Genomic DNA, 115,343 nt, shown 5'->3' on the forward strand with positions numbered 1-115,343 from the left:
TCTCACCGTGGGGCATAAACGCCAAGTCATAGGCGGCCAGGCAGTGCACCAAGGGCACCAGATAAGCGTCGAGGTAGTCGCTGACCCACTGTTCTGGCTCTTGTCCACTGCGCCGAATGAGCGCACCGGCAAAGCTGCGACCTTCGTGATCGACATGCAGGAGGCTTGCCATGGTGGCTAGGGTCTCACCCTCGGCCAGCATATCCACCGGGGATTCGCGCCACAGCGCGGCCAGCATCTTACGTTGCGCCGCCGATGGTTTGGTCGCCGCCTCGAACTGGCGATTACGGTAGCCGACGGCTGCGACCTCGCGCAGCAGACCTACGGGAGCCTTCGCAAGATACGGGTCGGCGTCAAAGAGCTCACCTAGCCATTGGTTGATGGCCGGAGTGACCTTCATATAGTCCGCGCTCAGTCCGCGCATGAATCCCATATTCAGAATCGACATGGCCGTTTTAACGTAGTGGCGAGTCGGATTGGAACGGTTGAAGAAGGTGCGGATGGACTGCTGTGGCTGGTAGTAATCCTGTGTCGCACCCAAATAGATCAGGTCTTGATTTGCGATGTCGTTGGCAAAGGTCGTCGACAGGCGGTTCTCCCACTGCCACGGATGTACGGGCATCAGCAGGTAGTCCTCGATACTTCGGGAGGTTCCCAGCAACGCCGTGCCCAAAATACCTTCCAGACGCGCCCGTTCGGCAGGACCGAGCTCGGTCTCGAGCAGTTGCTCGTAAGACAGCGAGTCCATGGTCGAGAATTCGGCGGCATCGCGGTGTGCGGCTAGCCAGCCCAGCTTGATCGCCGATCCGGTTTCCGGGGCATAGCGAAGATAATCGGTGCGACCGATACCCATTCGACCGTTGTTGGCGACGAAGCAGGGGTGCCCCTCGGTCATGGCTGCCTCGATGCGCTGGAAAGCGGAGGCGGCGTCGCCGGAAAACTCGGCCAGATCTGCACTGCTGTGTTCGGCGTGCAACTGCTTGTAGCAGTGCCCGGCCAGCGTCGAGTTCAGCTCCTCGAGGTAGGTGGGAAGCTGTTCCTCGCGAAGGGTCAGTCGCTCGGCGAAGCTGGTGATGAAGTCCAGGACGTTGACCGAGGCCTCGGTCCACTGCCCATCAATGAGCGTCTCGTGGCGAATCGAGGCTGGGTCGACGATCCAATGGTTGAGCAGGTAGCGGCCGGCGGCGAAGTCATAGCGCTCGGTGGGGGAGTCGATGCGGAAGCGGCCGTCATCCAGTACTACTGGTTCGAGTAGTCGTTCATGACTGAACTCGCCGATCGCCTTGGCCAGCACATGGCGGTTGGCTGCCGCCCAACGCGCTGGTGTTAGATGTGCGGCTCCGGTGCTCGTGCCGGTGACACGTTCATAATCGGCGCGTGTGCAGATCGAGAGCAAGGCGTGCTTTGTACTGCCGTCTTCTTCGAGGAGCTCAACCGGGCCCACGGGAGCGAAGCCAACGCGTGAATTCAGGGCCTGAATAGCCTTATTGCGAATATCGGGTTCCACGACGACACGTTCGGTTCCCGGCTGAGCGAAAGCGTAGCCCAAAGCTGCGGTCATTGCCTCAAGGGTGAAGCCCGGTTTGGGTGCCTGTGGCCGTGGCGCGAGGAAATGCAGGCCAAGGTCACCGCGCACATAGGGGTAACGGCCCGCCAAAGGGGAATTAGCCGGGTCGTAGAGTTCGATCAGGAACTGTGGCCCTTCGGCGTCCTCGGCAATGAGGACGTGATACTCGGCAGCCTCGACCAAGGGCGCATAGGCCTGCTGAATCTCCGCGACGCTGGCAGTGGGCATGCCCCAGAAGCGTGCGTGCTCCGTGGCGATCCACGAGTGCAGGAGTTCGGCGTCGGCGGGTAGCTGCGCGCTACGGAAGGTGTAAGTCTGGGTCGTCATGATCTCTCTCCTAGTCGAGTGCGGTCGCAGTGGTTGGCAGGATGCTGCTGGGAAGCCCTTCGAGTTCGGCGGCACCGAACTTTTGGAAGGCGATTCGTTCTTCAACCGGGTACACCTCTCGACCTGCAAGGCGATTGATGAGCACCGAATTGCGGTACGCGCCCATACCCAGGTCGGGGGCGGTGAAGCCGTGGGTGTGCAATTCGGCGTTCTGTACGAAGATGTCCTGCGCGCGGCCAACGCTGTAGTTCCGGTCCACGTCAAAGCGGCCATCGGGAAGGTAGCTGATGCGCTCGGAAATCCCCTTCAGGAATTCATCGGTGGCCTGGCGGTAGCCGGTGGCAAGCACCAGCTGATCGGTGCCGAAAACCATCTCTTCGTCAGTGCGATCATGGCGCAAGGTCACCTGCAAGGTGTCTCCGGCCGGGCGCACCTCGAGTAGCGAAGATCCGGTGCGCAAATGCACATTCGGGGCTCCGTGGACGCTGCGTTGGTACAGCTCTTCGTGGATTTCGTCGATCAAGTCGGCGTTGATCCCCTTGTACAGGCCCTTCTGCGCCTTGGAGAGGGCATCGCGTCGGTCCATTGGCAGTGCATGGAAATGGTCGATGTACTCCGGTGACGTCATTTCCAAGGTCAGCTTCGTGTATTCCAGCGGGAAGTAGCGTTCGGATCGAGTGGACCAGACCAAATGATCCTCTTCCGGCAGGCTGCGTAGCAGATCGAGGAAGATCTCGGCGGCACTTTGACCACTACCCAAGACCGTGACTACCTTGCCACGCTGGGAATCGGGTACCTCAGCGAGGATTTGATCGCGTCGGAACAGGTACTCGCTACTGTGCGTTACCGCGCCGCTTCCCAGTGCCTCGGAGGTGACGGAGTCGGGTAGGTAGGGCTCGCTACCGGTGCCAAGCACGAGCTTGGTGGCGCTGAAAGAAAGCAGGCCTTGATCGGTGAGGACCGATAGTTCGTAGCGCCCATTCTGGTAGCTAATGTCCATGACACGGTGCCCGAACTTAACGCTGGGCAACTGCTCTGCGGCCCACGCGAGGTAGTCGCTGTATTCGTTGCGCAAGGCATAGAAATTTTCGCGGATATAGAACGGGTAGATACGCCCGTGAAGCTTCATGTAGTTCAGGAATGAATAGCGATTGGTCGGATCCGCCATGGTGACCAAATCCGCCATGAAAGGAACCTGCAGATGGGTGCCGGGAAGCATCATGCCCGGGTGCCAGCTAAAGGAATCGCGTGCCTCGAGTACGGCCAGCGAAAAATCCGGCAAACCATCGCTCAGCGCGGCAAAGCCCAGATTGAAGGGGCCGGCGCCAATGGCGATGACATCGTAGTGTTCGTGGGTCGTGGGGGTGCTCATGCGATGGCCTCATTCATGTGTTCGCTCAGGATTTCATTGCCGACGCGGCTAATCTCGTCGAGAATTTCGACCAAGCTTGCCAGTGGCGTATTCGGGTTCAAGATGGTCAGCTTGAGCATGCGCTGGCCCTCGACGGTTGTGGCCGCAATCATCGCTCGTCCGCTGGAGTAAAGACGGCGTCGTATTTCGTTGGTCAGTTCATTGCGTGTCGCGTTATCCAACGGCCAGCCGCGCTCTTCGAACCAGAACACCACGGTAGAGAGCTGGACCGGAGCGGCGAGGTGCAGATCCGAACGCAGCGAAATTTCGCGCTCAAGATCCTCGGCTAGCTCGATCACTCGGTCGAACATGTGGCCAATGCGGGCGGCGCCGAGGTTCCGTAGCGTGACCCATAGTTTCAGGGCGTCGAAACGGCGGGTGGTTTGTAGCGATTTGTCGACCTGGTTCGGAGTCTGCTGAGCTTCGGAACTTGGGTTTAGGTACTCGGCGTAGTGGGCGATCGCCGCAAAGTTTCTTCCGTCGCGCAACACCAAGGCACTGGAGCCGATGGGCTGGAAGAAAGACTTGTGGAAATCGAGGGTTACCGAGTCCGCGAGGTCAATGCCCGATAGTCGCTGTCGGTGCTGTTCGGAGACCAGCAGGCCACAACCATAGGCCGCATCCACATGGAACCACGCTCCGCATTCACGAGCTAGCTCAGCCAATTCGTTCAATGGATCGATTGCGCCAAAATCGGTGTTTCCTGCTGTCGCCGAAATTGCCATGGGCACCAGACCTGCCGCGCGGTCGGCCGCGAGGCTGGAGCGAAGCGCGTCCACATCCGTCCGGTGCTGAGCATCGGTGGGAACGCTGACGACGGCGTCCGGCCCCAGTCCCATGAGCTTGGCAGCGTTCACGATGCTGAAATGCGCGTCCTGGGAGGTGTAGATCCGCAGGGCGGCCTGACGATCGGCAAGGCTACCGTGGGAGCACTTGGCGGTTGCGACATTACGCGCAATCAACATGGCCTGAAGATTCGATTGGGTGCCGCCCGAGGTGAAAATGCCGTCGGACTGTGCCTCATCGAACCCGATGAGTGAGGCGCTCCAGGTCATCAACCGACGTTCAATCATCGTGGCACCGGCACTTTGATCAAAGGTATCCATCGACGTGTTCAGCGAGGTTACGAAGGTTTCGGCAGCGACGGCTGGGACGAGAACCGGGCAGTTGAGATGTGCCGCGTACTTTGGATCGTGGAAGTAGACCGCATCCCGAAGATAGAGGTCGTGGACTTCGTCGAAGACCTCGCGGAGGTCTTCCAGCGGTGAATCCAGATCTACGGCGTTTACCGCTGCTGCTAGCTCGGACGGTGCCGGGCCCGTGGTTGGTGATGAGACGGTGGCGAAGCGAGCTGCTACTCGAGCGGTCGACTCTTGGGTTGCCAGCAGATAATCCTGCACTGAATGGGAGTCCAGTACTGCCGGTTCGAACTGTCGCTGAGCCGTGGGCGCCGGAGGGGCCGTTGGCAAGGATTCTGTAGAGATGCTCACAATCAATCCTCGGGTCGTATGTATAGAAGATTTGGCTTAGCTAACTTAGCGATGACTATTAACATCACAAGCTCCTTGGCTAATGCAAGTGTCCCCAAGTCGACCTCCGGTTCGCAGGTAGGGGAAGCTTGCATTTTGGGCGACTCGGAGAGATCATCTCGCGGGACGCGCGAGCCTAAAATTCAATTTCGAGACACGAGGATTGCGTTATTGCTCGTCATAAACCGGATTGAGAACACAATCTGCCACACGGGAATATTGCCCATAATCAGCCTTCGCTCAGTGTTGCTCGTCGTAGGGGTCTAACCCGGTAAATGCACGGCCGGTGAATGGCTCGATAGCTATGGATGTCTTGAAAGCCTCCGCGCCATTGACGGATTATGGCCATGCTGGCGGGCATCTTCTCGGCCAGTCATCGTGTGAGGCGATCGCCTATCCGAACTTTTTGGCGCGATGTTGAATACGAAGGTTTAAGTTTTGAGCGATTCAAACTCGCACAAGTCATGCCGTTTCGTACGTGACTTTTTCTGATGTGAACCGGCCGAATTTTGGGTATGGGCTCATCGCCGCCGACCCGTGGAAGTAGTGGGTGCAACCAATTGCTCACGCGCCATTATCGGTAGCCGCTGAACTTACTCAGTGGGCCGCAAATCGCTAAGGAACGAGTCTGACCCTCGTGGGTCATATATTACGAATGTGTCTTATCCCACGTTTTCGAGGGGTGTGGCCAGCTCTAATCTTGCCGATAAGGGGTAAGGCGTGGGATCCAGCATGCGACATGTTCTTGGTAGCTATGGAATGAGGCGCCGAAGCGCTGCCGGAGATCGTCCTCCTCCACGGGGCGGACAGCCCAGTTCCACACGGCGGCGCCGGCAAGTGCGTAAATAATAGTGAGCCACGAGCCGATGATGAGCCCCACGGCTATGCCCTGCGTGATACTCGCAGCCGCCATTGGATTTCGAATCCAGCGATAAGGACCGGCGATCACAAGACGAGTCGGCATGGCCGAAGGTAGGGGAGTACCTTCGCCCAGTCGTGACATGGTCGCGGCCGACCAAATGGCCGCAACGCTACCAAGAATAAAGAGCCCGTAATCGAATCCCAGGACCGCTGAGTGCCATGGAACGACCAAAGCCAATCGGCGCTCGTAGTACCAAATCATCGCGGGAATGAGCGCTAAAAAGACGATCCAGAATACGGCCATCTGTCGCAGGGTGCGCAACAGGTGAGCCCGTGCTGTGGCGACGGGCGCCTTGCGAAAAGTAAACGGTCCGCGCAAGAGCAATTCACCGGGGACGCGCCGATAGCGCAGGATCATGCCAGAAGCAATGGTGCCGGCCATGGCCAGAAGCATGATGAGTGACCCCCAATCGGCTCGGGTGGTGGCCAAGGCGTAGCCAGTCGTGCCCAGCGCGGCAATTGCGGTGTAGGGGATCAGGACCCAGATAACCGGGAGATACCCCGCCGCAGCGATGGCCGAGGTAACGACGAACAGCGGAAGATCGAAAAGCGCGACCACCGCCGGATTGAGGCCCCCGAGGGTGGCCTCGCGCACTACGGGAGAGAACATCAGCACCAGCCACCAACCAGTGGCCGCCACAGCTTGCAGCGCAAAATATGTGCGCGCAAGGTGATAGTGCCGCGCTGATGGGCTAGTGGCTGCATTGGACACACTGTCAGCATAGGTCACCGACGAAATTAGCGAACCCGCCGCGGTGCCGTGGATCGGCTCTGTGTTCAGCAATGCCCGGTACACTGGCCACATAATCGGGTCATATGCGGTCTGCGATGTCGTTCCTTAGGATCCGACTCCTACAAGTTGAGGGCACCACCACAAGTGAAACTCGTCATCGATGCACGGTACGTCAGGATTACTCACCACGACGGAATCAGCCGGTTTACCGCCGGACTTATCGCAGCAGTCAGTGAATACGCCGATGTCACCATGCTGATTCACGACGAGAGGCAACTCGAGCACTTGCCTCGATTGCCCTACCTGAAAATCAACGCTCCGACCTCGGTGCTCGAACCACTGGCGGCCCTCCAGGTCAACAAGCTGAGACCCGACGTTGTCTTTTCGCCGATGCAAACCATGGGTTCCTGGGGACGCAAATTTCCGCTGATCCTGACGTTGCATGATCTGATCTACTACGCCCACCCCAAGGCGCCGGGCTTTCTTCCGGCGCCGATTCGCGCCGGTTGGTACCTCTTTCATCAGGTCTACTGGCCGCAGCGGATGCTACTTAACCGCGCCGATGCGGTAGCCACGGTGTCCCACACAACGCGCGACCTGATGCGCCGGCATCGCCTGACGCGACGCAAAATCGGGATCGTGTCTAACGCGCCCAACCCTGTCGATGCGGTGCGCGACCCTCAAACGCAACCGGCGAAGACACTCCTTTATATGGGGTCCTTTATGGCCTATAAGAACGTTGAGACGTTGATTGACGGCATGGCGTCACTGCCGGATTACGAACTGCATTTGCTCAGCCCCATTCGCCCCGACCGCCAGACTGAGCTCGAAGAACGGGCGCGGCCCGGCACGCGGCTCGTATTCCATAACGGGGTCAGCGACACCGAGTACGCCGAGCTTTTGGCCCGCTGCACCGCTTTGGTGACACTCTCGCGCGAAGAAGGATACGGTCTTCCGCTGGTCGAAGCGATGTCGACCGGAACCCCTGTGGTGGTAAGCGACATGCCGATATTTCGTGAAGTCGCCCAAGATGCTGCGCTTTACGTCAACTCAGATAGCGCCGAAGGCTTTGCGTCCGCGGTACGAGAACTAACGGACGGGGATCGGTGGCGTGAGCTGTCTCGACGCTCGGTGGCGAATGCGCAGCGTTATTCTTGGCAGCATTCCGCGCGGCAACTAATGGAACTTTGTGAGTATGCGATAACTCATAGTCGAGTGCATCGCTGAACCGCCGACCTCCGGCCCTGGCCACATCCAGCGAGGCCCGAAAAATACGGGTTGAGTAGTGATTTGGCCCGTCTCATGGGCTGATTTGTCACTCTGAGAGTCGGGGTGCTAGAGTATTACTCGTTGCAATCCTCCATAGCTCAATTGGCAGAGCATTCGACTGTTAATCGAAGGGTTACTGGTTCAAGTCCAGTTGGAGGAGCCAATTTGGCCTCGATTCTTTTCAAGAATCGAGGCCATTTTCATTTCTGGCATTATTTCTGTGTTTTCACGCGTTTCCCTGCGGTCGCTTCGGTGCCCTCCCCGGTTCCTGACCTCTTGTACTAAACGCTCAGCTTCCCCTTGGCCCATCTAGCAAAAGCGATAGACTTTCAGATCGGTAGCAATTGCACCCGCAGAATGACTTTCGGCCGATAGGGTTACTCCTAAAGGTGGAGTCGTTGAAACCCATGCGGGTGTTAGCGTTGAATCACCGGTTGCCCGGCAATCTAAATACTGGAGTAGAGCATGTCGCACGCGGAGTCGTCGCAGGTGAACGGAAGTCTGAAGGACAGTCTCAAGGACGCGAAAACGCAGGTCGAGGGGCTGAAGGACCTCGTTCCCCAGCAGCTCAATGACGAAGTCAAGCTGGCCACCACCACGCTGAAAAGCAAAGGTATCAGCGTCGGCGTGGCAGCCGCACTGGGCGTCGGGGCGCTACTGGTGGTTCTACTATTCGTCATCGCGGTTGTCGTGACCCTCGTAAACGTTCTGGCGATTTGGTTGCCCGGCTGGCTTTCCGCATTGATTGTTGCCGTCTTCTTCCTGCTGGTTGCCGGAGTGCTGGCGCTGATCGGTTACCGCAAGGTCAAAAAGGCGCTGCCATTGACTCCGGATGACGCTATTCGTGGCATCCGGCATGATATTGGCGTGCTCAAGGACGGTAGCGCATTCGACGAATCCACGTTGGATGAGCCACTGCGTCCGAAGAAGGAAGAGAAGGACGAGGAAGCGGCCGAAGACAAGGAAAAGAAGGTCAAGGAGCCGGCTCCAAGCATCGACGAATTGAAGCTGCGCACCAACCGTCGCCGTCGCCAGATTCAGGCGCTGCGCGACAACCTGGGGGTCAGCATGGAAACCCCGAAGGCCAAATACGATCAGGCGCGGAACTTCGCCGATCGTATGGGGCAGGGCGTGACCGGCTTCGCCGCAAAGGCCCGTACCGTGGTCAACCCCTCCGGCGATCCTGCCGGAGACCGGCCAGAAGGCCGGGACTTTCGCCGCAAGGTGGAAAAAGTAAAGCCGATTGCCATCATCGCAGGGTCGTTGGTGGCGCTAGGACTCATTATTCGTAAGCTCGCTCAGCGAGGATAGTCGGTGACCGGGTGTTGCAGGACAACGCCTGTGCCTCTGTTCTTGATGCGGCCGGGCCGGTGGGTAACCACTTCGGAGCATTTGTAGATACAGGGAGGGCACTGTCATGGTGTGGATTGCCGTAGCGGCCGCCGTTTGCGGTGCCTTTGGGCTCGCCTTCGGCGCACAGCTGCAGTCCATGGCCGTGCGTTCGCACGCCGGCGGACTTAGCCTCAGCCTCGGAAATGTTGGGAAACTACTATCATCCGGACGCTGGGTCGGCGGCCTGTTGCTTCTGGGCCTCGGCATGGTGCTGAACGTTTTTGCGTTGGCCAGTGCACCGTTGACGGTCGTACAACCAATTGGTGCCATCGCCTTGGTCATCACCACGGTGGTCAATTCGAAGGTCAATAACCTCACCCTGAACCGGCCCACCGTGATGGCGATCATCAGTTGCATGGCCGGCTCGGTGGGCTTCGTCTTGCTGGCGATCGCCGTGACCAACGCCAGCAATGAGATCACCGCCGCCGAGGCGCTGACGATTGAGGGCATTCTGGCCCTCGTTGTGATCTGCTTCGGCGGCTTGTATCTCATGTTCCGCCGCCGTTTGGGCGCCTTCTTCTATATTGTGGCCGCCGGGGTGCTCTTTGGTTTCGTGGCCGTCCTGGTGCGCACACTAGCCGTATCGGTGGTGCACCTAGACGGGCGAAGCCTCTGGACTCTGCCGTGGCTTGCCGTGGTGGCAGTGGTTGTCGCCGGGCTCCTGGGCACCTATTTCGTACAAAATGCGTACTCGAAGGGTCCGCCCGATCTGGTGATCGCCGGGCTGACCGTGATCGACCCGATTGTGGGGATCGCGTTGGGCATCTCGATACTTGGAGAATTGCGTTCCGACGTACACCCGGCGATGTCTGTGGCCATGGCCGTCTGCGCGCTCTTGGCCATTATCGGCGTGGTAGCACTCTCCCGGCACCACCCGGATGTGCTCGAGCGTCGAGCCAAAGCTCGCAATGATAAAGAATCCGTGGGGCAGGGCACGTACAACCTTGCCGAGAACAAGTTCATGACTGACAGCTAAGGACAACGAGTGGCCAAGGAAAACCCGCTGACCATCGTCATCGCCGCCGATACGTATCCACCAGATGTGAACGGCGCTGCAATGTTTTGCTACCGCTTGGCTACGGCCATGCACGCGCGCGGCCACCGCGTGCACGTGCTGGCCGCGCGCGGCAGCAAGGGCGCAACCTACACCGAGGTGCGTGACGAGGCCATCGTGCACCGGCTGCGTTCGCACGCTGCGCCCACGCACGATTACTTCCGCATCGTCTTCCCCTGGGAAGTCAACCGGGAAATCGACAAGTTGCTGAACGACATCAACCCCGATGTGATCCATGCCCAGAGCCACTACATGATTGGGCAGCACGCACTGGCATACGGGCGCAAACATTCGGTACGCACCGTGGCCACCAACCACTTCATGCCCGAAAACCTCGACCCATTCCTGCCATTCCCTCGCTGGTTCAAGCGCATCGTGGCACGCAACTCGTGGCGCGATATGGGCAAGATCTTCGGTCGAGCCGACGCGGTGACTACCCCGACCCCACTGGCGGCCAAGGCCATGCGTGAACGGGCCGGGCTGGAGCAGGTTCTGCCGCTGTCCAATGGCATCGAGGTAGGCAACTACGAATTGGCCGAGGGCGAGCAGATCGAGAAGAACCCCGAACCGACGATCCTCTTTGCTGGACGTCTGGCGGTGGAGAAGAACATCAACGAGCTGATTGAGGCGCTTCCGCTGATGCGCAAGGTGCCCAATGCCGTGGTGGAGATTGTCGGTGGCGGCGAGCAGCGCGCACCGCTGGAAAAACTCGCCAAGGAGCAGGGTGTAGCCGAGCGGGTGCGTTTCCTCGGACACGTCAGTGACGAAGAGTTGCGGGCAGCGTATTTGCGCGCCGATGTGTTCTGCCAGCCAGGCACCGCCGAGCTGCAATCCTTGGTCACGCTCGAGGCCCTCTCGGCCTCGAAACCGGTCGTGCTGGCCAACGCAATGGCGCTTCCGCACTTGGTCGACGTGGGAGTCAACGGATACATGTTTGAGCCAGGAGACCGTGCCGATCTGGCCGCCCGGCTCGATACCATCCTCGGTCTGGACGATGCGGAACGCGCCAAAATGGGCGAAGCCGGGCACCGCAAGGTGATGAATCACGCCCAGAATAAAACCATGGACGCCTTCGAGGCATTGTATCGCGGACAGACGGTCGGGATTCTGTAGGCTACGGCCCGTCGAATCGCGCATTAGCCGACCCATGCCATAAGATATTTCGAGTGTGTTGGGCTAATGCCCGCGGCACACAGTGGGGCGTTAGCTCAGTTGGTTAGAGCAGGGGACTCATAATCCCTTGGTCGTCGGTTCAAGTCCGACACGCCCTACCACCGCGGCGGCGCCGGGGACCTTGCGTACATCAAAGTCCCCGGCGCCACCGTTTGTTTTCCGCCCCAGGCATCCCAGGGCAGGAGGATCGAGGGGCGTTGATCGGAGATCAACAGTGCCGGATCGATATATTCTCCGTTCAAGCGCACACCCCAATGCAGGCAACGTGCCGAACAATGGGCGCCGGTCGCCAACTCGCCCAGTTTCGCCCCGGCCTCCACCCAGTCGCCCTCCTTCAGCGTGGCCTCGAGCGGCTCCAGGCTGGTGGTGTAGCCATATCCGTGGTCGATCACCATCACCGGCCGATCGACCACGGTGCCGGTAAAGGTAATGCGCCCGCGTTGCGGGGCCAGTACCTGTTGCGGTGGTTGGGCCGCCAAATCCACCCCGCGGTGACCCGCTAACCAGCGTTGCGCCGGAGGATCAAAGGGGCGCAGTACCGTCACCGCGCCGGGCAGTGGCCAACGCCAGGCATCTGGATGCGGGGTGGGGGCACCCGGGCTCAACGTTGTCACTGGAGCACTTCCCATTCCCAGCGAGAGGAAGGCTGCCAACAGCACCGTGGCAGCCCGTCGTACGATCGTCACCAACAGAGCGTTCATGGGTCTTAGCATGGCCACGCCAACGCCGCACGAGGCGGGGCCATCAGCGGGCTGTGGGTAAGCCGGCTCACGTCAGCCGGCAAGGCGTCGTGTAGTACACTAAGAACTGCAGTTTTGTGCAGAAATCCCCTGGATCGAACCAAGACTGACTTCGCGTGCGATTTTCCCGAACGAGATAACTCACCCGGGCGCTGCGGCCCACTGGTCCGACTTCGGTCGGAGGGCGGCGCGATCGCACTAGGGCGGAAGGCCACAAGGGCCCGACGCGTCAACCACAACAACGAGGGCAGTTACCGCGGTTGCACTATGCAACCGGTCCGCCACTGCTGGAAGGAGTTGCGACATGCCAGTCGTAACCATGCGAGAGCTGCTGAACAGCGGCGTGCACTTTGGACACCAGACCCGTCGCTGGAACCCGAAGATGAAGCGTTTCATCCTCACCGAGCGCAACGGCATCTACATCATCGACCTGCAGCAGTCGCTGTCGTTCATCGACCGCGCCTACGAGTTCGTGAAGCAGACTGTGGCTCACGGCGGCTCCGTGCTGTTCGTCGGCACCAAGAAGCAGGCTCAGGAGTCCATCGCCGAGCAGGCCAACCGCGTTGGTCAGCCGTACGTGAACCACCGTTGGCTCGGCGGTATGCTGACCAACTTCCAGACCGTTTCCAAGCGTGTTGCACGCATGAAGGAACTGGAAGAGATCAACTTCGAGGACGTTGCCGGTTCGGGCCACACCAAGAAGGAACTGCTGCTGCTCAAGCGCGAGCTGACCAAGCTGCAGGCCAACCTGGGCGGTATCCGCAACCTGAGCCGCACCCCGTCGGCTCTCTGGGTTGTTGACACCAAGAAGGAGCACCTGGCCATCGACGAGGCTCAGAAGCTGGGCATCCCGGTTGTCGCCATCTTGGACACCAACTGCGATCCGGACGAAGTCACCTACCCGATCCCGGGTAACGACGACGCCATCCGCTCCGTGAACCTGCTCACCCGCGTTGTCGCCGACGCCGTTGCTGAGGGCCTGATCGCCCGGAACAACAAGGCTGCCGGCAAGACCGAGGGCGCTGCAGAGCCGCTGGCCGAGTGGGAGCGCGAGCTGCTCGAGGGCGAGAAGGCCAAGGCTGAGGCTCCGGCCGAAACCGAGGCTCCGGCCGCCGAGTAGTCACCTAGCTGACTCTCACGGTTCATCTACCGGTGCTAGCGTGCCGGTGAGATGACGTAAACCAAGTCTTGTGGGACGAGCCGGAATCCGGCTCGTCCCACAAGCAAACAAACTTGAAACTCCTAGCTGAATGGGATTGCACGTGGCAAACTACACCGCTGCTGATATCAAGGCACTGCGCGAGCGCACCGGCGCCGGCATGATGGACGTTAAGAAGGCTCTGGACGAGGCCAACGGCGATGCCGAGAAGGCCATCGAGATCATCCGTGTGAAGGGCCTGAAGGGCGCTACCAAGCGCGAAGGCCGTTCGACCGCTGAAGGCCTGGTGGCTGCCAAGGTCGAGGGCACCGCTGGTGTCATGATCGAGATCAACTGCGAGACCGACTTCGTGGCTAAGAACGAGAAGTTCATCGCCCTGGCTAACAAGGTGCTGGACGCCGCTGTGGCTTCCGGTGCAGCCGACGTTGACGCGCTGCTGGCCTACGAGCTGGACGGCAAGAAGCTTGGCGACATCGTCATCGAAGAGGGCGCCATCCTGGGCGAAAAGGTTGTCGTTCGCCGCCTGGCCCGCGTTGAGGGTGCACAGGTCGCCGCTTACCTGCACAAGACCAGCAAGGACCTGCCGGCTCAGGTTGGCGTGCTGCTCGCCGTGGACTCGGACTCCGAGGCTGCTGCCTCCGTCGCCCACGACGTGGCCGTGCACACCGCAGCTATGGCTCCGACCTACCTGACCCGCGACGAAGTTCCGTCCGAGAAGGTTGAAGACGAGCGCCGCATCGCCGACGAGACCGCACGCGCCGAGGGCAAGCCAGAGGCCGCCCTGACCAAGATCGTTGAAGGCCGCCTGACCGGCTTCTTCAAGGAGATCGTGCTGGTCGATCAGGCCTTCGCCAAGGACGCCAAGAAGTCCGTGGGCAAGGTTCTGGAAGAAGCCGGCACCGCACCGGTTGCCTTCGCACGCTTCCGCGTTGGCGCCTAAATAGCGTACCGTCGCGTCTAGACGCGTCAACGCCGCCGATGGCGGCACCCAGGGGAGGGGAGGTGAGCACCGAGAACACTCGGTGTCTCGCCTCCCTTTTCCTACGCCCGGAGTTAGGGATAGTTTGAATCCCAGCACCGCTTTCGAGTTCCTATCGGAAAACAGCAGCAAGGAGTTTGCCCCCATGTCCACCACCCCAGAATCCAAGCGTCGTCGCGTCCTGCTCAAGCTCTCCGGAGAAGTTTTTGGCGGCGGGAAGGTCGGTGTCGACCCGGAAACCGTGCGTTCGGTGGCCCAGCAGATCGCGCAGACCGTCGGAGAGGTTGAGGTGGCGATCGTGGTCGGCGGCGGCAACTTCTTCCGCGGTGCCGAACTGTCCGCGGCCGGCATGGACCGTTCGCGTGCCGACTACATGGGCATGCTCGGCACCGTCATGAACTGCCTGGCGCTGCAGGACTTCCTGGAGCAGTGCGGGGTAGAGACCCGCGTGCAGTCCGCCATCGCCATGGCTCAGGTGGCGGAGAACTACATTCCGCGCCGCGCGATCCGCCACATGGAGAAGGACCGCGTGGTCATCTTCGGTGCCGGCGCCGGGCTGCCTTACTTCTCCACCGACACCGTGGCCGCCCAGCGTGCCCTGGAGGTGGACGCCGACGAGGTCCTGATGGCCAAGTCCGGGGTCGATGGGGTGTACACCGCCGACCCGAAGAAGGATCCGACCGCGCAGAAGCTGGCCACGCTGACCTACCAGGACGCGTTGGTCAAAAACATTCGCGTCATGGACCAGACCGCGATGACCATGTGCCAGGACAATAAGCTGAATATGCTGGTCTTCGGCATGGAGGGTGAAGGTAATGTGGCGGCCGCCATTCGCGGCGAGCGGATCGGCACCACCGTCACCCCGTAGCCCCATCTTTGGCATAGGATGGGAAGAGATTCTTGACATGGACGACTATGTGCTTGAGGAGTACTGGTGATTGAGGAAACCCTGGCGGATACCGCCGAGAAAATGGAGCGCACCCTAGAGGCTGCGAAGGAAGACTTCGCGACGATCCGTACCGGTCGCGCTCACCCGGGCATGTACTCCAAGGTGATGGTGGACTACTACGGTGCGCCGACCCCGCTGCAGCAGCTGGCAACCTTCAACGTTTCCGATGCGCGCACCATCTTGATCACCCCCTTCGACGTCAGCGCCCTGCGCGAAATCGAGAAGGCCTTGGGCGACTCCGAGGTTGGCGCTAACCCCTCCAACGACGGTAAGACCATTCGCGTGGTCCTGCCGCAGCTGACCGAGGAACGCCGTAAGGAATACGTGAAGCTCGCTCGCTCCAAGGGCGAAGACTCCAAGGTGGCGCTGCGTGGTCACCGCCGCAAGGCTAAGGACCTGATGGATAAGCTCGTCAAGGACGGCGAAATCGGTGAGGACGAGGGTAGCCGCGGCGAGAAGGATCTGGACGCACTGACCAAGAAGTACGTTGACTCGGTCGACGAACTGCTGAAGAAAAAAGAAGCCGAGCTGCTGGACGTCTAATGTCAGCGCCGAGCAACGAAACTGAGGGCACGGCTTCGGCAGTGCCCTCAGTGGCATCCGCGGACAACCCACCGATGACCCGGCGTGAAGCCCGGGCCCGGCGGGAGGCCGAGGAAGCCGCAAAGAAGAAGGCCGGTCGGACCAAGGCCAAGGATGCCAAGCCGGCAGCGCCCACGGCCGCTCCGGCCGACAGCGAGCAGGACCCGGAGCGCGCGGCCAAACTCAAGGCAGCAAAGTCGGGCACGCCGCAGGCGGCACCCGCCACGCCAACGGTGCAAGCAGCCGCTTCGCCGGAACCCCAAGCGAGCCCGGCGCCGGATACCTCGAAGCCGGCCCCGCAGCCGGCTGCGGCCCCCGCCGAGTCAGCCGGTCAGCAGGCTACGAGCGCCAAGGCTACGCCTCCGGCCGCTGCAGAGGCCGCTGAGCAGGCCCCCGCGCCCACCCCGGCGACGGAGCCCACTGCCACGGACCCCGCCGCGAAGGCGGCCGACAGTGAACCGGCGGAACCGAAGACCTCACGTGCCGGACGCAATCTGCCGGCGGCCATCGGTGTCGGTGGCGTGCTGCTGGCCGTGGTGCTCGCCGGTCTGTTCTGGTACCCGCCGCTCATCCTCGGCTTGGTGATCGTGCTGGCCGGACTGGGTTGCTGGGAGGTCGCGCGGGCAACCACGCAGGCGCACACCAGCGTCCAACTCGCCCCGCTGCTCCTGGCCTCCGCGCTATTACCGCTTTCGGCGTCATTTGGAGGGCTCGAAGCGGTTGGCTTCGGCTTGCTCGCCAGCTTGCTGGTGGTGGTCGTCTTCAGATTGACCGAGGGGCTCAAGGGCGCCGCCGCCTCGATTATGGCCAGCACCTTCATCATCGTCTGGGTGCCCTTGTTGCTCAGTTTCGCGGTGCTGGTGCTTCAGCAGGACAACGGCCAAATGCTCATCGCCACGATCTTGTTGCTCGTGGTCGCCAACGACACCTTCGGCTACATTGTCGGGGTTCTCTTCGGTAAGCACCCCATGGCGCCGAAGGTTTCGCCGAAGAAATCCTGGGAGGGCTTCGCCGGATCGTTGGTAGGGGCGATGATCGTGGGCGCCCTGACCGCCCAGTTCTGGCTAAATATGCCCTGGTGGAGCGGGTTGATCCTGGCGTTGGTTACGGTGATTGCCGCGACGACCGGCGACCTGTCGGAATCGACCGTCAAACGCGATCTGGGCGTCAAGGATATGAGCCATATTCTGCCCGGACACGGTGGCATCATGGACCGGCTGGACTCGGTGCTCTTCGCGGTACCGGTGGCCTATCTCGTCTCGCATTTGCTGGAATGGTTCATCACCGTTTCCTAGCTCGGTTCGCGTCATCGCGGTGCGCCGGTGCCGCGTGGCGAGCGCACACCACATAGAATAGTTGCGTGCTCTTCCGCGTCGGAGAGCCTAGGAATCACCACTCAGTATTGAAGGAAGTCTCGTGTCGCAGCAGCAGGAAGCTCCGTTCTCCCGCGTTCAGGAACAGGAATTCGGCTACAACATGAAGCAGGTCGATGCCTTCCTTTCGCGTGCCCGCGCCACCTTCAACGGTGAGGGCTCGGACGACAGCGTGGTCACTAGCCACTTGGTGCGGCGCACCACCTTTGCCCCGCAGAAGGGTGGCTACAACGCCCGCGAGGTCGACGGCGCGCTGGACCGTCTCGAGGACGTCTTTGCCAAGCGAGAGCGTGATGACCTGATCGCCCACCAGGGCGAAGAGGTCTGGCTACAGCAGGTGGGTCGCTTGGCAGCGATTCTGCGGGGACGTTTGCACCGCGCCAAGGGTGAGCGTTTCCGCCGCCCCTCGCGCTCGAACGCCAGCAGCTACAACGTTGAAGACGTGGACCGCCTGTGTGATCAGCTCATTGACTACTTCGAGCACGATGTGCCGATGAGTGTCGATTCGGTGCGCCGTGTCGAGTTCCGTTCGGCCGTTGGCACCGAGGGCTACGAAGAGTCCCAGGTTGATGCCTTCCTCGACCGCGTGGTCGAGCTGATGGCCTCCATCGACTAACCCTCACAAAGACCGCGCGTCTTGTTTGATGTGCCGGGTAACGGCCTAGGATTCGGGGACGTGTAAACGGGCCATCACCCGGTCCACCTCCGCGGGCACCGTCCGCCGGGTCGCACGGGAAACTATCACCATGGTCAGGAAGGCCAGCGGCACACTCCAGGCCGCGGGTTGCCGCAGTAATTGTGCCCACCAGGTAGCGGTATCTGCGGGCAGCGGCCCGGCGATCAGCAGGGCCAGGGCACAACTGATCGCCCCGACGCTCATTCCGGCCATGGCCCCGCGGGCGGTCAGGTTTCGCCACCAGATCCCGAGCAGAAGTAACGGGCAAATGGTCGAGGCGGTGAAGGCAAAAACGTTGCCGATGGCCCCGGCCAGCGCCAAGGAACTGGTCAACAGCGCGATTCCCACGGGCAAGAACGTGGCCAGTAGCGTTGATATGCGAAAGCCGCGTACGGTCCCGGCAAAAAACTGTTGCGAGAGCGTCCCGGCCAAGGAGACCACAAGCCCCGAGGTCGTGGACAAGAATGCGGCAAAGGCCCCGCCGACCACCACGGCGGTGAGCAGATCGGCGACGGGGGAGTCGAATACCTGTTGCGGTAGCAGCAACACGGTCGCGTCGGTATTGCCGCTTTCACGTAGCTGCGGGGTATAGAGCAGGCCTAAGGTTCCCAGAATCACCGGGAGCAGGTAGAAGATCGAAAGTAATCCCAACACGATGACCGTGGTCTTCCGGGCCGCTTGCCCAGTGGGATTGGTGTAGAACCGCACCAGCACATGCGGCAGCCCCAGCGTGCCAAAGAGCAACGCGAGAATCACCGAGACGGTCTCGTAGCCGCTCATGCCCACGACCGACTGCAACTGTTCACGCAACTCCAGCTGCCCGTGCGCGTTCTCCGCGAACGGTCGCAGGGTCAGCAGCAAAAAGACGGTGGGGATCACCAAGGCTGCGAGTTTGAACCAGTACTGAAAAGCCTGCACGAAGGTCACCGAACGCATGCCGCCAGAGAGTACGGTCAGGCACACCACGGTGGCCACGATCAGCGGCCCAACCCACCCGGGCAGCCCGGTGGCAATACTCAGGGTGAGCGAGGCCCCGTGCATCTGCGGGACGATATACAGCCAGCAGATCGCCGCCACCAGCCACGCGGTCAGCTTGCGCACTCCGGGTGCCGAGTCGAAACGAATCTGGGCGAAGTCCGGGATGGTGTAGGCCCGCGAGCGGCGCAGGGGTGCCGCAACGAAAAGCAGCAGCATCAAATAGCCGGCTGTGTAACCGATGGGAAACCATAGGCCTGACTGGCCGGTCATCACGATCAGTCCGGCAACACCCAGGAAGGAGGCCGCGGAGAGGTACTCGCCGCCAATGGCCGAGGCATTCCACCACGGTTTCACGGTGCGTGAGGCCACATAGAAGTCGCTGGTGGTCCGCGAAAGCCGCAAACCAAAGACGGCAATGAGCACCGTGGCCAAGCTGATGGTGACCACTGCGGCTAGTGAGAGGGAGTGCATCATTTGGCGATGCTCCGGTAGCGGCGCTCGTTACGCACCGCACTCCAGGTGTAGAGCAGGCCCGCCACGATTATCAGTGGGTACATGCCCACCCCCAGAACCCACCAAGATAGGGGGATGCCCAGCAGCGTGATCTGCTCCATGCTGGAACCGGCCATGACCAACGCCGCGAACCCCAGGAGCAGAACCAGCACCCCGGAGGCCACGCTGATGGCTAAACGCAGTTGCGAGCGGACAAGCTGCCGGACGTAGAAGTTCTCCGCGCTCTGTTCCTTGAGCCCGGTTGTCGGAGCGATGGGTGCATCCGACGGGGCCTGCACGCGTACACGCAGTTTGCGCTGCTCGGCGAAGTGCTGTTGATCGTGCTCGTTCATAGCGGTCGCACCCGGTGCGCGGCAAGCCGCTCGCGCACCTCGGGCAACGTCCGCCGGGCGATCGGTAGCTCGGTGCCGTGGACGATCACCGAGGCATTGCCCGTTTGCAAGCGCATGGTGTCAATCTTGTCCATGCAGACAAGGTACGAGCGGTGAATGCGGACAAAACCTGCCGAGGCCCACTGCTGTTCGAGATCGTTCAGCGGCACCCGGATGAGATAACTGGAGTCCTTGGTGTGTAGCCGGGCGTAGTCGCCCTGTGCGTGTACGTAACCGATCTCGGCCAATGGGATCATCTTGGTGATCCCGCCCTGATCCACCGTAATCATTTCCGGTTTCGCCGGGGTCTCATCCACGATTTCGCAGATGCGGCGCACCGACTCGGCGAGCCGTTGCGGCCGAATCGGTTTAAGGACGTAGTCAATAGCGGCCAGCTCGAAGGCCTCGAGTGCTTGGTCCTCATCGGCGGTGACGAAGACAATGACCGGGGGATTGGCGAACCGGGAGATCACCCGGGCAATATCCAGTCCGCTGAGCGCGGGCATGTGAATATCGAGAAAGAGCGCCTGAACGTCATTGTCTTCCAGGGCCTTGAGCGCCGCGGCGCCAGAGGTGGCGCGGTGAATCGTGCCAATGCGTGCGTCCTGCCCTAGCAGGTAGGCGATTTCCTCAACAGCGGGGATCTCGTCGTCCGCGACCACGACATTAATCATGGCCAAGAGTCTACCGGTTCACGCTGGTCGGGGCGCGAAATTTTGGAATGCGTAAGGTGATCATGGTGCCCGCGCCGGGGGCGGTGTCGATGAGCAGTCCATGCTCCTGCCCGTACAACTGACGCAGCCGGATATCGACGTTGCGCAAACCTACGTGTAAGTTCTCGGTGGTTCCGGCCAGCACCTCGGAGAGCTCTGCCGGGTCCATGCCCACCCCATCGTCTTCCACCCGGATTACCGCATGCGGGCCCTCCTCGGTGGCGGTGATGGAGATCAGCCCGCCATCGGGGCGGGCCTCCAACCCATGACGCACCGCGTTCTCCACCAGCGGTTGCAAAGACAAGAACGGAATCTGGGTCGGCAGCACTTCTGGGGCGATCTGCAACGAAACTCGGATGCGCTCGCCGAAGCGGGCCTTTTCGAGCAGCAGATACCGGTCGATGGCCTCAAGTTCTTCGGCCAGCGTCGTGAAGTCTCCACGTCGCCGGAAGGAGTAGCGGGTAAAGTCGGCAAACTCGATAACGAGTTCGCGGGCGCGAGCCGGATCCGTGTTGATGAAGGACGCGATCGCGTTGAGCGAGTTGTAGATAAAGTGCGGTGAGATCTGGGCACGTAGCGCGCGGACCTGCGCCTCGAGCAGTTGGGCCTTGGACTTATCAAGTTCGGCCAGCGAGACCTGGGTGGAGATAAAGACCGCCACCTCGGAGACCGCCCGCACAAAGCTCGCCCCAGCCTTCGCCGAGACCGCGGTCACCGTGCCGACCGCCGTCTGGCCGACCATGATCGGTGCGGAGACGGCATCGAGCCCGGGTGAACGGTGGACCTGGGTTTTCCGGTCGGCCAAAGCCGCGGCGCTGGTCTGGGTGCAGATCTCGCGCAGGTGATCGTTGAACCCGATGGATGACTCGGAGGCGAGCACGGCGGTGGCGTCGCTAATGACCAGCACCTGGCAGGCCAAGAGTCGGCGTAGCGCTTTGGCGCTTTTGGCTGCGCCCTCCTGACTCATACCGCGCGAAAGGTGCGGTACGGCTACCGACATATGATGCAGCGCCTGAAACGTTGCCTGCTCGGCATCCGTACCCATCTCGCGGGTGGAACGGGAAATCTTGAATCCCAGATAACCGATGATGGCGATGCCGACACTCACGGTCGTTACCATCAGGACGATCTGCAAGCCGGTGGACATGGACTCATCCTACGTGCTCTGCGACCGGTTGCCGCTTATCGTTCGGGCGGTGGCCGTTGAGCGCAGGATTGAGTCCGCTGGCCCGAAACTCCTGCGATGCCCCTAGTCGTACGCGAATGGACTAGGCGATAGTGAGGTGAGTCACAGATGGCGTGAGCCATCGCATCGATGAGGAGAAAAGTGATGACTGCCAACTCGCCAAACGATGTCGATAGCGACATCGACTTTATTGCGGAAAGGGATTCGGCCGAATTCCAAGAGCTACGCCGCACACACCGTAGCTTCGTGTTCCCCATGGCCATATTCTTTTTGGTCTGGTATTTCGCCTACGTGATCTTGGCGGACTATTTCCACGACTTCATGTCGATCAAGGTTATGGGCAATATCAACGTGGGTATCGTACTGGGGCTTTTGCAGTTCGTATCCACCTTCGCGATCACCGCCGCCTACGTGCGCTTCTCGAATAACAAGCTGGATCCAAAGGCCACGAAGATTCGTGAACGCCTCGAAGACGAGGGAGTGAAGTAATGAATTCGTCGCTGATTCTGGCTCAAGCGGCCAGCACACAGGTGGGTAACCCGTGGGTCAATATCGGAATTTTTATCGCCTTCGTCGGTGTGACCTTGGTGATCGTGCTGCGTGCCAGCAAGAACAACAAGACCGCCGCCGATTACTACGCCGGTGGCCGCTCCTTTACTGGCACGCAAAATGGTACGGCGATCGCCGGTGACTACCTCTCGGCGGCCAGCTTCCTAGGTATTGTCGGCGCAATTGCCATCAACGGTTATGACGGCTTCTTGTACTCCATCGGCTTCCTGGTGGCCTGGCTCGTGGCATTGCTTTTGGTGGCCGAGCTGCTGCGCAATACCGGTAAGTTCACCATGGCCGATGTGCTCTCTTTCCGTCTCAAGCAGCGTCCCGTGCGTATTGCGGCGGCGGTCTCCACCTTGGCGGTCTGCCTGTTCTACCTCCTGGCTCAGATGGCCGGTGCCGGCGCGCTGGTGTCCCTGCTATTGGGGATCGACGAGCGGTTCGGCCAGTCTTTGGTCATCGTGGTGGTCGGCGCGCTGATGATCCTTTACGTACTGGTTGGCGGCATGAAGGGCACCACCTGGGTACAGATCATCAAGGCCTGCCTGCTGATCGCCGGCGCTTTTATCATGACCGTGTGGACTCTGGCGCTCTTCGGGTTCAACTTCTCCGAACTGCTGGGCAAGGCCGCCGAGGTGGCCAACAACCCTGAGGTCCTCAACCCGGGTCTGAAGTATGGCGTATCCGATACCAGCCGACTGGACTTCATTTCGCTGGGCCTGGCGCTCGTGCTGGGTACCGCCGGTCTGCCGCACGTGTTGATGCGTTTCTACACCGTGCCCACCGCCAAGGAAGCTCGCAAGTCCGTGGTCTGGGCGATCTGGCTCATCGGCGCCTTCTACCTGTTCACCCTGGTTCTGGGCTACGGGGCTGGCGCGCTGATTGGACCGGATAAGATCAAGGCCGCACCGGGTGGCGTGAATTCCGCGGCACCGCTGTTGGCCTACGAACTGGGTGGCACCTTGCTGCTCGGCCTGATCTCGGCGGTGGCTTTCGCCACGATCCTCGCGGTGGTGGCCGGCCTGACGATTACCGCAGCGGCTTCGTTCGCCCACGATATCTACGCCTCGGTGATTGCCAAGGGCAAGACCACTCCCGAGAAGGAAATGAAAGTCGCTCGCCGCACGGTGATCATCATCGGCGTCTTCGCTATCCTCGGCGGTATCGGAGCGCAAGGTCAGAATGTGGCCTTCCTGGTGGCGCTGGCCTTCGCGGTGGCCGCCAGTGCTAACCTGCCGACCATCATCTACTCGTTGTTCTGGCGTGGATTCAAAACTCGCGGTGCGGTGTTCTCGATGTACGGTGGCCTAGCCTCGGCGCTGATCTTGATCATCTTCTCGCCGGTGTTCTCCGGCTCGGAAACCTCCATGATTCCAAGCCTCGACATTGCCTTCTTCCCGCTGGCAAACCCGGGTATTGTCTCGATTCCGCTGGCCTTCCTGCTCGGCTGGATCGGATCGGTCACCGACAAGGGTCGTGAGGATGAGCAAAAGGGTGCCGAAATGGAAGTCCGCTCACTGACCGGCGTGGGTGCGGAAAAGGCAGTCGACCACTAAGCAAATATCAACTCATCGCATGCAAGGGATGCCTCGAAGCTCACAGGCTTCGGGGCATCTTTTGCGTGCATGGATCGATAGGTCATTCGCTGAGCGAATGCCGCAGCAATTCGCTGGTGCGGTAGGGGACCAGATCTGCCATCGCCAATGCCGAATCGGCGCGGGTTACGCCGGGCAAGTGCAGAAGCTGACCGTGAATCCGGAAGAGATCATGGGCATCGACGGCGCAGACGCGGACCAAAATATCGGCAGATCCGGTCAATCCGTGGGCCTCAAGCACCTGCGGCATCTTGGCTAGTGCCTCGGTGATCGAGGCGAGATGATGCTGCTCGACATGCAACTCGATAAAGGCCAAAAGATTGTAGCCCAAGGCATGGGGCGGAACGCGCACCTCCTGGCCCAGAAGCACCTCGTTCTCCAGTCGATTGAGCCGCGACTGCACGGTATTGCGGCCCAGGTTCAGGTGCTCCGCAAGCGACGCGGCGCTACGTTTTGCCAGTTCGGTCAGGGCCAGCAGAATGCGCCGGTCGGTCATGTCCACGTTCACCATAAAGCGCAGATTAGCACCCATTCGACGGTAGAAACAGGGCAAAGTGCTCCATTCATCGCGTAAGCATTGTGCGGTATGCATATTGTGAGTAGCATCACACATACCCGGGAATATGATCGCCGGGCCGACCAGACCGAGCACGCGAGATTAAGGATGCCGATCGTGTCCACGCAACGCATGGATGTTGATGCCGAGGGTCTACCGACCCACCAGGTACTTAGCACCGATGGAGAACGAATCCCCGATACCGAACTGGACCATTACCTGGCCAATCTGACACCAGCCATGCTGTCGGATTTCCTGCGTGACATGGTCGTGGTCAGGCGCATGGACGCCGAGGCCAATGCACTGCAACGCCAGGGCCAGCTAGGGCTTTGGGCACCCCTGTTGGGGCAGGAGGCCGCGCAGATCGGCTCGATTCGCGCCGCCCGCAACGACGACTTTATTTTCCCCTCGTACCGTGAACATGCCGTCGCTTGGGCGCGCGGTGTCAAGGCTCAAGACCTGCTCAGCGTTTGGCGCGGAGTCACCCCGAGCGGTTGGGATCCCTACCAGGTCAATATTGCGTGCCAGCAGATTGTGATCGGCGCCCAAGCGCTACATGCCGTCGGCTACGCGCTGGGCATTAAATTCGACGGGTCGCACCAGGTTGCGTTCGGATACTTTGGTGACGGTGCGACGAGCCAAGGTGACGTCAATGAAGCCATGGTCTTCGCCGCTAGCTACCAAGCACCCGTGGTGTTCTTCTGCCAGAACAACCAGTGGGCCATCTCCGAACCCGTCGGCTTGCAAAGCCGGACGCAGATCGCGGACCGAGCCCATGGCTTCGGACTCAAGGTGTGGCGGGTAGACGGCAATGACGTCTTGGCGGTGTATGCGGCCACCAAGGCGGCCACCGAATATGTGCGCCACGGACTAGGCCCGGTATTCATCGAGGCCGTCACCTACCGCATGGGTGCACACACCACTGCCGATGACCCCACCCGGTATCGCACCGAGGAGCAACTCGATAAGTGGCGTGCGAAGGACCCGATCGATCGCTTGCGTAAATACCTAGAGAAGATTGGCGCGGACCTTCCGGCCATGGAACGTCGAGCCGAAGAAGCAGCCGACCAGCTCGCCGCCGATCTGCGCGCTGCCATCACCTCCATGCCGGATCCAGGTCCCGAAGCACTCTTCGAGAACGTGTACGCCGAACCCCATCCGCTCATTGAAGCGCAACGCACCGGCTACCTCGAATATTTGGAGACTTTCGAAGGGCAGGATGCCTGATGCCAACCATGATTCAAGCACTGAACACCTCGTTGCGTGACGCGCTCACCGACGATGAAAAGGTCGTGCTGCTCGGCGAAGATATCGGTACGCTCGGTGGCGTTTTCCGCGTGACCGATGGACTGAAGTCGCAGTTCGGCGAACACCGGGTGATCGACACCCCGTTGGCCGAGTCCGGGATCGTTGGTACCGCAATAGGTTTGGCCTACCGTGGCTACCGTCCGGTCGTGGAAATCCAGTTCGATGGCTTCACCTACCCGGCGTTCGACCAGCTTGTCTCGCAGCTAGCGAAGTTGCACTACCGCTCCCGTGGACGAGTCAAGATGCCGGTCACCGTCCGGATCCCTTTCGGTGGCGGTATTGGCTCGCCGGAACATCACTCCGAGTCGCCCGAAGCCTACTTTGTGCATACTGCTGGCTTGCGCGTCTTCGCGCCGTCCACCGTCGAGGACGCCTACACGATGCTGCGGCAGGCGATCGACTGCGACGATCCGGTCATTTTCTTCGAGCCCAAACGCCGCTATCACGAAAAGGCCGAGCTGCCCGATGGCGACCGGTGGCGCGATGAGGCGCCATGTGCCCGTGTGGTGCGTCGCGGCGATGACGTGACGGCCATCGGTTATGGCCCGACCGTGTACACCTTGAACGATGCGGCGGTAGCGGCCGAAGACGAGCAGATCTCGATGGAAGTTATCGACCTACGCACCCTCGACCCCTTGGATTGGGGCACCATCACCGAGTCGGTGAAACACACCGGCCGTGTGGTAATCGTGCACGAGGCCAGTGCACAGGGCGGGCTGGGTGCCGAAATCGCTGCCGGCATCACCGAACGCTGCTTTGACTACCTCGACCATGCTCCATTGCGGGTGACCGGTTTCGATGTGCCGTACCCTCCCTCAAAACTTGAGCACCACCACCTACCTGACCTAGACCGCGTGTTGCATGCCGTGGATACCGTGATGCGACGAGACGAAGTAACCGCACAGGGAGCCGCCCGATGAGCGCAACGCAAGTTTTCACCCTTCCAGACCTAGGGGAGGGGCTCACCGAATCCGAGGTGTTGAACTGGAAGGTCGAGGTGGGCCAGGAGGTCTCGCTAAATCAGGTGATCGCCGAGGTAGAAACCGCGAAAGCGGTCGTCGAACTGCCTTGCCCATATGCCGGCGTGGTGGCCGAAATCCACGCTGAACCCGGAACGGTAGTTCCGGTTGGCGGGCCACTTCTAACGATTTCCTCCGACTCAGAGGCACCGACCAGCGACAAACCCGCCCCGAAACGTACCCCCACCCTAGTTGGCTACGGCGCACCGTCCTCCGGTGGGCACCGGCCAGCGCGTCGTCGTCGCGGCTCGGCGCTAGCTGCCGCCGTACCCGTGCCGGATAACCACGCGCTCGCCGAAGAGCCAAGCGAACGTCGCTATGTAACCCGCAGCACCCCGCCGGTACGCAAGCTCGCACGCGATCACGGCATCGATCTGGAATCGATACAGGGCACAGGTCCAGAGGGTCTGGTGACCCGTGAAGATGTGCAAGCACTGATTGCACCACCGGCCTCCTCCCAGCCGAGGGAGGAAGCAACCTCCGGTACGGCAGAAACCGATCGCGATCAGGTGATCATCCCCAGCGCGGTGCGCAAGGCCACCGCGGCCGCCATGGTGAGTTCGGCCTTTACGGCACCGCACGTCACCGAGTTCCTCACCGTTGATGTGACCGAATCACTCGCGCTGGTTGAACAACTTCGGGCACACCGCAGCCTGAAGGATACGAAGATCAACTTCACGACCTTCGCCGCGTTCACCGCAGTCAAGCTTTTGGCGCGACATCGTGCGTTGAACTCGATTTGGGTTCAAGAGCACGGCCACATCCTGCAACGCGGGACGGTGAACCTCGGTATGGCCGTTGCCAGCGAGCGGGGCCTATTGGTTCCGGTCGTGCATGACGCCTCGGCGATGACGCTTGATGTGTTTGCCAAGGAGCTCTCCGAATTGATCCGCCAGGGTCGTGAAGGAACGCTCAGCCCCGCCCAGCTAACCGGTGGCACCTTCAGCGTGACGAACGTCGGCGTTTTTGGTGTCGACGCTGGTACACCAATTATCCCACCGGGTCAATCCGGCATCATCGCGCTGGGTCAAGTGGCCCGCCGCCCGTGGGAGTATCGCGGTGAAGTTGCTCTTCGTCACACGACCACCCTTGCCCTCTCATTCGACCACCGGGTGATTGACGGCAAGGAGGGAAGTGAATTTCTCGCAGATCTTGGCCAAATTTTAACTAACCCGGGCATGGTGAATTTGTTTGCCTAGCTGACTAGGGATCATGAAGATGACGCTTCACATATCGACCCAGACTTTGCTCGAGGTGCTCACTGATTGAAAGTATTCATTAGTTGTTTCGTAATGTTTGTTGTAACCTCGTTCACGAAGTGCATTACCTCACCATCGTGTGTGACGCACTCGAAGAATGCTGGAAGGCAACTCTACTGTTGAGGAGATTATGATGCGGAACTCGCACGCATCGAAGGCGCTGGCTCTGTCCGCCGCCTTGGCGTTGACCCTGACCGCTTGCGGCGGCGGCAATGAAGCCGGCGGCAACGGCGGCGGAGGCGACACCAACAAGGTCATCACCGCCAACACCACTGAGCCGCAGCACGGTCTGCTGCCGGCAAACACCAACGAAGTTGGTGGCGGTCGCGTAATGGACATGATCTTCACCGGCCTCGTGAGCTACGACGCCAAGGGTAAGGTCGTCAACGAACTGGCCGAGTCCATCGAAACCGAGGATTCCCAGAACTACACGATCAAGATCAAGGCAGACCAGAAGTTCTCCGATGGTTCGCCAATCACCGCTTCCTCCTTCGTGGACGCGTGGAACTTCGGCGCAGCGGCGAAGAACGCTCAGCTGAACTCCTACTTCTTCGAGTCCATCAAGGGCTTTGACGAGGTGCAGGCTAAGGACGCCAAGGCCGATGTCATGGAGGGCCTGAAGGTTGTCGATGAGACCACCTTCACCGTCGAACTGTCCCAGCCCGAATCAGACTTCCCGCAGCGCTTGGGCTACACCGCCTTCTACCCGCTGCCGGAAGCCGCTTTCGACGATCCTGACGCCTTCGGCCAGAACCCGGTTGGCAACGGTCCGTACAAGTTGACCGAGTGGAACCACGACGTCAACCTCATGCTTGAGCCGAACGAGAACTACGACGGCCCGCGTGAAGCACAGAACGGTGGCATCAACTTCAAGGTGTACCAGTCGACTGAGGCTGCATACCAGGATCTTGTGTCCGACAACCTGGATGTGCTCGATCAGGTGCCCCCGATGAACCTGGCCCAGTACCGGGACGATCTGGGTGACCGCTCGGTGAACTCGCCGTACGCCGGTAACGCCACCATCACCATTCCGAGCTACTTGGATCACTTCAAGCAAGACGAAGAGGGTAACCTGCGTCGACAGGCCATCTCGATGTCAATCGATCGTCAGCAGATCATCGACAAGATCTACTACGGCGGCAAGGTCATCGCTAAGGACTTCACCGCTCCGGTGCTCGAAGGCTACAACGATGCACTTCCGGGTGCCGAGGTTCTGACCTACAACCCAGAAGAAGCCAAGAAGCGTTGGGCCGAGGCTGAGAAGATCTCGAAGTTTGGCGACAACGAGCTGACCATCGGTTTCAATGTCGATGGTGCCGGTAACAAGGAATACGTCGAGGCCGTGGTGAACCAGGTCAAGAACAACCTGGGCATCAACGTGGCACCGAAGCCATACACCTCCTTCAAGGAACTGCGTAACGAGGTCACCAAGTACAAGATGACCGGCGCGTTCCGCACCGGTTGGCAGGCTGACTACCCGTCGCTGTACAACTTCCTTGGCCCGCTTTTCGGCACCGACGCTGGTTCGAACGACGGAAAGTACTCCTCGGAGGAGTTCGACAAGGCACTATCCGAGGGCTTGGCTGCCAAGACCCCTGAGGAAGGCGCGGAAGTTTTCAACAAGGCACAGGAAATCCTGATGAAGGATCTGCCGGCTATCCCACTGTGGTACCAGGCAGTCCAGGGTGGCTGGAGCAACAACGTTGAGAACGTCACCTTTGGTTGGAACGGTGTGCCGCTCTACCAAGAAATCACCGGCAAGTAACTAGCCGGATCCGACTTGGGGCCAACTGGCTCCGAGTCTGAGAACTACGTCGAGGGAGACCCGAGGCTTTATCAGGGTCTCCCTTTGGCGTGTACCGTCGCCTCAATTCTCAGGATTCACCATGGATTACTCACGCTTCGCGTCTGGAAGTACGCTCTCATGATCAGTTTTGTGCTTAAACGATTCCTGCAACTGATCCCGGTCTTTATCGGGGCCACGTTGCTGGTTTACTTCTTGGTATTCGCCACTCCCGGAGATCCCATTGCGGCGCTCTCCGGTGGCAAGCCGATGTCACCGGCCGTCGAGGACGCGCTGCGGGCCCAATACAACTTGGACAAACCGTTCTGGGTCCAGTACGGCTTGTATCTCAAAAATCTCCTGACCTTCGACTTGGGCATGTCATTCTCCGGGCAGGAAGTACGCGACCTCGTAGCACGAGCGTTCCCCGTAACCGCACGCCTGGCCGTGATCGCCATTGCCATCGAAGCCGTCTTCGGCATCATCTTCGGTGTCATCGCCGGTATGCGTAAGGGCAAGATCTTCGACTCCACCGTTCTCGTGCTGTCGCTGCTGGTGATTGCTGTACCGACCTTCGTACTCGGTTTCGTGTTGCAGGTAGTGATCGGTGTCCAGCTTGGATGGGCTAAACCAACTGTTTCCGGTCAAGCTACCTGGGGCGAGTTGATCCTTCCCGGCCTGGTGCTTGGTCTAGTTTCCTTCGCGTACGTTTTGCGCCTGACGCGTACGTCCGTAATTGAAAATAAGACCGCAGACTATGTCCGTACAGCTACTGCCAAGGGTCTGAGTCGTCCACGCGTTATCACCGTGCACATTCTGCGCAACTCGCTGATTCCTGTCGTGACCTACTTGGGTGCCGACCTTGGTGCGCTCATGGGTGGCGCGATTGTCACCGAGGGTATCTTCAACGTGCCCGGTATCGGCAACCTATTGTTCAAGGCGATTCGCATGGGTGAAACGCCGACCGTGGTAGCCATCGTTGGCGTGCTCGTGATTATTTTCGTTATCGCTAACCTCGTCGTGGATATGCTCTACGCCCTGCTTGACCCGAGGATCCGTTATGCCTGAGAATCTGACTCCTAATCCAGAGGCCGGTGCTCCCCGCGGCAAACGCGAGGGAAAGGTCTCCAACTACAAGATCGAGCACTTCGTCGCTCCGATTAGTGAAACGCCACTTCAAGGCGTCGATGCGGTAAAGGAAACCGGTAAGCCGCTGTCCATGTGGGCTGAGGCGTGGAGGTCGCTACGCAAGCGCCCGCTGTTCATCGTCTCGTCCATTCTGATTGCGGCGATTATCGTTGTTGCTGCCTTGCCGAACCTTTTCAGCTCGGTAGACCCCACCCTTTGCGTTCTTGGAAACTCCAACGGACCGGCAGCATCCGGACACCCGATGGGATTCAATTTCCAGGGCTGCGATATCTACTCGCGAGCTATACACGGGACGCGAGCGTCGTTGATGGTGGGCGTGTTCACCACTATCTTGACAGTGCTTCTAGGCACGACCATTGGCGCCCTTGCCGGGTACTACGGTGGCTGGTTGGATGCCATTCTGGCCCGTGTTGGTGACGTGTTCTTCGCATTGCCGCTCATCCTTGGTGCCATCATCATGATGCAGCTGCCGCTGTTCCGTGAAAATAAGAGTCCATGGACGGTTATTGTCACCCTGGCCGTGTTCGGTTGGCCACAGATCGCTCGTATCGCCCGCGGTGCCGTCATCGAGGTGCGTAACGCAGACTTCGTGACTGCCTCGCGAGCTTTGGGGCTTTCCCGTTTCAAGGCGTTGCTACGCCACGTTATCCCTAACTCGTTGGCACCGATCATCGTCGTGTCGACGGTGAACCTCGGAGTCTACATTGTCGCCGAGGCGACACTGTCCTTCCTTGGCGTCGGATTGCCCCACGAGATTATGAGTTGGGGCAACGATATCGCAGCGGCCCAGACGCAGCTGCGTAGCAACCCAATGGTCCTGATGTGGCCAGCATTGTTCCTGTCCGTTACCGTCCTGAGCTTCATCATGCTCGGTGACGCAGTGCGCGATGCACTGGATCCTAAAGCACGTAAGGGGGCCTAGCGATGAGCGAAGTAAGTGCTCCTAAGCCGTTGTTGGAGATTAAGGATCTGGCGATCACCTTTTCCACTCCCGAAGGACCGGTTAACGCGGTTCGCAACGCCAATCTCACGGTGATGCCGGGCGAAACTGTGGCGATCGTGGGGGAATCGGGCTCGGGTAAATCCACCACGGCTCTCTCTGCCATTGGGCTCCTGCCGGGCAACGGCAAGGTGTCCGCTGGGCAGATCTTGTTTGATGGCGAGGATCTGGCTAAAGCACCAGAAAAGCGATTCGTCGAACTGCGCGGTAACCACATCGGTATGGTGCCGCAGGACCCGATGAGTAACCTGAACCCGGTGTGGAAGATCGGCTTTCAGGTCAAGGAGACTCTGAAAGCCAATGGGTTAGCGGGGGATAAGCCCAACGAACGTGTGGCGCAGGTGCTGGCGGATGCAGGGCTACCGAATCCGGCGGCTCGTGCAAAACAGTATCCGCACGAGTTCTCCGGTGGTATGCGCCAGCGTGCACTGATCGCCATCGGCCTTGCTTGCCGCCCACGGCTCTTGATTGCCGATGAACCGACCAGCGCGTTGGACGTTACGGTGCAGCAGCAGATCTTGGATCACTTGGATACCATGACCAGCGAGCTGGGTACTGCCGTGCTCTTGATTACGCACGACTTGGGCTTGGCCGCAGAGCGCGCCGAAAAGGTCATCGTCATGTATAAGGGCCAGGTCGTCGAGTCCGGCCCCGCGTTGGAGCTGTTGCGTAACCCCCAGCACCCCTATACCAAGCGTCTGATCAACTCGGCACCGTCATTGGCAGCGAAGCAGGGTGTTGAGGTCAAGGCTCCTCACGAAGAACAGGCTGCTAAGAACGACAACGTGCTGGAGGTCAAGGATCTCACCAAGGTCTTCGATATCCGTAAGGGCTTTGGGCGCAAGGATAAATTCACCGCGGTCGACAAGGTTTCCTTTGCGGTTCCTCGCGGAACTACGACCGCTGTTGTCGGTGAGTCGGGTTCGGGAAAGTCCACCATCGCCCAGATGGTGTTGAACCTGCTCGAACCGACCAGTGGTGAAATTACCTTCGACGGTCAAAAAATGAGCAAGCTCTCCGAGAAGGAACTGTTCAAGTTCCGTCGTAGGGTGCAGCCCATTTTCCAGGACCCCTATGGCTCATTGGATCCGATGTATTCGATCTACCGCACGATCGAAGAGCCTTTGCGTATTCACGGTATCGGTTCTACTGCTGAGCGTGAGAAGAAGGTTCGAGAGCTGCTGGACCAGGTTTCCATGCCTGCTTCGACTATGCACCGTTTTCCGAATGAGCTTTCCGGCGGACAGCGTCAGCGTATTGCCATCGCGCGCGCTCTGGCGCTTCAGCCAGAAATGATCGTTTGCGATGAAGCGGTCTCCGCGCTCGACGTGCTGGTGCAGGCTCAGGTCCTGGAACTGCTACAGCAGCTGCAGGACGAGCTTGGCTTGACGTATCTGTTCATCACTCACGACTTGGCTGTCGTGCGTCAGATCGCGGACGACGTGGTCGTGATGGAGCGCGGCAAGATGGTGGAGCATGCATCCACCGATGAAGTGTTCACGAGTGCGCAGAGCGACTACACACGCAACCTGCTCAACGCCATCCCGGGTGCAACTTTGCTGTAAACGGCACGGTGTCGCGTCCGTATCAGGGGCCATGGTTCTTCAGAACCATGGCCCCTTTTTGCATGCTCCACCGGAATATTCAGCAAATGTTTCGTGTATGACGCGCCCCCGCATGAATGTTGCAAAAACGTTATAAACCTCTTTGGGTGTCGACCAAGTCAATGCCCGATTCTGATTGAATTTTCCCAATGTGAAAGAGATCCTTGATTTCTCGGGGCAGTGAGCCGGGTCTCAGTCACTGAGGTCAAATGTTGCGTGGGTCACGATGCCGTTATCTACGGTTGGAGAGTAAATGTGAAGCGGATTTTTCTATATCCAACGCCACAAAAAGTGGTTACTCTATAGTCCAAGGAGCATTCATGTGATGTGCTCCACACTGGGTGTATTTACCCGAAAGCTCGTCCATTCACTTCAAGGAGGCGAAATGCGGATGCAACGCGTTTCGAAAGCGGTAGCGGTTGGCGCTGCCATGGCATTGGCACTGTCCGCATGTGCCCCAGGCGGTCCGGGTGATTCCAACCCGACGGCCACCGATTCGGCTGGCGGCGGCAACGGCGCCGAGGTAACCAACAGCGGCCTTGCGGACTTGGGTGATGTCACGACCAAGGATGACACCATCAAGGTGACCGTCGGTGCGCCGGAGTTCATCAGCTACAACGGCTTCACTCCAAACACGTACTCCACCTACAACTCGTCCATCACCGACCGTATGTTTGCAGGGTTCACCTACTTCGGTACCGATGGAACGATCTACCCCAACGAAGACCTCGGTAGCTTCGAAAAGATCAGCGATGACCCGCTGACCATCAAGTACACCATCAACGAGAACGCCAAGTGGTCCGACGGCACCCCGATCACCACTGCCGACGCCGTGTTGGCCTGGTCGGTGCAGAACCTGAACCTGAACAAGGGTTCCAAGGACAAGCCGCTGTTCTCGTCGGTCTCCACCGATCTGGGCGACACCGTGCCCAAGGGCCCGCAGGGCGCCGCCGACTCCAAGGAATTCACCGTGGAGTTCAAGGATCCGGATCCGGACTGGCAGATTCAGAGCTGGATGATCCACCCGGCGCATATCGTGGCCAAGAAGGGTGGTCTCACGACCGAAGAGTTCGTTGAGGCAGCTCGCGCTGGCGATTCCAAGAAGCTGGAGAAGGCCGCCAAGTTCTGGAACGAAGGCTGGATGACTAAGCCAGGTACCCTGCCTGACGAAGCCGATATGCCGGTTTCCGGTCCGTACAAGCTCGATTCGTGGAAGGCCGGCGAGTCGGTCACCTTGACCGCGAACGAGGATTACTACGGCACGCCAGCGGCGACCAAGAACCTGACCTTCCGCTTCGTGGAGGACGCTGCAATGGTGCAGGCCCTGCAGAACAAGGACTTGGATGTCATCAACCCGCAGCCGACGGTTGACACCCTTGCTCAGCTTCAGGGCTTGGGCGATGCTGTAAACATCCAGCAGGGCGACACCTTGACCTGGGAGCACTTGGACTTCAACTTCGCTAAGGGCAATGCCTTCACCAACCTCGAACTGCGCAAGGCTTTCGCCATGTGCGTTCCGCGTCAGCAGATCGTGGATAACCTGATCAAGCCGCTGAACCCAGAGGCTAAGGTCATGAACGCCCGCGAGGTCTTCCCCTTCCAGGAGAGCTACCAGGAAGTTGTGGACGCAGCCTATGACGGCCGCTACGACGAGGTGGACATCGAAGGTGCTAAGAAGATCCTCGAAGAGCAGGATGCGGTGGGCACCGAAGTGCGAATCGGTTACTCCAAGCCGAACGAGCGTCGTACCAATGAGGTCGCAGCCATCAAGTCGTCCTGTGATCAGGCAGGCTTCGAAGTGAAGGACGCCGGTGATCCGAAGTTCTTCGCACCGGGCGGAACCCAGGATCGTGGAGACTACGAAGTAGCACTGTTCGCTTGGGCTGGTTCGGGCCAGATCTCTTCGGGCCAGAACATTTACGGCACCGGCAAGCCGCAGAACTATGGTAAGTACTCCAACGAGCAGGTCGACGCCGAATGGGCCACCCTAGCTTCTTCGCTGGACCCGGCCGTCCACAAGGAACAGGTCAAGAAGATCGAGAAGCTGCTCTGGGATGACCTCTACGGTATTCCGGTCTTCGCCCACCCGGGCCTGAGCGCTTCCGGTTCCGATATCAACAATGTCCGCCACACGGCAACCCAGGATCAGATCGTCTGGAACGCCCAGCAGTGGGTGCGTGCCGAGTAGGCCCACGGGGCTAAAACGCATTCATCGACTGTGAGCGCCCGCGGGGCCCGATCATCATCGGGCCCCGCGGCGTGTCTAGCCTCCTCCCATCGGGGGAGACGGTGCGCTCAAGGTGAGAAGAAAAAGAGGACTAAAAAACCGTGTGGAAGTTCATTCTTAAGAGATTAGGCTCGGCGATCGGCGTACTGTTTGGCGCCTCGCTCCTGCTCTATATCCTGGTCATCAATGCCGGTGACCCGCTCAGTGACCTGCGCGAGAGTAACGCAGAAAATCGCGAGTACTTGATGCAACAGCGCATCGACTACATGAATCTCGAGCAGCCGTGGTACCTGCGCTATTGGACCTGGTTGACCGGGGCCTCGCGTTGCATCATCGGTCAATGCGACCTAGGCCGAAATATCAACGGTATTGAGGTCGCCGACCTACTAGGGAACGCGGCATCGTCTACGCTGCGCTTGGTATTCCTTGCAACCGTTATCGCCGCCATTCTCGGTATTGCGATCGGCGTACTTACGGCCGTGCGACAGTATTCGGGTCTTGACTACCTCGTGACCTTTTTGACCTTCCTGTTCTTCTCACTGCCGGTGTTCTGGGCCGCAGTGTTGCTGAAGGAATTCTTAGCGATCGGCTACAACAACTGGTTGGCCAATCCGCAGATATCAATCGGCACGAGTATCGCCATTGGCGTGGTGCTGGGCTTGATACTCCAAATGTTCTTAGGCGGCTCGCTTAAGCGCCGTGGGATCACCTTCATTATCACTGCGGTGTTCGTACCGCTGATCCTGCAGTACACCCTCTGGCTGAATTTCTACCGGTACCCGCAGATGGGACCGGCAGTGATCGTCGTACTGACCGTATTGCTGGCGTTGAGTGCCACTGCCATGAGCGTAGGCATGAAGGAGAAGAAGGTGCTGTATCCGGCACTGATCTCTGCCGCGCTCGTCTTGGTTGCTTACTACGCCACCTTCTCACTGCTGCAAAACGCCAACGCTTGGGTGTTGATCTTCGGGGCAATCCTCTCCGTTGTCATTCCGGGTCTGGTTGGTTGGTTCATGGGCGGACGACTCAAGCGGATCGCCGCCGGTGTTTCGGTAACCGTTGGGTTTGTCGGTGCCGGTCTGACCGTTATTGACCACCTCTTCCGAGCATGGCCCGGTTTCCTCGAGGTCAAGGGGCGACCAATCGCTACCATCGGGTCCTCGACGGCGAACCTCAAAGGCACCTTCTGGGATCACTTCCTAGACAACGCAACCCAGCTGCTGTTGCCGACAATCCTGCTGGCAATTATTTCCTTGGCTAGCTACTCGCGTTACACCCGGTCCTCGATGCTCGAAGTTCAGCAGCAGGATTACATCCGAACTGCACGTTCTAAGGGTTTGAGCGAGCGTACCGTGATTTTCCGTCACGCCTTCCGCAATGCCTTGATTCCGATCGCCACGATCGCAGCTTTCGACTTTGCCGGATTGATCGGCGGCGCCGTCATTACCGAAAGCGTCTTTGGCTGGAAAGGCATGGGCGAACTGTTCATCACTGGCCTGCGTGCCGTCGACCCGGCACCTGTGATGGCCTTCTTCTTAGTGACGGGTACAGCTGCCGTGCTCTTCAACCTGCTGGCCGATATTGTCTACGCACTGCTCGACCCGCGGATCCGGGTCTAGGGAATAGGGACATCTGATGACTAACACGAATAATAAGATGCCGGAAAACCTGACATCCCTTGCCGAGCTCGAGGACGCGAAGCTCGCTAGTTCAGACGAGCAGTCGAAGAGCCAGTCTCAGATCGTTTGGGGACGATTCCTGCGGCATAAGCCGGCGATGTTTTCCTCGATCCTGCTGATCGTCATCGCGATTATCGCCTTCACCTCTATTGGTTATGGGCCACTTCCGGGTTGGTGGAAGGCCAGCTACTTGGAAGCCGGTGTTGTGGTCGATGGCGGTAAGCCGACCCTCTCATTGCTTCCCACGTGGCTTGGGGGCTCGGGCATCCAATGGGGTGAGCACCCATTTGGTCAGGACTCGGTGGGTAAGGACTACTTCGCCCTCGTAATGAACGGCACCCAAAAGTCGCTGATCATTGCCTTCGTCGTGGGTATCGTCGCCACTTTCATCGGGGCGATCATCGGCGCGTTGGCCGGTTACTTCCGCGGCTGGGTCGACGAGGTCCTGATGCGAATTACCGACCTGTTCATCGTGATCCCGTTGCTGGTTCTGGCAGCTGTTCTGGGACAGATCGCGAGCTCCTCCTCGGGGTCGATCATCCTTCTGGCGCTCGTGCTGGGCCTGGTGACCTGGACCGGTCTTGCCCGTCTGGTTCGCGGTGAAATCCTGTCGTTACGTGAACGCGAGTATGTGGCCGCGGCGCAGGCAATGGGGTCTAAGACCTCGCGAGTGATTTTCAAGCACCTGCTTCCGAACACGATCGGCGTCATTGTCGTCAATGCGACCTTTGCGATCGCAGGCGCGATCTTGCTCGAGTCCTCGCTGTCCTTCCTAGGCTTCGGTGTACAGCCACCAGAGTCGTCGCTGGGTCTGCTGATTAGCCAGTACCAGAATGCGTTTACCACCCGCCCATGGCTCTTCTGGTGGCCGGGCATGATCATTGTGGCAATCGCATTGAGTGTGAACTTCTTGGGTGATGGTCTTCGAGATGCCTTCGACCCCCGCCACACCGGACATCGCCGAGGCCTCTTTAGCTTCCTGAAGAACCGAAAGGATCGGGCATGAGCACGATGAATGAAGAAAACTATGCCCTGAGCTTCGACGATTTGAAGGTCACCTTCGAAACTTCGGGACCCGAAGTACAAGCCGTCAAGGGCTTGAGCCTGCAGGTGCGTCCCGGCGAAGTCGTTGCGTTGGTCGGTGAATCGGGGTCAGGTAAATCGGTGACCTCCACCGCCGCCATGGGTCTGCTGCCGTCGAACGCCAAAATTACCGGTGAAGCCAAGGTCGGAAACGTCAATGTGGTCGGCCTCGACCAGGGCAAGATGCGCAAGATGCGCGCCACCGATATTGCCATGGTTTTCCAGGAGCCGATGACGGCACTGAACCCGGTGCTGACCATTGAACGGCAGTTAACCGAGGCCTTGGAACTTCACGGCATCGCCTACGGTGGCGAGGCCACCAACCGGGCGATCGAATTGCTCACCATGGTCGGGATCCCCGACCCGGCCAAACGCATCAAGCAGTACCCACACCAGTTCTCCGGTGGTCAGCGTCAGCGCATCGTCATCGCGATGGCGATCTCCTGTGACCCTCGGGTAATCATTGCCGATGAGCCAACGACCGCACTGGACGTGACGGTGCAGGCCGAAATTCTTGATCTGCTCCGTGAGCTGAAGGACCGCCTGAATACCGGCATCCTACTGATCACCCACAACATGGGTGTGGTGGCCGATATGGCCGATCAGGTGGCCGTGATGTTCCAAGGAAACTTGGTGGAAACCGGTAGCGTCGATCAAGTGCTGATGAACCCGCAGCACGAGTACACCCAGCGTCTGCTGGCCGCGGTTCCGCGGCTGACGCCGGTTGAGATCGATGAGACGGCCACCCATACCAGCGCCACGGCGCCGGCAGGGCGTGAGCTGGTGCTCGAGGCCAAGGATCTTGTGCTTGAATACGATATGCGCGGTTCGACCTTCCGTGCTGTGGAGAATGTTTCCTTCAATGTGGCCAAGGGCGAAGTGCTGGGCATCGTGGGAGAATCCGGTTCCGGTAAGTCGACGATTGCCAAGGCCGTTCTCGGGTTGTTACCGGTGGCCGAGGGCACTCTGGCGGTCAAGGGGCATAACCTGCCGAAGCTGTCCCCGAAGGAGGCCCGCAAGATCCGCAAGGACATTGGGGTGATCTTCCAGGATCCTGCGGCCTCGTTGAATCCTCGTTTCCCTATCGGTGAGTGCATTACCGAGCCGATGGTCGTGCACAAGGTTGGCACGAAGCAAGAGCGTATCAACCGTGCCTTGGAACTGCTGGATGCAGTGAAGCTACCGCGCAACGTGATCAACCGTTATCCACACGAGTTATCCGGTGGCCAGCGCCAGCGTATCTGCATTGCCCGAGCCTTGACGATGAATCCCGAACTGTTGATCGCCGATGAGCCAACCAGTGCGCTGGATGTCTCGGTGCAGGCGGTGGTTCTGGAGATGTTGCAGGACTTGCAACGGGACTTCAACTTCGCCTGCCTGTTCGTCAGTCACGACCTTGCCGTGGTCGACATGCTGGCTGACTACGTTGTGGTGATGCAAAGCGGAAAGGCTGTTGAGCAGGGTCCGGTGAAAGACGTGCTCCATGCGCCACAACATGACTACACCCGTCGGCTGTTGGCCGCCGCGCCGGTACCGGATCCGGTGCTACAGGCCGAGCGTCGCGCCGCGTGGCGCGAGCTGAACGCCACGAAGTAGTCACGTCGAAAACTAAGATGATCTCGGTCCTTGGGGGCCGAGATCATCTTTTTTGTTAGCGATTGCGGTAGGCGGCACGCCCTCGTTCAATGTCGCGGCGCATGTCGCGCAGCGCCTGAGCGACTTCTGGATCGCTGCCTTCGAGCCGGTCGGCCTTAGAATCCCAGCTTCGGTAGAGGCCGAGGCAGACGGGTAGCGCACACAACACGATGATGCTGATCAGGATGATGATTGAGGCCAGATCCATGAACTACTCCTGTGAACGTTGGGGATTTGTCAGGCGGTTACTACGGGTTTGGTCTGCGCCGTGCGCCGGTAGTTGCGTAGCACAAGCCCGAGCGCACCGAGCACCGCGGCGAGGGCGCAGACTCCCGAGAGCGTCACGATGAGTTGCTCTGATTCGATCAGGAACCCAGGCGTTCCAGCGAGGTAGCCGAGGGCAACCATGCTGTTGATCAGCATCGTGACATAGGCCCAGGCGGCGCCGTGTCGTTCCTGGGGAACGAGCCGATAGATAGCGTTGCGTAGACCGAGATTGTGCATGCCGTTGCCATACCCGCCGATAAGGAAAGCCACGCCGATGGCCACCGCATTGGGCCACAGCCCTTCGAGGGTGATGGCAGCGCCGATCAGCCCGGCTCCCAGAAGCACCGGGAGCGAAACCCGCTGCCCCAGAAGCTTTCCGCCAGCGCTCAACGAGCCCAAAACTGCACCTACCGACCAGAGACCCAAGAGCATGCCGTAGACCGTGTCATTGGGCGAAATGGCCCGCAGGTAGAAAACGCCGGACACTGCCTCGGTCGAGGTAAAGAACACCACGGCGGCGATCGGGACCAACAGAATTCTTAAGGTGCCGTTGCTCGTTAGCACTCGCGCCCCGCGAAGGCCGGTGAATGGCTCAGGAACATCCGAGTTATATGCAGTGGATTGCGAGCGCAGGAGGAACCAAGCCACTACGGCAAAGAACAGGAAACTTCCGGCATTGACGAGGAGCAGGGGACGTAGGCCCCACAGGTCATAGCCGAGAGCTGCCAACGCGGGGGAGAGGATCCCGGCCAAGGACCCAGCCGCAACGAGGAGGCTACTAGCGCGGGCCAGACTGAAGCTGCCTCGAATCTCGGGAATCAATTTGAAAACGGCCGACGAACTAAAAACTGCGCAAATACTGGCCACACACATTCCAGCGAGGCTGACCCAGATACTGTCGAGTGCCGCCATGAGGGTAAAGACCAGCGCATGGCACAGTAGTGTCGCCAGCCACAGACCCCGTACCCGCTGTCCGTCAACCCAGCGGCCAAGCCACGGGGCGGCGAGGATGGGCGGGATGAGGCCAGCCAGAAAAAGGGCGCTGACACCCCAAGAACCGAGTTCATCGGCGGCGGCAAGGGTCAGCGCGAACATGGCTAAACCGTCGCCAATCAATGAGCAGAAGGCTAGCGCGATAAACAGGAGGTACTTTGCGTGCATACACTGCCTCCGAGTTAACGCACAGACGCCGAACCCGAGGCTCGGGGTTCGGCGTCTGCTCCGTGCAATGTGCGGATTAGTTGTCGAGCTGCAGAATGATCTCGGTGACCACTTCGGCGCGGGCATTCGAGAAAATCTGCTCAGTGCCGACCTGGCGGAAACCGCGACGCTCAAGTACCTTCAGCGAGCCCAGGTTGTCCTGAACCACGTGGGCGACCAGCGGACGCTTGGTGTATTCGGCAAGGAAAGCATCCACGGCGCTGGTGGTGATGCCCTTGCCCCAGAACTTCGTGGAGGTCCAGAAGTTGATTTCTGGGGTGTCGCCCTCAAAGACCAGAATTGAACCGGCAACCTGGCCTTCATGTTCGATGGTGCGCACGATGACACTTGGATCATTCAGAATCGAATTCCAGTGGTGGTCAAAAACGGCGCGATCCGATGGGTTGCGTGCCTGGTAGGCGGCCATCAGATTGGCTTCCGGCTCCTGCTGGTGAGCGAAGAACTCATCCAAGTCGGACGGGCGGACTTCACGTAGTTCCACGAGAAGGACCTTTCGTACGTTGGGGGCGCGAATAATTCACACCATGGGTAAGGGGGCGCTGAGATCTAGCCTACCGGTGTTGCTAAGGCCGCGAGAGCCATCTGCGTGAGTAAGGCCTTCATACCTGATTTTTTAGTCCGCGGGGAGTGTGCCGAATGGGCCGTGGAATTCAACAGTCCAAAGACCGCATGGGCGCGGAATCGGTGCGATGGCGCGGTTGCCTCGGGGTGGAGCTTGGCCAACTGCGCGGTCCACAGGCCGATATAGGCATTCTGTAACTTTCGGACCAATTGCAGTTCACTTTTCGGCAATGACTTTAAGTCGCGATCCTGTACCTGAAGTATGTCGGGGCGCGAGAGCGAAAAATCGGTGTGAAAGTCCACCAGCCGGGCCAGCACCTCCATGGGTTCGCCGCCATCTTCGGTTGCCTTGAGCCCGCCGTCGTAGATGTCTTTCGACATGTCCACGAGCAACGCGATGAGCACCGCCTGCTTGCCAGCGAAGTGGCGATATACCGCCGGCCCCGAGATCCCGCAGGCAGCACCGAGGTCTTCGAGTGAAACTCCGGCGTAGCCGTGTAACGCAAAGAGCCGGGTGGCTTCGCGCAGTAACGCTTCGCGTCGTTCGGCCTTGGCCCGCTCACGTTCGGTGGGCTCATTCGTAGCTTGGTAGCGACTCATGGCTTCAACTCCTTTTCACGGGCCGACTATGGACAACTGTGATGCGCGCCACTAGTGTCGGAAACGCGGCCACAAGCCAAGTAGTTAATCGAAATTAACCATACGCGGTGAACGGAGTCACTCGAAACCCATTCGTGGATTTTGCGCTCCAGACACCACCACCTGCCGAAATCGGTGCCACTGAAGACCTCAGACGGCGGCCGGAGGCCCGGAAAAACTAGGAGATAGCCATCATGCTGGACCTTGAACTGGACGAGCACTACCAGGATCTGGTGAACGTCGTCAGGGAATTCGCCAACGAAGTCGTTGCCCCGCGCAGCGCACACCACGATGCCACCCACACCTTCCCCTATGAGATTGTGGCGCAGATGGGCGAATTGGGTCTCTTTGGGTTGCCAATCGGAGAAGAATTCGGCGGCATGGGCGGCGATTACTTTGCCCTTGCGCTCGCACTCGAGGAACTTGGGCGAGTCGATCAGTCGGTCGCGATTACGCTCGAAGCCGGGGTCTCCTTGGGGGCCATGCCCATTTACCGTTTCGGAAACCAAGAGCAGAAGGAACGCTGGCTGCCCGACCTTGCGGCCGGAAAGTCGCTGGCAGGCTTTGGTCTCACCGAACCCGGAGCCGGATCCGACGCTTCGGCGACCCGCACCAAGGCCGAATTAGTCGACGGGCACTGGAACATCACCGGCTCCAAGGAATTCATTACCAATTCCGGAACGGACATTACCTCGCTGGTAACCGTCACCGCGGTGACGGGCATGGACGAACAAACCGGCCGCAAAGAGATCTCTACCCTGATCGTGCCCTCGAAGACACCTGGCTTCACCGTTGAGCCGGCCTACGACAAAGTGGGGTGGCGAGCCAGTGACACGCACCCGCTGACCTTCAACGATGCGCAAGTTCCCGAAGACCATCTTCTCGGTGTCCGTGGTCGAGGCTATGCCCACTTCCTCGAGATTCTCGATGAGGGACGCATCGCCATTGCCGCACTGGCCACCGGTGCCGCACAGGGCTGCCTGGATGAAGCCACACAGTACGCCAAAGACCGCACCAGCTTTGGTGCACCGATCGGCAGTTATCAGTCCGTGTCCTTTACGATCGCCCGAATGGCATCTCGCGTACACACCGCACGGCTGGCCTACTATGCTGCCGCCGCAAAGATGCTGGCCGGCAAGGATTTCAAGGTCGAAGCCGCCCACGCGAAGCTTATCGCCAGTGAAGCGGCCATGGACAACGCTCGAGACGCCACCCAAATCTTCGGTGGCTACGGTTTCATTAACGAATCTCTAGTGGCGCGGCACTATCGCGACTCGAAAATCCTTGAAATCGGGGAAGGTACCAGCCAAGTGCAGCTGATGCTGATCGCGCGCAGTCTGGGGCTCTAACCGTTCGGGGCCCTGGGTTATCCACCGGACGCATGGATGCTTTGGAAGCACACAGGAGCACGGGGAATAATTGATCGGGTGAGCACCCAAGAACCATTCGTCGTTGCCCAGCATCCGCGTCGTGTCATCCTTCTGGGATCTACCGGATCGGTCGGAACCCAAGGACTGGACGTGATTGCCCAGGCCCCCGAGCTTTTTACTGTCGCTGCGCTCGCCGGAGGTTACAACCTCACGCTGCTGGCCAAACAGGCGGTTGCCTTCCGCCCGGAGCTTGTTGGCTGCGCCCACGAAGATATCGACGCTCTAGCTCAGGCCATTGAGTCCGCAGCGGCGGCGGCCGGTGTCGCAAACTATCGCCCGCAGCTGCTCGCCGGGTCGCATGCGGCATCTGAGGTCGCCCGGTACGACCAAGCTGACGTGGTCCTCAACGGCATCACCGGGGCCATTGGTTTGGCACCGACCTTGGCTGCTCTCGATGCGGGCCATCTGTTGGCGCTGGCGAATAAGGAGTCGCTGATCATCGGGGGAGAAGTGGTCAAGCGAGCCGCTGCCCCCGGGCAGATCGTCCCCGTAGATTCCGAACATTCGGCCTTGGCCCAAGCACTTCGCGGGGGGAGTTCCGACGAGGTGTCCAAACTTATTGTGACCGCTTCGGGTGGACCCTTCCACGGCTACTCGCAAGCACAACTGGCAGATGTAACTCCCGAACAAGCACTGGCGCACCCGACGTGGGATATGGGCCGAGTCATCACCACCAATTCGGCGAGCATGGTCAACAAAGCACTTGAGGTAATTGAGGCGCATCTGCTCTTCGACATCCCCTTGGAACGAATTGAAGCAGTGGTGCACCGTCAGTCGATGGTGCATTCCATGGTCGAGTTCATTGACGGTTCTACCCTGGCGCAGGTCTCACCGCCGGATATGCGCTTGCCGATTGCTTTGGGAATGAATTGGCCCCACCGTGTTTCAGCGGCCGCCGCAGCCTGCGACTTCAGCCAAGCCGCCACTTGGACCTTTGAGCCGCTGGATGAAGAAGTTTTCGGAGCTATCCGTTTGGCCAAGCGTGCAGCGGCCAGCTCGCCGACCCACATGGCCGTCTACAACGCGGCCAACGAGGTGGCGGTCGATGCGTTCCACGATCGACTCATTAGGTTCAGCGATATAGTGCCGACCATCGAGCGAGTCCTGGAGAACTACACTCCGGTGGCCGCCGAGCCCAGTCTCGAATTGGTATTGGACACCGATCGGTGGGCCCGAACCCACGCAACCCAACTGCTTAAGGAGAATGCATGAGCACCCTCTTGTTCCTCGGCGGTGTGTTGTTCATGGTGATTGCCGTCGCCGCCTCCATCGCTCTGCACGAAATCGGTCACTTGATCCCGGCCAAGAAGTTCGGGTTGCGGGTGCCGCAGTACATGATCGGCTTCGGCAAAACGCTTTTCTCCGTGCGCCGCGGAGAGACCGAATATGGGGTGAAAGCTATTCCGCTGGGTGGCTACATTTCCATGGTTGGAATGTATCCGCCGCGCGAGGAGAAAGTTTCGGAGAGCAAACCGAACCTCTTCACGCGCATCTTCGGTCAAATGATTGATGACGCGCGGTCACAAGCCAACGAACAAGTGCGGCAGGAAGATGCTGGCCGCATGTTCTACGAGCTTCCGATCTACAAGCGTGTGATCATCATGCTCGGCGGCCCGTTGATGAACTTGATCATCGGCACCGTCGCTCTTGGCATCGTACTAGTTGGTTTCGGTGTTCCCACCGCTACCACCACCGTCTCGGAGGTCTATCAGTGCATTGCTAGTGCGCAGAATACGGACGCTACGGAATGCACTGCGGACGATACTCCCGCCCCGGCGTACCAGGCCGGGTTGCGCCCCGGGGACACCATCACCTCGATCAATGGAACTGCCGTTGCACGCGATGCGTGGTACGAGCTAACCGATGTAATTAGGGATCATCCCGACACCCCGGTGTCGCTAACCTACGAACGTGATGGCGTCAGCCACGACACCACGCTGACTCCGTACCTCACCGATCGTCCGGTTCTGGATAAGGACGGATATGTCATCAACGGTGAAGATGGTCAGCCCAAGATGGCCCAGGTGGGTTTCGTCGGGATGAGCTCACAAATTCAGAACGTCTCCCAACCCATCTGGGAGGTCCCGGCACAGGTTGGTGACCAGCTACTGCGCATCGGCAACATCATCTTGCACCTGCCGCAACGCATGGTCGATGTCGCCCAAGCGGCATTCGGGAGCGAAGAGCGCGATCCCAACGGGCCGGTGTCGGTCGTCGGCGTCGGCCGTCTGGCCGGCGAAATCAACTCTACGGACGCGCTGAACCTCGAAGAAAAGACCGCGACGCTCATCTCACTGGTCGGCGGATTGAACTTGGCGCTCTTCGCCTTCAACCTGATTCCGCTACTCCCATTGGATGGTGGACATGTCGCCGGAGCGCTCTACGAGGGGCTAAAGCGGATGGTGGCTAAACTTCGCGGAATACGGCAGGTCAAACCGGTGGATACCATCAAGATGCTGCCGGTTACCTATGTGGTGGTAATCGCCATGCTGGTGATGGGCGGTCTGCTGATCTACGCGGATATTTTCAAACCCATTACACTCTTCTAGTCATCGACGAGCCTCGAGCCGGTAACCGCACCGGATCGAGGCTCGCTCGTTTTAACCTCACCACTCGATGCAATGACAGCAAGGTCATGACCGTGGGAGGAAACAGAGCGCACAGGATACGCGACAAGCACCCATCTCAAAGGAGCATGGTCGGGCGGGACCTCTGCCACGCGCTAGGCTGGCGGAATGGAGGCACTGATCCAGCCGGTGATACCCGCCGGTGACTATAAGTTGCGACCGTTCGCGGCGAAAGATGCGCCAGCAGTCCGCGACGCTTCGGGCGATCCGCTGATTCCCTTGATCACTACGGTTCCCGCTCACGGAACGGAGAGCGAGATCCTGCAGTTCATCGGCCGGCAAATTCACCGGGCGGCCACAGGAACCGGCTATTCCTTCGCCATTGCCGAAACTGCTTCCGACCGGGCCGTGGGGCAGATTGGACTGTGGCTCAAAGACGGCGATCAGGGGCGTGCCAGCATTGGTTACTGGGTGGCTCCGAGTGATCGTCAGCGCGGGGTGGCCTCGGCCGCGTTGGAAGCGATCTCCCGATGGGGCCTGGACCTGCCCTCCATTTATCGGCTGCAGCTGTATGTGGAACCGTGGAATGAAGGATCCTGGCGCGCCGCCGAACGCTGTGGCTACCTGCGCGAGGGTTTGCTACGTAGTTGGCAGGATGTTGGCGGGCATCGCAAAGACATGTACATGTACGCACGCCTGCGGCAACAGACGCCAGCTACTTCCGTACGTTAGCGCAGGGATTGAGCTAGTGCCGTGATGCTTTCGGAGCCGAGTCCGTGGTCGGCGGCGAGGATGCTTGCCCCGAGCAGGCCAGCTTGGTGTGTGGTGGTTGCGGGCCGGATCTGTAATTGGGCAGTGGCCAATGGCATGGCACGGTTGTAGATGACTTCGCGGATCCCGGCCAGCAGGTGTTCGCCGGCGGCGGCCATTTGTCCGCCGATGGTGATCAGTGAAGGATTGAGGAAACTGATACCGGCGGCAAGGACTTCACCGATATCCCCACCGGCGCGGCGCACCGCCTTAATAGCCTCCAAATTCCCGCCGTTGACTAGGTCGATCACGTCGCGAGCGCTATGTACATCGGGAAGTCCTGCGGCGCGGAGGGCATCGGCGATTCGCGGGCCTGAGGCCACCGCCTCGAGGCACCCTTCATTGCCGCAATGGCATTGCACCCCAATTCCGCGGCTTACGCGGACGTGCCCGATATCTCCGGCCGTTCCCTGCGCACCGCGTTGTAGCTGACCGCCCGAGATGATCCCTGCCCCGATGCCGGTGGCAACCTTGACGTAGAGAAAATGCCCGAGGTTTCCACCATGACCATGGTGTTCTCCCAACGCCATGAGATTGACGTCGTTATCGACCATCACGGGGGCATCGAGCTGTTGCGCGAATGACGCCCGAATATCAAAGTCGTCCCACCCGGGCATGAGGGGTGGCCGGCTGGGGCGACCAGTATCGAAGTGCACCGGACCGGGCACACCCATGCCGACGCAGAGGATATCGGCCGTCTCTCGGCCAATTTGCTGCAATAAGGTTTGGGTGAGCCGCTGAATATCTTGGAGTACTGGCTCGGGCCCCTGACTTAGATCCACCGTGGCTTCGGTAGCGGCCAGAGTCTGGTGCAGTAGATCGGTCAGGGCAAGGCGTAAATGCGCGGCACCGAGGTCCACGGCCAGTAAGAGCTTGGACTGCGCGTGCAGTGCGACGCGGCTTGGGGGACGTCCGCCGGTCGAGGTGCCGTCAGCGACAGGCCCAACGAGTCCGATGGCCATCAGCGTTTCGAGTCGATCGGTCACCGTGGATCGTGCCAGACCGGTCAACGTGGCCAACTCGGTGCGGCTTTTCGGGGTTCCGTCTCGCAGTAGCTGGAGAATGTCGTGAGCGCTGGCACCGCGCGGGGCCGGGGTTGAGCGTTCTATGGCCATGGCACAAGTCAACCATATCTGAGCGCCTTCACGCGAAGTTTTGATGAACTGCAACAGACTTTTATTGACTTTCAACATAAGTGTCTCTAGGGTCGACATGAAACCATGTGTCACATATCACCGGCACCGCTCTCAGGGGCATCAGGTCGCCGGCCAGCTAAGGAGCCGTGCATCAGTGATCACACCTTCCGTCCAGCTCTACACCGTGCGTCAACACCTTGCCGATGATCTGCCCGGTACGCTCAAAAAACTGGCCGATATCGGCTACACGCGCGTTGAGCCCTACGACTTCGTGGCTCGCGTGGAGGAATTCGAACGTGCGCTACCAGCCAATGGCTTGAGCGCACCCACAGCTCACGCGCCGCTACTGTCTAGCGACCCGCACCAGGTCTTCGAGGCGGCACGGCGCCTTGGCATCACGACCGTGATTGACCCCTATCGGCCAGCCGAGCTATGGCAGGACGCCGAGTCCATCCGCGCCACCGCAACGGCCTTGAATCAGGCCGCATCCATCGGCGCCGAGTACGGAATTCGGGTTGGTTATCACAATCACCAGTGGGAAATTGCCGCATCTATCGGCGAGCGTACGGCGCTGGAGTACTTGGCCGAGCAACTCGAAGAGCGGGTCGTTCTGGAAGTAGATACGTATTGGGCCGCCGTGGGTGGTGTCGAGGTGCTGCCGCTACTGGAGCGACTAGGCCAGCGTGTCGTCGCACTACATATCAAGGATGGGCCCATTTCAACGGACACCCGTGCCCAGCAGGCCGTCGGGTTGGGACAGATGCCCGTGGCACAGATCCTCACCGCCACCGACCATCTGTTGCACGTCGTCGAGCTCGACGACTACGACGGCGATATTTTCGAGGCTTTGCGGCAAAGCTACCAGTACTTGGCCGCTACGAGCGGTGTTGAGGGGGCGTAATGAGCGAGCAGCATACCGCCAGTACCGTACGTACCGGCCCGGTGGGGATCGGCGTTGTCGGTGCCGGGGTGATCAGCGATGAGTACCTAACGAACTTGACCCAGTTTCCAGACCTGCGCGTTGAATTCATTGCGGACCTAGACGCCGACCGGGCCGCGGCGCAGGCCGCTAAGTTCGGCATTCCGAACTCCGGTAGCTACACCGACCTATTGAAACGCCCGGACATCGAAATCGTGGTCAACTTGACGATCCCCGCGGTTCACGTGGAGGTAGCGTTGCAGGCGGTAGCCGCAGGTAAACACGTCTGGGGTGAAAAGCCCTACGCACTGGACACCGAATCGGGACGCAGTTTGCGCGATGCCGCCCAGCAGCGCGGAGTACGCGTAGCCGTTGCTCCCGATACCATCTTGGGCGCGGGAATACAGACGGCGTTACGCACGGTACGCGCAGGTGAGATCGGCACGCCGCTTTCGGCCTTGGCCATGTTTCAGGCGCCCGGGCCAGAATCTTGGCACCCGAGCCCAGAGTTCCTTTTCGCTCGCGGCGCCGGGCCGCTTTTTGACCTTGGCCCGTACTATCTGAGCACCCTCGTGCAGGTTTTCGGTCCGGTGGATCGTGTTGCCGCCCTCGGTTCCCGTGCACGCGAGACGCGCGTGATTGCGTCGGGGCCCAAAGCTGGTACCGAATTTCCGGTCGAGGTTCCCACGCATATCGGTGCCCTGCTCAGTTTCGCCTCGGGCGCCAGCGCACAATGCGTCTTTAGCTTCGACTCCAAGCTTGAGCGGATGGGATTTGTCGAGGTGGCGGGCACCGAGGGAACCGCGGTGTTCCCCGACCCGAACATGTTTGACGGAGACACCGTGATTCATTGCGTACCGGGCGCTCCGGTCACCGTACCGGCTCAAGGATCGTTCTATTCACGCGGTACCGGAGTGCTGGAGTTGGCTCGGGCAATCCGTGAAGATCGAAAGGAACGAGTGCCGGGGGAGCTTGCCTTCCACGTGCTTGAGGTGATGGCCGCGGTAGCCGAGGCAGTGGACACCGGGCAGTTTGTGGAGGTCAGTTCTCGGGTGGAGCCCTCGGACCTCCTTGACGGAGGCTGGGACCCGGCGGCGGCGACGCTCTTATCCACTTCAAGTAGCAGCAGTGCCCATGACTAGCCTGCGCGTAGGGATCATTGGCGGGGGCTTTATGGCCCGTACCCATGCCCAGGCCGCCCGTCGTGCTGGGGGCACGGTTTGTTCCGTGCTGTCTTCAAGCCCGGAATCTACTGCACGGGCGGCTAGTCAGCTTGGTGCCGGCCCGGCCGCATCGCTGACCGAGCTGCTCGAGACTTCCGAGATCGTGCATGTGACCTCGCCGAACAGTTTGCATGCCGAGCATGCGTTGGCCGTGCTCCGGGCGAACAAGCCGGTAATTTGCGAAAAACCGCTTGGTGTCGATTTCGCTCAGGCCAGCGCCCTGGCTTCTGCGGCCACGCAAGCCGGTATGCTCGCCACCGTGCCCTTTGTGTACCGTTTTCACCCCATGGCGCGGCAAGCCCGCGCCATGGTCGCCAAGGGGCATCTGGGACGCCTGCTAACCGTGCGCGGAGCTTACCTGCAGGATTGGCTGCTGGGTTCTCAGGAGGTGAACTGGCGGGTGGATGAGACCAGCGGAGGTCCTTCGCGGGCCTTTGCGGACATTGGCTCGCACCTGGCGGACCTAACCGAGTTCATCGCCGGGGAACGCATCACCGAACTGCAGGCGACCACCAGCATCGCGCACGAACACCGGGCAGGACGGAAAGTGCGTACCGAAGATGCCGCGGTGCTCACCGTGCGTTTTTCCTCCGGAGCGCTGGGAAGCTTGATGGTTTCCCAAGTCAATGCGGGACGTAAAAATGCGTTGAGTCTCGAATTATCGGGTACCGAGCACGCGATCGAGTTCCATCAGGAGCGCCCCGATGAATTGTGGATCGGCGGCGCCGAATCGAATCGTGTTCTGGCGCGCGATGTGGCCATCTTGGAACCCGACGCAGCGCGGCTCTCTACGATCCCGGCCGGGCACCCCATGGGCTATCTAGATGCTTTCGCCGCCTTCGTGGCAGATAGCTACGCCGCCCTTGGCGGTGAATGCCCTGAAGGTTTGCCGACCTTCGACGACGGTGCCCGCGCCGCCCTACTGACCGATGCCGTCCTGCGCTCGGCGGCAGAACGTACCTGGGTGTCGGTGGATGATCACCGGCACGAAGCAACTGGACCGACTAAGGAGCCGGTATGAAATCCACGCATCCCGTGACGCTATTTACAGGCCAGTGGGCCGATATGCCCTTTGAAGAACTTGCCCGGCGTGCGGCCGAATGGGGATATGACGGTCTGGAGATCGCCGCGAGTGGTGATCACTTAGATCTGAAACGCGCCGATGAAGACCCGAACTACCTCCGCTCGCGACGTGAAATCCTCGACAGCTACGGTTTGCAGGTTTGGGCGATTTCCCATCACCTAGGAGGTCAGGCGGTCTGTGATGATCCCATCGACTTTCGTCATCAAGCGATCTTGCGCGACTACGTCTGGGGCGACGGTGACCAGGAGGGCGTCCGTCAGCGTGCTGCCGAGGATATGAAGCGCTCGGCCCGCGTGGCGAGGCAGCTCGGTGCCGACGTCGTCGTCGGATTTACCGGCTCGAAAATCTGGCAATATGTGGCGATGTTCCCCCCGGTGCCCGGCGAGGTCATCGAGGCCGGATACGAAGATTTCGCACGGCGGTGGAATCCGATCATGGATGAATTCGACGCGCACGGGGTGAAATTCGCCCTTGAAGTGCACCCGTCGGAGATCGCCTACGACTACTGGACAACTAAGCGCACCCTGGAAGCGATCGGACACCGAGAGGCCTTCGGGCTGAACTGGGATCCAAGCCACATGTTCTGGCAAGGCATCGACCCGGTGGGGTTCATTACCGATTTTGCAGACCGGATCTATCACGTGGACTGCAAGGACACGAAGTTGCGAGTCCCCAACGGGCGCAATGGCATTCTCGGTTCGCATCTGCCGTGGGGAGACCCCCACCGGCGCTGGGATTTCGTCTCGACCGGTCACGGAGATATTGACTGGGAGGATGCCTTCCGCGCCTTACGGCATATTGGCTATCGTGGCCCGATCTCCATCGAATGGGAAGACGCTGGAATGGACCGGTTGCATGGTGCTGCCGAGGCCATTGAGCGGATCCGTCCGTTGCTGTTTAGCGGTCCCGACACATCCTTTGATGCGGCCTTTGCCAACCAATAAGCTGTGCCCATGACTGTTTTCGCTGTTGAATACCGCTACGCTGCGAACTCCGCGGCAGTGCGCGATGAGTATCGTCCGGCCCACCGTGAGTTCCTGAGTGGGTTTATCGGAGAGGGCGCGGCGATCGAGCTGATTGCCTCCGGCCCGTACACCGAAAGCGACGGCGCGCTCCTGCTATTGCGCGCCGAAGGCGAGGCAGCGTTGCGCGAGGTGCTCCAACAGGACCCCTTCAACATCCACGGCACCCTCGAGTCGGTCGTGATTAACGCCTGGAACCCGGTCACCGGTGCCCTCTCGGCTTTCGCTTCCTAGCGCGGTCTCAACCTAACGATCTGGCCCGTATTCTCCGATGGAGTACGGGCCATACATTTAATGTGAGCTAAGTCTCTTCGCGACGGGGGAATGCTGAGCCTGCCGTAGGAGTTGATGTAGTTGAAGCGTCATGCTTTTGACTTATTGCCTTCCTAAAGGAGATTCCATGGCTACCAAGGTCCTCACCCTCGTCGGTTCGCTACGTGCCGGATCCACCAACCTCCAGCTCGCCGAAGCGGCGGCACACCATAACCCGGAAGGTGTTGAAGTTACCGTCTTCTCCGGTCTGGAAAATATCCCGTTCTACAACGAGGATCGCGATATTGAGGGTCAGGTTCCAGCCAGCGCCCTTGAACTGCGTGCCGCCGCCGAAGCGGCGGACGCCGTGCTGCTCGTGTCCCCGGAATACAACGGCACCATGACTGCCGTGCTGAAGAACGCCATCGATTGGCTGTCGCGTCCCTTCGGAGCCGGCGCGCTGAAGGACCTGCCTGCCGTGGTAATCGGCACCGCCTTTGGCCAGTACGGTGGCGTGTGGGCGCAGGACGAAGCTCGCAAGGCACTGGGTATTGCCGGGGCTAAGGTACTTGAGGATGCCAAGCTGTCTATCCCGAACTCGGTGGTGCGTTTTGCCGAAACCCACCCGAAGGATGACACCGAAGTTGCCGAGCAGGTAGCCGCCGTTCTCGAGGCTCTGCGTGAGGTAGCCGCCCAGAACTAATGAGGTTCTCAACCGGGCGTGGGAGCGGGCCGATTCGGCGGCGCCCACGCCCGTGGTGCATGCACGGTGCGGCGTGGTCTTTCTCGCATCCGTGCCCGCAACACGCGCGGACGGTGCCATACTTAGTAGTAAGTCCAACCCACCAACCATTCGGAGGCATCCATTGACCTCGGTCAACCTTGGCATGCCGGCATCACCACCGCCGGTACTCGCTCCTCGACGCAAGACCCGCCAATTCCAGGTTGGCTCGGTGGGCGTCGGCTCGGATTCACCGATTAGCGTCCAGTCGATGACGACGACCAAAACGCACGATATCAATGCCACCCTGCAACAGATCGCGGAGCTGACCGCGGCCGGTTGCGATATCGTCCGCGTGGCCTGCCCAACGGATAAGGATGCCGAGGCGCTGCCGATTATCGCGAAGAAGTCGCAGATTCCGGTGATTGCCGACATCCATTTCCAGCCCAAATACGTTTACGCTGCGATTGAAGCCGGTTGTGGCGCGGTGCGCGTCAACCCGGGTAACATCCGCGCCTTTGACGATCAGGTCAAGGAAATCGCGCAGGCCGCCAAGGATCATGGCACCTCCATTCGCATTGGTGTTAACGCCGGATCGCTGGATAAGCGCCTGCTGGCCAAGTACGGAAAGGCCACTCCGGAGGCACTGGTCGAATCGGCTGTGTGGGAGGCCTCGCTTTTCGAAGAGCATGGTTTCCACGACTTCAAGATTTCCGTAAAGCACAACGACCCGGTCGTTATGGTTCGCGCCTACGAACTTCTGGCAGAACGCGGCGACTGGCCGTTGCACCTTGGCGTGACCGAGGCCGGTCCAGCGTTCCAGGGCACCATTAAATCGGCCACCGCGTTCGGCGCGTTGCTGTCGCAGGGTATTGGCGACACCATCCGCGTCTCGCTCTCGGCGCCGCCGGTTGAAGAGGTCAAGGTCGGCAACCAGATTCTCGAATCGTTGAACCTGCGCCCCCGCGGACTGGACATCGTCTCCTGCCCATCCTGTGGTCGTGCTCAGGTTGACGTGTACTCGCTGGCCGAAGAGGTCACCGCGGGGCTCGAAGGGATGGATGTTCCGCTGCGTGTGGCCGTCATGGGCTGTGTCGTAAACGGCCCGGGCGAAGCACGCGACGCCGATCTCGGCGTGGCCTCAGGTAACGGCAAGGGACAGATCTTCGTCAAGGGCGAAGTCATCAAGACCGTGCCGGAAGATCAGATCGTAGAAACCCTGATCGACGAGGCAATGCGCCTGGCCGAGGAAATGGATTTGGGCGATGACGAGAATCCTGCCGCGGGTACGCCCGTGGTTACCGTCAGCTAAACGCGGCGGCGACTCGCGGATTCGCGTGTTGGGCGGCGCCGAAAGCGCCGCCCTTCGCGCATTGCTTGACAGCGACCCAGCCGCGAATATTTTTACCCGTTCACAACTCGAGCGGGGCAACGCCCCACAGGGTGCCTACTCCAACGTGGTCGGTATCGAAGGGGAACAAGGGCTCGAAAGCGCGTGCTGGATCGGGGCGAATATAGCTCCCACTGCCATGAGCGAAGACCACGCGCGCGCCTACGCAGAATACGCGCTACGTTCCCGCCAGCGCTTTGCCTCGGTCTTCGGGCCAGCTCAGGCAGTCATGGCCATGCACCAAATAATGGCCGCCGGTCCGCAGCCCATTTTCGACGTGCGCCCGAACCAGCCATTGATGTCCTTGCGAGAAGCACCCCGAGGGGAGCGGTTGCCGCTACGCCGAGCCGGTCTGCAGGACTACGATCGGGTGCTGCCTGCCAGCGCCAAAATGTTCGAGGAAGAACTCGGCTATTCGCCTTTGCAATCCGGTGGTGGCTATTACCGTAGTCGGGTGCGCCAGCTCATTCAGGACGGGCATACACTCATCGACCTCGACCAGCGCGGCAAGATCATCTTCAAAGCCGATCTCGGCACCGTTACGCGGGGAGTCGCGCAAATCCAGGGCGTATGGATCGACCCGGCACATCGTGGCTACGGCCTTGCCGCCGGGTACATGGCCTCTGTGGTTGACTACGCCTTGACCCTCGTGCCCGAGGTGACCCTCTATGTCAACGACTACAATGAGCCAGCCCTACGGAGCTACCAGCGAGTCGGTTTCGAACACGTGGGAACCTTCGCCACCATCTTGTTCTAACGGCGCGGGCCGAGTCGCTGCCACCCTGAAGAATCAGGGTGATGACCCACCAACGTGAACGGTATTGGACCACCACAGGCCTGTTTCGTGCCATGTTTTGAGAACTAAAAGTTGATATATACGTTGACCTGTAAATTTAGGTGACGCGCAGACCTGATGTGAAGCATCTATATCTGTCAAGCCGCAATTGATGACAAATCAGCAGCTTCAAGAATGTTGTAGATCCGACGGGCAAGATATCGTTTGATGCACCGTCGGATTTCCTTCAGCGTTTTACCTTCGGCAGTGCGTTTCTCGACGTAGGACCTGGTTTCCTCGTCATGGGTCATCCGCACCATGGCTGCGGTATGCAGCGCCTTGTTCAATCGCCGGTCTCCACGACGATTCAACCGATGCCTAACTGTGTTGCCTGAAGATGCAGGAATAGGATTCACTCCCGCCAAGGACGCAAACGCAGCCTCAGAACGCAACCGTCCGGGGTGCGACCAGGCCGCCACACAAACCGCGGCGACCACGGGCCCCACACCCTTCAATTCGAGTAGCTCTTTCCCCTCACTGAGTTTGACCAGGTCAGACATTTCGGAGGTGTTGTCCTTGATCTGCTCGTCCAGCTCGCCGATACGGCGGGCCAGGCGTACCGCTTCGTCGCGGGCAACCTTTAGCTCGATGGCTTCGGCCCGGGTGCGCCATGCGGCGACCTGCAGGATCTGGGCATTGCTCAAGGGCTTGCGAGCATCGATGCCCAGCAAAGTGACTCGTAATAGCGCAGTCAGAGCGTTAACGTAGCGGGTGCGTTCGGTGGCGAGCATGTCCCGGGCGGTGGCTAGTACGCGTAGGGCGGCTCGGGCCCCGTCGTTGACTCGTGGGATACGCAGCTGATGGACCTCGATGGGCAGCGTTGCAGCAGCTATACGTTGGGCGTCCAAGGTGTCGGTCTTGCCGATGCCGTGACCGGTTTTCTGGTAGCCGGTGGGTGCCTCGGCGACGGCCCCGGCGAGCACCGCACCGTAGGAGGCTGCGCCTTCGATGACCCACAGGGTGTTGGCGTCCCCTCCCGTGCGGCGTCCGGCCCAGGTGAGGGCTCGTTTGATGCCGGCCTCGGTGGTGGGGAATTCGCGGGTTTCAAGGTGTTCACCTGTGTTGGTGAGGATGGCATAGACATGCTTGCGGGCGTGGGTGTCCACGCCGATGATGTTGGAGTATGTTTTGGCGACAGTCTGCGAGACGATAGACATGTGGCTCGAAGCTCTTTCTCTTCACGGATGTGGGTTTCGGCCAGGGTGCGGCCGGTACCAGTCCGGGAGAGAAGTCACCGTCGGAGCAACACTGTGATGGGTCACATCCCACTAGGATGGACAGTCTTCTGATCAGGCTACCGGGGTGGGCCGGGTAGGTGCCGGCCGCCCACCACCGGGAACAGACAATTCACGTCGATGACACCGTGCGGGTCAGGTTACTAATGAGTCATGCTCACCGGTGGCGGGCAGGCCTGGAGCTTGTCAGATTGTTTGTGTAAGCCCCTAGTCATGTCCATTATTCAGGGCTTCGTAACAATCAATTCAAATACGGCTCAATCCGCTCCGGGTAAGCCATCGCCAACTGCTGCAATGCCTGCTTCCAGCCGTTCGTCCCGGCCACTTCCACCAGATGCGCTCCAGCGCCGGCCCGCGGGGTCCGTCCCTTCTTCTGCGCGTCCTTGAACCGCTCCCGGGCACGCTTATCCTCGATATTGCAGATCGCCAGCCACAGCATCTTCACCGCCGCCGCATCCGACTGGAAATGGCCCCGGGACTTGGTGACCTTGCGCAGCTGGTAGTTCATCGACTCAATCGCATTCGTCGTGTAAATGACCTTGCGCAACTCGGGCGGGAATTCCAGGAACGGGGTGAACCGCTCCCACGCATTGCGCCAGGTGGCTACCGCTGATGGATACTTCTGCCCCAGCTCGGATGCCTCGAAATCATCCAACGCCTTGCCCGCGGATTCGATGCTCGGAGCCGTGTAAATCGTCTTCAACTGGGCGCTGACCGCCTTGCGGTCGCTATAGGACACGAACCGGTTCGCCGCCCTAATCAGGTGCACCACGCAGGTCTGCACCGTGGCCCGCAACCAGGTCGCCTCGATCGCTTCTCCGGAAGCCCGTGAGCCCGTCGCAGCAAGCGAACAACACGTCCTTCACACCCCTGTTAGCCAGTTGCGCGCAAACGCACCGCCTGCGAACTTCGCCCCTTCGTTCTCGGTGACCCAGATCCCCAGCACGTGCTTGGTGCCTTCCACGGTCACGCCGATGGCCATATGCGCGCCCCTTGTTGCGCACCTGGTGCCCGTCACGGACCTTGATCACGATGGCGTCCAGGTAGAGGATCGGGTAGAACTCCTCCAACGGGCGCTCCTGCCAAGCGGAGACTTCCTCGAGGACCTCGTCGGTGATCTTACTGATCGTGTCGTGGGAGAGTTGGGTGCCGATGGTGGTTTCCAAGTGGTAGGCGATATCCCGTACCGTCATGCCCCCGGCATACAGGGAGATGATCATCTCGTCCAGGCCGCCGGTGCGGCGGGATCCTTTGGGCACCAGGGTCGGGGTGAAGGTGCCGGCCCGATCCCGGGGAATCTGCAAGTCGATATTCCCGGCGATCGTGGAGACGGTCTTCGGGTAGGAGCCATTGCGGGAGTTCGGGAGGAACCGGCCGTGGGCTTCGCCTTGCTCGTAGCCCAGGTGGTCGGTCAGTTCGGCTTTCAGGCCGCGTGCCAGCCCGGCCCGGATGATCTGTTGGATGAATCCGTCCTTGCCGTCGAGCTGGATCTCTCCGCGGTCGATGAATCCCATGAGCTCGTCGAAGGCCCCGGATTCCTTCACGGCGTCCATGGAGCCAAGGGCAGCGATCTTCTCGGCGATGTCTGAGGCGTTTTCCATGCTCTGTTCGGCCTGGTCTTTCTGGATGGTCATGTCGTGTTTTTTCCTAGTCTCTTTCTATCAATTGACTAGGGGTCTTACACAATCCATCTGACAGGCTCCAGGCCTGGTTACTACCTTGCAAGCTGATCCCAGACCAGCCACTACAAGACTCACAGGGTACTAAGGCTCAGACAAATCTGCTCGCCGGCACACCTGTTGTCGAGGGTTCGTTTGCATCTGCAATGCCGGTTCCTGAGGACATGAGGATCGTGGGATTAGGCCTGAAGCCTGCCAACATGCCAGGGCCCTGTCTGTCAGGGTTGAGTGAGACCACCGATTCATAGCAAGTTACCCTCCCCAGACAGGGCGAGAACAGGACTAATCTCCACCATGAGCATCGCCTCCATCCACCCATCGGCCAGCACCATGCCGGAGAATGGGACCATGGATTCCACCCAGCCCCGCCCGGACCAGCCACGACGCCGCACCATCACCCCGGCCCAGAAACTCGCCTACCTGCAAGGCTACGAACACGCTATCCAAAGCGGCGAGGGCCGCGGCTACCTGCGCGCCAACGCCCTGCATTCCTCTCAGATCGTCGAGTGGCGCAGGCTCCGTGATGCGGGAATCCTCGACGGAAACAACCCAGCCAACAGCACCAAGGGTGGCGGCAAACTGACCAAGGAGCAAGCGGAAATCGCCCGGCTGAAAAAGCAGCTCGCGGCCAGCGAGCAGAAGCTGGCCACCACGCAGACTGCCCTGGAAATCATGGGAAAAGCGCAAGCGCTCTTGGAGCAAATCTCGAAGAGCGCGAATTCCAAGTAGAAGTCCGCAGCCTGCTCACCGGCACCTACCAGCAACTGGTCGACGGAGGGGTGCCCACCCGGCAGGCCAGCTCCCTGGCCGGTGTCAGCCGGGCCACGATGCACCGCCGCCAGCGTGCCGCGCGGGCCCCGCAGCTAGGGCCCGCCGTTCCCCGCCCGGTCCCGGCGAACAAGCTCACCGCGAGCGAGGAAGCCCTGATCCTGTAAACGCTGAACAGCGAGCGGTTCGTGGACCAGGCGCCCGAGCAGATCTACGCGGTCCTGCTCTCCGAGCGCACGCATTTGTGCTCGGTGTCCACCATGTATCGGCTGCTGCGCCGTAAGAAAGCAGGTCGCCGAGCGCCGCCGGCAGGCCCGCCACCCAGCCCGGAAGGTCCCGGAGCTGGTGGCGTACCAGCCTGGAGAGGTTTTCACCTGGGACATCACGAAGTTGGCTGGCCCGGCCAAGGGCACCTACTTTGACGCGTACGTGATGATCGACATCTATTCGCGCTATATTGTCGGCTGCCAGGTCCATTCCCGCGAATCCGGCGAGCTGGCTAAGGAGTTCATCGCGCAGGTGTTCGCCACCGACCAGGTGCCGCTGGTGGTGCATGCCGACAGGGGGACTTCGATGACCTCGAAGCCGGTCGCCGCGCTGCTGGCGGACTTGGACGTGCTCAAGTCGCATTCGCGGCCGAAGGTCAGCCATGATAATCCCTATTCAGAGGCTTGGTTCAAGACTTTGAAGTATCTTCCGGTGTTTCCGGAGCGGTTCGGTTCGCTGGCTGATGCCAGGGATTTCATGGACCGGTTTGTTCAGGCGTACAACGGGTATCACCGGCATTCGGGGATCGGGTTCCATACGCCGGCGGATGTGCATTTCGGGATGACCGGGCATGTTGAGGACCAGCGGCTGGCGGCGTTGCAGAAGGCGTGGGACACGAATCCCGAACGGTTCGGGCAGCGTCGCATGCCGAAGAAGCTGCAGATGCCTGTTGCGGCGTGGATCAACGAACCGGTGAAGCTGGAGGAGCGTGAAGAAATGCCGGCTGCTTAGCACCCCATGGTCTCACTTGACTTGAAAATTTCCGAATCCAAACTTGCTCACTACACCTTGAGCAACGTAAACCTTTGAACGTCACAGGACGCTCTCTACAAATTGCATTGAGCTCCTTGCGAGACACGTTAAGCGGTGTCATGAAATCTTTCTGCCGACTCTCCACCCAACGGTTAGCCCAAATTTTTCATGTGGCCGCTGACGGCCACCGGAATCCAGTACCAAATGATTCCCGGTGGCCGTCGTCGATTCCACCCACGACAAAAAGCGCCTGAACCACCAGCGCAGGGTGCCAGGCTCCACCGACCTGGGTTGAAATGACCTTTCAAAACTAAAGAAGCAACAGGGCAACCACCAGTTCAGGCAGCCAACTCGCCGTGCCGCCACCGATGGAACAGCAAGCCAATACTCTGTTGAAGCAGGAATAGCAGTTGCGCTTCTGGTGCACTTTCATGGATCAGTAGCCGGCGCTGCCTACCGCCAGAAACGATCTTCCCCGCCGTGGAAAACAGTCGGTACCGCCACCGCTTCACATCCCAGCAACTTGCCTCATGCCCGCTGGGCAGCACGACCAGCTGCAACCAGGCCACCAGATTCAGTGCAAGCATCGCCAGGTCCGCCCACGCCTGATTCGCGGCAAAAGACCAATACGGAAGCTTGCCCAGCCCCGCATTCTTCAACGTCTTGATCCTGTTCTCGCACCGGCCCCGCGCCCGATGCCGGGCATCGAGGAATGCCACGTTGAACCGCGGGCTATTGGTCAAGAACGCCGTGACACGGTTCCCGTCAGTATCGAACAAGTTCGCTTTCGCCCCGGGATGCAAGGGCTCGGCCCGCAAATAGATTCTTGTCCCGGGCGGGTAGTCCTTCAGCTCTATCACCTTGGACGCGTCGATCACCCACGCGTTATCACGTTGGACACCGTCAGCGTCCAGGGCTGGTTCCCAGAACTTCTTCTCATCGATCCACCGGATGAACCGTTCCTTGATGACCGGCAGCGAATACGAGGTGGAGAACTGGATCCTCAGCGAGTCCAGGTGGTGCAGGAACTCGCGGGAGGAGCCGGCGCTATCGGTGCGGACCAGGATCTTCTCGCCTATGAGGTTCCCGTGTTCGTCATAGAAATCATCCGGCAGCTGGGCCAAGGCCTGGGTGAGCACTTCGATATGCGAGGCCGCTGAATTCGCGCCCCGGTTGCCCGGACGCAGGTGCACCGCGAGGACTTCTCCGGTGCCGTTGGGTTTGCCGTAGTCAGCCATGGCGATCATCGGTGAGAAACCGTACCCGCCTTTATACGTGCCAGCACTGTGTTCCTTCTCGGAATGCACGTGCACCAAGGAGGCATCGACATCGATGATCAGAGGGTTGTTCGCTGTGGCCTGCCGGGCAGGGTTGCGTGGTCCGGCTGCCGTCCAGGCTTTGGAACGCAGGGTCCGGGTCATGGTGGCGAACCCGTAGGAGAAGGCTTCTGGTTGCTCCTTGATCCGGTGCATGAACCTGCTGACCGTGGCATCGGACGCCACTGGGCCGAAGAGGTCCGGCGCAGCTCGAAGCTGGTCGATGTCAGTGGCTTGTTCGCCGCCGGCGGCCAACGAGAGCGCCAGTGCTCCGAGGATTCTTCCTGGCCGGTGGGTTGCGGTGGCTGGCGCGAACTGGGAGAAACGGTCTTCGCAGACCCGTTGGAAGTCCAGTGCGTTCAGGAAGTTGCTGAGCACCGACAGGCCAGCGTGGGAGACCAGGGCTTGGCTGGTGAGTTGGGTCGGGAGGGCAGGGAAAACTCGGGTAGAATGGTTCACTGAAAAGGTGATCCTTGATTTCGGTGGAATAGAAGCTCGACACTCCTATTATCCCAAGTCCGGATCACTTTTTCGTTTTAATGACTGTTAATGACGCGCCTGCCATGAAACCACCGGGTTAGTTCGTCCATCATCATCGAAAGATTGAATGGCCCAATAGCGTCGATACGCTTCAACGTGCGAGTGCGGTGCAGGCATGAAACCTGAACTCTCCGAAAAGATCATATGATCACGGTCCACAACATCATGCGTAGTGCCCTCGTAAGAATGTGCATGATCTTCCACATTCGCAGCAGCGAATTTCTTTGTTGGTTGAGGCTCTGCGACAGCCCCCCGCTGGAGCGCCTTGATCTCAGTAAATAGACCGACGCCAAGAAACTCATCATCTGCTGCACTCATTGATGCCCCTTTCACCCAAATTGAACCTGTCATTCAATAATCTCCTTTCTGATACAGATCTTCATGAAGATTGGGGCGACATCGAACAATTACTCTGGTGTCTTCAGCGCTCGGCTGCTGATTGTGAGCCGGTTCAAGGGCGGGGGCAGAACTCCCATCAGTGATAGTAGAACCGCCTACTGGTGCGTGTAGATACAGGTCCTGCTGGAAATCACAAGTGAAGCCTCGAAATGCGCATTGGAACAACCGGCCAGAGCGGCCGCTACGGAAGAGTGGGAGGACGTGATTTTCCATATGTCATTTTCACTGTTGAGGCTGCCTATAAGGCAGTGGGACACATGACTGTCGGACATGACATCCACTTAAGCCATCAACGGCTGATGTAGCTATGCGAAGTATAGGTGCTGCGAGAAGGCTCCTGGCTTATCTCGCTTCATCAAAGTTCGTTTTCATCATAAGTGCGCTGGAGTATATCACGGATGCGTGGTCAGCGGGTTGTAAAAATGACGAAAAGCTCATGGCTATGAACTGCTGCATCTTACATCATCTCACCTGAAGAAAGACGTTGTGCGGATTTCTGCGTCCACGGCCCAGACCTCTCGACATGCACGCTGATGTTATGGTTAATCCCGAAGTCGGATGTTCCGAAATCGGGACTAATGTGATTCCGCTCGTTCAGAAAGATGGAAAATGCGAATTTTAGTGCCGGGTGCTACAGGATCCGTCGGCCAACAAGTTGTTGCTCAGGCCCTTGCGAGGGGACACGAAGTGGTTGCTATTGCGCGTAATGCATCGAAACTGAGCATTGCTCATCCAAAACTTACAAAATATTCAGTTGACGTGCTTAACGCCGAAGCCACGGAGCCACTTTTGAAAGGCATTGATGCTGTGATCAGCACTGTCGGAATTGGGGCATCCAAGTTTCCAACTACCCTCTATTCTGCCGGTACCAAGAACCTCATTTCAGGGATGAATCTCCATGGCGTCGGCAGGCTAGTCGTGATTTCCTCAGAGGTTGCAGAGCATTGGGCGCATCAAAGCCTCTTGAAACTGTGGATCGTACTTCCCCTTCTTCAACGCTTCATTGGGGCCACTTACGATGACATGCGCCGAATGGACATTGTGCTTTGGGAAAGCGATGTACGGTGGACGGCCATCCGTGCCCCACGCATCAGACCGAGTTTAGGAAAAGGTAAATATCGTTTTAGCGCTGATGGTCCGCTTAAGCGAGGGTGGTATATCTCTGCTGAAGATATGGCAACGGCGTTGATTGATATTGCGGAACGCGATGATCTTGCACGCAAACACGTTTACGTAGCTCACTAGTTTCCGAAAGAGAAAAGATCATGGAAATTATTCGTGGACTTATCGTAGTCTTGCACCTTATAGCTTTTGCCGCCTTGCTCGGTTCCTGGATAGTTGGAGCGCTCAGTAGGTCAGGACGGATTACTCGCCTGATGCAGTGGAGCATGCTGTTAGCACTTATGACAGGACTTGCGTTGGCGGCCCCATGGGGAGTGGTCGCATCGCCGAACTATTTTAAGATTGGAACGAAGCTAGTAATTCTTCTGATCATTGCGGCTTTGTTAGGTATTGGGGCATCTCGACAACGCCGTGGAAAAACCGCTGACGGCGTTTTCTGGTTGGTCGGTCCATTAGTCGTAATCAACGCAGCAATCGCGGTGCTGGTATGAGTATCAAGAAGACCTCGTCCTCTCATTCCACGCTTGCTATCGGACGTATCTTAAAAATTTCCCTAGCGTTTTTTGTTGTCCTCCACCCGGCAGCACTGATTGGCGTCATCTGGACCGTTGCCCCGGCCGAGAACCGTCAGACATTAGATGGTTCAACTCCAATCGCCTGGATTTTCGGGGCCTTGGTATTCCTGTTTCTGATCTTTCAAGCACCTGTGCCGTCAAGATTCCAACGTATAAGAATCATCAGTTTCGTTTTTATCGAAGGACTGTTTCTTGGCGGATTCGTTACGTACTTCGAAAGCCTCTTCCCAGGAACCATGCTCCAACTGTCATTTGCGGCATTTTCGGCATTCATTGGCGCTTTGGTCATGCTGTCCATACCCGGGGTCCGAAGAAGATCTAGGACTGTTCGTGTGCTCCTGACGAGCATAACGGGATATGGGGCGTTTGTTCTCCATAATCTTGGAGTCGCAGACATTGGTACCCCAATAATTAAACCGTGGGGACTCGTTCCTGACTCAGTCCTAGTGGTTCCGCCTGGCCTCGTTCTAGCGTTACTGCTAATTCCTGTTACTTCGCGTGCGCTCGTCCTCAAAACCGAACGAGCTCAAACGTTGCCCGTTGCTGACACTGAAGCTTTGCATATTTGGTATGAGGCGCTGGGGCTGGTATTCACGATTGTCTGGCCATCCACAAAAACCCCGTTTGGGATCGCTACGAATCATCGACTGATCTTGGGCCAAGATAGACACAAAGCCAATTGAGGAATACAGATATCTTGGCTCTGACTATGGAACTTCCATCTCTAGAGCACCTGTTTTGAGCACTGATAAACTCCAAGTACTCATGCGGGATCTCCTGCTAAATAATGAATTGAAAGGCAAACCATGACCGATAATCTGGTAGAGCGGGTACGCTTGGCTCTGCAAGAGCAGCTAGTTACTGCAATTCTGGGAAACGAACGAGTGGCCCGTCGTTATGGCCTACTGGTGACAGACTTACAAACTCTGCATTTGCTGGTAATGCGCTCAGATGTTCGCACTCCTCGCCAGATCAGTGAAATCACAACGATGCCTACGAGTACGGTAACCAAATTAATTGATCGACTAGAGGCTGCAGGTTATGTTCGGCGGACGCCTGATCCTTCGGACCGACGACGTACTGTCCTTGAACTTGTAGAGGAAAATATTGCGCCTCTGCATGATTTTTATGGTAAAACCAGTGACGAGTTTGATGAGCTGAGTTCCACCTTTTCTTCAGCGGAACTCGATACAGTTGCTCGATATCTCGAAGCTGTAAGTTCCTTTTATCGCTTAGATCCTCCGTCGCTTCCGAGCCGTGAATAGTACCAGGGCTGTCGTCTTCTAAGTGGTTCAAGAACCTAAGTGGATGTCTACGTTAGATGGAATTGATTATCAGATGCCATTGGGATGACCACGCTAGTCACCAGAAATGCTTCGTCTAGAACCCACCATTGACCTTGGAGACCGTATACTTTCGCTTCCGGTGAGTCAATGGCAAACCGACCGAAGTCAGGAGCATCGGCCCATACTATTGCTTGCATGGAAAGTATTGAGACCTGGTGACCAAGTGCGCTAAGGGCTTTGTACGCTGCCTCTCTGGCAGAGAAGCCCACACGTGTTCCGGCCGCGAGTTTTTTGCTTGTTGCTCCAATGAACTGATCGCATGCGAAAGCTCGGGCGATCTCTATGGGAAGTGGCGCGACCGGCTCAATATCTATACCAATTGCACGTATGAGCTCACGTCGCCCTACTTGTGCAATAGCGACGCCTTGAGAGTGGCTGATGCTCCCAGTCCAAGCTGACGGCCATTCAACGGCGCCATCTGACTTACGATTGAGTTGGGCATGGCTGCCACCAAGCGCACTGATGGCAGTACGCGCGCAGTATCTGCCCATGAGGAACTCTTCGGAACGTTTTTGAGACATACTGTGTATCCCCAAAATATCGTTGTTTGGAGCATTCATAGTTGGCCTGAGTGGATCACTCGTCCAAGCAATTGCGATACGTCCCCCGTCAAGTAAGACTCCAGTATGGTCTAAGGATTCTCGTCTAGGGTTTCCAAACATCGATGTACCCATCCGGGCGTAGCAGACGCGGTTGGTTGCCCCACAGTGCGTGTTTCAGATTGACTTGAATGTAGTTTTTTCCATCTAACGGCCTGGAATCTAGTTGACTGTTATTTGGTATGACCAGTACGTGTTTGTGGCTACGTAACCCTTCGATGACTTCATCGTTATGCATAAGGTCATGAGCGAAGGTGCCCGAAGCGGATCGTAACTTCTGGGATTTTAGAGTGCGCATGGTGTAGTTTGTCCCAGAGATGGTTCTTCCGAGCTTATTTTCGACAAAATTTTTCATCGGGCTGATCTTTTCGACCCCGCACAGTAGCGCATCCTTGAGGGCTGCAGTTGGGCCACGTCGGCCGGTAGCTTCACGAATTAGTTGTCCGGATTCCTTAACTGCTTGCAATCCCAAGGGACGCATTTCTAGTTCATAAGTATCAAGCAGTCTTTCCGGTGCGTTGTTCTGAATTACTGAACCCAGCTTCCAACCCAGATTGATGGCGTCTTGGATACCTAGATTCATGCCTAATCCTCCGGCTGGAGAGTGCACATGTGCAGCATCTCCAATCAGAAAGACTCTGCCTACCCTATACTTTTCAGCGACACGCTCGTGACTACTAAATCTAGATAGCCAACGAGGAGCGTGTATACCGAGATCTTGCCCGAGGATGCTCCTTACCATCGATTGCAACCGTTCGAAGTCTTGAGATTCATCCTGGTGGGGATGCAATTTTAGATCCCAAGAAAGTACTCGATGATAGCCATCCCCAAAAGGAGCGATGAAAACGAAACCTTTCTTGTTGGCAACAAGAGTTAAGGGGGCAGTGGGAGGTCTTTGAATTTTTGCATCCGAAATGATGACAGACGGCAGGACACAGTCACCGCTGAATTTCACGTCTATTGACTTGCGGACTGAACTGCGATGCCCGTCTGCTCCGACTACGTATCGAGCTGCTATCTGTTGTTCCAAGCCATCATGATTTACTCTGACTGACACTTTGTCTGATGACTGTTTAAGGTCGACGAACTCAGCTTCGTACAAAATCTTCCCGCCAAGGGACAAATAGCGCTCCAGTAAAACGTCCTCGACTTCGTACTGCGGTATTACTAGCATTTCGCGGAATTCGGAAGGTACGTTGTCGAAGCGAGCATGCATTCCCCAGAGAAGCGGAATTGAATCAACTGCAATCCCTCTTTCGCGGATCGGTTTGGCTAATCCGCGCGTATGCAGCAGCTCAAGAGTGCGAGCATGTACTGAAAACGCCCTTGTTAGGTTAGAAGAAATTGAACTACGCTTCTCCAATACCATGCAGTCAATACCCTGCTTAACAAGATCGACAGCAAGGGTGAGACCACTGGGGCCTGCCCCGATGATCAGGACATCAACTTCATTCATCTTTGGCTCTCTTCTAATATCGGGGTAGGTTCTGCGCGGGCCAACAATCCTTGAATTGAGGTAATTTTCCTAAGAAATTCGTAAATTCGTTCAAGTTCTGCTGTCGAGCATTGGGAAAGCTCGCCTTCGAGAATCTGCTTTCTGGGTTCAAATCCAGCCATGATCTGATTTACCTTGCCAGGCACTGTTTCTATAAGTCTTATTCGTCTGTCACACTGATCAGATGTTCTATGGATAAATCCGTTAGTTTCCAAACGATCGAGAATTCTTGTCATGTTGGTGGAAGGTAAACCTGATAGAGAACAAAGTTTGCTGGCGGTAATTGGTTCTTTCGTGAGGTGGATGAGATGCAGAATTTGGAGGTCCGTCGTCGTCAGATTCGAGTCATATGCGACAGCTCGACAGCTCGGTATCATTTCAATTGTGAACTGCTTGATGGCAGTGAAAGCGCGCTCCAATGAAGATTGCATGATTAGTCTTTCAGGAGAAGGGTAAGTCAACCGCAGAATACTAGAGGCTAATTTTCTGGAGATATTCGACTTTATTTAGCCAATCTTCAAAGTGGGTTTTCCCGCGTGTTGGCATCAAAGAAACGACCTCCGATTTCCCAGCTTTGACATTCGGATGCCCGGCAGCGATAGCAGATAGACCTGTACCCGGGCCCAGATCCACGATGGTCCAGTTTTGTTGCAAAATCTCGTTTAGTGAGTCCCAGAACTTTACTGGTTTCCATAGCTGATCAGCCCAGAACTTTGGATTCTGGCTCTGCTTATTCGAAATCCATTTTCCGGTGGATCCTGATATCATCGGGACCCGTAATTCCGAGAGCCGTACATGGTCTAGCGCCTTTTCAGTAAGAAGTGATTTTTCTTTGAGGAGTGGTGAATGAAATGGCATGTCGGAAGCCGCCGGAAGAGAAAGAATCGATTTCGCACTAGCAATTTCAGCGAATTCGGACAGGACCCGAGGTGCTGCTGAGACTAAACATTGGGTTGGAGAGTTATCTGCCGCCACCCATGCTGAAAGTTCATTCTGCTGAATTAACGTTGCGACTATTTTCGAACTGCTCCGCACTGCTTGCATTGACCCGGAGGGGCCGTCCTTCAAGAGTTCGGCTCTGCTTTCAAGTACTTTACGAGCTTCTTCATCATGCATGAGCCCAGCGAAGATTGCTAATGCGAATTCACCCGCACTGTGACCAAGAAGAGCGTCTGGGTGCACACCCCGGGAGGCCAAGGAGCGTGATGAAGCGATTCCAAGGGCAATGAGTAGGGGCTGCGCGAATGAGGATTTCGTCAATACCTCGGCGGATCCATTCAGCCAGGCATCCTTGATGGGTTCGAGGACTTTTCCAGAAAGCAATGAATTCACTGCCTCCCGAAATATCACATCGTTCTCATATTGAGACACGCCCATTCCGACAAATTGTGATCCCTGTCCTCCGGACATGAAAAGGATTGGTCGTTTCTTAGCGCAGTCCAAGTTATCTTCCTTCGTTAGGTACTGGTCGGCTCGGTTCAGCTCGTTGCAATCTGGGGGAGCGGTTTTAGTAGGCTCGACATACCCCGGTCATGAAAGAGCATGCGCGGGGAGACGCCAGGGACGGTTTGGTGGAAACTGTGCATCGTTCGAACCCAATTCACTTGATTGACGAGAATGCCGGCGAGGGCTTCTCTAACCTGGCTAGCCTCATTTACCGGGCTCGACACGGTCGAGAGAAAAAGTGGAATGGCAGGCGCCTTAATCGAGACTGTTTTGAGGATTGGGTTCATTGGGTCTCGGCCTTCATAGATCGAAGAGTGCGCAGAGCCCCTGATGCCTAGGCGCACGACCCGCTTCCCTGGTGCCGTTTTGATATGTCGTTCCATGTCGTTCAGGCAATGAAGATCGCCGCTCACAACAATTTGATCAGCGCGATTGATATTAGCGATTCCAAGAGAGTCGGATGATTTTCTGGTTCCAAGCGAACATAGCTGCGAGACTTCATTTTCAGAGAACCCCAGTAAGGCGCTCATTGCGCCCGGTCTGACACGATGGGTCGCGTCCATGACGGTACCGCAACGAGTTACTAGCCGAAGGCCATCGTTCCAACTGATGGAGCCTGCAATCGCTGCAGCCAGGAATTCGCCAAGGCTGTGCCCGGCAACGCCTTGGATACTTTGCAGATCTGTAGGTTCCGAAAGATAGCAAGCGTAGCCAAGTAGAAATTGGAGTGGTTGTGCGTACCGGTTTTCTGGGACTGCGGTGTGTTCGCATTTACTAAGTGCACAGTCCACATCAAAGTTGGAATTATTGGCAAGCTCTTCAATGTGCTTCCATGACGAATTCTCGCGAATTTCCCGAAGTTGACGAACTACTTCGGCCATCGACGAGGCGTGCCCCGGTACAACAACGAATCGGGTGGTCATATTGGTTCTTTCTAATCTAGATTTCGCCTACATGCCTGAAATCAGGTATCCATCTGGCCGTACAGTGAGTTCTGCTTTGCTAATTTCTTCGTTGCCTGTAGGTAGCAGTCGATGTGCCTCTTCATTTTGTGCAAAGTCAAGGGGTTTATCGATCTCGCCAGAGCTTGGGATGCAATAGCTAAAGGTCCGCTGGGCATCCTTTAGTTTTCTTTGCTGTGTATCTCCAGTTATTTCAGCGCTGTGCAATAGCGTGCTAGCTTTAGTGCCACACGAGCTGTAATCGATGTCTACGCCGGATAGAAATTCCGCGAAGTTATTAGGCTTGGACTCAACGTCTGTTGCATCTGTGCGCTCGACAGATGGCCGTTCTCCATATAGATCTTCTGTTTGATTCCTGACGAATTTTTGCATTCTATGTGCTGCGAATTTTCGCTCGGTTGAGTAGTCATCGAACAGGTCCAGTGTGTCAGTTTTCAGACAAAGGGCTATCCGCCACGCCAAACTAAAAGCGTCTTCTATACCGTAATTAAGGGCGCAGCCTCCCACTGGCAATTGACTGTGCGCGGCGTCGCCGGCAAGCAGAACTCTTGAAGAATTGAATGAAGTAGCTAGTTGGTTACGGTCAGTCTGAAGTCCCCAGCTCTGCACTTTCCCCTGGAGGGGAACTCCGGTAATCATTTTCCAAGCACGTTCTATGTCTTCAGTGGTGGACAAACTAGGGACATAGGCTGGAAGATGCATCATAATTCGGTAGGTTTCTTCGTCGATTCGTCCAGTGCTGACCACTGCCCCCTCAGAGAACTTTTCAAACCTGAAAGTAGGTAAATGTGAAGCACGTAGATTCGCAGTGATAAAACGTCGGTGGCCAGAGGATACTTCTTCGCCAAGTCCCGTCATGGAACGGACAGAACTGTGTTCACCATCGCAGCCCACGACTATTCGGGAAGCTGCCGATTTAGCTGCTCCTTCGAATTCTGCTTCAACATATCCATCAAGATTAGTGCTTAGATTAGTTAATTTTGCTGCTCGTATCAGGCGAGCGCCAGATTCTATCGCCCAAATTAGCAGTTCGTTATTGAGATCCTGTTGTTGGATTTTCCACATTCCTGGCCAAGGCGTATCGACAGTGGAAAGATCAACCTTCGTATGTCCATAGTGGCCGTGGAACATGGGGGGACTTGAGAGAAGATTCTCCCTGAGGTCGAAGATGTCTAGGATCTGCGCAGTGCGAGCATTGACAGTCATCGCACGTGGGCCTTCAAGAGTGTTGTGCTCTTTGTCGAAAAGTGTAACGTCGACACCGTTATGTGCCAGTATGCCTGCGAGTAACGAACCAACAGGTCCTGCTCCAATAATGCTTACCCCGGTGTCGACGTTAGTGAGCGCCAAAGTCACTCAGCACCCTTTGCATAGGTAGAATCAATCAGTTTGATAGTTTGAGTGCTGTTATGCATGAGGTTCTTACCTGCAAGATTCACAGCATCTTTGAGGCTAGCTGTTGGACCTAGTGCTTCTGTTACCGTTTCGCGGGTTAAAGCGAAATCATGCACACTTTTCACGTAAGTTTGCTCATCTTCCGTATAAACGTGCCATTCGCCTCGGTGGCTAACAAGCGCTCCTGGAGTTTCGATCTGCTTGTAAACGATCAAAGAATCTGACATAACGACACGGTATGAAGCTGTTTGGTGAGTTGACCCGTCTTTTGCTCTGGTGGTGAGTCGAAGTAGCTCCCCTCCGGCATCGAATCGCGTCAGCTCGGCATCTGCGACATGGCTAATTCTCTCTGGCCATTTTTCGGCCTGTATGAGGAACTCAATGGCTTCAGCAGCGGACGAGGAAATTGGCAGGGTATCTTCAACCCGGCCATGCGCATATTCCGATTCAGGTACTGCGAAGAATACACGAAGCGATTCAAGTTCCTTGTAACTGTTGGTATTGATCGCTGATTCAATAAAATCAGCATCTTCGGAGGTCTTCGCTGTGTAGGTATGACCAAGTTTGACTAACGAGGCACCATTTCCTTGATCGTGTATTTCCCATACCCCCGACATTGAGACAAGAGGGGCTGCAGGACGAGTTTGCCCAAACGTAATCCGACGATTTTCAGGTTCGAAGGTGCGGCGTGATTGCCAAGTCCGGACTTCTCCGTTTGCTGTTGCCCAAATCTGAATAAGCTCTTGATTTCGGGATGTTTCAATTTGTTCTGCATAGACGGTGGGAGGGAAAATGTCTGCCCATAGAGCCACGTCAGAGAGGAAACCATAGACGCGATTGGCCTTTGCGTTGACCACTATTTCGTGGTTTGTTTCTCGTTGTATCAATTGAATTTCCGATCAGTAGTTGCCGAGGCCGCCACAGACATTGAGCGCTTGGCCGGTTATCGAGGCCGCATCATCGCTGAGCAAGTAAGTCACCATGCCGGCGACCTCTTCAGGTGTGCTGTATCTACCCATGGGAATCTTGGATGAGAAAGCTTCAAGTATCTCGGATTCCGTCTTCTTATAGTGTTTCGCGTAACCTTCGCGCACTCTCTGGGCCATTGGCGTTTCAACGTAGCCTGGGCATACTGCATTCACAGTGATCCCTCGTGGCGCTACTTCCTTTGCCAACGATTTGGTAAAGCCGATCACCGCATGCTTTGAGGCTGAATAAGGCGTAGCGAAAGCAATCCCTTGCTTGCCAGCCGTCGAAGCAACGTTGACAATACGCCCGAAATCGGGAATAAGAGATGCGCGGGAAAGCGCCCTTGTCAGGTAGAAAACGGAATTCAGATTAGTCGACAGAATCCTGTTCCAGGCTTCGTCACTGATATCGCTCAATTCACCCCCGCCATTGGTACCAGCATTGTTGATGACGGCGGCAATTGCTTCTTCTTTTTCTGAGATCGAAGCAACCCAAGAATCAATATCAGTTGAATTTGCTACATCTACCGTGCTCCCTTCGATAGATGCTCCTTCATTGCGGAAACGGTCTTCAACTTCGCGGACTGACTCTGTCGAACGTGCACAGAAGTAAACTCGGTATCCTAGTGTGACTAAGCGTTCGACAATTGCCAAACCAATGCCACTAGTTCCACCAGTGACAACAGCAGTTCGAAGTGAACCCGTCTCTACGACATTATTGTTATCGCCCATTCGTTACTTCACGCCCTCAGAGGTTTGCAACGGAAGGTGGGAATTGATGAGGTCGATAAGTTCTTGAGCAGTCTGTGCCCCCGCGATCTGTGCATCAGGAGCGTCAGAACCGGTATCTCGACGCAAACGCAGGCCAGTCTCCAGGACTGCCAATGAATCGTAGCCAAGTTCATCAAATGAATTGCTTTCGAGATCAGCAAGGAGAGCGCTGGCATCGTCTGCACCCGAACCTTCAACCAAGGCTGTCCAGACATCATTCATGCCAATATTTGTAGTCATCTGAGTTCTCTCTTTCGTTGTTGGTGTTTATTTGTATCTAGGCTGCGCTGACGATCAGCGCAGAATTGAAAATTGGCATTCCACGGGAAATCACTAGTGCATGTCTTGCAGTAGAGACTCTTCGGCGCCTGGTGACAATGTCGAGACTGTTCCGAGAGCTGGAGACGACTCCAGGAGTGGGAGGAATGATTTTGGTCTTCAAAGTAAGTGCGGCGAGCACAGCGTCCAGCGCTCCCATGCCTGAACCTGATCTGCCAAAGCCTGCTTTAGGAACGGTCACAGGAACGTTTCCGGCTCCGAACACCTCATTGATGGCGTCGGCTTCTTGAGCGTCTTCAGCGATCATTCCTGAACCATCTGCGAATACAACATCGATGTCTTGAGGTTCGAGGTTCGCCTTTTCCAGAGCTAAACGGATTGCTCTAATAATTGAGCGAGAACCATCTTCGTTAACGGTCATTGACTTTCCATGACCACTAACATGAATCGCAGTGCCGTGCTTCGCTGCGGGACGCTTAGAACTTAGAGTCAGGTAGGCGCCACCCTCAGCAGGCACGAATCCGCTAGCACGTTCGTCAAACGGCAAATAGGATTCTGCTGGTTCGGAACCGCTGTGCATTTTGCCGGTGCTCTCCAATGACACCCAAGCTAAAGGAGAAAAGAAGCTCTCAACAGCACCCGTGAGAACAAGTTCCTGACCGTTTTCTAGCAGGCGTTTACCTTCCCAGATAGCGTCAAGTCCTCCGGCGGAATCGGCGACTATCGTCGAACAACGTCCTTTAAACCCATACCGTATTGATAGTTGGCCCGTGTTGACTGCATAGAACCAAGCATATGATTGGGCAGTACTCACATATGCAGGGCCCTTCTGGTAAAGGTTGCGTAGCTCTTTTTCACCGAATGCGTAGCCGCCGGCAGAATTAGCTGTCACGATTGATCGGCGATATGGATCAATTTGGAGGTAGTCAAATGGCGTGCTATCTAATGCATTCTTAGCGGCTACAAGCGCCAACTGTGTTGATCTGTCAGTTCTCGGACGCAACATACCGGGCACATCTTCGATACGAAAATCATTGACCTCGCCGGCTAAAGTCGAACGGTATGGCGTGACATCGAACGCGCTGACTTTATCGATGACGATGTTTCCCCGGAGGGCACCTAACCATAGTTCTGAGAGGGTACTGCCATGAGGGCTGGCTACGCCGACCCCTGAGATCCACGTTCTCTGCTTTTCCTTCATGTTTAGGCCCTTTCGATTACAAGTGCGCTTTGAAACCCGCCGAACCCGCTGGCGATAGACACCACTCGATCAACTACTGTTGAGCGGCCGTGGTTTGGGACGTAGTCCAAGTCGAGCAACGGGTCGAGCTTATTCAGGTTCGCTGTGGGTGGGACGAAATTGTCTCTGATGGCAAGTAGGCAAACTGCTACCTCAATAGCTCCGATGGATCCCATTGAGTGACCTGTCATGGATTTCAATGAACTAACTGGAACGTCGTAAGCATGTTGACCCAACGATTTCTTGATCGCAGCAGTCTCATGAATATCGTTTTGAGTTGTGCCCGAGCCATGGGCATTCACGTAATCAATTTGCCCGGGTTCAATACCGGCGTAATCTAACGATGCTGTGATGGCCTCGGCTAGTTCAGTTCCATCGTTTTTCAGGCCAGTCATATGGAATGCGTTGGCCCTTGCACCGTAACCAGTAATTGCGCCATACATCTTGGCCTGTCTACGTTCGGCATGTGCGCGACTTTCTACAATAACAACAGCTGCACCTTCGGCCAATACAAAGCCAGCACGAGTAGCATCGTATGGTCGTGAAGCAGTTTCAGGCGTATCGTTCAAGTTCGACGTGGCCATAATTGAGTCAAAGCATGCGTAGGTGATTGGAGCAATTGGTGCCTCAGTAGCTCCGGCTATCGCGACATCGACGTCACCCCGCCGTATTGCTTCCATCGCTTGAGCCAGCGCGTCAATGCCGGAAGTGCACCCATTAGAAATGAGTTCACCAGGTCCGCTGGCACCGAACCGTCCCGCGATTTCAGCTACGAAAGAACTGGGGACGAAATACTGGTAGAGATCTCGGTCCGTGGTTTCTTGAACTTCAATAAGTTCTCCGTCGCGTGAAGTTTCGCGATAGATTCTCTCCATTGACATGGTTGCACCGACTGCTGATCCAATGAAAACGCCAATTCGGTCTGACGGAACATCTTCGAGTGCACCATGCGAATCACTGACGGCTTCGGAAGTAGCGCGAATTAGCAGCTGCGCAGCACGGTCAAGAGTGTCTTCTTCATCTTCAACGAAACCACTATGTGATTGATCTAGATATGCTTCGCCAGCAATCTTCGATCTAAATGGGGCTGGGTCACATAGAGTTGTGGTGCCTGTTGCTGATCGTCCTTCACGCACGTTGTGCCAAAAGGCTTCCCGTGTCGAACCGCCAGGCGCGACAATTCCCATTCCTGTTACGACTGCATCTAGTCGACTATCCATTTGGGCGCTCCCAGTGGTAGAAGCGGTTCGCGATGGCGTCCTTAGGACTTTGCCAGTTTGGATCGTAAGGTTCGAAGAATGGGCGCAAGTCCTTACTTATCTGTACGAAAGCCGGGTCAGTTTTTGCAGCTTCAATTCGCTCAGTACCAGCATCTGTTTCAAAGTCCTGCAAGTGGAAGTAGAGGTCGTGGAATGTAAAGAGCTGACGGCGTACTGTTCCCATTCGTTCGGGCATGTCTGAACGGTCGAATTCAGAGAACAGATTATGGATATCGCCAAGTCGATCTGTGTTCAGCTTTGCGACGATAAGGGAGGTGTGAAGGGTCATCGCCCATTCCTTTCTTAGTGATTGTTTCTATTCGTCCAATAGGTAAAGGCGGCATCGAGCGTAATCTCGCTTTCGTCGGTCCACGCAATTACCCCATCTGGGCGTAGAAGAACCGCGTTTCGATTTACCTGGTCTTTCTCTGTCTCACAGGAAATGGAACTGGTTGAGAATTCCGAGATGCCAAACTGCTCAAGTGTCAGTTTTTGTTCATGGTCTGGCTCTCGTGTAGTGACAAAGACCCACTGGCCGCCTTTCTGGAGTCCAGAACGTTTAATCTCATTGGGTATCCCTGGAAAAACTCCAGAAAGGGCCCGACGGCCTATCGCTTCGTCATTAGGCGAGTACTCAAAAGCCCGATACGAATCAAGGCTGCTTACAGAACGTGCGAGGTTCCGTGCGCTGTATGGTTCTTTGAGGAAGTCAGCAATAACCTTTCGAAGCGAATCAACTTCAGCGCCTCGGAGGAAAAGTTGCCCTTGAGCCTGAGTGTTGGTGATCAGTTCCTTTGCTACTTGTTGCCTTTCCTCTTCAAAATCCTGCAAGGGGAACAACGAATCTGTTTGAGTCGCTAGGGCTAACCGCCACCCAAGGTTTGCAGCGTCAAGGATGGAAACATTCATACCCTGGCCTCCAGCTGGTAGATGCACATGGGCAGCATCACCGATAAGAGCTACTCGACCCTTCACTAGCTGTTCGGCCATGCCTGATGCATCAGTGAAAGAACTTCCCCAGTGCAATGAACCCCATGTGAATTCTTCGCCTAATACTCGTTTATATGCGGCCGTGATCTCTTCTCCAGAAAGGTTCTTTCCCCGTTCAAGGAGTGGGGCGCCAAACTCGGCCACGATTACTCTGACTGCACCGTTACCAATGGGCCCCGACATGACCATGCCGCGATCGGTCCTTTTGCCGAACGGGTTGTCTGGTAAATCCGTTTCTAGGAAATCTCCGAGCAGCATTTGGACGGAAGGAGTAGAAACTTTGAAATCTAGGCCAGCTTTAGCACGTACGGCACTTTTCGCGCCATCGCATCCAACAATGAATTTCGATGTAACTTCGATGGGATCCTGCCCGCCGTCTGAAAGAACGCTGATTACGTGATCTTCATCCTGTGAAAACTCGATCAGTTCCCAACCCCGAGTAACTGATCCACCAAGCTCTTCGAGCCATTTATTCAGCACTTCTTCAGTGCGATACTGGGGAATTTCGATGGCAGGTGAAAGATCGGAGGTGATGCCTTCCGTTGAGAGGGGAAACCCTGCAAAGTGCACTGCATCGCGTCCTCGGAGATCACCGAATTTTTCAATCTGCCCACGGGATAGCAAGTGTTCAAGTGCACCAATTGTCAAACCAAGTGCGCGGGACTCTTTCATTGCCTTTTCTGCGCGATCAATGATTATCACGGATAAACCCTGCACTCTAAGCTCAGCAGCTAGGGCGAGGCCAGACGGACCTGCACCCACCACAAGTACATCGGTGGACAGCTTATTAAGGCGTGACATGGGCGGTCTCCTCGGTGAGGCTAATGGCTGGAAGTATGAAGCAAGAACCAATAGGATCAAATAGGGATTGTCCCGACTGGGGACTATCCCGCATGCGAAACGTTATCACGCGGATTCAGGGCAACCTAATCCATCTGACGGCGCCTGCGTTAACCAGATCGACAGAGGCGGTTGCGAGCAAACTTTGAGTAACAAGAAAGTAAAAAATATACAGACATGAGAAACCGCAAGGGCGGTTCAGTAATCTCCGCAAAGCGGGCATCATTCTTTCGCTTCCCGAGCCAGAAGTCATGAGCTCGTGCGGTTTTCACTTTGCTACAGAGGCGCGTTAGACCCTCTATCCGAGAGATTAAAATAGTTGGGAGTAGTTCCATGAAGCTCTTTGAACAGGTAGTCGTACCGGCAACCATTTTTGGGGTTGCGAAACATTTCCGGTTTTATACCCATGCGAACTTTCTCGCATTTTTCTTGGTCTTTTGGCACGCATTGGCGTACCGGCGCTTTCGGCAATCTGGATTGCGGCTTTTAGTTATTTTCGAGAAGAGATTCTTTGGCGGTATGCCGTTGAGTATGGCGCAATTTAGTAGTTAAACATTGCGCGATCCTGCTTGGATTCTGTTGTGTGTAACGGACCGTGGGGGCATACCATCAAGCAGGCTACACGCCGCCGGCCACATGATGGTGGCTAACTGCTCCATTAACTCAAGAATCGGTGCAGCCAAGTGTTCTAGGGGACATACCTTCACGTGAATGATCTGCATTGAGGACTGGTAGGCAGGAAGATCACCATTTGGGCCTACAGGTGTATGCCACAGTGAAAGCTATCGTCTAGAGAGCGCCATAGGTATTCGTTATCGAGAATGTTCCTTCTTCCAAGATTGGTGCAAGACCGTCTTCGAAGTGACATAGAAATGCGTCTTTGGACTAACCCTGATGCCTAAGCAGTTCTTTATGTGTTGGCTCAAGTACGATAAGTGAAGTTTTATTCCGACCCCAGACGAACCGTTAGTCTGATGTTGCGGATTTTGGATTTAATTGACAGGCATTTGCAGGACAGGCAGGAATAAAAGCACGTGGCATTCGTAGGAAAAACTAAACGAACGGTTCAACAGTTCCCGTCTCCGGAGGAACTCTATCTCAGCGGAAGTCTGCCCAGGACTACGGAAGCGGTTGACTCGCTCTGGTTACACCAGGGGGACGTCATTCGCGCTTATGCAGAAAACCATCATGGCACCCCTGACCTTGCGATGGAACTGCCTACAGGTACGGGCAAGACGTTACCTGGCCTACTCATCGCGGAGTGGGTGCGACGCAAGGCTGAAGGGCCCGTAATCTATGCGACGCCGACTAAACAGCTAGCACGGCAAGTGGCAAGAACAGCCGAACGCGAAGGCGTGCCAGTCGCTAATCTAACTGGTAGTGCGAAGTATTGGCTGCCTGAGAATGAGGCGGCAGTAGAGGGTGGCGAAGCGATCGGACTAACGACTTACAGCGCGATCTTCAACAGCAGCCCAAAGCTCCCCACGCCAAGACTGCTGATCTTCGATGATGCCCATGCTGGCGAGCAATTCGTCGGAAATGAGTATGGGATAAGTATCCGTCGTTACGATAACCAGGACGCTTATCTTAAAGTATTGGAAGCGCTCAAGCCGTATCTCTCGGGTCTTCTCATCCAGCGTTTAGAAGGAGAGCCTGACCCTGGTGCACATCATCAAGTACGCCTAATCTTGCCTGCAGTCGATGAGTCGGCGCTCATCAATCTAGATGCGGCTTTGGCGCGTCTTCCTAAGCCTCACTCATATAAGTTGGCCATGATCCGGTCAGGACTATCGTCGAGCTGTATCTATTTGTCATACGGAGCTATCCAAATTCGACCGGTGATCCCGCCGACCTTTGAGAACCGAATTTTCGCCGGAACCAAACAACGTATCTATCTATCAGCAACTCTCGGATCAGGTGGCGAACTTGAACGCGCATTCGGCCGACAGGAAATCATCCGAATGCCGCTACCCACCAAAACTCCACCACGCTCTGGCCGACGACTGTTTGTCTTCCCCGATTTGGTCAAGGACGGGAACTCGATCGAGCTCACCAAGCAGATTATCGGACTCACCAACAAAGCCCTTGTCTTGAGCCAAGAAACAATTGCTAATACAGAGGCCACTGCTACGGCCCTGGCTGGAGAGGGCATTCCGGTGATGGGGCGAGACGATTTAGAGCAAGAAGGGCTGGAATCTTTCTCCAAAGCGCCGACTGGTTTGCTCGGTTTAGCCAACCGCTATGACGGACTTGACCTGCCGGGTAATGCTTGCCGTGTTGTTGTCCTTGATGGCAAACCGGATGCAATGGGACTTCAAGAAAAGTTCTTGAGTGAACGAGCGGATGCCAACGCAGCTCTAGCCGAACGGATCCGGACCCGCATCGTTCAGGGAGCTGGCCGCTGTACACGTGGTCCGAACGACTACGCAGTGGTGGTGGTTTTAGGTTCAGACATCATGAAGTATTTCTCTCGACCTGAGAACCGCCTGGCGCTCGAACCAGAGTTGCAAGCCGAAGTTGAATTCGGTTGGGAGAACAGTAAAGGTATTGAAGCAGAGGAAATTGTTGAGAATGTCCAGATGTTCCTTGAACATGGGGCAGAATGGCGTGAGCATGGCGAGCCAGCGGTTGCTGAGTTTCGACAAGATGCAGCCAAGGTTGAACTGCCAGGAACAGATGCTCTAGGTAGAGCCGCAAGTCTGGAGGTCGAAGCGTGGCAGCTGGCATTCGGGCGGGACTGGAATGGAGCAAGTAAAAAACTGCAGGAAGCAGTGCCACTTGTTGGTCCCGATGCGACACGGGGCTATCGTGGCCTGCTGCTGTACCTCGCTGGTTTTTGGCTGCATCTTGGTGCCCAGAACGAGGCCCAGCGGTCCCGTGCCCGCCAGCTCGTTAGGGATGCGGCTCTCGCAGCTAATCGCACTACTTGGCTCAAAGAAATGAGAGAACTTCCGGGCGCCGAGGAAATGACCCTCGCTCCAGAAGACATCGTGGCAGTGAATCAAGTAGTGGCCCGTTTACGTGGTCGGATCAGATCGAAGCAGTTCAACGATGAAATTACTGAGATGCAGGAAGCTATCTTCCAAGAGGAATCGGGTCGGTATGAACGAGGCCTGGGGGTACTGGGATCTTTACTTGGAGCCGAAGCTTCGAAACCGAAGGGACAAGGTCGTTGTGATTCTGCCTGGGTGTGGGGTACCGCTATGTGGTTAACCATTGAGGCAAAGTCCGAAGAGCATAGCAATGGCCTGCTTCCTCTTAAGGATGTTAGGCAGGCTAACACTCAGCTCGATCAATTGGCAGCGGACCGAGGGATGGACTATCCGCCGGCAGGTAGCCCAGCGATTATCGTGTCAGACAAGTTATCGGTGGATCCGCAACATGCTCAGGCGGCAAACCCGAATGTCTACCTTGCATCTACCGGAGTTGTGGAGGAAATTGCCAGTGATGCTGCCGCTGTTTGGCATGAGTTGCTGACGAGCGCAATCGGGAAAGCCGCCGAACAAGCTCAGAAACAACATGTCCGGACAATTCTGACAGAGAATGGCTGTTTGCCTAGCCAACTGATCGATCGACTTACCCAGAGCCGGCTCAAGCCCGGCGACTGAAGTAACTGTTAGTTGGTAAGCCAGTACCATGGGCATCGCAGCATGAACGTTGGTTGTGTGTCTTTCTGGCGGAGACGTACTGTGCGCAAGCGCCTGGTGCCTCTACTGAGGGTAATTGCCTACGTTCATGTGGGTGCAACTGTCTTGTGGTGGCAGTCGGGTCGGGAGCTCTGGACAGAGTTGAGAGCTCGCCGAGTGCTCGAACCTGCACCAAAAGCAGGGACGATAGCTGCTTGCAGATGATGACCAATTATCCGGGCAAAGTTTCGGCATTATGGAAGCAGGGAAAGTTGTTGTTCAGACTGTATCAACCTTGTTGTGCCTTTGTCTTCCGGCTTGAGGCTGTTGGTTCGCGAGAGCTGTGATCTGATCGTTTAGCTAAACCTCAGAGCATAAAGTTTAGCTATCAAACTTTTCATATACTCGTACACAGGGCTATTTTTACCCCAATAGATAGAGACGTGATAATGAAATCAGAAAATGATGCATCTACTAATAGCTGGGGTTCACTTTTGCGTTCACGAACGCAAACAGAGGCGGCGCGTCACTATCAAGACCTGAGTTACTTCCTTGAAAAGGTCGAGAGCTGGCATAGAAAGATCTCGGTTCCTCTTGAGGTGCATCCTGAATCCACGTTGGGATTGGCGAATCAGATATCAGAGCCGTTTCAGGCCTCTCATACTTTGAGCTATCTGCGACTTACGGCAGTGGATCATTTACATGCGGTGCGCACGCTATTGGCGGAAGCTAAATCTCAGCATATTTTTGCACCGTACTCTCTACTGCGCTCAAGTATAGAAAACGCGGCAGTCGGTTTGTGGTTAGTGAAAGACTCGTCAGCTCGTTCTATTGCCATACGTTCGTTGAAATTGGAATGGGCTAATCATTGCGATCGTAAAAATGCGTATGAAGCTATTGGCGCACCATCTGATGAAATTGATGATAGAGAACATCGATTCAAGTCGCTTGAGGAGCAATACGGGATGAAAAAGGAGGGGCTTCGCGCACGCCCTCCTGGTTTCCGCAAGATGATTGACGAGGCTTCAGAAACATACGGATTTAAGACTGAACCAACTTTGATGTGGCAGATTTGCTCTGCTGCAACTCACGGGCGGACGTGGATTAGTGGACTTTTGACCATGATGGACGCTGAAGATGATGGTGAATCAAAGGTCATTTCTGGGGAATTGACTTCAGATGAGCAGGGCATACTTTTCGCCCTTGTTGCTGCCTGCGAATTGATTGAAAGACTCTTCCAAGTTGCAAGACTCCGCTCAGTACCTGAAAGGCACACCGGTGCGGCATTTACGCGCCAGGAGCGGAAGCTCCTGAAGCCGAATCTCAACCTTCTCGTTCCAGCGTGGATGGGTGGAAGTGAGGCTTAGATTTAATCAGTATGTGCTCTGGTGCGACTCGCGGTCGTTGTATCCCAGATTCGCGTCGTGACGAGTCTTGTAGCCCTGGTTTTCTGGGGTTCTTCTTGTGTAAGCAGGCTTGCTCTTTCGGGTAGAGTACACACCCGCTGCGCCTCGGTGCGGGCACGTGGATTCTTCGTAGGTGGCCTGCTTGCTGGTGGCGTTCATCGGTCTTCCCCGTGGGAGTGTTCTTCCCTGCCGTCTGGAGTTGGTCTTTGCTGCATGGTGGGGGACATACCGTGCGTAGCCGCTTTGAGCCATCTTGAAGGGCTGCTTGCAACTGCGGAAAACAGGGTTCCTGGTGAGCTAACCCAAATTTTCATGAGGTCTCTGACCGCCGCCGAATTCCGATACCAAGGATTCCCGGCGGCCGTTACTGATTCCGCCCATGCCAAATAGCGCCTTGACGCACCGGGGCAGGGTGCCGGGCTCCACTTGCCTGGATTGTAATGACCTTTCACAACCAAAGAAACAACAGGACAACCACCAGCATCAGGCAGCCAGCAATCCGTGCCGCCACCGCTGAAACAACACGCCGATGCCCTCAATCAATCGGCATAGAAGTTGCGCTTCCGGTGCACTCTCGGGGATCAACAGCCGGCGCTGCCGGCCGCCAGAGACGACTTTCCCCGCCATTGAGAACAACCGGTACCGCCACCGCTTCACATCCCAGCAGCCTGCCTCATGCCCGCCGGGCAACACGACCAGCTGCAGCCACGACACCAAATTCAGTGTGAGCATTGCCAAATCAGCCCATGCTTGGTTCGCGGCAAACGACCAATACGGCAGCTTGCCCAGCCTCGTGCTCTTGAGCGTTTTGATCCTGTTCTCGCACCGGCCCCGCGCCCGGTGCCTCGCATCGAGGAACGCCACGTTGAATCGCGGGCTATTGGTCAAGAACGCGGTCACCCTGTTCCCGTCGGTATCGAACAGGTTCGCTTTCGCCCCAGGATGCAACGGCTCAGCACGCACATAGATCCGGGTTCCTGGCGGGTAGTCCTTCAGCACCCAGACCTTGCTCGCGTCAATCACCCACGCATCATCACGCTGATCCCCGCCAGCGCCCAGCGCTGGTTCCCAGTATTTCTTCTCATCGATCCACCGGATGAACCGCTCCTTGATGACTGGCAGCGAATACGAGGTGGAGAACTGGAGACCCAACGAATCCAGGTAGTGCAAGAACTCACGGGACGAACCGGCACTATCGGTGCGGACCAGGACCTTCTCTCCATAGAGGTTTCCGCGCTCGTCATAGAACCCGTCCGGCAGCTGTGCCAACGCCTGGTTGAGCACCTCGATATGGGATGCGGCCGAGTTCGCGCCCCGGTTGCCCGGACGCAGGTGCACGGCCAAGATTTCGCCGGTGCCATTCTTCGTGCCGTAGTCGGCCATGGCGATCATCGGTGAAAAACCGTACCCGCCTTTATAGGTTCCAGCACTGGATTCTTTCTCGGAGTGCACATGCACCAACGAGGCGTCGAGGTCGATGATCAGCGGGTTGGTTGGTGTGGCCAGCCGGCCGGGATTCCGTGGCCCGGCCGCAGCCCACACTTTGGTGCGCAGGGTCCGGGTCATGGTGGCGAACCCATGTTCGAAGGCTTCGGGTTGCTCCTTGATCCGGTTCATGAACCTGCTGATGGTGGCATCCGATGCTACCGGGCCGAAGAGTCCTGGTGCGGCACGCAGCTGGTCGACGTCGGTGGCTTGCTCGCCGCCAGCCGCCAACGATAGAGCCAGTGCTCCGAGGATCTTTCCTGGACGGTGGGTAGCGGTGGCTGGCACAAACTGGCTGAACCGGTCCTCGCAGAGACTGCGGAAGCCTACCGCGTTCAGGAAGCTGGTCAGCACCGACAACCCAGCGTGGGAGACCAGGGCTTGGCCGGTGAGTTCGGTGGGGATGGCAGGGAAAACGGGGGTAGAATGGTTCACTGAAAAGGTGATCCTTCGAACTGGGTGGATGATGATTAGACACCACTATTTTCCCAGTTCAGGTCACCTTTTCATCTTTTAAGTCAGTTAATGACTACTCATCTTCATGAAATACCCGGGCTAGACTTCAGGTGGAAGCATCACATCACTAAGGGGGAAGATCGCGTGGGTCAACGCAGGCTGCGGTGGGTGCGTGCAGGTTTTATCCTTGCCACCGGATTGCTTGCGCTAAGTGGCTGCACGCAGAACCCAGCCGCAAGCGCCGGGACTCAAAGTTCCGCACCGGTCGCCCCGGCGCTCGATGCCGCGACCGTTGAGCGGCTATTGAAGGACGCCACGAACGATGATCCCAAGGCCGTGGTGCTCGGGGACCGGCAATTGCGTGAATCCATTCCCAAAGCTCAACAGTGGCTCGAGGATGTGAAGGTCACGCCCGAAACCTGCGGGATTACCTTCGCCGCGCCCGTGGCGGAACAGCTGAAGAATTCCACGTTGGGCGTGGCCCAGACCAAGGACCAGCTCCTGACACTAGCGTCCTATCCGGACGCCGGAAAACTTGCCGAACACTGGCAACAGACGACCGAGGCAGCTAAGAAGTGCACCCGGTATTCGGTGAATGTCGACGGGCAAGTGCGGGCTTATCACCTAGCCAAGCAACCGGTCGCGGTGCAGGAACTGGCCGCCGACGCATGGGTGGTGACCAGTAGCGATGGAACCGACACCAGCCAGCAACTAATGGTGCGTGCCCTCTCCGGTTCTTCACTGGCGGGTGTGCAACGTACCGTCTCTGGACAGGTGTCGAAACAGGATGTTGCCCAGGCGGCAGACCTGCTCGCCCAGCTGCTGAAGCAAGCCGAAAAAGCGACCGAAAAGTAGGCGGAGGCTGCGCGCGAACGCGGTTTATGTCACGCTCGAGTAGATGCTTGTCCAAAGGCGGCTTTTCTACGGCTAAGATTGTCTGAGGCCGCCTACGGCGCCACCTAAAAATACTAATGATTTGCCCATCCAGCCGGCCGCTTATTCTCGATGTGAAAGCGGGGCTTGAACCTTGAAGGACGCCTAGAGTGGTTTCGAAACTTTCCACCCTGTTCCTGCGCACTCTGCGCGAGGACCCGGTCGACGCTGAAGTGGCCAGCCACAAGCTGCTGGTTCGCGCCGGCTATATTCGACGTGCGGCCCCGGGTATTTATACGTGGTTGCCGTTGGGGTTGAAGGTGTTGGCCCGTGTCGAGGCGATTATCCGCGAGGAAATGAACGCGATCGGCGCCCAGGAAGTGCACTTCCCGGCGTTGCTGCCACGCGAACCCTACGAGACCACGAACCGCTGGACCGAGTACGGTGAGGGCCTATTCCGCCTGAAGGACCGCAAGGACGCGGACTACCTGCTGGCGCCCACCCACGAAGAGATGTTCACCTTGCTGGTCAAGGACCTGTACAACTCGTACAAGGACCTTCCGGTGTACCTCTACCAGATTCAGAATAAGTACCGCGATGAGGCCCGTCCGCGTGCCGGCCTGCTACGCGGTCGCGAGTTCATCATGAAAGACTCCTACTCCTTCAATATTGATGACGCCGGACTCGACGAGGCCTATTACGCGCACCGCGGCGCCTACTTGAAGATCTTCGAGCGTCTTGGCCTCGAGGTTGTGCCGGTCTTCGCGCAAGCCGGTGCCATGGGCGGTTCGAAGTCCGAGGAGTTCTTGCACCCAACCGCCATCGGCGAAGACACTTTCGTCCGTTCGCCCGGCGGATATGCGGCCAACGTCGAGGCTGTGACCACCGTGGTCCCCGAAGACATCGACTACTCGAATGCTCCGGCCTTCGAGGTGCTCGACACCCCGGATACCCCGACCATTGACACCCTGGTCGCCGCCGCCAACGAGATCCGTCCGCTGGAGGACGGCCAGTGGGCGGCCGAAGACACGTTGAAGAACGTTGTGCTCGCCGTGATCGACCCGGCCGGTGAACGTCACCTCGTGGTCCTCGGTGTGCCCGGCAACCGTCAGGTCGACCTCAAGCGCGTAGAAGCCACCATCGGCACCGCACTTGAGATCGGCGGCGAGGTCCAGGTCGAAGCCGCAACAGCAGAAGACTTGAAGAACTACCCGCAGATCGTCACCGGCTACCTCGGCCCGGCCCTTGGGCTGGATAATGTATTGCTCGGCACCGAATCGGTGACCGGCATCCCGTACCTGGTGGATCCGCGCGTGGTCTCCGGTACGACTTGGATCACCGGTGCCAACGAAGCCGGCAAGCACGTCTTCGGGCTGGTCGCCGGTCGTGACTTCGGTTGGGACGGCACCATCGAATGCGTCAACGTCCTCGAAGGCGACCCGGCACCGGACGGCTCCGGTCCGCTGCGCACCGAGCGCGGCATCGAAATGGGCCACATCTTCCAGTTGGGCCGTAAGTACGCCGAGGCTCTCGACCTGAAGGTGCTGGACTCCAACGGCAAGCTACAGGTCGTGACCATGGGTTCCTACGGCGTCGGCGTCACCCGTGCGGTAGCCGCGCTGGCCGAGGCCTACCACGACGAGAAGGGCCTTTCCTGGCCGGCTCAGGTCGCCCCGGCCGACGTGCATGTCGTCGTCACCGGCAAGGGACCGGAGCTTCTAGAAGCGGCCGAGAAGCTCGCCACCGATTTTGAAGCTGCCGGCCTCGAGGTACTGCTCGACGACCGTCCGAAGCTCTCGGCTGGCGTGAAGTTCTCCGACGCCGAGCTCATCGGTGTGCCGAAGATCGTTGTGGTCGGACGCGGTCTGGCCGACGGGCTGGTCGAGGTCAAGGACCGTGCCACCGGCGAGCGCAAGGATGTTGCGGTCGATCAGGTGGTCGACGAAGTCAGCGGGAGCTAACCCGCCGAGAAAGAGAGTGTGTGCGGGTGGTTGAATCCCTCGAGTTTCTAGGCCCCGATCTACTGCAGGCTGGCTGGTGGCCGGTGTTGCTGTTATTGGCCGCCGGCTTTGCCGCCGGATGGATCGATGCGGTGGTCGGCGGCGGGGGACTGATTCAACTGCCCGCGCTACTACTTTTTCCCGGGCTCAGCCCGGTACAGGCACTGGCCACCAATAAGTTGGGTTCCATCTTTGGAACCACAACCAGTGCCATCACCTATTACCGGCGAACCAGTCCGGATCTGAAAACGGCGATTCCGATGGCGTTGCTGGCACTTGTCGGAGCGTTCGGTGGGGCCGGTATCGCCACCATCCTGCCGTCGGCGGCCATCAAACCCATCATTATCGTGGCGCTGGTCGCCGTGCTTGCCTTCACGATCTTCAAACCGCGGGCAGGGGAACTGAGTCAACTACGTCACCGCGGCCGTACCCACTACGTGTGGGCGTTGCTCATTGGGTTAGTGATCGGCGGTTATGACGGAATGATCGGTCCCGGGACCGGTTCGTTCCTGATCATCGCAATGGTCACGATCTTGGGATATAACTTCCTGCAGGCTTCTGCCAAGGCCAAAATCGTCAACTTGGCCACAAATCTCGGGGCCCTGCTACTCTTCCTTCCCGGCGGGCACGTGGCTCTCGGGTTGGGTTTGGCCCTGGGCGTGATGAATATGTGTGGTGGCTATCTGGGGGCACGGATGGCCATATCCAAGGGCAGCGGCTTCATTCGCGTTGTCTTCGTGATCGTGGTGCTCGCTCTGATCCTCAAGCTTGGCTGGGATATGCTCGCCGGATAGTTGACCGGCTTTCAAGCTGCCAGCTCTTCTCAAACGCCCCAGTTGCTGGCATCATTCGGTAAATGAACTCGATCTCCCACGATGCGTCGCGGCCGCAGCCTGCACTGGGGGCCGGGGAAGATCCGAACCTCAAGGCGCGGGCGTTGCTGCCGCTCCATCGTAGTTGGGCCGAGTCCCGGCAAGTGGCCCAGCAGGTGCGCCCCGTGGTGGCCCGCTCGTGGCAGCGCGCCGGTGATTACCGTGCCACGGTGAATCCGCTAGATTCCGGAGATCTGAACGAGCGCCGTCAAGCGCATCGGGAACTACAGTTGTTGTTGCCGTTGTTCAAGGAGCGTCTTCTTGCCACGGCCAGCGATGCGCAAAACCAGCTGGTGATCTCCGATGGTGCCGGCTACGTGTTGTGGGTGCTCGGCCCCTTTGCGGTGCGTCGCAGGTCCGACGGCATAGGTTTTGTGCAAGGAGCCCGCTGGCGCGAAAACGATGTGGGTACCAATGGGATCGGTGCGGCCATGGCCGAAAAAGTTCCGGTGCAGATTTTTGGCCCGGAACATGCCCGCGAGGAACAGCACAGTTGGGTGTGTACTTCGGCGCCGATTATGGGGCCCGGCGGAGACCGACTTCTGGGAACCATTACGCTCTCGGGTTCCTACCGCACTGCACACCCGCACACTCTCAGTCTGCTCTCCGCCGTGCTGGGCGAAGCCCGGGGAGAACTGGCCCGCGCCGAACAGTCGCGACTACAACGGCTGGTGGATTCTACCCAGCTACCCGACGGTGGTTATGTCCTGGTGGACGAGCAAGGCACCGTCGCTGCCCAACGCGGTTTCGTGCTGGCGCAACAACTCTCGCTTCCGGCGGCGCTGGGACAGGCACCTAGCTGGGTACCTGGCCTCGGCGTAGTCAATGCCCGTCAGGTTCCCGGCGGTTGGATACTGGCGCCGACCGCCAGCGAAACGTTGCTCGAACTGTACGCACAACCGCATCCGCACGCCGTGATCCGGGTTGAACAGGGGAGCAGCGAGATCGCCCTGAGCCATCGGCATTGGCAAATACTCCGCTTGCTGGCGCAACATCCGCAGGGCGTGGAGGCCGAACAGTTGCGCGACTTGTGGCCCTCACCGGCTTCGGCGATTACCGTACGTGCCGAAATTTCTCGCCTCCGCTCGAGGCTCGGTGGCCTCATCGGTTCTAGGCCATATCGGTTACTGGTGCCGGCTCGGTTCGTCGACTGAGCATCCAACGTTGCAACCTTTTGCAACGCTGGTCAAATGTGAGCTAGCTCATACTCTGGGGATATGCACCCCCGGCGCACCGCGACCGGGATGTTCCCACGGTAGAGCGAAGCGAAGTGAAAACTATGAGAACCATCGACCCCACCCAGGCGGCCAGCGAATGGCTCACGGCCTTACAGCACGCACTGGACGAGCGAGACGCCGACGCGGCCGCGGCATTGTTCGGGGCGGAATGCTATTGGCGGGACCTCGCGTCATTGACGTGGAATCTACACACCAGCGAGGGGCGCGAAGAGATACGCGCGATGCTGCAGGGCATCGAGCCCTCCGCCTGGCCGCGCGAGCTGACAGTCACCAAGGCCAGCGAAGCCGATGGTGTGATTGAAGTCTGGTTTAGCTTCCAGAATGAGGCGTTCGATGGCCTGGGCATCCTGCGCCTGCGTGAGGGGCGTTGCTGGACCATGCTTACCACCGCCCAGCAGCTACGTGCCCATCCCGAACCGGCAGGTCCACGCCGTGAACTTGGGGCCAGCCACGGCAGCGCCATGAGCAGCGAAAACTGGCTGGATAAGCTCACCAGGCGCAAAGAAGAATTCGGCATCACCGAGCAGCCCTACGTGCTGGTCATCGGCGGCGGCCAAGGTGGTATTGGGCTCGGTGCCCGGCTCAAACGCATGGGGGTCCCAGCACTGGTGATCGATAAGCACCCACGCCCCGGTGACCAGTGGCGTTCGCGCTATCACTCGCTAGCCCTGCACGACCCGGTCTGGTACGACCATATGCCGTATCTGGAGTTCCCCGACCACTGGCCGGTGTTCACCCCGAAGGACAAGATGGGCGATTGGCTCGAAAGCTACACCAAGCTCATGGAACTGGACTACTGGTCCAACACCGAGGCACTGAAAGCCACCCAACGACCCGATGGGCAGGGTTGGGATGTACAGGTGGTGCGCGAAGGTGAGGAACTCACCTTGCACCCTCAACACCTCGTGTTAGCTACCGGCATGTCCGGGGTGCCAAATATGCCCAGCTACCCGGGGCAGGAGATCTTCGCCGGGGAACAGAACCATTCATCCACCCACCCCGGGGGTGCCCGCTACAAGGGCAAGAACGTGGTGGTGATAGGCGCGAACAATTCGGCCCACGACATCTGCGCGGACCTCGTGCACAACGGTGCGAAACCCACCATGGTGCAACGTTCGTCCACGCACATTGTGCGCTCGGAATCCCTGATGAAGACCGTACTCGGACCGCTCTATTCCGAGGAGGCTCTGGCCAATGGCATCGACCACCACGCCGCCGATCTAATCTTTGCGTCGATCCCTTACAAGGTACTGCCGCAGTTTCACATTCCGGCCTTCGCGCAGATACGCGAGGCGGATGCGGATTTCTACGAAGGCCTCGAAAAGGCCGGGTTCGACCTGGACTTCGGCGACGACGAGTCCGGTCTATTCCTCAAGTACTTGCGCCGCGGCTCGGGATACTACATCGACATCGGCGCCTCCGCGCTGGTGGCCGACGGGTCCATCGCCTTGGCCCGCGGCGAAGTCGATCACCTCACCGAGAATTCCGTGGTGCTCACCGACGGGACCGAGCTGCTCGCCGACGCGGTGGTGTATGCGACCGGATACGGTTCGATGAACGGTTGGGCCGCGAAGCTCATTTCGCAAGAAGTTGCCGACGCGGTGGGCAAGTGCTGGGGCCTTGGCTCGGACACCACCAAAGACCCCGGACCTTGGCAGGGCGAACTGCGCAATATGTGGAAGCCGACGCAGGTCGAGAACCTTTGGTTCCATGGCGGTAATCTGCACCAATCTCGGCACTATTCAAAGTATCTAGGGCTACAGCTCAAGGCGCGCTACGAAGGGATCGATACGCCGGTGTATGCCCTCGCCGAGACGCATCACTTGGCTTAGCGATAGGTTCACTTAGGCGTCGGGCCGACCCCTAGCTCAAGGGCCGGCCCGACGCCTGTGCGTAGGCCAGGGTCGGCCCATCCCGCTTCCCTTAGAACGACTCTACGTCTACTGTCGAAGCGGCCAAGGTAATCGAATCCTAGCGATATGGTGTAGTTGCTCGTCGCGATATTGCCATCATAAAAGACAGAGATGTGGCGACGTATATTCACGGCTTCCAACATCTGATCTCCGAAGTGCTACGCAAACGTACGGTCGAGATGCGTCGGTCGCTTCGTACCGATGAGGTAGCGTGGCACGACGTGAACTTTGAACATCAATGCATGTGATCTAAGGTTATGTCGTTTCCTAGCCACAAAATCAGCACGGAAAATATCGCATTAGAAATTACAGATGGTGAGTTCGACGACGACGTTTTTCTGAACAGGATTTCCATAGATGTCATCGAGGAAACCTTCTGTGGGAACCTAGCGAGTGTGGGGCGCGGCATGCCTACGGAACTGGATCGTGTGGGTCGACGAAACCGCTACGGTAGGCCATGGCCACGGCAGCAGCACGATCCCGAGCACCGGTCTTGAACAGGATCCGCGCCACATGAGTTTTGACCGTCGCTTCGGAGAGCACAAGCCGCTCTAGGATTTCCCGATTGGAAAGGCCCGCGGCGACAAGTCGTAGCACCTCCTGCTCACGCGGAGTCAGTAGCTCGGCGGGGTTACGATGATCCGCGGCTCGGGTGCGTAGCTTTTGGACTAGGCGAGTGGCGGCGGTCGCATCCAGCCAGGTGTCTCCAGCGGCCACGCGGCGGATGGCGTCGGCAATCTCGGTGGGAGAGGCGTGTTTGAGCAGGTACCCGCTAGCCCCGGCCTGCAGGGCGTTGAGCACGACATCTTCATCGTCGAAAGTGGTCATGATCAAAACCCGGGTCAGCGCGTCCGGGTGTGTGGCCGATTCGCGCACCAGTTCCCGAGTGGCCGCCACCCCGTCGAGCCCGGGCATCCGCACATCCATCAAGACCACCTCGGGGTGGTGTACCCGGGCCAGTTCAAGGGCCTCATGCCCGGAGCCGGCCTCGGCAACAACACTCATATCTTCTTCGGCGGCCAAGAGCATGCCGATTCCGGCACGCACCATTGGTTGGTCATCGACGATCAGAACCCGAGTCATTGCTCGTCCTCCATGGCAGATGGGTCGGCCGGTCTTGTGCGGCCTTCGATGGGTAACGTGGCGCTGAGTAGGTAGCCATCGGCGGTCGCACCGGCCTGCAGGTGGCCGCCCAACACGCCGAGACGCTCTCGCAGGCCCAGGAGACCGTAACCGCCGCTGACCGCTCCGGCGGTCGGTGTGCCGGAGACGGAGCTGAGCGTGAGTATGAGCTGGTCTGTTCGCCACGTGATGTGCAGGTGTACCTGGGCCCCATCGCCGGCATGTTTCATCGCGTTGGACAGCCCTTCCTGCACCACGCGGTAGGCGGCATGGCTGATACTGGGATCTAGTGCCTGCGCGGTGCCCTCCACCTCGTTGCTCACCTGTAGGCCGGAGGCTCGGGCCGCGTGGATCAACTCTTGGAGTTCGCCGACGCCATGCTGTAAATCTTCTCCGGGCTCCGTGGCTGATTCGCGCAGCATCCCCAACAGGCGGTGCAGTTCGCGCATGCTTTGCTCCCCGGTGGCCTGAATCTCGGCCAGAACCGCGTCCACATCCACATCGGTGCGGCCGGTACGCAGCACCGCACGTAGCCCGGCGACCTGTAAGAGTATGCCGGTGAGCGAATGGGCCACACTGTCGTGCAGGTCGCGGCTGATACGTAATCGCTCCATGGCGGTGGCCTCGACACGGGCATCTTCGGCCCAGCGCCGTTCGGTCACCAACCGCTGCGCGGTATGTGCCAGGGCCCGTCCGCTGAGCCATACGGCCAGGGCGAGGACCGCCCACAGAGCGAGGTTGATCGCCACGAAGAGTGCATCGGAGTCCTCATAGAAGAAGCTGCCCGTATAGGTCGTGACGGTAATTGGGACGACCGAACCGGCCAAGGCCAGCCGTGCGGCAAGCCGGTCGCCGAGTCGCGCCATCAGGAACAGGGCCATCAAGAATCCGGCCATATTCTGCACCGAGGGCAACGCCAGGGTGGCCAGTGAGATGCAGAGCATGGAGAGATAACCCGGTAGCGGGGAGCGTGGCCAAGCTAGCGGGAGATAGCCCAGCGCACCAATGCTCACTACCAGTACCAGTGGTGCATGCCCGCCGGTGAAGGTGTCGGTATCGCCGCCCCAGATCGCCAGGTCTAGTACGAACACCGCGGCGGTGACGGCCGCCCGTAGCAGCCGACGCCGGGTCAGCAGCCGTAGAGCCATGGGAAAAGACGGCACCAGAACATGACGCGGGCCCCCATGCGATCGTCGGTGGGGAACTCGAACCCGGCGGGTGCCCGTTCGCCGTCCACCGGTAGGCTACCGGCGGGCAGATGCAGGACCGTGACTTGCCGCCAGGAGTCGGGCAAACGTGGGCCCTGCTGAATCTCACTGGGAGTGACCTGTTCACCGTTGAGTTCCACCGTGCAATCTCGAGTCAAACCGCCAGCTTCCAGGAGCACCGTATCGCGGCGGATTGCCCACCCGGTGAGCAGTAGCCCGGCGCACTGCACCGGCACCGCTTGGGCCTCTGGCAGGGTGATGGTCGCGTCGCCGGAGTCACGATCGTTCTTGCCGTTGCCGTGTCCAAGATCGGGTGCTGGGGTGGGGGACATGTCGCTAGACCTTTCGAAAATGAATGTGCGGTGGCTGACAGTATCCTTGCACAGCGGTTGCCGCGGCGGAATCATCCCGGTGCGGTATTCGCGTTCATCCCACACATTCAGGTGCGCAAGCGTCGCTGCTGTAACGAGGCGTACCAGCCTGCGGCACGTGCCAGTTGCTCCGGTGTGCCACGTTCGATGATCTTCCCTTGGTCCATCACCCAGATTTCATCGGCGTCGGCTGCCACATCCAGTCGGTGGGTCACGATAATTCGAGTGATCGATAATTGGCTGAGGATCTGGTCGATGTCGCGTTCAGTTTTGGCATCTAGGGCGCTGGTGGGTTCGTCGAGAATCAGTAGCCGCGGTTCGGCGAGCAGGGCTCGAGCTAAGGCTAGGCGTTGGCGTTGTCCGCCGGAGAGTCCAGCACCGGCGGCGCCGAGCCGGGTCTCTAGGCCCAGCGGCAGTGCGATGACTTCTTGGGCCAGCTGGGCCCGAGCCAGGGCCTGCCAGATTTCGCGCTCCGAGTAGCCGGTGCGTCCGGCGAGTACCGCCTCGCGCAATGTACCCCGGGTCAGCCAATTGTCTTGAAACACCACACCAACCTGCGCCCGGGTGGCTTTGGGTTCGAGCTCCTGCAGATCCATGCCGTCGTAGCGCACCTGCCCGCTGCTGGGGGTGCGCAATCCGGCTAGAATCTCGGCCAGTGTCGTTTTCCCGCACCCGGTGGGACCCATCAGGCACAGTTTGGACCCGGCCGGTAAACTGCCGGAGATATCGTTGAGGATCGGTGCGCCGTGGCGATCGTGGCGGAAGCTGACACGCTCGAGCTCGATGTCACCGCGCAGGCGGGCCGGGGCCCGACCCACGGTGCGTTCCTCCTCTCCGGATTCGAGATCTTCGAGCCGGTCCAACAGGGGACGCAGATCGGCCGCACCCACCAGCTGGGTGGCCAGGGAGGTCAGCGGGGTGAGCGTCGCGGCGGCCAGGCCCATCAGCCCGAGGGCCGTACCCGGCGTGATTTGGCCGATGGGTCCGGCGCCGGGCAGCGTCGTGGCCTGCACCAGAATCAGCAACGGGGTCGCGATGGCAAGTGCGGCCAGCAGTGTCAGGGACAGCGCGCCGAGTCGTGCCCGGGACCGCGTGAGTGTTAGCCGGCGGGTGAGCATCTGTTGCCACCGTTCGAGCTCCGTTTCCTCGGCCCCGAAAGCGCGCAGGGTCTGAATGCCGCCAATGGAATCGACCATCAGCGTCGAGGATTCGACCGAGACAAGAATTTCCTCCCGGCGCAGCGCCGCGCATCGCCCGGCAACCCACAAAGAGAGCCCCAATGCGAGCACGATAACGAGAGAGGTCGTTAACGCCAAGGGTGGGGCGATCACCAGTAGCGCGATGAGGTAGCCGGTCGTCAGTACCGCATCGAGTGCCGCCCCCAGCAGGGTGACCGAGAGCAGTGCGTGAATGGCGTGAGCCGATTCCACCCGGCCCATCAGGTCTCCGACCGTGCGATGAGCGAAAAATTTCAGGCTGCGGCTAAAGAGCGTGGAACTCACCCGGCGACTTAGGGAGCCGGCCAGCCGATACTGCAACGAGGCCAGTACCCACGATCGGGCCAGCGCCAGTACCCCCATGACCAGCGCCAGCCCAATCCCGAGCAATAACCAGCGGCTCACGGACAACCCGCCGGCCACCATGGCGTCGACGATGACACCCGTGGCGACCGGCAACGCTAGACCGCCGAATGCCAGTAGCGCCGAGAGCGCCCCGGCGTACCCTAGATCCTTGCGGACCGCCCCCAAGGTTTGGCGTAACAACGGCGATCTGCGCTGCTGCACAAGTCCGTCGGGGACCCGAGGCTGCGATTGCTCCGTATCCAGCACCAGGATCATGCCGCTACACTCGGCGACGAGTTCCTCGGCCGCGAGCGTGCGACGACCCACCGCCGGATCCATGAGCGTGACCCGATGACCCCGCACTCGTTCGGCCACCACATAGTGCTGCCGGCTCAGATGCACGATCGCCGGCAAGGGCAGCTGATCCAAGTGGGTGACGAGATCCTCCGGCTCGGCCAACAAGGCCTTGAGCGCCACGCCCCATTCCGAGGCGACCTGCCGGATGACCAGCCCGGAGCAGCCGTCGCGGCCAGGATCCATCTGTGCCCGTACGGAGCTCAGCTCGGCCGTGCGGCCACGGAAGCGCAACAGCGCGGTGAGGCAGGCCGGTGCGCAGTCGGTGTCGGCGGTTTGCAGGACAACGTTAAGGCGGGACATCTCGGGATCCTTCACTAGAGGTGGACGGTGGCTGACCGGTACGGGCGCCGACCGCAGGGCGGTTCGGCGCCCGTGGATGGCCGGTGGTTAGCGCTCGACGACGACGATGATGGTGCCGTCGCTGAGCACGTAGATGGTGACGCGTTGGCCGCCGTGGACCGCGGCGATTTCTTCGTCGGTGGCTTCGTGGGCAAAGGCCGGGATGGTGGTTTGCGTGGACATGATGGCTCCCCTTGGCGGGACGGTGGATGACCCGATGTCATCCGGGTAGCAACGATCTTGCGCCTTGGCGCCTGCCGTCCGCGTCGGTCTGATGTGGGCTTTGGGCTCACACCCTGGAGGTAGGCGGTATCAACCGCGCCGAGGGTAGGGAAAAGCCCACGGCCGCGCACCTCTCAACCGGGATGCGCGGCCGTGGGCCGTGATAGCGCGTGGGGCACCCGTCTTAGCTAAGCCACTGCTTCCATTCGGGTAGCGGATTATAGGGACCAGGCAACGGTGGCGGCAGCATGGAATCGCTTGAGGCCTCGACCCGTACCGGTTCAGGTCCCGGTAATGGGATGGGAACCGGGTAGTACGGTGGTCTCGGCCAGGGCAACGGGAAGCAGCGCCACAGATCGCTACTGGACTGCTGGGTGGTGATCGGACACGGGGCAGGGGACGGCCAACGACTTGGCTCATCGCCTTGGGCTGGCGCGGCGGCCAGAAGCAGACCGCCAACCAGCGTTCCGGCCATCAGTAAGGTGCGAAAACGTGGATTGCTCATGGTGACTTCCGAACGAGGAGCTGGTCTGCGGCTACTTGGCCGAGACGTTGATGTTCACGTTCTGGCAGTCACCCTCGACGGTAATCGTGGATAGTCGCCCTTGGGCGTCGTAATTATAGCGGATCGTGCATTCGCCGCCGTGGAAGCTGGCCAATTCCGCATCGCTCAACTCGCGGGAGGTGGGGGTCTGAATGGTGTTCATGGTGGCTCTCCAGTCTTTGGTGAACGGCCGGTTGCCGTTCGACTGCCCCCAGCATGCCCAACGCGCGGCATCCCAGCCATCGAGCTCAGCACCGAACTGCCCTACCGTACTGGGCTAGCCCCTGGTACCACTGCGGCAGTAGGGACCTTTTTCGCTATTTTGCTGCGCGCAGTAAATCGAAGGGCACTTCGTCTTCGGCGAGCGACTCGAAAAGGTCTACCCCGAGCTCGGCCAACTCGGCGCGCTTGGCCCCGGAGGTCGAGGTGGCCGCATCCAACACGGCAAAGGCGAAATCACGTTGGGCCGCGTTGCCGACCTCTGGAAGCTTGTCCAAGGAGTTCTCCGGCAACCGGTAGGCCGGGGCGCGGACGTCGGAGCAGTCCGGGGCGCGCACCGCACGCAGCGCGGCGAGCTGGGTGGCCAACCGATCGCGGCGCCGCTCGAGCGACTCGGCGGCCTTGCTCCCGCTACGCGCGGCGGTGAGTTGCCAGATGTAGTCCAGCGCGTAGCCGCGGTCCAAGGCGTAAGCCACATCGCGCACCGCATCCTGCCCGTGGCCCGGGGTTGGCACACCCTCGTCCGCGGCCAGGCATGCCACCGGGGCGGCGTCGGCCGCGCCTCCGGTCGCCGCCAGCGGGGCGGTAAGCCCCTTGGGGCGCTGCTTCTTGGGCAACTCGGCAATCACCGCGCGGGCCTGGAGGTTGAGGGCCACGGCGCTGTGGGTGAGCACCTTGCGCACCTGCGGGGCATTGTCGGGGGCCTCGGGCACCTCGGCGCTCGCCGTGGCCGCATCCACGGCTAATTGCGCGGCCGCCTGCTCGCTGTAGTCCTGGGCGAGCACCGGTTGGGGTTCGTTCTCGAAGCTCAGCTCGCCAAGCAGGGCCACCGAGGTGCCGAGCGTTTCCTGCAGTCCACGCAGGGCCAGTTTGGTGTCGCCCTCGGAGAGGTCGGCCAGCTGCTCGGCGCGATCTTCTAGGTTAGCCAGTCTCGCCGAGTACTGCCATACCTGTTGCTGCTCGTTGCTGACCCCGCGGGCACCCTCGGGTAGTCCGCGTTGCACGAGCAGCGGACGCAACAGGGTCACGGCCAAGATCCAGCACAGGGCGATCACCAACACGGCTGCCAATAAAGGGGCCAGCCAGCGTGGGGCGCGACGGGGAACGTGGCTCTTCGGGTGCGCATTCATCCCTATGATCTTCCCATGCCCATGCGGCGATTCAGCATTTTTGTGGTGAGTTCGGCCACCAGCGCCCGCTGAGCCGTTCTCAACGTCGATGGGAGGCGATACGCTTTAGAGACAACAACGAATAGCGTGGGAGGATATCCATGACCGGAACGCCGGCCGATACCGAACAAGAAGCCTTGCGGTTGATGACCGTGCTGAACAAGGAAGTGGAATCCCACGGGCTGGTTTTGGAGGAAGTTTCCCTCCGAACCGCTGGGACTCAGCAGATCATCCAGGTCATTGTGGATCTGCCCACCGGCACCGAGTCGGTCAATCTTGATCAGCTTGGCGAAGTCACCACCACCGTTTCTACCGCGCTGGATCGCGACCCCGTGTACGCGAACAGCGCTCCCTATGAACTAGAAGTCAGTTCCCCGGGTCTCTCCCGCCCGCTGACCGAACCGCGCCACTGGGCGCGCGCCCTGAACCGCATGGTCAAATTCCGTCTCGGAGACGGCACCCGGCTGCGCGGACGCATCACCGAGGTCGGCGATCAGCAGGTGCTCATCGCGGTGCACCACGAGCCGGCGAAAAAGGGCATGAAAGCAAAGGTGGACGAGCCCCGCGGCTTCGCCTTCACCGACATTCGTAAGGCCGTCGTCGATCCCGAATTGAATTTCGACGACGCCGCAGTGATCACCGACGACATTGAAGACATGGAGGACTAGGGCGTGGATATCGATCTCGAAGCCCTGCGCATTCTGGAAAAGGACCGCGACATCCCAATGGATGTGCTGATCCCAACCATCGAATCCGCGTTGCTATTGGCCTACAACAAGACCGAGGGCGCAATGCCCAACGCACGGGCCGAAATTGAACGTAGCACCGGGCACGTGCGCATTATGGCCCCGGATGTGGATGAGAACGGCGAATTCCTTGGCGAATTCGACGACACCCCGGTGGGTTTCGGCCGTATCGCCGCCTCCACCGCGCGCCAGGTGATTATGCAGCGCCTGCGTGAGGCCGAGGACGCCCAAGTGGTTGGCGAATATGCCTCCCGCGTCGGCGAGCTGATCTCCGGTGTGATCCAGCAGGGCCGCAACTCCCTGATGGTGCAGGTCAACGTCGGTGACATCGAAGCCTTGCTGCCGCCACCGGAACAGGTGCCGGGGGAGCGCTACCCGCACGGTAAGCGCCTGCGCGCCTATGTGGTCTCCGCCGAGCGCGGCATGAAGGGCCCGGCCGTGACCCTTTCGCGCTCGCACCCCAACCTGGTGCGCAAGCTCTTCGAAATGGAGGTCCCGGAGATCGCCGAGGGCGTCGTGGTCGTCGAGGCCCTGGCCCGCGAGGCCGGACACCGAACCAAGCTGGCCGTGAGCGCCACCGTCAACGGCGTGAACGCCAAGGGTGCCTGCATTGGCGAAATGGGCACCCGCGTGCGCGCGGTGATGAATGAGCTGAACGACGAGAAGATCGACATCGTCGATTACTCCGAGGATCCGGCCAAGTTTATTGCCGCCGCGCTGTCCCCGGCCAAGGTGGTCTCGGTGGAGATTTTGGACGCCGACGAACGCCGCGCCCGGGTGATCGTGCCCGATTCCCAGCTGTCCTTGGCCATTGGCAAGGAGGGGCAGAATGCCCGTCTGGCCGCCAAGCTCACCGGCTGGCGCATCGATATCATTGCCGCCTCCGGTGGCAAGGAGCCACAGTTCTAAACGGCCAACTAGTCAGGCCGTGAACCTTCGGCGTCGACGTGAAAGCAACCTCACGTCGGCGTCGGCGTTTAAACGCGCTAGACTGGTAGGTGGCTTTGGACATTTTCATCGCGAAAGGCGGGATCGGCACCGGCATGAAGCTGCAGCAGCAACGAACATGCATCGCGTGCCGTACCACCGAATCGCGCCAAGGCTTGATCCGTTGGGTCCTGTCCGGGGACGTATCGCCGCGTGCGGTACGCCTGGATATCGCGGCCACCGCCACCGGGCGGGGAGCGTGGACCCATGCGGATCAACAGTGCGTGCGCAAGGCCGTGCAGCGCAAGGCATTCCACCGAGCCTTTAGGGCTCCGGTGAACGATGCCTCGGTGCTCGAGCAATTTGCCGCCCACGAAGATTTACCGGCAGCCGGCCGGAAATCTGGCAGAGACAAGGAAAGCGGGTCAGAAATCTGATGGCAACCCGATGAGACCGCAATGTTGAGCGCACAACGATGAACAATCGATTTTGCGTGAAGATCCGTGCGGCGGAAGAATTTCACAAAATTACACGCTGATCTGCCAGAACCCACATCCCTTTGGACGCGTTGGATCTTGGCCGATCGCATTGATACAGGAGAGATGTGGCTAAACCCCGCGTTCACGAGCTCGCCAAAGAGCTCGGAATCAGTTCCAAAGAAGCATTGACCAAGTTGCAGGATATGGGCGAGTTCGTTCGCTCGGCCTCCTCCACGGTCGAACCGCCGGTGGCACGCAAACTGCGTGATGCCTTCGGCGGCGGCAAGCCTGCCCCGGCCGCTGAGAAGAAGCCGGCCGCAGCACCCAAGCCAGGCGGCGCCCCGAAGCCGGGCGCACGCCCGACCCCGGAGGCTCCGGCCCCGGCGGCTAAAACCCCAAAGGCTCCCACCCCGGGAGCCAGCACCCCGAAACAGACTCCGGCTCCGGCCGCCGAGTCCAAGCCCAGCGGCAACGCACCGACCCCGGGTGGTCCGCGTCCCGGCCCGCGCCCGGCAGCTCCCAAGCCTGCCGGTCCGCGTCCGGGTAACAACCCGTTCTCCTCGCAGCAGGGGATGCGCACCGGTGAGTCCGGTCAGGGCGGCCAACGCTCCGGCCAGCGCGCGCCACGTCCGGGCGGTCCACGCCCAGGTGGTCCGCGTCCGGGCAACAGCCCGTTCTCCTCGCAGCAGGGGATGCGCACCGGTGAGTCCGGTCCGGGCGGCCCACGTCCGGCAGGTCAGCGGGGTCAGCGCCCCGGCGGTCAGGGCCAGGGTGGTCCGCGTCCGCCACGTGGCGAGAACGCTGGTCAGCGCGGCCCGCGTCCCGCAGGTGCAGGTCAGGGCGGTCCACGCCCAGCCGGTGCCGGCCAGGGCGGCCCGCGTCCGGCCGCTCCGCGCACCCCGAACGGTGTACGGGCCACCCCGGGCGTTATGCCTAACCGCACCGAACGTCCGGCTCCGGCAGGTGCCGGCCGCCCAGGTGGCGGTGCCGGTGGTCGCGGCCGCCCAGGCGGCGGTGGCGGTCCGGGTGCCGGTGGCGGCGGCGGATTCCGTGGCGGCGCTCCGCGCGGTCGCGGTGGCGTAGGCGGTGCCTTCGGTAAGGGAGGCGCCGGTCGCGGCAAGCAGCGCAAGTCAAAGCGCGCAAAGCGCCAGGAATTGGAGCAGATGAGTGCTCCGAGCCTGGGCGGCGTGAATGTGCCGCGCGGTAACGGCCAGACCGAAATTCGTCTGCGTCGTGGTGCCTCGATCACCGACTTCGCCGAGAAGATTGGCGCCAACCCGGCAGCCCTGGTGACCGTGCTGTTCCACCTTGGTGAAATGGCTACCGCCACCCAGTCGCTGGACGAGGCAACCTTCGAGGTCCTCGGCGAAGAGCTGGGCTACAAGGTTTCGGTCGTCTCCCCGGAGGACGAGGACCGCGAGCTGCTCGAAGGCTTCGGACTCGATCTCGAGGCCGAGCTTGAGGCCGAAACCGAGGAGGAGCTCGAAGAGCGCGCCCCGGTTATCACCATCATGGGTCACGTCGATCACGGTAAGACCCGACTGCTGGATGCTATCCGCCAGTCGAACGTGATCGCCGGCGAGCACGGTGGCATCACCCAGCACATCGGTGCGTACCAGATCGTGCACCCGCACGAGGGCCGCGACCGCGCGATGACCTTCATCGATACCCCGGGTCACGAGGCGTTCACCGCCATGCGTGCCCGTGGTGCCGAGGTGACCGACGTGTCCGTGCTCGTGGTCGCCGCCGACGATGGCGTGATGCCGCAGACCGTCGAAGCGTTGAACCACGCTCAGGCGGCCGGCGTGCCGATTATCGTCGCGGTCAACAAGATCGATAAGGAAGGCGCCAACGCCGACAAGGTCAAGGGCCAGCTCACCGAGTACGGTCTGGTGCCCGAGGAATACGGTGGCGACACCATGTTCATCGAGGTCTCCGCACTGCAGAAGCTGGGTATCGACGACCTGCTCGACGCCATCCTGCTGACCACCGACGTGCTCGAGTTGCAGGCCAACCCGGACAAGTCCGCACGTGGTGTGGCCATCGAAGCGAACCTGGATAAGGGTCGCGGCGCCGTGGCTACCGTGCTGGTGCAGTCCGGTACCCTGGCCGTCGGCGACACCATGGTGGTGGGCACCGCCCACGGCCGTGTGCGTGCCATGTTCGACGAGAACGGCGAAAACCTGGACGTGGCCCTGCCGTCGCGTCCGGTGCAGGTGCTGGGTCTGTCCACCGTGCCACGCGCCGGTGACAGCTTCCTGGTGACCGAGGACGAGCGCACCGCCCGTCAGATCGCCGAGAAGCGCGAGACCGCCGAGCGCAACGCTCAGCTGGCCAAGCGTCGCAAGCGCATCACCCTGGAAGACTTCGACAAGGCAGTGGCCGAGGGCAAGATCGATACCCTCAACCTGATCCTGAAGGGTGACGTCTCAGGTGCCGTGGAGGCCCTGGAAGACTCGCTGCTGAAGATCGACGTGGGCGACGACGTGCAGCTGCGCGTTATCCACCGCGGCGTGGGTGCCATCACCCAGAACGACGTCAACCTGGCGACCGTGGACAACGCGATCATCCTGGGCTTCAACGTTCGCCCGGCCGAGCGCGTTGCCGAAATGGCCGACAAGGAAGGCGTGGACATGCGCTTCTACTCGGTTATCTACGCCGCCATCGACGATATCGAGCTGGCACTGAAGGGCATGCTCAAGCCGGAGTACGAAGAGGTCGAACTGGGTACCGCGGAAATCCGTCAGGTCTTCCGTTCCTCCAAGTTCGGCAACATCGCCGGTTCGATCATCCGTTCGGGCACCATCAAGCGCAACACCAAGGCGCGCCTGGTCCGCGACGGCAACGTTGTGGCCGAGAACCTGTCGATCGACTCGCTGCGCCGCGAGAAGGACGACGTCACCGAGGTCCGCGAGGGCTTCGAGTGCGGTATCGGTCTGGGGTCGTTCAACGACATCAAGGAAGGCGACATCATCGAGACCTTCGAGATGCGTGAGAAGCCGCGCGACTAGTAGTTCTCGGCTGTTAGCAGCCTGACTCACCGATTCGTGGGCGTTTGACCTAGTATGTGGTCAGGCGCCCACGAATTTTGAACCATAAGGAGAAAACCATGGCTGATTCAGCCCGTGCCGCACGCCTGGCCAAGCGCGTGCAGGTCCTCATGGCACAGTCGTTGCGCACCGTCATCAAGGATGAGCGCATCGACAACGTGACGGTGACCGACGCGCGCGTCACCAATGATCTGCAGCACGCGACCGTGTACTACACGGTGTTCGGCGACGAGACGGCCAAGGCCGAGATCGCCGAGATGCTCAAGACGCGCTCCGGCGCACTGCGCAAGGAGCTAGGGCGCAACCTGACCATTCGGTTGACCCCGACCCTGGAATTCGTCGCCGACGAAATCCCGGAGAGCGCTTCGCACCTCGAAGAGCTGCTGGCCAAGGCCCGCGAAAAGGATGCCGAGGTCGCGGCCCTGCGCAACGGTAAGAACTTCGCCGGTGAAGCCGATCCGTATAAGAAGGATCCGGTCGACGACGAGGAATAATCTTCGCCGACAACAAGCCCCCGTCGTTGTGTGCCCGCAAGTGCAGGCAACGACGGGGGCTTGTTCTTTGTGGATTATTGGTTCGCTAGTCCTGTGCCGTTTGGCCGGCGGAAGCCGGTGCATGGGCCAGCACCCAGCCAAGAAGCGGCGTGAGAATCAGGTAGAGCACGACGCAGGTAACGGCGGCGATCAAGGTAGCCTGATAGCTGGCCATGGTCAACCCATAGAGCAGGGCCGCCGCTAGTAAGGTGAAGACTGCTTCCAGCGGTCCTGTTACCGACCGTCGCGCGGTCGCCCCGAAGAGCAGCGCAAAGCGCTCGATCGGCCCATCCAGTAACGCGAGCACCACGGTAAATACCAGCGCCAACAGCGGCGTCCAAGGCCATAAACCATCGTCAATCCCCGGAAACTGCGGCCAGAGCAGGGGCGCCGCGAAGCCGCCCATGGCGGGCAGTCCAATAAGGAGCAGTAGTAGTGCCAAATAAAGCGCCGAAGGGAGCCTTCTGCGCAAATTGACCCGAGTCACGATCCTCCTAGGATTGTCGGCAGTAATTCTAGACTACAGACAATCTATCAATAAGTGCTGGAGTCGACGAATACTAGCCACTGATGAACCTGTGGTTCAACACGTCGATGACGAAGCGGCGACCCGTAGCGTACCGTGTGTGACCATGAAACGTTTCTTCTCACGCGGATACACCACGTCTGGACTAGTGATGTTAGCGTCGCTCCTCGTACTCGTTCTTGCGCGCATGCTAAGCGAGTCCATGCGCGGGGTTTCGATATGGACATTGTTGCTCTGTTCGGTGTCTATCACCGCGCTGTTCCAATTTCTCGACGCTTTCAGGCGTATCCCCGCGGAGGAGCCACGGCAAGAAAAATGATGCGTGGTAGGTTCTGGTACATGGCCCGCATATGAGCACACACCACCCCAATTGTTCAGTTATCGAGCGGAATTGCCATGCCATCAGACCTTTTACAGCTGCGCCTAGATCAGAATCGTTCGCAGCCACAGCAACTGCAGTCCCCGTACCTAACACCAGTCACCCCAGACCATGCCCCGGAACTTGCCATAGCGTATCTGGGTGCTTATCCACCCGGCGTTGCGGCAAACACCTTAGCCGAAGCCAACGAGGAAATACGCGCCACCTTCGCGAACGACTACGGCATACTGCAATCTAGCTGGTCTTTCGCCACCGTTGCTGGCACACAGGTCGTCGGGGCCATTTTGGTGGTCGAGCAGTCCATCTGGGAAGCGGAGCTGGCCGGGCCCTTCGTCATCGACCTATTTGTTGATAGAAGTTATCAAGGTCAGGGGCGCGGCCGAGCGCTGCTACTGGCGGCCAGCGAAACATGTCGACGAGCGGGGGAGCGCAGTCTCAGTCTTCGCGTCGGGGAGGGCACCTCCCCGAGGGCCTATCGCCTCTACCACGACTTGGGATTCAGGAGATGGCCCCACGAGTAGTTTGCGCAGCTACGGCCCATACCTATGCCTCGAGCACCACGAAGAGGAAGGCAAGGAACCGCGGATCTTCACGCCCTTCGAAAAGTTCGGGGTACTTCTCCCGAGCACGGTCGGAGGGTGCTGGTTCTCCTAGGTGGGTAATGCGGAAGCCCGCACTCACAAAGGATTCAACCATCGAAGATAACGAACGATCCCAGAACTCCAGCGTGGCCTCTTGCCCGTTCATCGACCAGTGCTCGGCACGGGGGCGGGTGGCGAAGTAATTCGTCTTGACCCCCTGCTCGCGCTGGCCTAGCCAGGTGGCGAAGGGGTGTTCTACCGACAGCACTAGACGCCCCGAGGGTTTAAGAAGACATTTGAGCTCGGCCAGTGGCCCACTCCAGTCTTTGAGATAGTGCAGGGCTAGGGAGCAGACCACATCATCAAATTCACCGGTGGCAAAAGGCAATGGCTGTGCAAGATTTGCAACACGTAAGTCGACCTCCGCGCCGAGGCGTTCGCGCGCAATTTCCAACATGCCACGGCTGCTATCGAAGCCCGCCACCGTGGCACCCCGACTGAGCAGGTCAGTGAGAATCGGGCCCGAACCACAACCGGCATCCAACACATGCCGACCGGAGACATCGCCGAGCAGATCCATCAGGGCGGGACGGTTGTAGTACTCGTTGAGTAGGCTCGCGTCGTTCTCAGCCGCATAGCCTTCCGCAATCGAGTCGTAAGCTTCGGCGGTGGACTGTTGCGGGGCGGCAGATGATTGATTCATGTGGTCAGCATGGCATGGCTGCGCGCGCATGAGGGAGAACGACTCGAATCCTCCCTGCCGCAAGGGCGGCGCCTAATTCGCGGTAATCGGTGACAGCGCGCCCCTTACTCGGTGGACTCGAAGGTCACCACGGACTCTATCTGCACCTTAGCGCCAAGGGGCAGCGCGGCCGTTTGCACTGTGGTGCGTGCGGGATAAGGGGTTGGAAGGAAACTGGCATAAACCTCGTTGATCGACTCAAAATCCGCATAATCGGTCAGATAGATGGTCGCTTTAAGAAGGCACGAAAAATCCAAACCGACCTCCGTGAGTAACTGTGCCAAATTCTGCATCATCTGCTCGGTCTGTGCACGGACGTCGGAAGAAACCAAAGAGCCCCCGGTAGGGCACTGACCAATGATCCCCGCGGTGAAGCCGATGTCACCGAGCCGAGTAAGGTGCGAAAAGGGAGCATCCGATTGAAAGAGGTTTGGGCTGAAGTGATGGTTGATCATCAAACTCCTTTGGCTACGTCCGTGGTGAGTCGAGAACAGCCTATGCAGTTACGTCGCTAATGGCTTGATCCGTGATGCTACCCCGGAGTGGGCCCAAAGCGATCTGTGTTGTCGAACGACTGAAATCTCCGCCTTGCCTCATGTCAATATGCTCGCCAAAACTTATCGCGTGCCTCATCTAAAATGCTCGCCAAATTCCACTGCGTCAGTCCGTGCCCGTAGTCTTGCCCTGCTCATCAACTGGCCTTGTATCTGGTTGATCCGACGGGTGATCTGCGCAGGGTTTAACTCCCGATGCACCGCGGCCAGCTCCGTGGCATGCACTGCGTCCATGGCCCCGAGATCCAGCAGCCGCTGGTAGGCAGTGCGCGGTGCATCGTAGGTACGCTTGCTGCGCCCCGAACCGGCGGTGCTGTAGCCGTTGGCCTTGACCATGGGCAACAGATGGTTCTTGCGCCATCCCACGAGCTCCCAGAGCTCGTTGAGCAGCGCCAGTTCCTCAGGCCCCTCGTACCTATAGCGGAAGGCATGGCGGCGCACCCAGTCCCGGTTGCGTTGTTCGACATGCGCGTTGTCGTTGTGTTGATAGGCCCTGGCCCTGGTCAGATCGATGTGATGCCGCTCGGCCCACTCGATGAGCTGGACGTTGATAAACTCCCCGCCGTTATCGAAGTCCAACCCAGTCATCGGGTAAGGCAGGGAATCCACGAGTGCTTCGATACCAGCCACGACGTTGCGGTGGGCCCGGTTCCTCACCGCATGGTTGGCGGTCCAGCCGGTGAACACGTCGGTGAGGGTGATCGAGTACAGGAATTCGCCCTTGAGGCTGTGTCCGCAATGGGCGACCGTATCGACCTCGAAGAACCCGGGGGCCTGCTCCATCGGGGTGCCTGACCAGCGCACGGGAATCTCGGAGCGGAGCATAGCCCCGGGTTTGGTGCAGGACAGGGACTCCGCCAGGTAGCGTGCCTCGCGCACCGGTTTGAGGTAGCGGTCCATGGTTGCTGCGGACATGCTCAGCAGCTGGTGGCGGACCTCGTCGGTAAGCAGGTCGGCGTAGGTTTGCAACTCGTCGAACCGTTCGAGGCGTTCGAGTTCATCGGTGATGATCACCGCGAGGTATTTGCCGCAGGGCTCTCCTGCTAGGGTCCAGATCCGTGTCAGGAGGGTGATGGTGGCCGGCTGGTAGGTGCGGGGTCGGCGCTTGGGTAGCACCACCGGTTCCTTGCCGGTGATCTTGTTGAATTCGGTGGTGACTCGGCGACGGGCGTTGGCCCTGGACCAGCCAGTCGCGGCGCAGAGGTTGTCCAGCAGGATGCCTTTTTCGCGTTTGGTGGCTTTGGCATACTCTAGGGCGAAGCCTTTGACGATCTGGTGGCGTGTTGTCATTGAGAGCCCCTGTTTCATTCCTCCAGCAGACCGCTGTGTCCGCGGGAACGCCAGAGATTTCGCGAGCAAAAATAAGTGAGGCATGGGCCTCGTTTCGCGAGCACTTTAGATGAGTCAACGCGATCTCTTGACAGCGACAGCACGCGGTCAGACAGTAGCAGTGAGACATGGCGTCATGCCTCGGTATGTCGAGGAGGGGCACGATGGAAGATGCGGAACTTCAAGGAATATTCGCTGTAAAGCTGCCGGTCCGAGATCTCGCACGAAGCCGCCAATGGTACGAACGAGTCCTGGACTTCGAAGTAGCCTACGAATTCTCTGATGCCGACGGCGTGGTCCGCGGTGTCGCCGGAAAAGTCCCGGGCTCCGGTCAGACACTCATAGGACTGCGGCAGAGCCCCAAGCATGCCAAGGCCGCCGATGGGTTCAATCTAGTAAATTTTGCCGTCCAAAACCATGCCGCGCTCACGCGCTGGGCCGCGCGGCTCGACCGCCTCGGGGTGAAGCATTCGCCCATTATCGATGCCAGTGTGGGATGGATTATTGTGCTCTCCGACCCGGACGGCATCGAGCTGCACCTGTACACCCTGGAGAAGCACGGAATCGACCAATCCGGCCGCCCCGGATATGGAACACCCACCGGAAAGCACCGGGCCTAGGGGCTGTCCCGACGTGCCAACGGCGTGTTAGGGTCATGACGATCGTGAAGAACACACAGGAGGTGAGCACCATGTACGCAGTATCGGCACAGGACGCTCCCCGCCCTGCCACGATCCGGCGGCACGCCTAGCCGCCACCCGGGAGCGCCACGCAGCACATATAGCGAAAGGCATCTCCCATGAACTCACCATCTTCCACATTCGACCAAGCCGCGATGAAGCACGCCCTAGTACTCGGTGGTGGCGGCTCCACGGGTAACGCATGGCTGCTCGGCGTACTTGCCGGGTTCGCCGAGAGCGGCGTAGATCTGACCGGTGACGCACGAATTATCGGCACCTCGGCTGGTGCCACCGCGGCCGCCCAACTGATCGGGGCAACTCCCGCCGCACTCTATGAAGCCGCCTGCCAGCCAATGACAGGAAAGACGCCGCCGGGCAGCAGAACAGCTTCCCCAGCGCGCGGAACGGTCAACCTGTTGGCCGCCACGGATGAAATCATCGCTGCCGCCAACTCGCCGGCCGACATGCGACGTCGCATCGGAGCGATGGCGCTACAGGCCGCCCCGAGCAGCGACACAGCCGCGCAAGAACGGTGGCGCGCCACCGTTGCCGCCCGGCTCCCCGAGCATCGGTGGCCATCCCACGAGCTTCTGATTACGGCAGTGGACGCCGAGACCGGTTCTCCAAAGGTCTTCCATAAACAAAGTGGGGTGGCCCTTGTCGACGCCGTGGCGGCCAGCTGCTCCAACGGCTTTGCCTACAGTATCGGCGCGCACCGTTACATTGACGGCGGCTACCGTCGCAATGAAAACGCGGATCTCGCGGCCGGATGTGCTCACGTGGTGGTGCTCGCTCCCTTTGCGGGGCGGACGCGGCATCCCCTGTCTTGGGCGATGCAACTCGATGCGCAGCTGGACGAGCTGCGCAAGGCCGGTAGCAAGGTCTTTACCATCTACCCCGAGGCCTCCAGCGCGCACCTGTTCGGGGCATCGGCCATGGACTATTCGCTACGCCCTGAGGCGGCGCGCGCCGGGTACGCCCAAGGCTTGGCGCGGGGCGCCGAGTTCGCCAGCGTGTTCTGCTAAGGCCTAGGCGTCGCTGCGCCGTGGGGTCGGGTCATGTCCTGAGTCACTCAAGGCGGAGCGACGCCGACGCACGCCCTATACTGGAGGGCGTGAGTAAAGCCGGTCAGAACACGCAAGAACAGGCCTCGGGTCTCGTACTCGTCGACAAAGATCCAGGGATGACCTCCCACGATGTGGTTGGTCGTATCCGCAGACTGGCCGGGACTCGCAAGGTCGGCCATGCCGGCACCCTCGACCCCATGGCCACCGGCGTGCTGGTGATCGGCGTTAATAAGGCCACACGCCTGCTGACATACATCGTCGGGCACGATAAGACCTACACCGCCACCATCCGTCTGGGGCAATCCACCGTCACCGACGACGCCGAAGGCGAGATCACCTCGCAGCGGATTGCCGCGGCGGTCACCGACGAGGACATCGAGCGTGAGATCGCCAAACTGCGTGGCGACATCGAGCAGATTCCGAGTCAGGTTTCGGCTATCAAGGTCGACGGAAAGCGTTCCTATGCCCGCGTGCGTGCCGGCGAACAGGTGGAGCTCAAGGCCCGCCCGGTGACCATTTCCCAATTCGACGTGCACGAGATCCGCCGCGAAGCCGGAGGCAAGGTGCTTGACGTCGACGTGACCGTTTCCTGCTCCTCAGGCACCTACATCCGCGCCCTGGCACGCGATCTGGGCGAAGCCTTAAACGTCGGCGGGCATTTGACCGCGCTGCGCCGCACCGAAGTCGGACCGTACAAGATCCAGAACGCAAAAACCTTGCAACAGCTGGCCGAGGGTTTCGAGGTCATGCCGTTGGAAGATGCCGCCGCCGCGCTCTTCCCGTACCGCACCGTGAGCGTCGACGAGGCCGTGGAACTGTCCTTCGGGCGACCCATCGCCGCCTCACATTTGAGCATGGAGGTTCCCGCCGGGCAACCGGTGGCCGCTTTCGCCCCGAACGGTGTGCTGGTGGCCCTGCTCGAGGACAAGGGCGATAAGGCCCGCACCCAGCTGGTCTTCACCGCCAAGTAGTATCCGCCAGCACCGCACCGCGACCCACCGAAAGGCCCGACCTTGTTTGCCCTCAACGGCTTCTTTATCGCCGGTACCGTCGTCTGCGCGGTGGCCGTACTGCTCGGCGTGATCGCCACCATCATCCGGCGCTATCCGGACGATTGGGCCCTGATCGCCACCGGAGCTACCGAACTGTTCTTGGTGATCTACGGTGTCGCCGCGGCCATCCGGCAGGCCGGTGGGGAAGTAGTTCAGGGCGAGCTCTGGGAATTCTGGGGCTACCTGCTTACGGCGCTGATCATCCCGCCGGTCGCCTTCTTCTGGGCCGTGGCCGATAAGAGCCGCTGGGCCAATACGGTGCTTGCCGTATCCGGGGCCATAGTCTTTGTGATGTTGTTCCGTATGGAACAGATTTGGAATGTAGGAGTAGCCGCATGAGCGAGCAGCCACGCAATTCGCGTATCGTATCCGCCGCCGAAGCCCGGCACGGGGATAAGCCCAGCAAACCGGGGCGGTCCACCGGTCTGGGACGCATTATCATCGCCGTCTATGGCATTTTGTCGCTCTCGGCCACGGTGCGCGCCCTGTACCAGATCTTCTTCCGCGACTTCTCCGAGGCCCCGCTGGCCTACAGCTTGTCGCTGCTTTCCGGGCTGGTCTACATCTTGGCGACCTTCAGTCTGGCCTCGGCGAAGCCCGGCGCCTGGAAAGTCTCGGTCGGCGCGGTCGGTTTTGAACTGCTCGGTGTACTGGTGGTCGGTACGCTGTCCTTCACTCACCCCGAACTGTTCGGCCACGACTCGGTGTGGAGCTATTTCGGCAAGGGGTACGGTTACGTTCCGCTGGTATTGCCGCTGGTCGGCCTGTGGTGGCTGTACCGTAACCGCGGTGAGCGCCAGCGCTAAAGATCGTGCGAGAATAAGCACGAGCAAATCATTCTTTCCCCAAAGAAGTCAGTAAGGATCACCGTGCACTATTGGAAGGGTCTTGACTCGGTCCCCGCAGACCTGAAGCCGTCGGTCGTGACAATCGGCAATTTCGACGGTGTTCACCTGGGGCACTGCGAGGTTCTTGACCAGGTGGTTGAACAGGCCTGTCACCTCGGCGCTAACGCCGTGGCCATCACCTTTGACCCCCACCCGGCACAGGTGCACCGCCCGCAGAGCGCCCCCGAACTGATCATGGGGCTCGCCGACCGTATCGACACCCTCGCCGCAGTGGGCATGGATGCGGTGCTGATGATCGAGTACACGCTCGACTTCGCGGAGAATACCGCCGAGGAATTCGTGCGTCAGGTGATCGTCGAGGCCCTGAAGGCTAGCTGCGTGGTCGTCGGCCACGATGTGCGTTTCGGCAAGGGGAACGCCGGGGACTTCGAGTACATGCAGCAGCTCGGTGAGAAGTACGGGTTTACCGTGATCGGCGTGGCCGACGTGGGAGATAAGCGCCGACTGTCATCGACCTGGGTGCGTGAAGAGCTCGCCGCAGGCAACGTCGAGGCCGCCGCCCGGATTCTGGGACGCCCGCATCGCATGCGTGGGGAAGTGGTCCACGGGGCTGCCCGTGGACGCGAACTTGGTTTCCCCACCGCCAACCTCTCTTCGGACGCCACCGGAATCATCCCCGCCGACGGCATCTACGCCGGATGGTTGGTGGACGAGGCCGACGTGCGGTGGCCCGCGGCGATCTCCGTAGGCTCGAATCCCACCTTCGACGGCGTCTCACGCGTGGTCGAGGCCCATGTCATCGACCGACCGGACGAGGGAGTCGAAGACTTCGACCTCTACGGCCAGCAGGTCATCGTCGAATTCGTCAAGCACTTGCGCCCGATGGTGGCCTACCAGGGGATTGAAGCCCTGGTCGAACAGATGGCCACGGATGTGAAACAAGCCCGCGACGTGCTGAGCAAGGTGTCCTAGTGGCAGAAATCCCGCCGTTGCCACGGCAAGCGTTCGGGCTCAGCGCCGCACAGCGCACCCATCACTCGGCGGCATTCCTAGCCGGCGCGGACCAGTACGACAAGGTGCGCCCGCGCTACCCCGAGGCCGCGGTGGACTTCGCAGTGGAGGGTTGTTTAACCGGGCCCGCTGCAGATATCGGGTGTGGCAGTGGAATTTTCACCGCCCAACTTGTTGCTCGGAGACTGCAGGTCACGGCCGTCGACCCGTCGCAGGATATGCTCGACGTTCTGGCGCAACGGTGTCCTGACATCGCGCTCGTACGGGCCGGAGGGGAATCCACCAGGCTGCCGGAGCGCAGCTTCGAGCTGATCAGCTACGCGCAGGCCTGGCATTGGGTCGATGCCCCCGCCGCCAGCGCGGAAGCGGCACGGCTTCTGGTTCCCGGGGGACGGCTCGTATTGCTGTGGAACCAGCTGGATGTTCAGGTGCCGTGGGTACACCGCTTGGCGCGGATCATGCACGCCGGAGACGTTCACCGACCAGAGCTCGCACCGACTCTAGGAGCCGAGTTCACCGGACTCGAACAGGGTTTGTGGCACTGGAAGTGGACGCTGACCTTGGGCGATGTCGTGGAGCTGACCAAGTCGCGGAGCTACTATCGACGGGCCACCGAGAACACCCGCAAGAAAGTCGAAACGAACCTGCACTGGTACTGGTGCGAACACCTAGGCCATGACTTGGACGAACCCGTGGCCGTTCCGCATCTCTCCCATGCTTGGCGCGCCTGGCGCCGCGAGATCCCGGGGTGTTAGCTTCCCGACAGAGGCGCCGACCCGCGCCGTTGCGCGGGGGAAAATGATAGACTAGTCAACGGTCTACGCTGCAGTCCGCGGTTGCGTGGGCCCGGTTCCCCTCTTCGGGAGGTTAACCGGTTCGTGAAACGCGGTCCAACTCTAGGAGTTTGTTATGGCATTGGATGCCGCAGTCAAGCAGGAAATCATCAAGGCTTACGCCACCCACGAGGGTGACACCGGTTCGCCTGAGGTTCAGATCGCCGTCATGTCCCGCCGTATTTCGGACCTGACCGAGCACCTGAAGATGCACAAGCACGATCACCACACCCGCCGTGGCCTGATGGCTCTGGTTGGTCGTCGTCGTCGTATGCTCGGCTACCTCAAGGACACCGACATCGAGCGTTACCGTTCGCTGATCGAGCGTCTGGGCCTGCGCAAGTAGTCCCACGATGGTGTGCGAAACCCCGGTTCCCTTTCGAGGGAGCCGGGGTTTCCTTTATCTGTGCAGCACCTCGGTGCCGCAGTCAAAGGTCCGCGAACACCATTCAGGCGCTGAGAGTGTTTGTGCAACTGGTAGGACGAAACGGTCGGCTTTCCGGGACTTACCTCCGGGTTCGTAAGGCCAAAGGTACGGGAAACATTGTCTTGAAACCGGTGAAGCTGAAGGTCTGTAGCGCGCAATGCCCCTGTAAATATTTCGGAGGGGCCGGCGCGCAATCCTACGCGCGGAGCAAAGTTCCGCCCGCAGCAAACCG

106 protein-coding genes, 2 tRNA genes and 1 pseudogene (1 of these 109 running past the window's edge) are annotated in these 115,343 nt (G+C 59.0%); 64 read left to right on the forward strand and 45 right to left on the reverse strand.

Annotated elements, in window-relative coordinates:
- The 4 genes from ACJD00_RS04625 to ACJD00_RS04640 form a co-directional block, all read right to left on the reverse strand.
- Nucleotides 1-1,894, reverse strand: partial view of a GNAT family N-acetyltransferase gene (locus ACJD00_RS04625; RefSeq protein ID WP_418908692.1) — the 5' portion only. Its footprint begins 458 nt before the window's first position; only the first 1,894 of its 2,352 coding nucleotides appear in the window; the start codon lies at nt 1,892-1,894; its stop codon lies beyond the left edge, outside the window.
- Between the two features lie 10 nt (nt 1,895-1,904).
- Nucleotides 1,905-3,266 carry a lysine N(6)-hydroxylase/L-ornithine N(5)-oxygenase family protein gene (locus ACJD00_RS04630; protein ID WP_418908693.1) on the reverse strand — a complete coding sequence of 454 codons (1,362 nt, stop codon included), beginning with the start codon at nt 3,264-3,266 and terminating at the stop codon, nt 1,905-1,907.
- Nucleotides 3,263-4,795, reverse strand: coding sequence for a pyridoxal phosphate-dependent decarboxylase family protein (locus tag ACJD00_RS04635; protein ID WP_418908694.1), 1,533 nt, complete (start codon nt 4,793-4,795; stop codon nt 3,263-3,265). Before ACJD00_RS04635 ends, ACJD00_RS04630 begins: the two co-directional genes overlap by 4 nt.
- Before the next feature lie 733 nt (nt 4,796-5,528).
- On the reverse strand, nt 5,529-6,467 hold the full coding sequence (locus tag ACJD00_RS04640) for a methyltransferase family protein (protein ID WP_418908695.1): 939 nt from the start codon (nt 6,465-6,467) through the stop codon (nt 5,529-5,531).
- A gap of 165 nt (nt 6,468-6,632) precedes the next feature.
- Here ACJD00_RS04640 and ACJD00_RS04645 point away from each other — a divergent pair, with 165 nt between their 5' ends.
- From ACJD00_RS04645 to ACJD00_RS04670, 6 genes are all read left to right on the forward strand, one after another.
- Nucleotides 6,633-7,715: a glycosyltransferase family 4 protein gene (locus ACJD00_RS04645; protein ID WP_418908696.1), complete on the forward strand. Its 1,083-nt coding sequence runs from the start codon at nt 6,633-6,635 to the stop codon at nt 7,713-7,715.
- A gap of 129 nt (nt 7,716-7,844) precedes the next feature.
- Nucleotides 7,845-7,920: transfer RNA gene (locus ACJD00_RS04650), tRNA-Asn, on the forward strand.
- A gap of 302 nt (nt 7,921-8,222) precedes the next feature.
- Nucleotides 8,223-9,068, forward strand: coding sequence for a phage holin family protein (locus tag ACJD00_RS04655; protein WP_418908697.1), 846 nt, complete (start codon nt 8,223-8,225; stop codon nt 9,066-9,068).
- A gap of 106 nt (nt 9,069-9,174) precedes the next feature.
- Nucleotides 9,175-10,125, forward strand: a complete 951-nt coding sequence (locus ACJD00_RS04660) for a DMT family transporter (protein WP_418908698.1) — start codon at nt 9,175-9,177, stop codon at nt 10,123-10,125.
- A gap of 9 nt (nt 10,126-10,134) precedes the next feature.
- Nucleotides 10,135-11,316, forward strand: coding sequence for a glycosyltransferase (locus ACJD00_RS04665; protein WP_418908699.1), 1,182 nt, complete (start codon nt 10,135-10,137; stop codon nt 11,314-11,316).
- Nucleotides 11,317-11,400: 84 nt separating this feature from the next.
- Nucleotides 11,401-11,477 (forward strand) — tRNA-Ile (locus ACJD00_RS04670).
- Here the strand turns inward: ACJD00_RS04670 and ACJD00_RS04675 are convergent.
- The gene (locus ACJD00_RS04675) at nt 11,472-12,077 is read right to left on the reverse strand and encodes a M23 family metallopeptidase (protein WP_418908700.1); all 606 of its coding nucleotides are present in this window, start codon (nt 12,075-12,077) and stop codon (nt 11,472-11,474) included. The genes ACJD00_RS04670 and ACJD00_RS04675 overlap by 6 nt on opposite strands.
- Nucleotides 12,078-12,420: 343 nt before the next feature.
- On the opposite strand from ACJD00_RS04675, the gene rpsB reads away from it, so the two are divergent.
- The 6 genes from rpsB (at nt 12,421) to ACJD00_RS04705 (ending at nt 17,774) form a co-directional block, all read left to right on the forward strand.
- Complete coding sequence (rpsB, locus tag ACJD00_RS04680) at nt 12,421-13,236, forward strand: 30S ribosomal protein S2 (protein ID WP_309408229.1); 816 nt, start codon at nt 12,421-12,423, stop codon at nt 13,234-13,236.
- A 142-nt stretch (nt 13,237-13,378) separates the two neighbouring features.
- On the forward strand, nt 13,379-14,215 hold the full coding sequence (gene tsf / locus ACJD00_RS04685; protein ID WP_418908701.1) for a translation elongation factor Ts: 837 nt from the start codon (nt 13,379-13,381) through the stop codon (nt 14,213-14,215).
- Nucleotides 14,216-14,399: 184 nt separating this feature from the next.
- Nucleotides 14,400-15,122, forward strand: coding sequence for a UMP kinase (pyrH, locus tag ACJD00_RS04690; RefSeq protein ID WP_309408227.1), 723 nt, complete (start codon nt 14,400-14,402; stop codon nt 15,120-15,122).
- A gap of 66 nt (nt 15,123-15,188) precedes the next feature.
- Nucleotides 15,189-15,746 carry a ribosome recycling factor gene (gene frr, locus ACJD00_RS04695; RefSeq protein WP_418908702.1) on the forward strand — a complete coding sequence of 186 codons (558 nt, stop codon included), beginning with the start codon at nt 15,189-15,191 and terminating at the stop codon, nt 15,744-15,746.
- 74 nt (nt 15,747-15,820) lie between these two features.
- The gene (locus tag ACJD00_RS04700; protein ID WP_418908703.1) at nt 15,821-17,080 is read left to right on the forward strand and encodes a phosphatidate cytidylyltransferase; all 1,260 of its coding nucleotides are present in this window, start codon (nt 15,821-15,823) and stop codon (nt 17,078-17,080) included.
- Nucleotides 17,081-17,201: 121 nt separating this feature from the next.
- The gene (locus ACJD00_RS04705) at nt 17,202-17,774 is read left to right on the forward strand and encodes a DivIVA domain-containing protein (protein ID WP_418908704.1); all 573 of its coding nucleotides are present in this window, start codon (nt 17,202-17,204) and stop codon (nt 17,772-17,774) included.
- Between the two features lie 45 nt (nt 17,775-17,819).
- Here the strand turns inward: ACJD00_RS04705 and ACJD00_RS04710 are convergent, their stop codons facing one another.
- Genes ACJD00_RS04710 through ACJD00_RS04725 form a run of 4 tightly spaced genes read right to left on the reverse strand, consistent with a single transcriptional unit; the run spans nt 17,820 to nt 21,556 of the window.
- On the reverse strand, nt 17,820-19,286 hold the full coding sequence (locus tag ACJD00_RS04710; RefSeq protein ID WP_418908705.1) for a cation acetate symporter: 1,467 nt from the start codon (nt 19,284-19,286) through the stop codon (nt 17,820-17,822).
- Nucleotides 19,283-19,657: a hypothetical protein gene (locus tag ACJD00_RS04715; RefSeq protein ID WP_418908706.1), complete on the reverse strand. Its 375-nt coding sequence runs from the start codon at nt 19,655-19,657 to the stop codon at nt 19,283-19,285. The genes ACJD00_RS04710 and ACJD00_RS04715 overlap by 4 nt, the downstream gene beginning before the upstream one ends.
- A complete protein-coding gene (locus ACJD00_RS04720; RefSeq protein ID WP_418908707.1) occupies nt 19,654-20,370 on the reverse strand; it encodes a LytR/AlgR family response regulator transcription factor in 717 nt (238 codons plus the stop codon). The genes ACJD00_RS04715 and ACJD00_RS04720 overlap by 4 nt, the downstream gene beginning before the upstream one ends.
- Before the next feature lie 10 nt (nt 20,371-20,380).
- Nucleotides 20,381-21,556: a sensor histidine kinase gene (locus ACJD00_RS04725; protein WP_418908708.1), complete on the reverse strand. Its 1,176-nt coding sequence runs from the start codon at nt 21,554-21,556 to the stop codon at nt 20,381-20,383.
- A 183-nt stretch (nt 21,557-21,739) separates the two neighbouring features.
- Here ACJD00_RS04725 and ACJD00_RS04730 point away from each other — a divergent pair, with 183 nt between their 5' ends.
- Both ACJD00_RS04730 and ACJD00_RS04735 read left to right on the forward strand, forming a co-directional pair.
- Nucleotides 21,740-22,084: a DUF485 domain-containing protein gene (locus tag ACJD00_RS04730; protein WP_309408215.1), complete on the forward strand. Its 345-nt coding sequence runs from the start codon at nt 21,740-21,742 to the stop codon at nt 22,082-22,084.
- On the forward strand, nt 22,084-23,703 hold the full coding sequence (locus tag ACJD00_RS04735) for a cation acetate symporter (RefSeq protein WP_418908709.1): 1,620 nt from the start codon (nt 22,084-22,086) through the stop codon (nt 23,701-23,703). Before ACJD00_RS04730 ends, ACJD00_RS04735 begins: the two co-directional genes overlap by 1 nt.
- Nucleotides 23,704-23,785: 82 nt before the next feature.
- Here the strand turns inward: ACJD00_RS04735 and ACJD00_RS04740 are convergent, their stop codons facing one another.
- Nucleotides 23,786-24,253 (reverse strand): Lrp/AsnC family transcriptional regulator, encoded by a 468-nt coding sequence (locus ACJD00_RS04740; RefSeq protein WP_418908710.1) that lies wholly within the window; start codon nt 24,251-24,253, stop codon nt 23,786-23,788.
- A 153-nt stretch (nt 24,254-24,406) separates the two neighbouring features.
- On the opposite strand from ACJD00_RS04740, the gene pdhA reads away from it, so the two are divergent.
- The 11 genes from pdhA (at nt 24,407) to ACJD00_RS04795 (ending at nt 40,005) form a co-directional block, all read left to right on the forward strand.
- A complete protein-coding gene (gene pdhA / locus ACJD00_RS04745) occupies nt 24,407-25,525 on the forward strand; it encodes a pyruvate dehydrogenase (acetyl-transferring) E1 component subunit alpha (protein WP_418909304.1) in 1,119 nt (372 codons plus the stop codon).
- Nucleotides 25,525-26,526 carry an alpha-ketoacid dehydrogenase subunit beta gene (locus ACJD00_RS04750; RefSeq protein WP_418908711.1) on the forward strand — a complete coding sequence of 334 codons (1,002 nt, stop codon included), beginning with the start codon at nt 25,525-25,527 and terminating at the stop codon, nt 26,524-26,526. Before pdhA ends, ACJD00_RS04750 begins: the two co-directional genes overlap by 1 nt.
- Nucleotides 26,523-27,824: a dihydrolipoamide acetyltransferase family protein gene (locus tag ACJD00_RS04755; protein ID WP_418908712.1), complete on the forward strand. Its 1,302-nt coding sequence runs from the start codon at nt 26,523-26,525 to the stop codon at nt 27,822-27,824. Before ACJD00_RS04750 ends, ACJD00_RS04755 begins: the two co-directional genes overlap by 4 nt.
- Nucleotides 27,825-28,017: 193 nt before the next feature.
- Nucleotides 28,018-29,649, forward strand: a complete 1,632-nt coding sequence (locus ACJD00_RS04760; RefSeq protein WP_418909305.1) for a peptide ABC transporter substrate-binding protein — start codon at nt 28,018-28,020, stop codon at nt 29,647-29,649.
- 159 nt (nt 29,650-29,808) lie between these two features.
- On the forward strand, nt 29,809-30,735 hold the full coding sequence (locus ACJD00_RS04765; protein ID WP_418908713.1) for an ABC transporter permease: 927 nt from the start codon (nt 29,809-29,811) through the stop codon (nt 30,733-30,735).
- Nucleotides 30,728-31,738, forward strand: a complete 1,011-nt coding sequence (locus tag ACJD00_RS04770) for an ABC transporter permease (protein WP_418908714.1) — start codon at nt 30,728-30,730, stop codon at nt 31,736-31,738. Before ACJD00_RS04765 ends, ACJD00_RS04770 begins: the two co-directional genes overlap by 8 nt.
- Nucleotides 31,739-31,740: 2 nt before the next feature.
- Entirely contained in the window at nt 31,741-33,381 is a 1,641-nt protein-coding gene (locus ACJD00_RS04775) for a dipeptide ABC transporter ATP-binding protein (protein ID WP_418908715.1), read from the forward strand.
- Nucleotides 33,382-33,805: 424 nt separating this feature from the next.
- A complete protein-coding gene (locus tag ACJD00_RS04780) occupies nt 33,806-35,608 on the forward strand; it encodes an ABC transporter family substrate-binding protein (protein WP_418908716.1) in 1,803 nt (600 codons plus the stop codon).
- A 140-nt stretch (nt 35,609-35,748) separates the two neighbouring features.
- Nucleotides 35,749-37,266 carry an ABC transporter permease gene (locus ACJD00_RS04785; RefSeq protein ID WP_309408201.1) on the forward strand — a complete coding sequence of 506 codons (1,518 nt, stop codon included), beginning with the start codon at nt 35,749-35,751 and terminating at the stop codon, nt 37,264-37,266.
- A gap of 16 nt (nt 37,267-37,282) precedes the next feature.
- Nucleotides 37,283-38,332 (forward strand): ABC transporter permease, encoded by a 1,050-nt coding sequence (locus tag ACJD00_RS04790; RefSeq protein WP_418908717.1) that lies wholly within the window; start codon nt 37,283-37,285, stop codon nt 38,330-38,332.
- Complete coding sequence (locus ACJD00_RS04795) at nt 38,329-40,005, forward strand: ABC transporter ATP-binding protein (protein ID WP_418908718.1); 1,677 nt, start codon at nt 38,329-38,331, stop codon at nt 40,003-40,005. Before ACJD00_RS04790 ends, ACJD00_RS04795 begins: the two co-directional genes overlap by 4 nt.
- A gap of 55 nt (nt 40,006-40,060) precedes the next feature.
- Here the strand turns inward: ACJD00_RS04795 and ACJD00_RS04800 are convergent, their stop codons facing one another.
- From ACJD00_RS04800 to ACJD00_RS04815, 4 genes are all read right to left on the reverse strand, one after another.
- Nucleotides 40,061-40,252 carry a hypothetical protein gene (locus tag ACJD00_RS04800; RefSeq protein ID WP_418908719.1) on the reverse strand — a complete coding sequence of 64 codons (192 nt, stop codon included), beginning with the start codon at nt 40,250-40,252 and terminating at the stop codon, nt 40,061-40,063.
- A gap of 29 nt (nt 40,253-40,281) precedes the next feature.
- Entirely contained in the window at nt 40,282-41,472 is a 1,191-nt protein-coding gene (locus tag ACJD00_RS04805) for an MFS transporter (protein WP_418908720.1), read from the reverse strand.
- A gap of 76 nt (nt 41,473-41,548) precedes the next feature.
- Entirely contained in the window at nt 41,549-42,013 is a 465-nt protein-coding gene (locus tag ACJD00_RS04810) for a GNAT family N-acetyltransferase (RefSeq protein WP_418908721.1), read from the reverse strand.
- 65 nt (nt 42,014-42,078) lie between these two features.
- Entirely contained in the window at nt 42,079-42,693 is a 615-nt protein-coding gene (locus tag ACJD00_RS04815) for a TetR/AcrR family transcriptional regulator (protein ID WP_309408191.1), read from the reverse strand.
- A gap of 233 nt (nt 42,694-42,926) precedes the next feature.
- Between ACJD00_RS04815 and ACJD00_RS04820 the strand changes: the two genes are divergently transcribed.
- From ACJD00_RS04820 to ACJD00_RS04835, 4 genes are all read left to right on the forward strand, one after another.
- Nucleotides 42,927-44,081: an acyl-CoA dehydrogenase family protein gene (locus ACJD00_RS04820; RefSeq protein ID WP_418908722.1), complete on the forward strand. Its 1,155-nt coding sequence runs from the start codon at nt 42,927-42,929 to the stop codon at nt 44,079-44,081.
- Nucleotides 44,082-44,150: 69 nt separating this feature from the next.
- The gene (gene dxr, locus ACJD00_RS04825) at nt 44,151-45,374 is read left to right on the forward strand and encodes a 1-deoxy-D-xylulose-5-phosphate reductoisomerase (RefSeq protein ID WP_418909306.1); all 1,224 of its coding nucleotides are present in this window, start codon (nt 44,151-44,153) and stop codon (nt 45,372-45,374) included.
- Nucleotides 45,371-46,711, forward strand: coding sequence for a site-2 protease family protein (locus ACJD00_RS04830; protein WP_309408188.1), 1,341 nt, complete (start codon nt 45,371-45,373; stop codon nt 46,709-46,711). The genes dxr and ACJD00_RS04830 overlap by 4 nt, the downstream gene beginning before the upstream one ends.
- 186 nt (nt 46,712-46,897) lie before the next feature.
- Nucleotides 46,898-47,461, forward strand: a complete 564-nt coding sequence (locus tag ACJD00_RS04835; RefSeq protein ID WP_418908723.1) for a GNAT family N-acetyltransferase — start codon at nt 46,898-46,900, stop codon at nt 47,459-47,461.
- Here the strand turns inward: ACJD00_RS04835 and ACJD00_RS04840 are convergent.
- On the reverse strand, nt 47,458-48,654 hold the full coding sequence (locus ACJD00_RS04840; protein ID WP_418908724.1) for an ROK family protein: 1,197 nt from the start codon (nt 48,652-48,654) through the stop codon (nt 47,458-47,460). The two genes, ACJD00_RS04835 and ACJD00_RS04840, sit on opposite strands and share 4 nt — an antisense overlap.
- A gap of 178 nt (nt 48,655-48,832) precedes the next feature.
- Here ACJD00_RS04840 and ACJD00_RS04845 point away from each other — a divergent pair, with 178 nt between their 5' ends.
- The 8 genes from ACJD00_RS04845 (at nt 48,833) to ACJD00_RS04880 (ending at nt 56,043) form a co-directional block, all read left to right on the forward strand.
- Nucleotides 48,833-49,576, forward strand: coding sequence for a sugar phosphate isomerase/epimerase family protein (locus tag ACJD00_RS04845; protein ID WP_418909307.1), 744 nt, complete (start codon nt 48,833-48,835; stop codon nt 49,574-49,576).
- Nucleotides 49,576-50,736 (forward strand): Gfo/Idh/MocA family protein, encoded by a 1,161-nt coding sequence (locus tag ACJD00_RS04850; protein WP_418908725.1) that lies wholly within the window; start codon nt 49,576-49,578, stop codon nt 50,734-50,736. Before ACJD00_RS04845 ends, ACJD00_RS04850 begins: the two co-directional genes overlap by 1 nt.
- Nucleotides 50,729-51,838, forward strand: coding sequence for a Gfo/Idh/MocA family protein (locus tag ACJD00_RS04855; protein WP_418908726.1), 1,110 nt, complete (start codon nt 50,729-50,731; stop codon nt 51,836-51,838). Before ACJD00_RS04850 ends, ACJD00_RS04855 begins: the two co-directional genes overlap by 8 nt.
- On the forward strand, nt 51,835-52,845 hold the full coding sequence (locus ACJD00_RS04860; RefSeq protein WP_418908727.1) for a sugar phosphate isomerase/epimerase family protein: 1,011 nt from the start codon (nt 51,835-51,837) through the stop codon (nt 52,843-52,845). The genes ACJD00_RS04855 and ACJD00_RS04860 overlap by 4 nt, the downstream gene beginning before the upstream one ends.
- A gap of 9 nt (nt 52,846-52,854) precedes the next feature.
- The gene (locus ACJD00_RS04865; protein WP_418908728.1) at nt 52,855-53,157 is read left to right on the forward strand and encodes a YciI family protein; all 303 of its coding nucleotides are present in this window, start codon (nt 52,855-52,857) and stop codon (nt 53,155-53,157) included.
- Between the two features lie 166 nt (nt 53,158-53,323).
- Nucleotides 53,324-53,878, forward strand: coding sequence for an NAD(P)H-dependent oxidoreductase (locus ACJD00_RS04870; RefSeq protein WP_418908729.1), 555 nt, complete (start codon nt 53,324-53,326; stop codon nt 53,876-53,878).
- A 163-nt stretch (nt 53,879-54,041) separates the two neighbouring features.
- A complete protein-coding gene (ispG, locus tag ACJD00_RS04875; RefSeq protein WP_309408176.1) occupies nt 54,042-55,208 on the forward strand; it encodes a flavodoxin-dependent (E)-4-hydroxy-3-methylbut-2-enyl-diphosphate synthase in 1,167 nt (388 codons plus the stop codon).
- Entirely contained in the window at nt 55,162-56,043 is an 882-nt protein-coding gene (locus ACJD00_RS04880) for a GNAT family N-acetyltransferase (RefSeq protein WP_418908730.1), read from the forward strand. The genes ispG and ACJD00_RS04880 overlap by 47 nt, the downstream gene beginning before the upstream one ends.
- A gap of 176 nt (nt 56,044-56,219) precedes the next feature.
- On the opposite strand, the gene ACJD00_RS04885 is transcribed toward ACJD00_RS04880, so the two are convergent.
- The 3 genes from ACJD00_RS04885 to ACJD00_RS04895 all read right to left on the reverse strand — a co-directional run bounded on the left by ACJD00_RS04885 (nt 56,220) and on the right by ACJD00_RS04895 (nt 58,990).
- Complete coding sequence (locus ACJD00_RS04885; protein WP_418908731.1) at nt 56,220-57,278, reverse strand: IS110 family transposase; 1,059 nt, start codon at nt 57,276-57,278, stop codon at nt 56,220-56,222.
- A 319-nt stretch (nt 57,279-57,597) separates the two neighbouring features.
- Complete coding sequence (locus ACJD00_RS04890) at nt 57,598-58,140, reverse strand: transposase (RefSeq protein WP_418909308.1); 543 nt, start codon at nt 58,138-58,140, stop codon at nt 57,598-57,600.
- The gene (locus tag ACJD00_RS04895; protein WP_418908732.1) at nt 58,112-58,990 is read right to left on the reverse strand and encodes an IS256 family transposase; all 879 of its coding nucleotides are present in this window, start codon (nt 58,988-58,990) and stop codon (nt 58,112-58,114) included. The genes ACJD00_RS04890 and ACJD00_RS04895 overlap by 29 nt, the downstream gene beginning before the upstream one ends.
- A gap of 339 nt (nt 58,991-59,329) precedes the next feature.
- Between ACJD00_RS04895 and ACJD00_RS04900 the strand changes: the two are divergent.
- Nucleotides 59,330-60,802 (forward strand): annotated as a pseudogene (locus ACJD00_RS04900) (IS3 family transposase).
- 359 nt (nt 60,803-61,161) lie between these two features.
- On the opposite strand, the gene ACJD00_RS04905 reads toward ACJD00_RS04900, so the two are convergent.
- Nucleotides 61,162-62,598 (reverse strand): IS1380 family transposase, encoded by a 1,437-nt coding sequence (locus tag ACJD00_RS04905; protein WP_418908238.1) that lies wholly within the window; start codon nt 62,596-62,598, stop codon nt 61,162-61,164.
- An 87-nt stretch (nt 62,599-62,685) separates the two neighbouring features.
- Nucleotides 62,686-63,030, reverse strand: coding sequence for a hypothetical protein (locus ACJD00_RS04910; RefSeq protein WP_418908733.1), 345 nt, complete (start codon nt 63,028-63,030; stop codon nt 62,686-62,688).
- A 657-nt stretch (nt 63,031-63,687) separates the two neighbouring features.
- Here ACJD00_RS04910 and ACJD00_RS04915 point away from each other — a divergent pair.
- The 4 genes from ACJD00_RS04915 to ACJD00_RS04930 all read left to right on the forward strand — a co-directional run bounded on the left by ACJD00_RS04915 (nt 63,688) and on the right by ACJD00_RS04930 (nt 66,040).
- Nucleotides 63,688-64,323, forward strand: a complete 636-nt coding sequence (locus ACJD00_RS04915; RefSeq protein WP_418908734.1) for an NAD(P)-dependent oxidoreductase — start codon at nt 63,688-63,690, stop codon at nt 64,321-64,323.
- A gap of 20 nt (nt 64,324-64,343) precedes the next feature.
- Entirely contained in the window at nt 64,344-64,691 is a 348-nt protein-coding gene (locus ACJD00_RS04920) for a Fe-S protein (protein ID WP_418908735.1), read from the forward strand.
- On the forward strand, nt 64,688-65,458 hold the full coding sequence (locus ACJD00_RS04925; protein WP_418908736.1) for a Bax inhibitor-1/YccA family membrane protein: 771 nt from the start codon (nt 64,688-64,690) through the stop codon (nt 65,456-65,458). Before ACJD00_RS04920 ends, ACJD00_RS04925 begins: the two co-directional genes overlap by 4 nt.
- Nucleotides 65,459-65,581: 123 nt before the next feature.
- Entirely contained in the window at nt 65,582-66,040 is a 459-nt protein-coding gene (locus ACJD00_RS04930) for a MarR family winged helix-turn-helix transcriptional regulator (RefSeq protein WP_418908737.1), read from the forward strand.
- A 47-nt stretch (nt 66,041-66,087) separates the two neighbouring features.
- Here ACJD00_RS04930 and ACJD00_RS04935 read toward each other — a convergent pair whose 3' ends face one another.
- From ACJD00_RS04935 to ACJD00_RS04995, 13 genes are all read right to left on the reverse strand, one after another.
- The gene (locus tag ACJD00_RS04935) at nt 66,088-66,681 is read right to left on the reverse strand and encodes a 4'-phosphopantetheinyl transferase family protein (RefSeq protein ID WP_418908738.1); all 594 of its coding nucleotides are present in this window, start codon (nt 66,679-66,681) and stop codon (nt 66,088-66,090) included.
- Between the two features lie 85 nt (nt 66,682-66,766).
- Complete coding sequence (locus ACJD00_RS04940) at nt 66,767-68,176, reverse strand: FAD-dependent monooxygenase (protein ID WP_418908739.1); 1,410 nt, start codon at nt 68,174-68,176, stop codon at nt 66,767-66,769.
- Complete coding sequence (locus ACJD00_RS04945; protein WP_418908740.1) at nt 68,173-68,646, reverse strand: MarR family winged helix-turn-helix transcriptional regulator; 474 nt, start codon at nt 68,644-68,646, stop codon at nt 68,173-68,175. The genes ACJD00_RS04940 and ACJD00_RS04945 overlap by 4 nt, the downstream gene beginning before the upstream one ends.
- A 40-nt stretch (nt 68,647-68,686) precedes the next feature.
- Nucleotides 68,687-69,625: an acyltransferase domain-containing protein gene (locus tag ACJD00_RS04950; protein WP_418908741.1), complete on the reverse strand. Its 939-nt coding sequence runs from the start codon at nt 69,623-69,625 to the stop codon at nt 68,687-68,689.
- 68 nt (nt 69,626-69,693) lie between these two features.
- A complete protein-coding gene (locus tag ACJD00_RS04955) occupies nt 69,694-70,584 on the reverse strand; it encodes an ACP S-malonyltransferase (protein ID WP_418908742.1) in 891 nt (296 codons plus the stop codon).
- A 27-nt stretch (nt 70,585-70,611) separates the two neighbouring features.
- The gene (locus ACJD00_RS04960; RefSeq protein ID WP_418908743.1) at nt 70,612-71,979 is read right to left on the reverse strand and encodes an FAD-dependent oxidoreductase; all 1,368 of its coding nucleotides are present in this window, start codon (nt 71,977-71,979) and stop codon (nt 70,612-70,614) included.
- The gene (locus ACJD00_RS04965) at nt 71,976-72,875 is read right to left on the reverse strand and encodes an aromatase/cyclase (RefSeq protein ID WP_418908744.1); all 900 of its coding nucleotides are present in this window, start codon (nt 72,873-72,875) and stop codon (nt 71,976-71,978) included. The genes ACJD00_RS04960 and ACJD00_RS04965 overlap by 4 nt, the downstream gene beginning before the upstream one ends.
- Nucleotides 72,876-72,917: 42 nt before the next feature.
- Nucleotides 72,918-73,718 carry an SDR family NAD(P)-dependent oxidoreductase gene (locus tag ACJD00_RS04970; RefSeq protein WP_418908745.1) on the reverse strand — a complete coding sequence of 267 codons (801 nt, stop codon included), beginning with the start codon at nt 73,716-73,718 and terminating at the stop codon, nt 72,918-72,920.
- Between the two features lie 3 nt (nt 73,719-73,721).
- Nucleotides 73,722-73,997: an acyl carrier protein gene (locus ACJD00_RS04975; protein ID WP_418908746.1), complete on the reverse strand. Its 276-nt coding sequence runs from the start codon at nt 73,995-73,997 to the stop codon at nt 73,722-73,724.
- 37 nt (nt 73,998-74,034) lie between these two features.
- Nucleotides 74,035-75,237, reverse strand: coding sequence for a beta-ketoacyl synthase N-terminal-like domain-containing protein (locus tag ACJD00_RS04980; protein ID WP_418908747.1), 1,203 nt, complete (start codon nt 75,235-75,237; stop codon nt 74,035-74,037).
- Between the two features lie 2 nt (nt 75,238-75,239).
- On the reverse strand, nt 75,240-76,496 hold the full coding sequence (locus ACJD00_RS04985) for a beta-ketoacyl-[acyl-carrier-protein] synthase family protein (protein ID WP_418908748.1): 1,257 nt from the start codon (nt 76,494-76,496) through the stop codon (nt 75,240-75,242).
- On the reverse strand, nt 76,489-76,824 hold the full coding sequence (locus tag ACJD00_RS04990) for a TcmI family type II polyketide cyclase (RefSeq protein WP_418908749.1): 336 nt from the start codon (nt 76,822-76,824) through the stop codon (nt 76,489-76,491). Before ACJD00_RS04990 ends, ACJD00_RS04985 begins: the two co-directional genes overlap by 8 nt.
- 14 nt (nt 76,825-76,838) lie before the next feature.
- Nucleotides 76,839-78,326 carry an FAD-dependent monooxygenase gene (locus tag ACJD00_RS04995; protein WP_418908750.1) on the reverse strand — a complete coding sequence of 496 codons (1,488 nt, stop codon included), beginning with the start codon at nt 78,324-78,326 and terminating at the stop codon, nt 76,839-76,841.
- Nucleotides 78,327-78,698: 372 nt separating this feature from the next.
- Here ACJD00_RS04995 and ACJD00_RS05000 point away from each other — a divergent pair, with 372 nt between their 5' ends.
- From ACJD00_RS05000 to ACJD00_RS05010, 3 genes are all read left to right on the forward strand, one after another.
- Entirely contained in the window at nt 78,699-78,917 is a 219-nt protein-coding gene (locus tag ACJD00_RS05000; RefSeq protein WP_418908751.1) for a hypothetical protein, read from the forward strand.
- 482 nt (nt 78,918-79,399) lie between these two features.
- Entirely contained in the window at nt 79,400-81,973 is a 2,574-nt protein-coding gene (locus tag ACJD00_RS05005) for a DEAD/DEAH box helicase (RefSeq protein ID WP_418908752.1), read from the forward strand.
- Between the two features lie 467 nt (nt 81,974-82,440).
- On the forward strand, nt 82,441-83,358 hold the full coding sequence (locus ACJD00_RS05010; RefSeq protein WP_418908753.1) for a hypothetical protein: 918 nt from the start codon (nt 82,441-82,443) through the stop codon (nt 83,356-83,358).
- A gap of 522 nt (nt 83,359-83,880) precedes the next feature.
- Here the strand turns inward: ACJD00_RS05010 and ACJD00_RS05015 are convergent.
- The gene (locus ACJD00_RS05015) at nt 83,881-85,317 is read right to left on the reverse strand and encodes an IS1380 family transposase (protein ID WP_418908754.1); all 1,437 of its coding nucleotides are present in this window, start codon (nt 85,315-85,317) and stop codon (nt 83,881-83,883) included.
- A gap of 189 nt (nt 85,318-85,506) precedes the next feature.
- On the opposite strand from ACJD00_RS05015, the gene ACJD00_RS05020 reads away from it, so the two are divergent.
- The 5 genes from ACJD00_RS05020 to ACJD00_RS05040 all read left to right on the forward strand — a co-directional run bounded on the left by ACJD00_RS05020 (nt 85,507) and on the right by ACJD00_RS05040 (nt 92,153).
- Nucleotides 85,507-86,193, forward strand: coding sequence for a hypothetical protein (locus tag ACJD00_RS05020; RefSeq protein WP_418908755.1), 687 nt, complete (start codon nt 85,507-85,509; stop codon nt 86,191-86,193).
- Between the two features lie 188 nt (nt 86,194-86,381).
- Nucleotides 86,382-88,172 carry a proline--tRNA ligase gene (locus ACJD00_RS05025; RefSeq protein ID WP_418908756.1) on the forward strand — a complete coding sequence of 597 codons (1,791 nt, stop codon included), beginning with the start codon at nt 86,382-86,384 and terminating at the stop codon, nt 88,170-88,172.
- Between the two features lie 62 nt (nt 88,173-88,234).
- Entirely contained in the window at nt 88,235-89,005 is a 771-nt protein-coding gene (locus tag ACJD00_RS05030) for a TSUP family transporter (RefSeq protein ID WP_418909309.1), read from the forward strand.
- 62 nt (nt 89,006-89,067) lie between these two features.
- A complete protein-coding gene (locus tag ACJD00_RS05035) occupies nt 89,068-90,237 on the forward strand; it encodes a GAF domain-containing protein (RefSeq protein WP_418908757.1) in 1,170 nt (389 codons plus the stop codon).
- Between the two features lie 125 nt (nt 90,238-90,362).
- Complete coding sequence (locus ACJD00_RS05040) at nt 90,363-92,153, forward strand: flavin-containing monooxygenase (protein ID WP_418908758.1); 1,791 nt, start codon at nt 90,363-90,365, stop codon at nt 92,151-92,153.
- 492 nt (nt 92,154-92,645) lie between these two features.
- Here the strand turns inward: ACJD00_RS05040 and ACJD00_RS05045 are convergent, their stop codons facing one another.
- From ACJD00_RS05045 to ACJD00_RS05075, 7 genes are all read right to left on the reverse strand, one after another.
- Entirely contained in the window at nt 92,646-93,317 is a 672-nt protein-coding gene (locus ACJD00_RS05045) for a response regulator (protein WP_418908759.1), read from the reverse strand.
- Nucleotides 93,314-94,504 (reverse strand): sensor histidine kinase, encoded by a 1,191-nt coding sequence (locus ACJD00_RS05050; protein WP_418908760.1) that lies wholly within the window; start codon nt 94,502-94,504, stop codon nt 93,314-93,316. Before ACJD00_RS05050 ends, ACJD00_RS05045 begins: the two co-directional genes overlap by 4 nt.
- On the reverse strand, nt 94,486-94,896 hold the full coding sequence (locus ACJD00_RS05055; protein ID WP_418908761.1) for a hypothetical protein: 411 nt from the start codon (nt 94,894-94,896) through the stop codon (nt 94,486-94,488). The genes ACJD00_RS05050 and ACJD00_RS05055 overlap by 19 nt, the downstream gene beginning before the upstream one ends.
- A gap of 107 nt (nt 94,897-95,003) precedes the next feature.
- Nucleotides 95,004-97,154, reverse strand: a complete 2,151-nt coding sequence (locus ACJD00_RS05060) for a peptidase domain-containing ABC transporter (RefSeq protein ID WP_418908762.1) — start codon at nt 97,152-97,154, stop codon at nt 95,004-95,006.
- 87 nt (nt 97,155-97,241) lie between these two features.
- The gene (locus ACJD00_RS05065; RefSeq protein ID WP_418908763.1) at nt 97,242-97,376 is read right to left on the reverse strand and encodes a hypothetical protein; all 135 of its coding nucleotides are present in this window, start codon (nt 97,374-97,376) and stop codon (nt 97,242-97,244) included.
- 575 nt (nt 97,377-97,951) lie between these two features.
- Nucleotides 97,952-98,122, reverse strand: coding sequence for a hypothetical protein (locus tag ACJD00_RS05070; protein ID WP_418908764.1), 171 nt, complete (start codon nt 98,120-98,122; stop codon nt 97,952-97,954).
- A gap of 154 nt (nt 98,123-98,276) precedes the next feature.
- The gene (locus ACJD00_RS05075) at nt 98,277-99,308 is read right to left on the reverse strand and encodes a hypothetical protein (protein ID WP_418908765.1); all 1,032 of its coding nucleotides are present in this window, start codon (nt 99,306-99,308) and stop codon (nt 98,277-98,279) included.
- Nucleotides 99,309-99,448: 140 nt separating this feature from the next.
- Between ACJD00_RS05075 and rimP the strand changes: the two genes are divergently transcribed.
- From rimP to rbfA, 5 genes are all read left to right on the forward strand, one after another.
- Nucleotides 99,449-100,015, forward strand: coding sequence for a ribosome maturation factor RimP (gene rimP, locus ACJD00_RS05080; protein ID WP_418908766.1), 567 nt, complete (start codon nt 99,449-99,451; stop codon nt 100,013-100,015).
- Nucleotides 100,016-100,018: 3 nt separating this feature from the next.
- A complete protein-coding gene (gene nusA, locus ACJD00_RS05085; RefSeq protein WP_309408160.1) occupies nt 100,019-101,002 on the forward strand; it encodes a transcription termination factor NusA in 984 nt (327 codons plus the stop codon).
- 89 nt (nt 101,003-101,091) lie between these two features.
- On the forward strand, nt 101,092-101,457 hold the full coding sequence (locus tag ACJD00_RS05090) for a YlxR family protein (protein WP_418908767.1): 366 nt from the start codon (nt 101,092-101,094) through the stop codon (nt 101,455-101,457).
- Nucleotides 101,458-101,624: 167 nt separating this feature from the next.
- The gene (gene infB / locus ACJD00_RS05095) at nt 101,625-104,510 is read left to right on the forward strand and encodes a translation initiation factor IF-2 (RefSeq protein ID WP_418908768.1); all 2,886 of its coding nucleotides are present in this window, start codon (nt 101,625-101,627) and stop codon (nt 104,508-104,510) included.
- A gap of 98 nt (nt 104,511-104,608) precedes the next feature.
- Nucleotides 104,609-105,043 carry a 30S ribosome-binding factor RbfA gene (rbfA, locus tag ACJD00_RS05100; protein WP_309408156.1) on the forward strand — a complete coding sequence of 145 codons (435 nt, stop codon included), beginning with the start codon at nt 104,609-104,611 and terminating at the stop codon, nt 105,041-105,043.
- Between the two features lie 85 nt (nt 105,044-105,128).
- Here the strand turns inward: rbfA and ACJD00_RS05105 are convergent, their stop codons facing one another.
- The gene (locus ACJD00_RS05105) at nt 105,129-105,569 is read right to left on the reverse strand and encodes a hypothetical protein (protein ID WP_418908769.1); all 441 of its coding nucleotides are present in this window, start codon (nt 105,567-105,569) and stop codon (nt 105,129-105,131) included.
- A gap of 435 nt (nt 105,570-106,004) precedes the next feature.
- On the opposite strand from ACJD00_RS05105, the gene ACJD00_RS05110 reads away from it, so the two are divergent.
- Nucleotides 106,005-106,508, forward strand: a complete 504-nt coding sequence (locus tag ACJD00_RS05110; protein ID WP_418908770.1) for a GNAT family N-acetyltransferase — start codon at nt 106,005-106,007, stop codon at nt 106,506-106,508.
- 22 nt (nt 106,509-106,530) lie between these two features.
- On the opposite strand, the gene ACJD00_RS05115 is transcribed toward ACJD00_RS05110, so the two are convergent.
- The 3 genes from ACJD00_RS05115 to ACJD00_RS05125 form a co-directional block, all read right to left on the reverse strand.
- Nucleotides 106,531-107,271 (reverse strand): class I SAM-dependent methyltransferase, encoded by a 741-nt coding sequence (locus ACJD00_RS05115; protein ID WP_418908771.1) that lies wholly within the window; start codon nt 107,269-107,271, stop codon nt 106,531-106,533.
- A gap of 104 nt (nt 107,272-107,375) precedes the next feature.
- On the reverse strand, nt 107,376-107,765 hold the full coding sequence (locus tag ACJD00_RS05120; protein WP_418908772.1) for a RidA family protein: 390 nt from the start codon (nt 107,763-107,765) through the stop codon (nt 107,376-107,378).
- Between the two features lie 174 nt (nt 107,766-107,939).
- On the reverse strand, nt 107,940-109,154 hold the full coding sequence (locus tag ACJD00_RS05125; RefSeq protein WP_418908773.1) for an integrase catalytic domain-containing protein: 1,215 nt from the start codon (nt 109,152-109,154) through the stop codon (nt 107,940-107,942).
- A 203-nt stretch (nt 109,155-109,357) separates the two neighbouring features.
- On the opposite strand from ACJD00_RS05125, the gene ACJD00_RS05130 reads away from it, so the two are divergent.
- The 8 genes from ACJD00_RS05130 to rpsO all read left to right on the forward strand — a co-directional run bounded on the left by ACJD00_RS05130 (nt 109,358) and on the right by rpsO (nt 115,030).
- A complete protein-coding gene (locus tag ACJD00_RS05130) occupies nt 109,358-109,813 on the forward strand; it encodes a VOC family protein (protein ID WP_418908774.1) in 456 nt (151 codons plus the stop codon).
- Nucleotides 109,814-109,992: 179 nt separating this feature from the next.
- On the forward strand, nt 109,993-110,898 hold the full coding sequence (locus ACJD00_RS05135; RefSeq protein ID WP_418908775.1) for a patatin-like phospholipase family protein: 906 nt from the start codon (nt 109,993-109,995) through the stop codon (nt 110,896-110,898).
- 89 nt (nt 110,899-110,987) lie between these two features.
- Nucleotides 110,988-111,911, forward strand: a complete 924-nt coding sequence (truB, locus tag ACJD00_RS05140; protein ID WP_418908776.1) for a tRNA pseudouridine(55) synthase TruB — start codon at nt 110,988-110,990, stop codon at nt 111,909-111,911.
- Nucleotides 111,912-111,953: 42 nt separating this feature from the next.
- Entirely contained in the window at nt 111,954-112,331 is a 378-nt protein-coding gene (locus ACJD00_RS05145; protein ID WP_309408143.1) for a hypothetical protein, read from the forward strand.
- Nucleotides 112,328-112,798, forward strand: coding sequence for a hypothetical protein (locus tag ACJD00_RS05150; protein ID WP_309408142.1), 471 nt, complete (start codon nt 112,328-112,330; stop codon nt 112,796-112,798). The genes ACJD00_RS05145 and ACJD00_RS05150 overlap by 4 nt, the downstream gene beginning before the upstream one ends.
- Nucleotides 112,799-112,861: 63 nt before the next feature.
- Nucleotides 112,862-113,812, forward strand: coding sequence for a bifunctional riboflavin kinase/FAD synthetase (locus ACJD00_RS05155; RefSeq protein WP_418908777.1), 951 nt, complete (start codon nt 112,862-112,864; stop codon nt 113,810-113,812).
- Complete coding sequence (locus ACJD00_RS05160; protein ID WP_418908778.1) at nt 113,812-114,606, forward strand: class I SAM-dependent methyltransferase; 795 nt, start codon at nt 113,812-113,814, stop codon at nt 114,604-114,606. Before ACJD00_RS05155 ends, ACJD00_RS05160 begins: the two co-directional genes overlap by 1 nt.
- A gap of 154 nt (nt 114,607-114,760) precedes the next feature.
- Nucleotides 114,761-115,030 carry a 30S ribosomal protein S15 gene (gene rpsO / locus ACJD00_RS05165; protein ID WP_418908779.1) on the forward strand — a complete coding sequence of 90 codons (270 nt, stop codon included), beginning with the start codon at nt 114,761-114,763 and terminating at the stop codon, nt 115,028-115,030.
- The last annotated feature ends 313 nt before the right edge of the window (nt 115,031-115,343 follow it).

Source organism: Glutamicibacter endophyticus (assembly GCF_048457885.1).
Taxonomy (GTDB): domain Bacteria; phylum Actinomycetota; class Actinomycetes; order Actinomycetales; family Micrococcaceae; genus Glutamicibacter; species Glutamicibacter endophyticus.

Bases quoted from the DNA above. Each gene is read 5' to 3' on its own strand.
- ACJD00_RS04630 (WP_418908693.1), bottom strand. From the start codon at position 3,266: ATGAGCACCCCCACGACCCACGAACACTACGATGTCATCGCCATTGGC.
- ACJD00_RS04655 (WP_418908697.1), top strand. From the start codon at position 8,223: ATGTCGCACGCGGAGTCGTCGCAGGTGAACGGAAGTCTGAAGGACAGT.
- ACJD00_RS04660 (WP_418908698.1), top strand. From the start codon at position 9,175: ATGGTGTGGATTGCCGTAGCGGCCGCCGTTTGCGGTGCCTTTGGGCTC.
- ACJD00_RS04675 (WP_418908700.1), bottom strand. From the start codon at position 12,077: ATGAACGCTCTGTTGGTGACGATCGTACGACGGGCTGCCACGGTGCTG.
- rpsB (WP_309408229.1), top strand. From the start codon at position 12,421: ATGCCAGTCGTAACCATGCGAGAGCTGCTGAACAGCGGCGTGCACTTT.
- pyrH (WP_309408227.1), top strand. From the start codon at position 14,400: ATGTCCACCACCCCAGAATCCAAGCGTCGTCGCGTCCTGCTCAAGCTC.
- ACJD00_RS04700 (WP_418908703.1), top strand. From the start codon at position 15,821: ATGACCCGGCGTGAAGCCCGGGCCCGGCGGGAGGCCGAGGAAGCCGCA.
- ACJD00_RS04710 (WP_418908705.1), bottom strand. From the start codon at position 19,286: ATGATGCACTCCCTCTCACTAGCCGCAGTGGTCACCATCAGCTTGGCC.
- ACJD00_RS04715 (WP_418908706.1), bottom strand. From the start codon at position 19,657: ATGAACGAGCACGATCAACAGCACTTCGCCGAGCAGCGCAAACTGCGT.
- ACJD00_RS04720 (WP_418908707.1), bottom strand. From the start codon at position 20,370: ATGATTAATGTCGTGGTCGCGGACGACGAGATCCCCGCTGTTGAGGAA.
- ACJD00_RS04725 (WP_418908708.1), bottom strand. From the start codon at position 21,556: ATGTCCACCGGCTTGCAGATCGTCCTGATGGTAACGACCGTGAGTGTC.
- ACJD00_RS04730 (WP_309408215.1), top strand. From the start codon at position 21,740: ATGACTGCCAACTCGCCAAACGATGTCGATAGCGACATCGACTTTATT.
- ACJD00_RS04735 (WP_418908709.1), top strand. From the start codon at position 22,084: ATGAATTCGTCGCTGATTCTGGCTCAAGCGGCCAGCACACAGGTGGGT.
- ACJD00_RS04740 (WP_418908710.1), bottom strand. From the start codon at position 24,253: ATGGTGAACGTGGACATGACCGACCGGCGCATTCTGCTGGCCCTGACC.
- pdhA (WP_418909304.1), top strand. From the start codon at position 24,407: ATGCCGATCGTGTCCACGCAACGCATGGATGTTGATGCCGAGGGTCTA.
- ACJD00_RS04750 (WP_418908711.1), top strand. From the start codon at position 25,525: ATGCCAACCATGATTCAAGCACTGAACACCTCGTTGCGTGACGCGCTC.
- ACJD00_RS04755 (WP_418908712.1), top strand. From the start codon at position 26,523: ATGAGCGCAACGCAAGTTTTCACCCTTCCAGACCTAGGGGAGGGGCTC.
- ACJD00_RS04760 (WP_418909305.1), top strand. From the start codon at position 28,018: ATGCGGAACTCGCACGCATCGAAGGCGCTGGCTCTGTCCGCCGCCTTG.
- ACJD00_RS04765 (WP_418908713.1), top strand. From the start codon at position 29,809: ATGATCAGTTTTGTGCTTAAACGATTCCTGCAACTGATCCCGGTCTTT.
- ACJD00_RS04770 (WP_418908714.1), top strand. From the start codon at position 30,728: ATGCCTGAGAATCTGACTCCTAATCCAGAGGCCGGTGCTCCCCGCGGC.
- ACJD00_RS04775 (WP_418908715.1), top strand. From the start codon at position 31,741: ATGAGCGAAGTAAGTGCTCCTAAGCCGTTGTTGGAGATTAAGGATCTG.
- ACJD00_RS04780 (WP_418908716.1), top strand. From the start codon at position 33,806: ATGCGGATGCAACGCGTTTCGAAAGCGGTAGCGGTTGGCGCTGCCATG.
- ACJD00_RS04790 (WP_418908717.1), top strand. From the start codon at position 37,283: ATGACTAACACGAATAATAAGATGCCGGAAAACCTGACATCCCTTGCC.
- ACJD00_RS04795 (WP_418908718.1), top strand. From the start codon at position 38,329: ATGAGCACGATGAATGAAGAAAACTATGCCCTGAGCTTCGACGATTTG.
- ACJD00_RS04800 (WP_418908719.1), bottom strand. From the start codon at position 40,252: ATGGATCTGGCCTCAATCATCATCCTGATCAGCATCATCGTGTTGTGT.
- ACJD00_RS04805 (WP_418908720.1), bottom strand. From the start codon at position 41,472: ATGCACGCAAAGTACCTCCTGTTTATCGCGCTAGCCTTCTGCTCATTG.
- ACJD00_RS04815 (WP_309408191.1), bottom strand. From the start codon at position 42,693: ATGAGTCGCTACCAAGCTACGAATGAGCCCACCGAACGTGAGCGGGCC.
- ACJD00_RS04820 (WP_418908722.1), top strand. From the start codon at position 42,927: ATGCTGGACCTTGAACTGGACGAGCACTACCAGGATCTGGTGAACGTC.
- ACJD00_RS04830 (WP_309408188.1), top strand. From the start codon at position 45,371: ATGAGCACCCTCTTGTTCCTCGGCGGTGTGTTGTTCATGGTGATTGCC.
- ACJD00_RS04835 (WP_418908723.1), top strand. From the start codon at position 46,898: ATGGAGGCACTGATCCAGCCGGTGATACCCGCCGGTGACTATAAGTTG.
- ACJD00_RS04840 (WP_418908724.1), bottom strand. From the start codon at position 48,654: ATGGCCATAGAACGCTCAACCCCGGCCCCGCGCGGTGCCAGCGCTCAC.
- ACJD00_RS04850 (WP_418908725.1), top strand. From the start codon at position 49,576: ATGAGCGAGCAGCATACCGCCAGTACCGTACGTACCGGCCCGGTGGGG.
- ACJD00_RS04855 (WP_418908726.1), top strand. From the start codon at position 50,729: ATGACTAGCCTGCGCGTAGGGATCATTGGCGGGGGCTTTATGGCCCGT.
- ACJD00_RS04860 (WP_418908727.1), top strand. From the start codon at position 51,835: ATGAAATCCACGCATCCCGTGACGCTATTTACAGGCCAGTGGGCCGAT.
- ACJD00_RS04865 (WP_418908728.1), top strand. From the start codon at position 52,855: ATGACTGTTTTCGCTGTTGAATACCGCTACGCTGCGAACTCCGCGGCA.
- ACJD00_RS04870 (WP_418908729.1), top strand. From the start codon at position 53,324: ATGGCTACCAAGGTCCTCACCCTCGTCGGTTCGCTACGTGCCGGATCC.
- ACJD00_RS04880 (WP_418908730.1), top strand. From the start codon at position 55,162: ATGACGAGAATCCTGCCGCGGGTACGCCCGTGGTTACCGTCAGCTAAA.
- ACJD00_RS04885 (WP_418908731.1), bottom strand. From the start codon at position 57,278: ATGTCTATCGTCTCGCAGACTGTCGCCAAAACATACTCCAACATCATC.
- ACJD00_RS04895 (WP_418908732.1), bottom strand. From the start codon at position 58,990: ATGACCATCCAGAAAGACCAGGCCGAACAGAGCATGGAAAACGCCTCA.
- ACJD00_RS04910 (WP_418908733.1), bottom strand. From the start codon at position 63,030: ATGACAGGTTCAATTTGGGTGAAAGGGGCATCAATGAGTGCAGCAGAT.
- ACJD00_RS04915 (WP_418908734.1), top strand. From the start codon at position 63,688: ATGCGAATTTTAGTGCCGGGTGCTACAGGATCCGTCGGCCAACAAGTT.
- ACJD00_RS04920 (WP_418908735.1), top strand. From the start codon at position 64,344: ATGGAAATTATTCGTGGACTTATCGTAGTCTTGCACCTTATAGCTTTT.
- ACJD00_RS04925 (WP_418908736.1), top strand. From the start codon at position 64,688: ATGAGTATCAAGAAGACCTCGTCCTCTCATTCCACGCTTGCTATCGGA.
- ACJD00_RS04930 (WP_418908737.1), top strand. From the start codon at position 65,582: ATGACCGATAATCTGGTAGAGCGGGTACGCTTGGCTCTGCAAGAGCAG.
- ACJD00_RS04935 (WP_418908738.1), bottom strand. From the start codon at position 66,681: ATGAATGCTCCAAACAACGATATTTTGGGGATACACAGTATGTCTCAA.
- ACJD00_RS04940 (WP_418908739.1), bottom strand. From the start codon at position 68,176: ATGAATGAAGTTGATGTCCTGATCATCGGGGCAGGCCCCAGTGGTCTC.
- ACJD00_RS04945 (WP_418908740.1), bottom strand. From the start codon at position 68,646: ATGCAATCTTCATTGGAGCGCGCTTTCACTGCCATCAAGCAGTTCACA.
- ACJD00_RS04950 (WP_418908741.1), bottom strand. From the start codon at position 69,625: ATGTCCGGAGGACAGGGATCACAATTTGTCGGAATGGGCGTGTCTCAA.
- ACJD00_RS04955 (WP_418908742.1), bottom strand. From the start codon at position 70,584: ATGACCACCCGATTCGTTGTTGTACCGGGGCACGCCTCGTCGATGGCC.
- ACJD00_RS04970 (WP_418908745.1), bottom strand. From the start codon at position 73,718: ATGGGCGATAACAATAATGTCGTAGAGACGGGTTCACTTCGAACTGCT.
- ACJD00_RS04975 (WP_418908746.1), bottom strand. From the start codon at position 73,997: ATGACTACAAATATTGGCATGAATGATGTCTGGACAGCCTTGGTTGAA.
- ACJD00_RS04980 (WP_418908747.1), bottom strand. From the start codon at position 75,237: ATGAAGGAAAAGCAGAGAACGTGGATCTCAGGGGTCGGCGTAGCCAGC.
- ACJD00_RS04985 (WP_418908748.1), bottom strand. From the start codon at position 76,496: ATGGATAGTCGACTAGATGCAGTCGTAACAGGAATGGGAATTGTCGCG.
- ACJD00_RS04990 (WP_418908749.1), bottom strand. From the start codon at position 76,824: ATGACCCTTCACACCTCCCTTATCGTCGCAAAGCTGAACACAGATCGA.
- ACJD00_RS04995 (WP_418908750.1), bottom strand. From the start codon at position 78,326: ATGTCACGCCTTAATAAGCTGTCCACCGATGTACTTGTGGTGGGTGCA.
- ACJD00_RS05000 (WP_418908751.1), top strand. From the start codon at position 78,699: ATGAAGCTCTTTGAACAGGTAGTCGTACCGGCAACCATTTTTGGGGTT.
- ACJD00_RS05010 (WP_418908753.1), top strand. From the start codon at position 82,441: ATGAAATCAGAAAATGATGCATCTACTAATAGCTGGGGTTCACTTTTG.
- ACJD00_RS05035 (WP_418908757.1), top strand. From the start codon at position 89,068: ATGAACTCGATCTCCCACGATGCGTCGCGGCCGCAGCCTGCACTGGGG.
- ACJD00_RS05040 (WP_418908758.1), top strand. From the start codon at position 90,363: ATGAGAACCATCGACCCCACCCAGGCGGCCAGCGAATGGCTCACGGCC.
- ACJD00_RS05045 (WP_418908759.1), bottom strand. From the start codon at position 93,317: ATGACTCGGGTTCTGATCGTCGATGACCAACCAATGGTGCGTGCCGGA.
- ACJD00_RS05050 (WP_418908760.1), bottom strand. From the start codon at position 94,504: ATGGCTCTACGGCTGCTGACCCGGCGTCGGCTGCTACGGGCGGCCGTC.
- ACJD00_RS05055 (WP_418908761.1), bottom strand. From the start codon at position 94,896: ATGTCCCCCACCCCAGCACCCGATCTTGGACACGGCAACGGCAAGAAC.
- ACJD00_RS05060 (WP_418908762.1), bottom strand. From the start codon at position 97,154: ATGTCCCGCCTTAACGTTGTCCTGCAAACCGCCGACACCGACTGCGCA.
- ACJD00_RS05065 (WP_418908763.1), bottom strand. From the start codon at position 97,376: ATGTCCACGCAAACCACCATCCCGGCCTTTGCCCACGAAGCCACCGAC.
- ACJD00_RS05070 (WP_418908764.1), bottom strand. From the start codon at position 98,122: ATGAACACCATTCAGACCCCCACCTCCCGCGAGTTGAGCGATGCGGAA.
- ACJD00_RS05075 (WP_418908765.1), bottom strand. From the start codon at position 99,308: ATGAATGCGCACCCGAAGAGCCACGTTCCCCGTCGCGCCCCACGCTGG.
- rimP (WP_418908766.1), top strand. From the start codon at position 99,449: ATGACCGGAACGCCGGCCGATACCGAACAAGAAGCCTTGCGGTTGATG.
- rbfA (WP_309408156.1), top strand. From the start codon at position 104,609: ATGGCTGATTCAGCCCGTGCCGCACGCCTGGCCAAGCGCGTGCAGGTC.
- ACJD00_RS05110 (WP_418908770.1), top strand. From the start codon at position 106,005: ATGCCATCAGACCTTTTACAGCTGCGCCTAGATCAGAATCGTTCGCAG.
- ACJD00_RS05115 (WP_418908771.1), bottom strand. From the start codon at position 107,271: ATGAATCAATCATCTGCCGCCCCGCAACAGTCCACCGCCGAAGCTTAC.
- ACJD00_RS05120 (WP_418908772.1), bottom strand. From the start codon at position 107,765: ATGATCAACCATCACTTCAGCCCAAACCTCTTTCAATCGGATGCTCCC.
- ACJD00_RS05125 (WP_418908773.1), bottom strand. From the start codon at position 109,154: ATGACAACACGCCACCAGATCGTCAAAGGCTTCGCCCTAGAGTATGCC.
- ACJD00_RS05130 (WP_418908774.1), top strand. From the start codon at position 109,358: ATGGAAGATGCGGAACTTCAAGGAATATTCGCTGTAAAGCTGCCGGTC.
- ACJD00_RS05135 (WP_418908775.1), top strand. From the start codon at position 109,993: ATGAACTCACCATCTTCCACATTCGACCAAGCCGCGATGAAGCACGCC.
- ACJD00_RS05150 (WP_309408142.1), top strand. From the start codon at position 112,328: ATGAGCGAGCAGCCACGCAATTCGCGTATCGTATCCGCCGCCGAAGCC.
- rpsO (WP_418908779.1), top strand. From the start codon at position 114,761: ATGGCATTGGATGCCGCAGTCAAGCAGGAAATCATCAAGGCTTACGCC.